This window comes from Xanthomonas phaseoli pv. dieffenbachiae (assembly GCF_008639345.1).
GTDB lineage: Bacteria > Pseudomonadota > Gammaproteobacteria > Xanthomonadales > Xanthomonadaceae > Xanthomonas > Xanthomonas phaseoli.
Window position 1 is genome coordinate 2755686 of record NZ_CP041380.1, and the last position, 115343, is coordinate 2871028.

General features: G+C 64.8%; 68 protein-coding genes and 3 pseudogenes (2 of these 71 cut by a window edge). 25 read left to right on the forward strand and 46 right to left on the reverse strand.

Going from position 1 to position 115343, the window contains the following annotated elements:
• The 3 genes in view from FLG15_RS12610 to FLG15_RS12620 are tightly spaced (at most 6 nt apart) and all read right to left on the reverse strand, a layout consistent with a single transcriptional unit that may run on beyond the window.
• Positions 1-2075: the 5' portion of an FdhF/YdeP family oxidoreductase gene (locus tag FLG15_RS12610; protein WP_057677888.1), read on the reverse strand. The gene continues 274 nt to the left of window position 1, outside the view; 2075 of the gene's 2349 nt are visible here — the first part of the coding sequence; its start codon is at positions 2073-2075; its stop codon lies beyond the left edge, outside the window.
• The gene (gene fdhD / locus FLG15_RS12615; RefSeq protein ID WP_057677887.1) at positions 2072-2917 is read right to left on the reverse strand and encodes a formate dehydrogenase accessory sulfurtransferase FdhD; all 846 of its coding nucleotides are present in this window, start codon (positions 2915-2917) and stop codon (positions 2072-2074) included. The genes FLG15_RS12610 and fdhD overlap by 4 nt, the downstream gene beginning before the upstream one ends.
• A 6-nt stretch (positions 2918-2923) precedes the next feature.
• Positions 2924-4603: an OFA family MFS transporter gene (locus FLG15_RS12620; RefSeq protein ID WP_057677886.1), complete on the reverse strand. Its 1680-nt coding sequence runs from the start codon at positions 4601-4603 to the stop codon at positions 2924-2926.
• A gap of 126 nt (positions 4604-4729) precedes the next feature.
• On the opposite strand from FLG15_RS12620, the gene FLG15_RS12625 reads away from it, so the two are divergent.
• The 7 genes from FLG15_RS12625 to FLG15_RS12660 all read left to right on the forward strand — a co-directional run bounded on the left by FLG15_RS12625 (position 4730) and on the right by FLG15_RS12660 (position 16589).
• Positions 4730-4912 (forward strand): hypothetical protein, encoded by a 183-nt coding sequence (locus tag FLG15_RS12625; protein ID WP_150147673.1) that lies wholly within the window; start codon positions 4730-4732, stop codon positions 4910-4912.
• Positions 4913-5119: 207 nt separating this feature from the next.
• The gene (gene aptA, locus FLG15_RS12635; RefSeq protein ID WP_170922317.1) at positions 5120-6484 is read left to right on the forward strand and encodes an omega-aminotransferase AptA; all 1365 of its coding nucleotides are present in this window, start codon (positions 5120-5122) and stop codon (positions 6482-6484) included.
• 138 nt (positions 6485-6622) lie between these two features.
• Positions 6623-7477, forward strand: coding sequence for a hypothetical protein (locus tag FLG15_RS12640; RefSeq protein ID WP_017156201.1), 855 nt, complete (start codon positions 6623-6625; stop codon positions 7475-7477).
• Between the two features lie 233 nt (positions 7478-7710).
• Entirely contained in the window at positions 7711-9015 is a 1305-nt protein-coding gene (locus tag FLG15_RS12645; protein WP_017156202.1) for a DUF445 domain-containing protein, read from the forward strand.
• A 142-nt stretch (positions 9016-9157) separates the two neighbouring features.
• Positions 9158-13252: a CHASE domain-containing hybrid sensor histidine kinase/response regulator gene (locus tag FLG15_RS12650; protein WP_150146465.1), complete on the forward strand. Its 4095-nt coding sequence runs from the start codon at positions 9158-9160 to the stop codon at positions 13250-13252.
• A 33-nt stretch (positions 13253-13285) separates the two neighbouring features.
• Positions 13286-14278: an HD-GYP domain-containing protein gene (locus FLG15_RS12655; RefSeq protein ID WP_057677566.1), complete on the forward strand. Its 993-nt coding sequence runs from the start codon at positions 13286-13288 to the stop codon at positions 14276-14278.
• Positions 14279-15161: 883 nt separating this feature from the next.
• Positions 15162-16589 carry a DHA2 family efflux MFS transporter permease subunit gene (locus FLG15_RS12660; protein WP_057679479.1) on the forward strand — a complete coding sequence of 476 codons (1428 nt, stop codon included), beginning with the start codon at positions 15162-15164 and terminating at the stop codon, positions 16587-16589.
• A 222-nt stretch (positions 16590-16811) separates the two neighbouring features.
• Here FLG15_RS12660 and FLG15_RS12665 read toward each other — a convergent pair whose 3' ends face one another.
• Entirely contained in the window at positions 16812-21821 is a 5010-nt protein-coding gene (locus FLG15_RS12665; RefSeq protein ID WP_057679480.1) for an NAD-glutamate dehydrogenase, read from the reverse strand.
• A 276-nt stretch (positions 21822-22097) separates the two neighbouring features.
• Here FLG15_RS12665 and FLG15_RS12670 point away from each other — a divergent pair.
• From FLG15_RS12670 to FLG15_RS12680, 3 genes and pseudogenes are all read left to right on the forward strand, one after another.
• Positions 22098-22753: pseudogene (locus tag FLG15_RS12670) on the forward strand (TetR/AcrR family transcriptional regulator).
• Between the two features lie 14 nt (positions 22754-22767).
• On the forward strand, positions 22768-24075 hold the full coding sequence (locus FLG15_RS12675) for an efflux RND transporter periplasmic adaptor subunit (protein ID WP_057679481.1): 1308 nt from the start codon (positions 22768-22770) through the stop codon (positions 24073-24075).
• 12 nt (positions 24076-24087) lie between these two features.
• Entirely contained in the window at positions 24088-27258 is a 3171-nt protein-coding gene (locus FLG15_RS12680; protein WP_057679482.1) for a multidrug efflux RND transporter permease subunit, read from the forward strand.
• 727 nt (positions 27259-27985) lie between these two features.
• Here the strand turns inward: FLG15_RS12680 and FLG15_RS12685 are convergent.
• Positions 27986-28981, reverse strand: a complete 996-nt coding sequence (locus tag FLG15_RS12685; protein ID WP_057680127.1) for a LacI family DNA-binding transcriptional regulator — start codon at positions 28979-28981, stop codon at positions 27986-27988.
• A 161-nt stretch (positions 28982-29142) separates the two neighbouring features.
• On the opposite strand from FLG15_RS12685, the gene ptsP reads away from it, so the two are divergent.
• The 4 genes from ptsP to FLG15_RS12705 all read left to right on the forward strand — a co-directional run bounded on the left by ptsP (position 29143) and on the right by FLG15_RS12705 (position 35958).
• Complete coding sequence (gene ptsP / locus FLG15_RS12690) at positions 29143-31659, forward strand: phosphoenolpyruvate--protein phosphotransferase (protein WP_057680126.1); 2517 nt, start codon at positions 29143-29145, stop codon at positions 31657-31659.
• On the forward strand, positions 31656-32612 hold the full coding sequence (gene pfkB / locus FLG15_RS12695) for a 1-phosphofructokinase (RefSeq protein WP_057680125.1): 957 nt from the start codon (positions 31656-31658) through the stop codon (positions 32610-32612). Before ptsP ends, pfkB begins: the two co-directional genes overlap by 4 nt.
• Positions 32613-32765: 153 nt before the next feature.
• Positions 32766-34511: a PTS fructose transporter subunit IIC gene (locus FLG15_RS12700; RefSeq protein ID WP_057680124.1), complete on the forward strand. Its 1746-nt coding sequence runs from the start codon at positions 32766-32768 to the stop codon at positions 34509-34511.
• 169 nt (positions 34512-34680) lie between these two features.
• Positions 34681-35958: a carbohydrate porin gene (locus FLG15_RS12705; protein WP_057687126.1), complete on the forward strand. Its 1278-nt coding sequence runs from the start codon at positions 34681-34683 to the stop codon at positions 35956-35958.
• 238 nt (positions 35959-36196) lie between these two features.
• On the opposite strand, the gene FLG15_RS12710 is transcribed toward FLG15_RS12705, so the two are convergent.
• The 5 genes from FLG15_RS12710 to FLG15_RS12735 form a co-directional block, all read right to left on the reverse strand.
• Positions 36197-36847, reverse strand: a complete 651-nt coding sequence (locus tag FLG15_RS12710) for a hypothetical protein (protein WP_057679783.1) — start codon at positions 36845-36847, stop codon at positions 36197-36199.
• 39 nt (positions 36848-36886) lie between these two features.
• Positions 36887-40852 (reverse strand): hypothetical protein, encoded by a 3966-nt coding sequence (locus FLG15_RS23490; protein ID WP_370512600.1) that lies wholly within the window; start codon positions 40850-40852, stop codon positions 36887-36889.
• Positions 40853-40885: 33 nt separating this feature from the next.
• Positions 40886-41527, reverse strand: coding sequence for a DUF1629 domain-containing protein (locus FLG15_RS12720; RefSeq protein WP_170922327.1), 642 nt, complete (start codon positions 41525-41527; stop codon positions 40886-40888).
• A gap of 490 nt (positions 41528-42017) precedes the next feature.
• Positions 42018-42128, reverse strand: coding sequence for a hypothetical protein (locus tag FLG15_RS23495; RefSeq protein ID WP_370512601.1), 111 nt, complete (start codon positions 42126-42128; stop codon positions 42018-42020).
• Between the two features lie 195 nt (positions 42129-42323).
• The gene (locus tag FLG15_RS12735) at positions 42324-42560 is read right to left on the reverse strand and encodes a hypothetical protein (protein ID WP_081023147.1); all 237 of its coding nucleotides are present in this window, start codon (positions 42558-42560) and stop codon (positions 42324-42326) included.
• Between the two features lie 256 nt (positions 42561-42816).
• On the opposite strand from FLG15_RS12735, the gene FLG15_RS12745 reads away from it, so the two are divergent.
• Positions 42817-43904, forward strand: a protein-coding gene (locus tag FLG15_RS12745; RefSeq protein ID WP_223842567.1) for an IS3-like element ISXcd1 family transposase whose coding sequence is annotated in 2 segments (ribosomal slippage) — positions 42817-43069 and positions 43069-43904 — 1089 coding nt in all. Because the reading frame shifts where the segments join, the coding sequence is not laid out codon by codon here.
• Between the two features lie 196 nt (positions 43905-44100).
• Here the strand turns inward: FLG15_RS12745 and FLG15_RS12750 are convergent.
• Positions 44101-44742, reverse strand: a complete 642-nt coding sequence (locus FLG15_RS12750; RefSeq protein WP_057677863.1) for an AbiU2 domain-containing protein — start codon at positions 44740-44742, stop codon at positions 44101-44103.
• 309 nt (positions 44743-45051) lie between these two features.
• Here FLG15_RS12750 and FLG15_RS23500 point away from each other — a divergent pair, with 309 nt between their 5' ends.
• The gene (locus FLG15_RS23500) at positions 45052-45258 is read left to right on the forward strand and encodes a hypothetical protein (protein WP_342343559.1); all 207 of its coding nucleotides are present in this window, start codon (positions 45052-45054) and stop codon (positions 45256-45258) included.
• Positions 45259-45357: 99 nt separating this feature from the next.
• On the opposite strand, the gene secF is transcribed toward FLG15_RS23500, so the two are convergent.
• The 6 genes from secF to FLG15_RS12785 form a co-directional block, all read right to left on the reverse strand.
• Positions 45358-46326, reverse strand: coding sequence for a protein translocase subunit SecF (gene secF, locus FLG15_RS12760; protein WP_057661353.1), 969 nt, complete (start codon positions 46324-46326; stop codon positions 45358-45360).
• 114 nt (positions 46327-46440) lie between these two features.
• On the reverse strand, positions 46441-48285 hold the full coding sequence (secD, locus tag FLG15_RS12765; protein WP_014090428.1) for a protein translocase subunit SecD: 1845 nt from the start codon (positions 48283-48285) through the stop codon (positions 46441-46443).
• 190 nt (positions 48286-48475) lie between these two features.
• Positions 48476-48829 (reverse strand): preprotein translocase subunit YajC, encoded by a 354-nt coding sequence (yajC, locus tag FLG15_RS12770; RefSeq protein ID WP_003489768.1) that lies wholly within the window; start codon positions 48827-48829, stop codon positions 48476-48478.
• Positions 48830-48960: 131 nt separating this feature from the next.
• Positions 48961-50106: a tRNA guanosine(34) transglycosylase Tgt gene (tgt, locus tag FLG15_RS12775; RefSeq protein ID WP_057677861.1), complete on the reverse strand. Its 1146-nt coding sequence runs from the start codon at positions 50104-50106 to the stop codon at positions 48961-48963.
• 81 nt (positions 50107-50187) lie between these two features.
• A complete protein-coding gene (queA, locus tag FLG15_RS12780; protein WP_057677860.1) occupies positions 50188-51258 on the reverse strand; it encodes a tRNA preQ1(34) S-adenosylmethionine ribosyltransferase-isomerase QueA in 1071 nt (356 codons plus the stop codon).
• A gap of 153 nt (positions 51259-51411) precedes the next feature.
• Positions 51412-51843: an Lrp/AsnC family transcriptional regulator gene (locus tag FLG15_RS12785; protein WP_017157266.1), complete on the reverse strand. Its 432-nt coding sequence runs from the start codon at positions 51841-51843 to the stop codon at positions 51412-51414.
• A gap of 121 nt (positions 51844-51964) precedes the next feature.
• Here FLG15_RS12785 and FLG15_RS12790 point away from each other — a divergent pair, with 121 nt between their 5' ends.
• The gene (locus tag FLG15_RS12790) at positions 51965-53461 is read left to right on the forward strand and encodes an aminotransferase class III-fold pyridoxal phosphate-dependent enzyme (RefSeq protein WP_150146471.1); all 1497 of its coding nucleotides are present in this window, start codon (positions 51965-51967) and stop codon (positions 53459-53461) included.
• 336 nt (positions 53462-53797) lie between these two features.
• Here FLG15_RS12790 and FLG15_RS12800 read toward each other — a convergent pair whose 3' ends face one another.
• From FLG15_RS12800 to FLG15_RS12820, 5 genes are all read right to left on the reverse strand, one after another.
• Positions 53798-54196, reverse strand: a complete 399-nt coding sequence (locus tag FLG15_RS12800) for a hypothetical protein (RefSeq protein ID WP_139790927.1) — start codon at positions 54194-54196, stop codon at positions 53798-53800.
• Positions 54197-54202: 6 nt separating this feature from the next.
• Positions 54203-54505 (reverse strand): glycosyltransferase family 32 protein, encoded by a 303-nt coding sequence (locus tag FLG15_RS12805; protein WP_057677858.1) that lies wholly within the window; start codon positions 54503-54505, stop codon positions 54203-54205.
• A 375-nt stretch (positions 54506-54880) separates the two neighbouring features.
• Positions 54881-56260 (reverse strand): purple acid phosphatase family protein, encoded by a 1380-nt coding sequence (locus FLG15_RS12810; RefSeq protein ID WP_057677857.1) that lies wholly within the window; start codon positions 56258-56260, stop codon positions 54881-54883.
• Entirely contained in the window at positions 56257-57378 is a 1122-nt protein-coding gene (locus tag FLG15_RS12815) for a phytase (protein ID WP_209227800.1), read from the reverse strand. The genes FLG15_RS12810 and FLG15_RS12815 overlap by 4 nt, the downstream gene beginning before the upstream one ends.
• On the reverse strand, positions 57375-59933 hold the full coding sequence (locus FLG15_RS12820) for a TonB-dependent receptor (RefSeq protein ID WP_209228268.1): 2559 nt from the start codon (positions 59931-59933) through the stop codon (positions 57375-57377). The genes FLG15_RS12815 and FLG15_RS12820 overlap by 4 nt, the downstream gene beginning before the upstream one ends.
• Positions 59934-60084: 151 nt before the next feature.
• On the opposite strand from FLG15_RS12820, the gene upp reads away from it, so the two are divergent.
• Positions 60085-60717 (forward strand): uracil phosphoribosyltransferase, encoded by a 633-nt coding sequence (upp, locus tag FLG15_RS12825; protein ID WP_150146473.1) that lies wholly within the window; start codon positions 60085-60087, stop codon positions 60715-60717.
• Positions 60718-61100: 383 nt separating this feature from the next.
• On the opposite strand, the gene FLG15_RS12830 is transcribed toward upp, so the two are convergent.
• From FLG15_RS12830 to rsmD, 6 genes are all read right to left on the reverse strand, one after another.
• Positions 61101-62861 carry a glycoside hydrolase family 9 protein gene (locus tag FLG15_RS12830; protein WP_057677854.1) on the reverse strand — a complete coding sequence of 587 codons (1761 nt, stop codon included), beginning with the start codon at positions 62859-62861 and terminating at the stop codon, positions 61101-61103.
• Between the two features lie 290 nt (positions 62862-63151).
• Entirely contained in the window at positions 63152-64930 is a 1779-nt protein-coding gene (ggt, locus tag FLG15_RS12835) for a gamma-glutamyltransferase (protein WP_057677853.1), read from the reverse strand.
• Positions 64927-65211: a YfhL family 4Fe-4S dicluster ferredoxin gene (locus FLG15_RS12840; protein WP_057677852.1), complete on the reverse strand. Its 285-nt coding sequence runs from the start codon at positions 65209-65211 to the stop codon at positions 64927-64929. The genes ggt and FLG15_RS12840 overlap by 4 nt, the downstream gene beginning before the upstream one ends.
• Positions 65212-65442: 231 nt before the next feature.
• Positions 65443-65940, reverse strand: coding sequence for a hypothetical protein (locus FLG15_RS12850; protein WP_017157277.1), 498 nt, complete (start codon positions 65938-65940; stop codon positions 65443-65445).
• 46 nt (positions 65941-65986) lie between these two features.
• Positions 65987-66493 carry a pantetheine-phosphate adenylyltransferase gene (coaD, locus tag FLG15_RS12855; protein WP_008574388.1) on the reverse strand — a complete coding sequence of 169 codons (507 nt, stop codon included), beginning with the start codon at positions 66491-66493 and terminating at the stop codon, positions 65987-65989.
• A complete protein-coding gene (rsmD, locus tag FLG15_RS12860) occupies positions 66490-67179 on the reverse strand; it encodes a 16S rRNA (guanine(966)-N(2))-methyltransferase RsmD (RefSeq protein ID WP_170922326.1) in 690 nt (229 codons plus the stop codon). Before rsmD ends, coaD begins: the two co-directional genes overlap by 4 nt.
• A 173-nt stretch (positions 67180-67352) precedes the next feature.
• Between rsmD and htpG the strand changes: the two genes are divergently transcribed.
• The 3 genes and pseudogenes from htpG to FLG15_RS12875 all read left to right on the forward strand — a co-directional run.
• Positions 67353-69257, forward strand: coding sequence for a molecular chaperone HtpG (gene htpG, locus FLG15_RS12865; protein ID WP_150146476.1), 1905 nt, complete (start codon positions 67353-67355; stop codon positions 69255-69257).
• A gap of 310 nt (positions 69258-69567) precedes the next feature.
• Positions 69568-73527: an RHS repeat-associated core domain-containing protein gene (locus tag FLG15_RS23505; protein WP_370512602.1), complete on the forward strand. Its 3960-nt coding sequence runs from the start codon at positions 69568-69570 to the stop codon at positions 73525-73527.
• Between the two features lie 54 nt (positions 73528-73581).
• A pseudogene (locus tag FLG15_RS12875) lies at positions 73582-73728 on the forward strand (transposase); the annotation flags it as partial.
• Positions 73729-73767: 39 nt separating this feature from the next.
• Here FLG15_RS12875 and FLG15_RS12880 read toward each other — a convergent pair.
• Positions 73768-74855, reverse strand: a protein-coding gene (locus tag FLG15_RS12880) for an IS3-like element ISXcd1 family transposase (RefSeq protein WP_223842567.1) whose coding sequence is annotated in 2 segments (ribosomal slippage) — positions 73768-74603 and positions 74603-74855 — 1089 coding nt in all. Because the reading frame shifts where the segments join, the coding sequence is not laid out codon by codon here.
• Here FLG15_RS12880 and FLG15_RS12885 point away from each other — a divergent pair.
• A protein-coding gene (locus tag FLG15_RS12885; RefSeq protein WP_370512622.1) for an IS3 family transposase occupies positions 74805-75895 on the forward strand; the annotation gives its coding sequence in 2 pieces (ribosomal slippage) (positions 74805-75033 and positions 75033-75895; 1092 coding nt in all). The two genes, FLG15_RS12880 and FLG15_RS12885, sit on opposite strands and share 51 nt — an antisense overlap.
• A gap of 170 nt (positions 75896-76065) precedes the next feature.
• Here FLG15_RS12885 and FLG15_RS12890 read toward each other — a convergent pair.
• The 7 genes and pseudogenes from FLG15_RS12890 to FLG15_RS12925 form a co-directional block, all read right to left on the reverse strand.
• Positions 76066-78441, reverse strand: coding sequence for a glycoside hydrolase family 127 protein (locus FLG15_RS12890; protein WP_057678039.1), 2376 nt, complete (start codon positions 78439-78441; stop codon positions 76066-76068).
• Positions 78442-78588: 147 nt separating this feature from the next.
• On the reverse strand, positions 78589-81483 hold the full coding sequence (locus FLG15_RS12895) for a TonB-dependent receptor domain-containing protein (protein ID WP_057678038.1): 2895 nt from the start codon (positions 81481-81483) through the stop codon (positions 78589-78591).
• A gap of 493 nt (positions 81484-81976) precedes the next feature.
• Positions 81977-84322: a S9 family peptidase gene (locus tag FLG15_RS12900; RefSeq protein ID WP_150146479.1), complete on the reverse strand. Its 2346-nt coding sequence runs from the start codon at positions 84320-84322 to the stop codon at positions 81977-81979.
• A 314-nt stretch (positions 84323-84636) separates the two neighbouring features.
• Positions 84637-86223 (reverse strand): family 43 glycosylhydrolase, encoded by a 1587-nt coding sequence (locus FLG15_RS12905; protein ID WP_057678036.1) that lies wholly within the window; start codon positions 86221-86223, stop codon positions 84637-84639.
• Complete coding sequence (locus FLG15_RS12910; RefSeq protein ID WP_150146483.1) at positions 86220-90578, reverse strand: Ig-like domain-containing protein; 4359 nt, start codon at positions 90576-90578, stop codon at positions 86220-86222. The genes FLG15_RS12905 and FLG15_RS12910 overlap by 4 nt, the downstream gene beginning before the upstream one ends.
• Before the next feature lie 404 nt (positions 90579-90982).
• Positions 90983-93798: pseudogene (locus tag FLG15_RS12920) on the reverse strand (TonB-dependent receptor domain-containing protein).
• A 471-nt stretch (positions 93799-94269) separates the two neighbouring features.
• Entirely contained in the window at positions 94270-96618 is a 2349-nt protein-coding gene (locus FLG15_RS12925) for a Tat pathway signal protein (protein ID WP_150146486.1), read from the reverse strand.
• 455 nt (positions 96619-97073) lie between these two features.
• Here FLG15_RS12925 and FLG15_RS12935 point away from each other — a divergent pair, with 455 nt between their 5' ends.
• The 3 genes from FLG15_RS12935 to FLG15_RS23510 all read left to right on the forward strand — a co-directional run bounded on the left by FLG15_RS12935 (position 97074) and on the right by FLG15_RS23510 (position 100652).
• On the forward strand, positions 97074-98645 hold the full coding sequence (locus FLG15_RS12935; RefSeq protein WP_150146489.1) for a S53 family peptidase: 1572 nt from the start codon (positions 97074-97076) through the stop codon (positions 98643-98645).
• A 433-nt stretch (positions 98646-99078) separates the two neighbouring features.
• Complete coding sequence (locus FLG15_RS12940; RefSeq protein WP_150147685.1) at positions 99079-100149, forward strand: DUF5694 domain-containing protein; 1071 nt, start codon at positions 99079-99081, stop codon at positions 100147-100149.
• Positions 100146-100652, forward strand: a complete 507-nt coding sequence (locus tag FLG15_RS23510) for a hypothetical protein (RefSeq protein ID WP_209228053.1) — start codon at positions 100146-100148, stop codon at positions 100650-100652. The genes FLG15_RS12940 and FLG15_RS23510 overlap by 4 nt, the downstream gene beginning before the upstream one ends.
• 255 nt (positions 100653-100907) lie before the next feature.
• Here FLG15_RS23510 and FLG15_RS12955 read toward each other — a convergent pair whose 3' ends face one another.
• The 10 genes from FLG15_RS12955 to FLG15_RS13005 form a co-directional block, all read right to left on the reverse strand.
• The gene (locus FLG15_RS12955; RefSeq protein ID WP_150146495.1) at positions 100908-101204 is read right to left on the reverse strand and encodes a flagellar basal body rod protein FlgC; all 297 of its coding nucleotides are present in this window, start codon (positions 101202-101204) and stop codon (positions 100908-100910) included.
• Positions 101205-101426: 222 nt separating this feature from the next.
• A complete protein-coding gene (locus FLG15_RS12960) occupies positions 101427-103061 on the reverse strand; it encodes a DUF5597 domain-containing protein (RefSeq protein WP_209227242.1) in 1635 nt (544 codons plus the stop codon).
• Positions 103061-105397, reverse strand: a complete 2337-nt coding sequence (locus FLG15_RS12965) for a S9 family peptidase (protein ID WP_057680139.1) — start codon at positions 105395-105397, stop codon at positions 103061-103063. The genes FLG15_RS12960 and FLG15_RS12965 overlap by 1 nt, the downstream gene beginning before the upstream one ends.
• Positions 105387-106958, reverse strand: coding sequence for an APC family permease (locus FLG15_RS12970; RefSeq protein WP_057680140.1), 1572 nt, complete (start codon positions 106956-106958; stop codon positions 105387-105389). The genes FLG15_RS12965 and FLG15_RS12970 overlap by 11 nt, the downstream gene beginning before the upstream one ends.
• A 489-nt stretch (positions 106959-107447) precedes the next feature.
• Positions 107448-109280: a DUF885 domain-containing protein gene (locus FLG15_RS12980; protein WP_150146504.1), complete on the reverse strand. Its 1833-nt coding sequence runs from the start codon at positions 109278-109280 to the stop codon at positions 107448-107450.
• Positions 109277-111091 (reverse strand): DUF885 domain-containing protein, encoded by a 1815-nt coding sequence (locus FLG15_RS12985; protein ID WP_057678194.1) that lies wholly within the window; start codon positions 111089-111091, stop codon positions 109277-109279. The genes FLG15_RS12980 and FLG15_RS12985 overlap by 4 nt, the downstream gene beginning before the upstream one ends.
• A 116-nt stretch (positions 111092-111207) precedes the next feature.
• Positions 111208-112407 carry a M24 family metallopeptidase gene (locus tag FLG15_RS12990; protein WP_057678195.1) on the reverse strand — a complete coding sequence of 400 codons (1200 nt, stop codon included), beginning with the start codon at positions 112405-112407 and terminating at the stop codon, positions 111208-111210.
• On the reverse strand, positions 112404-114020 hold the full coding sequence (locus FLG15_RS12995) for an aldehyde dehydrogenase family protein (protein WP_057678206.1): 1617 nt from the start codon (positions 114018-114020) through the stop codon (positions 112404-112406). Before FLG15_RS12995 ends, FLG15_RS12990 begins: the two co-directional genes overlap by 4 nt.
• A 210-nt stretch (positions 114021-114230) precedes the next feature.
• Positions 114231-115139, reverse strand: a complete 909-nt coding sequence (locus tag FLG15_RS13000; protein ID WP_057678196.1) for a dihydrodipicolinate synthase family protein — start codon at positions 115137-115139, stop codon at positions 114231-114233.
• Positions 115136-115343, reverse strand: partial view of an FAD-dependent oxidoreductase gene (locus FLG15_RS13005; RefSeq protein WP_209227246.1) — the end only. 1106 nt of this gene lie beyond the right edge of the window; only the last 208 of its 1314 coding nucleotides appear in the window; its start codon lies off the right edge, out of view; its stop codon occupies positions 115136-115138. Before FLG15_RS13005 ends, FLG15_RS13000 begins: the two co-directional genes overlap by 4 nt.

Genomic DNA, 115343 nt, shown 5'->3' on the forward strand with positions numbered 1-115343 from the left:
AGCGCCGCGATATCCGCGCCATTGATGAACAGCACGCGGCGCTCGCCGAACACGCCGCGATAGCGGTCGTCCAACCCATAAATGGTGGTGTTGTACTGATCGTGCGAACGCGTGGTGGCCAGCGTAAACACCATCTGCTCGGCGTGGCTGCGGCGCGCGCGGTGGATGGGGTTGTCGGTGGGCACCGCGTGCGGCTTGAACACCGCGCGTTGTTCCGGCGTCACCCACTGGCGATCGCGCGCGGTGTTCGACAGACGGAACCCACCCGGCGTACGCACGCGCTCGTTGAACCCGGCAAAATCCGGGAACACCTGTGCGATGAGATCGCGCACGCGGTCGTAATCGCCCACCAGCCAGCGCCAGCGGATCGCACTGCGCGCGCCCAATGTCGCTTCGGCCATGCGCGCCACGATCGCCGGTTCCGATAGCAGGTCCGGCGAGGCCGGCGGATTGATGCCGGCCGACAGGTGCACCATGCTCATCGAATCTTCCACCGTCACGCCTTGCGAGCCGGCGTCCTGGATATCGATCTCGGTGCGCCCCAGGCACGGCAGGATCAACGCATCGCGCCCATGCACCAGGTGGCTGCGATTGAGCTTGGTGGTGACATGCACGGTCAATTCGCAATTGCGCAACGCGCGGTGCGTGGCATCGGTATCCGGCGTGGCGGCAGCGAAATTGCCGCCCATCGCGAAGAACACCTTGCCGCGCCCATCCAGCATCGCCTCGATGGCGCCGACGGTGTCGAACCCGTCTGCGCGTGGCGGGGCGAAGCCGAATACCGACTGCAGCTTGTCCAGGAACGCGGCCGGCGGCTTCTCGTAGATCATCATCGTACGGTCGCCCTGCACGTTGCTGTGCCCGCGCACCGGGCAGACGCCCGCGCCGGGCCGGCCCAGGTTGCCGCGCAGCAGCAGCAGGTTGGTGATCATGTGGATGGTCGCCACCGAATGCTTGTGCTGGGTGATGCCCATGCCCCAGCACGCGATCACGCGCTCGGCATTGAGATAGATCTCGCCGGCCTTGCGCAACGCGGTTTCGTCCAGCCCGGATTCTTCGACGATGGTGTCCCAGCGTTCCGCATGCACGTCGGCAGCGAACGCGTCGAAATTGGCGGTATGCGCCTGGATGAACTCCAGGTCCAGCAAGCGCGACGTGCCATCGCGCTGCGCCTGCGCATCGCGCTCGAGCACATGCTTGATGATGCCCTTCACCGCCGCCAGGTCGCCGCCGATTTTCAGCTGGAAATAATCCGAAGCGATGCGCGTGGAGCCGTTGTGCAACATCTCCAGCTTGTCCTGCGGGTCGGCGAATTTTTCCAGCCCGCGCTCGCGCAGCGGGTTGAACGCGGCAATCGCCGCACCGCGCTTGGACGCCTGCCGCAACTCGCCCAGCATGCGCGGATGATTGGTGCCCGGGTTCTGCCCGAAGATGAAGATGGCGTCGGCCAGTTCGAAATCGTGCAGCGACACCGTGCCCTTGCCCACGCCGATCTGCGACCGCAGCGCGGTGCCGGAGGGCTCGTGGCACATGTTGGAGCAATCGGGGAAGTTGTTGGTGCCGAACTCGCGCACGAACAACTGATACAGGAACGCGGCCTCGTTGCTAGTGCGCCCGGAGGTGTAGAAGATCGCCTCATCCGGCGTCGCCAGGCCATTGAGATGCCGCGCGATCTGCGCAAACGCATCGTCCCAGCTCACCGGCACGTAGTGGTCGGTGGCCGCGTCGTAGCGCATCGGGTGGGTCAGGCGACCCTGCCCTTCCAGCCAGTAATCGCTGTATTGCGACAGCAGGCTGACGGTGTGCGAGGCGAACAGCTCCGGCCCGGCACGGCGTGCGGTGGACTCGGCCGCAACGGCCTTGGCGCCGTTTTCGCAGAATTCGAACGTGGAGGTGTGGTCGCGATCCGGCCAGGCACAACCGGGGCAGTCGAAGCCGTCCGGCTGGTTGGCGTGCAGCAGCGTCTTGGCGCCCTGCACGGCGATGTCCTGTTCCATCAGGTGCTTGGCCACCGAGCGCAATGCGCCCCAGCCGCCCGCGGGATTGTCGTACTGCTTGATGGTTTTCTTGCTCATGCGGGCTCTCCCACGGCAACGCCCAGATCCAGGCGCTGCGGATGGCTGTAAACGACACAATCGTGATCGCGGGCAAACCCGATCAGGGTCAGTCCCGCACTCTCGGCCAGGCTGATCGCCAGCGCAGTTGGCGCCGAAATCGCTGCGAGCAGCGGAATTCGGGCCTGCGCGGCTTTCATGGCCATTTCGTAACTGGCGCGGCTGGTGACCACCGCGAACCCGTGCGATGCATCGATGCGCGCGTGCGCCAATGCACCGATCAATTTATCCAGCGCGTTATGCCGGCCCACGTCTTCGCGGACCAGCTGCACATTGCCCTGCGCATCGGCCCAACCGGCCGCGTGCACGGCGCCGGTCTGCGCGGCGATGGGCTGCCGTGCATGCAGCGCATCCAGCGCATGCGCCAAGGCATCCACGTCGATCTGCAGGGACGATTGCAGCACCGGCGGCACACGCAGTACCGCTTCGATGGACTCGTTGCCGCACACCCCGCAACCGCTGCGCCCGTCCAGATTGCGCCGCCGCTGGTCCAACGCGGCTGCCCGCTCGGGCGGGATTTCGATCTGCAACGAAGCGCCTTCCAGAAACGTCTCCACCGCGACCACGCGCAAGTCCTGCGCGTGATCGACGATGCCTTCGCTCAACGAGAACCCGAGTGCGAAATCCTCCAGATCCTCCGGCGTGGCCATCATCACCGCGAATGGCACGCCGTTGTAGATGAAGGCGACCGGCATTTCGGCCGCCACCATGTCCTGCACCGTGGCACTGCGGCCGCCGCGATGGCGACGGACCGTGCGTACCACACTGCCGGGACGCACGGCGCGGGAAGACGGACTGGTCATCTCACCTCAATGGAACAGCACGAAGGCTTTTTGCAGCGTGACCCAGATACCGAACAGCATCGGGATACCCACCGCCAGCCAGGCAAACGCGACCAACGCGGGGTTGCCGCCATGACCGATGCGCGCCAACTGCTCCGGCGGAATCACGCCATGCCCGGTGCGGTCGACCTTCTCGTGCGCCAGCTGCTTTTCGCGTGCCAGTTCGTCGGGCGTCATGAAGTGACGTGCGGCCACCGGGCGCACCAACAGGTTGCAGATCAGGCCAAGCACGAGCATGCAGGCAAGGATGTACATGGTGGTGTTGTAGACCTGTGACGGCGGGCTGCCGTGCGCCAGCTGGTACTCGCGCATGTAACCCACCACCACCGGACCCAGGATGCCGGCGGTCGCCCAGGCCGTTAGCAGCCGGCCGTGGATGGCACCGACCATCTGGGTACCGAACAGGTCGGCCAGGTACGCCGGAATGGTGGCGAAGCCGCCGCCGTACATCGACAGGATGATGCAGAAAATGCCCGCAAACAGCGCGATGCCGCCGATACCGCCAGCCGACGGCGCCGCTGCATACAGGCAGATGCCCAGCACGAAGAACAGCGTGTAGGTGTTCTTGCGGCCGAGCTTGTCGGACATGCTGGCCCAGAAGAACCGGCCACCGATGTTGAACAGGCTGAGCAGACCGGTGAAACCGGCCGCGATGGCGGCGATGCTGGCCAGCTGGGTCGGATCCAGGCTGGCGAAGCCCACATCCACGCCGATCAGACGGCCGCCGAACACTTCCTGCAGCATCGGCGAGGACATGCCGATCACGCCGATACCGGCCGAGACGTTCAGGCACAGCACGCCCCACAGCAGCCAGAACTGGGGGATGCCCCAGACCTTTTTCACGTGCACATGGTTGGCGGTGATCATGGCATTGCTGCTGGCCACCGGAGCGGTCCAGCCGGCCGGGGTCCAGCCACTCGGCGGCACGCGGTAACCGAACGCGCCGGCCATCATGAAGACGAAGTACAGCGCCGCCATCACCAGGAAGGTTTCCATCACGCCCACCGAGGTGGGGGTCGCGAAATGGCGCATCAGCGCATCGGCCAACGGGCTGCCGATCATCGCGCCGCCGCCAAAGCCCATGATCGCCATGCCGGTCGCCATGCCGCGACGGTCCGGGAACCACTTGATCAAGGTCGACACCGGGGAGATGTAGCCCAGGCCCAGACCGATACCGCCGATCACGCCCGAACCCAGCCACAGCATCCAGATCTGATGGAAGTGGATGCCGGCTGCCGAGATCACCAGGCCGCCGCACCAGCACAGCGCCGAGACCACGCCGGCCTTGCGCGGGCCGGCCCGTTCCAGCCAGCCGCCCCAGATCGCTGCCGAGCAGCCCAGCAACACGAAGAACAGCGTGTACATCCACTGCAATTCGCTGATCTTCCAGTCGCAGGTGGTGGCCACCATGCGCGCGAACAGGCCCATCTCGGCCGGGCACGCGATCGACTCGGTGATGCCCAGCGCCTTGGACAACGGCAGCCAGAACACGCTGAAGCCGTAGGCCATGCCGATGCACAGGTGGATCGCCAATGCTGCCGGCGGTACCAACCAACGATTGAACCCCGGCCGCGCAATGATGCGCTCCTTGGACAGTAAACCGGCGTCTGCGCCGCTGGCTGTCGCCACGGTGGACCCTTGCGTCATTCTCATTTCCCCCAAAAAACCAACGATGAACTGCGAAAGCACAGCTGACAGGACTACCACCAACGCCTCGCGGGCGATGGCGACGTCCTGTCGGCCGTTCCGAATACGATTGATAGCTGCAATCAAATAACGCGTTGCGATACGGGCAGCGACACCGAACAGGCCCAACTGGCGGTCGTCTGGCGCATCATCGGCGATCCGTGCCTGTTTGCAATGCTCGCCAGCGCCCTGCTGTGTTGCAAAGCGCCGCCACCACCCATGCCGCGTAAGCGTGCCTTGGTGTTAGCGGCCGCAGCTGCGACTAATTGACTAGTCTGTCTGCACTTCGCCAACCGCGTCGCGAAACCGTTCCCGCCGCACCGGCTGCACGCGCAGCGCTGTGGTGGGTGCTGGCGTCGTCCGCTCCCTGCCCCGTCTACCGGAGTACGCACGACGCGCCGGCCGTTCCCATGCGCGTGCCGGCATCTCAGGTGACGGACGAGGTGCCGGCTGCGTACAGTCGAGCGATCCTGCACGATGGAGCCTGCCATGCCCCACCACCTTCCCAGCGATACCGCCGATGCGCTGCAGGCACCGACGCAGCTGGATGCTTTCTGGATGCCGTTCACCGCCAATCGCCAGTTCAAGGCACGGCCGCGCCTGCTGGCCTCGGCGCAGGACATGTATTACCGCGATGTGCACGGCCGCCAGATCCTGGACGGCACGGCAGGCCTGTGGTGCTGCAATGCCGGACATAGCCGGGCGCGCATCGTGGCAGCCATCCGCGAACAGGCCGGCACGCTGGATTTCGCGCCGACCTTCCAGATGGGCTCGCCGCTGCCCTTCGTGCTGGCGCAGCGGCTGGCCGCGATCGCCCCACCGGGCTTGGGCCATGTGTTCTTCACCAACTCCGGCTCGGAAGCGGTGGATAGCGCGATGAAGATCGCGCTGGCCTATCACCGGCTGCGCGGCGAAGGCCAGCGCACCCGTTTCATCGGCCGCGAGAAGGCCTACCACGGTGTCGGGTTCGGCGGCATGTCGATCGGCGGGCTGCCCAACAACCGCAAATGGTTCGGCCCGCTGCTGGCCGGCACAGATCATCTGCGGCACACGCTGGATCTGCAGCGCAACGCCTATGCGCGTGGTTTGCCCGCACACGGCGCGGAGCTGGCCGACGATCTGGAGCGGCTGATCGCCTTGCACGATGCGTCCACCATCGCCGCGGTGTTCGTCGAACCGGTGTCCGGTTCGGCCGGCGTGATCCTGCCGCCGGAGGGCTACCTGCAGCGCTTGCGCGCCATCTGCGACCGCCACGGCATCGTGCTGGTGTTCGATGAGGTGATCACCGGTTTCGGCCGCGTGGGCAATGCATTCGCTGCGCAGCGCTTCGGCGTCACCCCGGACATCATCACCGCCGCCAAGGGCCTGACCAGCGGCACCGTGCCGATGGGCGCGGTGCTGGTGGCCGATGCGATCTTTGATGCCTTCATGCACGGGCCGCAAAACGCGATCGAGCTCTTTCACGGCTATACCTATTCCGGCCACCCGCTGGCCTGTGCAGCGGCGATTGCCACGCTGGACACCTATGCCGAGGAAGAGCTGTTCACGCGCGCGATCACGCTTGGCCCGCAGTGGGAAGACGCACTGCACAGCCTGCGCGGCTCGCCGCATGTGATCGACATCCGCAACATCGGCCTGATCGGCGCGATCGAGCTGGCACCACGCGACGGCGCCCCAGGCGCGCGCGGTTACGACGTCTTCGAGCGCTGTTTCCACGAGGGCGGCCTGCTGGTGCGCGTCACCGGCGATGTCATCGCACTGTCACCGCCGCTGATCGTCACCCCAGCGCAGATCGTGCAGATGGTGGAGACACTGGGCAAGATTCTTCGCCAGGTGGACTAGGCGCGGCTGGCCATCGGCGACGACCGCAACCTGCGCTGGCAACGGGCTCCCGCGTGTCACGCATGCAGGCACCCGTCAAGCGCGCAAAGCCGGGGCAGGCTCACTACAATGCCCGCCCCGCATCCCAGCAGTTGCCGTATGAACATCGTTGTCAAAGAAGAACTCAAGGCCTATATCGACCCGCTGACGCCCGACGAGCACGAGGCCCTGGAACGCAGCCTGCTGGCCGAAGGCTGCCGCGATGCCTTGGTGTTGTGGGGCGATGTGCTGGTGGATGGCCACAACCGCTACGGTATCTGCCAGAAACACGGTCTGCCGTTCCAAACGGTACAGAACCCGCGCTTCCAGTCCATGCAGGATGTACACCTGTGGATGATCGAGCAGCACCTGGGCCGGCGCAGCGTGTCCGACTTCCAGCGTGGCGTACTGGCGTTGCGCAAGCGCGAGATCCTGGCCGCACGCCAACGCAGCCAGCGCGACGCCGACGCCGCTGCCGAAGCGCCGGCCGTGGCTGGCGACCAGCACGACACTGGCCTGGAGCAGAGCAGCGCGCACGCTGCTGACGACACCGACAGCCCACCGTGGGACGAGACCTCTACCCCGGTCAGCCGTGCCGAGCTGGCCCGCGAAGCACGCCTGAGCAGCAACCAGGTGGTGATGATCGAACGCATCCACAAGCAGGCCGCGCCGGAAGTGGTGCAGGCGGTCAAGGCGGGCGAGATTTCGATCAGCGCCGCCGCTGCGGTGGCCACGCTGTCCGAAGACGAACAACGCGCCGCCGCGCAGGCCGGCAAGGCCGAGCTCAAACAGGCCGCCAAGCGCGTACGCGATGCCAAGCGCAAACCCAAGGCCGACGAGGCCGAAGGTGGCGAAGCCGAACGCCGCGACATCAAGGCCCTGCAGCGCCGCGTCACCGAACTGGAAAACGAAAACACCGCCCTGCAATCGAAGGTGACCGCACTGCAGGCGCAGCTCGAACGCCTGCGCGGCTGAGCGCGCACCCGACAGTCGACAGCAGCACGCAGGAGCGCACCCGGGCGCGACCGGCATTGCCGATAAAGCCCGTCGCGCCCGGGTGCGCTCCTATGACGGCAACAGCGCTGGGTCGCCCCAACCCAAGCGCAGCCGGAGCACAGGGCACGCAAGACGCGGCCACCAACCTGCGCGAGCGCTGGCGGCACCTGCCGTGGACATGCCCTGGTCAAACGACTGGGTACACTTCACCGATGGAACCAAGTCCCAGCACTCCCCGTCCGATCGATCCCCGTCGTGCCCAGTTGCAGCGCATGAAGCTATTGGCGGTGGCCTTGTTGCTGGCGATGTTCGCCGGCTTCGTCGTCAGCCACCTGATGGGCGAACACGGCATCTGGGCCTGGGTGTCGGCCTTCTGCGAAGCGGCCACGGTGGGCGCATTGGCCGACTGGTTCGCCGTGGTGGCGCTCTTCCGCCACCCGATGGGCCTGCCGATTCCGCACACCGCCATCCTGCCGCGTGGCAAGGAACGGCTGGCCGATGGGCTGGCAGTGTTCGTGCGCGACCAGTTCCTCGCCCCGGATGCATTGATGGAAAAACTGCGGGTATTCGATCCCGCCAGCCGGTTGGGCGATTGGCTGGCCAAACCAGAGCAGGCACGCATGCTGGCGCAGATGACGCGCGGCTGGATGCTGCAGGCGCTGGAACTGCTCGACGAGGCAGCCGTCCGCCGCGCGATTCAAGGCTTCGTGGTCGACCGCCTGCGCAAATGGAACGCCGCCGCCACCATCGGCGATGTCATGGCCCTGCTCACCACCGACGGCCGCCACCAAAAACTGCTGGATGAAGTGTTGCTGCGGCTGGGCGAATGGCTGGACCAGGAGCAGGTCAAGACGCGCGCGTCTGCATTGATCGTGCGTTACGCGCGCCGCGAATGGCCCAAGCTGGTCGGCACCGTGAATTGGGTCAAGCCGATCGAAGAGATCGGCGACAGCCTGGCCGACCGCATGGCGCGTGCGGCGATCGAAGAACTGCAGGACATCCTCAAAACACCCGAGCACCCAATCAGGCTCGACTACGAAGCGTGGCTGCAGGGCTACATCACGCGCTTGCGCGACGAACCGGAAATGGCCGTGCGCGTGGAAGAACTGAAGCAACGCGCCATCGAACATCCGGCACTGCAGGACTATGTGCAAGGGTTATGGGGCGAAATTCGCGACGCACTGCGCAATGACCTGGCGCGCGAGCAATCGTCGATGGCCGCGCACGTGGAGCGTTCCATGCAATCGCTCGGCCGGGCCTTGTCGCAGGATCCCTCGCTGCGTGAGGCGCTCAATCAACATATGTTGCAAGCTGCCGACAAACTTACCGCGCGCTTGCGCACATCGGTCACCGACCATATTGCATCGACGATGAAAAGTTGGGACGAACGTCACCTCGTCGAACAATTGGAATTGGGGGTGGGACGCGATCTGCAATACATTCGGTTCAATGGAACCTTGGTCGGTGGACTGATCGGACTGATTCTTCACGCGTTGTCGATCTGGCTGTCGTTTTGATGCGGAAACGTCGATCGCCCATCCGAGCCGACGTGCAGGCTTAGGGGACTGCACACAGCCGTCGGATGTCGGGCGGTACCACGAGGTCGACGCAGGTCGGCCAGCACTCTGGGCACGTAACAGGCAAGGCGAAGGAACGAACATGCCGAAGGGCCGCTGGGATTTGCGCAGGACATACGGGCGTCGCGCATTCTTCGGTGCACTGCTGATCCTGAGCGCCGGCCTGGTTGCCGCGATCGTCACCGGCGTGTGGCTGCAACGGCAGAACGAGCTCGAGCGCCAGCAACGGTTCGACTACGTCGTGCGTACGCTGGCGCGCAACATCAGCGAGCGCATGTCCACCTTCGAGCATGGCTTGCGCGGCGCGCGCGGTGCGGTAATCGGCGCAGGCAGCGGCATCATCAGTCGAGAACGCTTCACCTTGTACAGCCGCTCGCGGGATTATCCACGCGAGTTTCCCGGGGTGCTGGGGTACGGCTATATCCATCGGGTCGCCCCGGCCGACGAGGCCGCATTTCTGCAGGCCGCGCGTGCCGATGGTGCGCCGGACATCCATCGCCGGCCGTTGGCGCCGTGGGATGGCGAGCGTTACATGGTGCTGTATTTCGAGCCGGAATCCTCGGGCAACCGCCCGCTCGGCATCGATATCGCCTCCGAGCCGCGCCGGCGCGCCGCCGCCCTGCAGGCCGCACGCAGCGGCGAGCCGGTCATGACCTCGCCGATCTCGCTGTCCGGCTACCGCGTTCCCAACGAAAGCGGCTTTCTGGTGCTGTTGGCGGTCTATCGGGAGGGCATGCCGCTGCAGACGCCGCAACAGCGCATGCTCGCCACCAGCGGCTGGGTGTATGCGCCTTTCAGCGTCGAGCAGATGGTGCGAAGCGCATTGGGCGAGCGCGACGACGTGGCGCTGGACCTGTCCGACCGCAACGAGCCCACCCACAATTTCTACCGCAGCGGCACGCCCGCCAGCGACAGCGCGCTGCGCCCGCCGGTGGTGCGGCTGTTGCCGATCTACGGCCGCACCTGGGTCATCACCGCCCACCCCACCGCCGGCTTCGTCGCATCGCTCAACCAGAGTTCGCCCTGGTTGATCGGCGGGCTGGTGATGGGTGCCGCGGTCCTGTTTGCCGCCCTGCTGGTGCTGTATTTCAGCAACGGGCTGCGCCGCGAGGAAGTGCTGCGCAAGCAGATGGAGCTGGCCGCGCTGGTCAGCCATTCCAGCGAAGCCATCGTCGCCGAAACCCCGGATGGACGTATCACGCACTGGAACCCGGCCGCCGAGGCGATGTTCGGTTACACGGCCGAGGAGGCGATCGATCAGGACCTGACCATGCTGCTGTCGCCGCAGCCGTATGCGATGCCGGAGGTCGACCATGCCGATGCGGCACTGGCGGGCAACGCATCGGCGGCGCAGACCATGCGCCATCGCGACGGGCATCAGGTGCATGTGCTGGCCAGCAAGGCGCCGATCATCGAAAGCGAAGGCACGCTCAGCGGCCATTCGCATTTCTTCCGCGACATCTCCGACCGCGTGCGCTCGCATCAACGCATCATCGACCTCAATGCATCGCTCGAACACCAGGTCGCCGAACGCACCAGCGAGTTGGTGAAGTTCTCGGTGCTGCAACGCGCGATCCTGGCGCACGCCGGCTACGCCATCATCGCCACCGATTCCAGCGGCTTCGTCACGCTGTTCAATCCGGCCGCGGAAAAGCTGTTGGGCTACAGCGCGGCAGAGGTGATCGGGCGACGCAAGGCCAGCCAGTTCGTCGAGCAAGAGGAACTGCAGGAGCGCGCGCACATGCTGGCCGAACAGACCGGTACGCCGGTGGCGCAGACGCTGGAAGCGATCGCCGCGCTCACCAGCCTGGGTCGCAGCGACACCAGCGAGTGGACCTACGTCAGTCATGACGGACGCCGCCTGCCGGTGCTGCTGACCTTGAGCACCCTGCGCGACGACCACGACCAGGTGATCGGCTATCTCGGCGTGGCGGTGGATCTCACCGAGCAAAAGCTGCACGAAAAACAGCTGCGTCTGGCAATGGATGCGGCCAAGAGCGCCAACCAGTCCAAGTCCGATTTCCTGGCCAACATGAGCCACGAAATCCGCACGCCGATGAACGCCATCCTGGGCATGCTGTACCTGCTTCAGCGCAGCGAACTGCCCGGCGCCGCGCAGGACATGGTCGCCAAGATCGATCGCTCCGCGCGCACGTTGCTGGAAATCATCAACGACATTCTCGACTTTTCCAAGATCGAGGCCGGGCGTATCGACCTGGAATGCGCGCCGTTCGATCTGAACCAGCTGTTCGATAACATCGCCGACCTGATGCGGTCCTCGCTCAGCGCCAAACCGGTGGAAATGATCGTAGAACCCCTGCCACGCGACAGTCGTTGGCTGCTGGGCGATGCGCTGCGCATCAACCAGGTGTTGGTCAACCTGGTCGGCAATGCGATCAAGTTCACCGAACAGGGCGAAGTGGTGCTGTCGGTACGCCGCTTCCCCAGCGGCGACCCCAACAAGTTCAAGCTGCTGTTTTCGGTCCGCGATACCGGCATCGGTATTTCCAAGGAAAAGCAGAGCGTGATCTTCTCGCCGTTCCTGCAGGCCGACACGTCCACCAGTCGGCGTTACGGCGGCAGCGGCCTGGGTTTGACCATCAGCCGACGCCTGGTCGAACTGATGGGCGGCGAACTGGAAGTAGAAAGCGTGCCCGGCCGCGGCAGCGAATTCTATTTCGTGGTGACGCTGGAAAAATCCGCGCCACCGCAGGCGCAGCGCGAATTGCCGGCCTTGCCGCCGGAAGCGATGCCGCGCGTGCTGATCGCCGACGACCACGATGCAGCGCTCAACAACCTGGTGCGCATCGCGACCGAACTTGGCTGGCGCGTGGATGCGGTGGCCAGTGGACACGCCGCATTGCAGGCCATCGAACACGCGACAGAGCCCTACGATATTTTCCTGCTCGACTGGCGCATGCCCGATATCGACGGGGTGGCCATCGCACGCCAGATCCGTGCACGCGCCACGCCTGGCCCGCATCCGGTCATCGTGATGGTCACCGCCTACGAGCGCCGCCTGCTGGAGCAGCATCCCGAGCAGCAGGATCTGGATGCGGTGATGACCAAGCCGGTGACCGGCGCGGCCTTGCACCGGCTGGTCGAACAACTGCTAGAGCAACGCCCGGGTGCCCGCCCTGCCACGCCGACATTCGTTGCGCGACGCCTGGAGGGCGCGCACCTGCTGCTGGTGGACGACAGCGACATCAATTGCGAAGTCGCCCAGCGCATTCTGGAGGGCGAAGGTGCCATGGTCACCGTCGCTCACGATGGCGAGCAAGCGGTGAGCACGCTCAAACGCGCGCCCAATCTGTTCCACCTGGTACTGATGGATGTGCAGATGCCGGTGGTGGACGGTTACGAGGCCACGCGCCGGTTGCGCCAGATCCCGGCGCTGGCCAGCCTGCCGGTGATCGCACTGACTGCCGGCGCATTCCGCCCGCAGCAGGAAAAAGCGCTGGAAGCAGGCATGAACGGCTTTATCGCCAAGCCATTCAACGTCGAAGAACTGGTCACTGCCATTCGTCATTTCTTGCAGCCGGGCACGCGGCGCATTCCATCGCTTCCGCACGAGGCGCAGGCGCACGCCGGTCCCGAATGGGAATACAGCGACCCGCAACTGCTGGACGCCGCCGGCGCGCGCAGCCTGTGGCGCGAGCGCGAACCCTACGCGCGCTATCTGATCAAGCTGCTGCGCGACAACCCGGACCCGGCCGAGGTAGCCGCCGAGCATCTGCGACGCAACGAACTGCCGGCCATCGGCGCGATGGCGCACAAGCTGCGTGGCGCGGCCGGCTCGCTTGCGCTGCCGGCCCTGGCCGGTGCAGCCGGCGATCTGGAGACGCGTATCGAGGAAGGACACGACATCACCGCGTCGCTGAGTGCGTTGAAGGACGTCATGCAGCGCACCGCCGACGCGATCCGGGCATTTTTGCAGCATGGCGATAGCGACGTTGCCGCCGACGAGGATGGCGCTGCGTTGGATGCAGACAGCGTGCAGATCCTGACATCGGCCTTTGCCAGCGACGATGCCGACCGGATCGACCATGCGCTGTTGATCTGCGCGCCACGCCTACCGCGCGCACTGCAGGAAGCCTTGCAACGCGCGGTCGAAGATTTCGACTTCCGCCGCGCCGAAACCACGTTGCGCGAGTGGCAGACCACCCACCCGCACTAATCGCGCTCCCCGAGCATCTGGCAAGGATCCCCCATGCCGTCCCGCCCCCTGCTGTGTGTCGACGACGAGTCCAGCAACCTGGCCACCCTGCGCCAGCTGCTGCGCGATGACTTCGCGCTGGTATTCGCCAAATCCGGCGCCGAAGCCCTGGATGCGGTGACACGCCACACGCCCAAGTTGATCCTGCTGGACGTCGAATTGCCGGACATGGACGGCTATGCGGTGGCGCGCGCGCTCAAGCAGCAGCCATCCAGCAACGCCATCCCCATCCTGTTCGTGACCTCGCGCAACAGCGAACACGACGAACGCCTCGGGCTGGAAGCGGGCGCGGCCGATTACGTCAGCAAGCCCTACTCGCCTGCGCTCCTCAAGGCACGCATCGGTACCCAGTTGAAGCTGGCCGAAAACGCACGTCTTGCCCAGCAATACCGCGAGGCGATCCATCTGCTCGGCACCGCCGGCCAGGGCCAGGACGCCGACACCGGCGCGCATATCTGGCGCATGGCGGTGTATGCGCGTGTCCTGGCCGAAGCGGTGGGCTGGTCGCCGCAACAGGCGCAGACCCTGCAGGACGCCGCCCCGTTGCACGATGCCGGCAAGATCGCGGTGCCCGGCAGCATCCTGCAAAAGCCCGATTCGCTGGACGAACACGAACGCTCGGTGGTGCGTCAGCACCCGCAAGCCGGCCATGATCTGTTGCGCCACGGCCGCGGTCCGGTGTTTCAGCTGGCAGCGGAAATCGCGCTGCATCACCACGAATGCTGGGACGGCAGCGGCTATCCCCAGGGGTTGTCCGGCGAGGCGATTCCCGAATCGGCACGCATCGTGGCGGTGGCCGACGTCTTCGATGCGCTCTGCGGGCGACGCGCCTACAAAGCGCCCTGGACGGTGGAAGACGCCCTGCGCAAGCTCGACAGCATGGCGGGCAAACAACTGGAACCGCGCCTGGTGCAGCACTTCCACGAAGCGTTGCCGCAGATTCTGCAGATCAAGGACGCTTGGGAGAGGCCTGCGGCTGAGCGCTGATTCGGGCAGCTAAGGCAACCGCCCATTCGCGATGTCAGGTTGGCTGTCTTCCGCCGCACCCTCACCCCAACCCCTCTCCCGCAGGAGAGGGGCTTTTCCAGGGGCGATCCCTGTCCGCGTGCTGCATCGTGATCCTCCTCCCGTCGGGAGAAGGTGGCGCGTAGCGCCGGATGAGGGTACGGGCAGCTCGGGGGCGACCACGTCAGGTTGGCTGTCTTCCGCCGCACCCTCACCCCAACCCCTCTCCCACAGGGAGAGGGGCTTTCCAGGGGCGATCCCTGTCCGCGTAGGGAGAGGGGCTTTCCCAGCGGCGATCTCTCCGCGTGCCGCATCTTGATCCTTCTCCCTTCGGTAGAAGGTGGCGCGTAGCGCCGGATGAGGGTACGGGCAGCTCGGGGACGACCACGTCAGGTTGGCTGTCTTCCGCCGCACCCTCACCCCAACCCCTCTCCCACAGGGAGAGGGGCTTTTCCAGGGGCGATCCCTGTCCGCGTAGGGAGAGGGGCTTTCCCAGCGGCGATCCCTCCGCGTGCCGCATCGTGATCCTTCTCCCTCTGGGAGAAGGTGGCGCGTCGCGCCGGATGAGGGTACGGGCAGCTCGGGGACCAACAGCCCACGCTGCATCGCTTCGCGCGTCCCACATCGCCATCGCGCGCTCACTTCACCGCCAGCCCTGTAAGCCGCGTTCTTTTGCATCACGCCAACACCCGCCACCAAATCGCCGCGTCTGCATCCACAAGCACGCACTGTTGCCCAGGTGCGCTTGAACCCCGCCCCTCACCAGCAGACAATGCCCATGTTGCGCCGCACAACACCGTGCGACGCGGGCCGACCCTGCTGCCGTCTGCGGCGCAGGCGGCGCGGCCCCGCAACCGAGAGTCCGATGTCCTCCAGCGTGTCCGAGGCTGGCGCTACGCCGCCGCCTTATCCCGATTACCGCATCATCTCGCTGATCCTGGCGTGCGCCATTTTCATGGAGCAGATGGATGCCACCGTGCTGGCCACCGCGCTGCCGACCCTGGCGCGCGATTTCGGCGTGGCGGCACCGGCCATGAGCATCGCGATGACCAGCTACCTGCTGGCGCTGGCGGTGCTGATCCCGGCCAGCGGCGCCATCGCCGACCGCTTCGGCCTGCGCCGCGTGTTCGGCGCCTCCATCTGGGTGTTCGTCGGTGGCTCGATCCTGTGTTCGCTGGCCGATAGCCTGCCCACCATGGTCGCCGCGCGCGTGCTGCAGGGCGCCGGCGGCGCCATGATGGCCCCGCTGGGCCGGCTGATCCTGCTGCGCACGGTGGAGCGCCGCCACCTGGTGTCGGCCATGGCCTGGACGCTGGTGCCGGCCTTCATCGGCCCGATGCTGGGCCCCCCGTTGGGCGGCTTTTTCGTCTCGTACCTGGATTGGCGCTGGATCTTCTACATCAACGTGCCGATCGGTATCGCCGGCTTCCTGCTGGTGCGGCGTTTCATACCGGAGATTCCCAGCGAATCGGCGCCGGCGCGTTTCGATCTGCGCGGCTTTCTGCTGTGCGGCACCGCACTGGGCTGCCTGCTGTTCGGCCTGGAAATGGTCAGCCAGCAAAACGGCGTCGGCCAAGCCAGCTGGCTGCTGGCGATCGGCGGCAGCGCTGGGTTGGGATATCTGTGGCACGCGCGCCACCACCCCGCTCCGCTGCTGGATCTGAGCTTGTTGCGGATCGCCTCGTTCCGGTTGTCGGTGATCGGCGGCGCGCTGATGCGCATCACCCAGGGTGCGCAGCCGTTTCTGTTGCCGCTGCTGTTTCAGATCGGCTTCGGCATGAGCGCGGCGCATAGCGGCCGGTTGATCCTGGCCACTGCGCTCGGAGCCCTATTGATGCGCAGCATCACCCCGCAATTGCTGCGCCGTTTTGGCTATCGCAACAGCCTGATCGGCAACGGCGTCCTCGCCAGCCTGGGCTATATGGTGTGCGCATTCTTCCGCCCCGACTGGCCACCGTCAGTGATGTTCGGCTTGCTGCTGTGCTGCGGCGCCTTCATGTCGTTTCAATTCGCCGCCTACAACACCATCGCCTACGAGAACGTGCCGGCCGCGCGCATGAGCCGCGCCAGCAGCCTGTATACGACCTTGCAGCAGTTGATGCTCTCGGTCGGCGTGTGTGCCGGCGCGATGATCCTCAACCTGGCGATGCTGGCCGGCGGCCACGCAACGCCGCGTCAGAGCGATTTCTCGCTGGCGTTTTGCGTGGTCAGCCTGATCTCGCTCAGCGCCACCTGGTGGCATGTGCGTTTCGACAAGGATGCCGGGCGGGAAATGAGCGGGCACCGGGCGTAAACCGGGTGCGGTCGCATTGCGGCCTATTGGCATGTTCTTGAGCCGCAAACCATCGCGCCTGGATATCCACCAGCCGCGCTCAGCGCACGTCGGCGCACGCCATGCGCTACGCCCCCGCACGCAAGAGGCCGCCCGTAGGCGGCCTCTGCATTTGACTCAACCAGGCTGTTTAGGCCACCGCGATAGCGATGCATGCGCTTCGCCATCGCGGCAATAGGTTGCTTACACCCCGTGCGCGGCCAGTTGGCCCAACCGCTGCACTGCCACCGACACGGTCGGGTAGTCCAGGGTCTTCTGCTCGGCTACATCGGCGAGCATGGCCAGGGTGAAGCGCAGACTGGAATCGTCGCGTGCCATCCAGTTGGCCACCTTGTTCTCGGCACTACTGCCGGGCATGGTCAGCACCTGGCCTACCAATGCACGCTGATGCGCGGCCAGTTCGTCGCGCAGCACCCCACGCGCCACCGCATGCCAACGGCCGTTGACCTCCAGCGCGTCGATCTGTTCGAACAGCCACGGCAGCCGCAGCGCTTCGCCCAGGCGGAAATGCACCTTGGAAACGTCCACCGGCTTGAGCTTGCGCGTGCGCGCGGTTTCGATGATGTCGAAGGCCGGCTCCAGATAACGCAGCTCGGACAACTGCTGCGCCAGTGCCGGGGTGAGGCCCTTGTCCTGCCACTCCTGCACGCTGGCTTCGTACTGCGGGCGCTGCGCATCCGACAGTACGCCCGACGCCACGCGGATGTCGTTGAACGGGCCGTGGTAACGCTCCACCGCTGCGGTGATGCCCGGCATCTGGCCCGGACGCAGCAGCAGCCAGCGCACGAACGAGCGTTGCAGGCGCCAGATCACTTCCAGCGCGTCGATCTGCACCGATTCGGGCACCTTGCCATCCAGCGCATCGATCTGCGTCCACAGCGCGCGCGCATCCAGCGTTTCGCGGCTGATGGTGTAGGCCTTGGCGACCTCACCGATGCTGCGGCCGGTATCTTCCTGCATGCGCATCAGGAAGGTGGCGCCCATGCGGTTGATGGTGGTGTTGGTCACCGCGGTGGCGATGATCTCGCGCTTGAGGCGGTGACGCTCCATCGCATCGGCGTACTTCTTCTGCAGCGGCTGCGGGAAGTAGCGCTGCAATTCCTTGGACAGGTAGGGGTCTTCCGGAATATCCGATTCCAGCAACTGCTGGAACGCCACCAGCTTGGAATAGGACAGCAGCACCGACAGCTCCGGCCGGGTCAGGCCCTGGCCGCGCGCCTTGCGTGCGGACAGCTCCGCATCGGACGGCAGGAACTCGATCTGCCGATCCAGCAGGCCCTGCAGTTCCAGCGTGCGGATGAAGTGCTGCTTGGAGCCGAGCCGCTTGACGCTCATGCGCTCCATCAGGCTGATGGCCTGGTTCTGGCGGTAGTTGTCCCACAGCACCAGGTCGGCCACTTCGTCGGTCATCGACGCCAGCAGCTTGTTGCGTGCGTCATAGGTCAGCTTCTTGGCCTGCACCATGTCGTTGAGCAGGATCTTGATGTTGACCTCGTGATCGGAGGTGTCCACGCCGGCCGAGTTGTCGATGAAGTCGGTATTGAGCAGCACGCCGGCCTGCGCCGCTTCGATACGCCCCAGCTGGGTCAAGCCCAGGTTGCCGCCCTCGCCTACCACCTTGCAGCGCAACTCGCCGCCATTAACGCGCAGGCCGTTGTTGGCGCGATCGCCCACGTCGGCATGCGATTCGCTAGCCGCCTTGACGTAGGTGCCGATGCCGCCGTTCCAGAACAGGTCCACCGGCGCCTTGAGAATCGCGTTCATCAGTTCGTTCGGCGAGAGCTGCTTGACGCTGGCGTCCAGGCCCAGCGCGTCACGCACCGGCGCACTGATGTCGATGGATTTGAGCGTGCGCGGATAGATGCCGCCACCGGCGCTGATCAGTTTGGCGTCGTAGTCGGCCCAGCTGGAACGCGGCAGCTTGAACAGGCGATCGCGTTCGGCAAAGGACACCGCTGCATCCGGATTCGGGTCCAGGAAGATGTGGCGATGATCGAACGCCGCCAGCAGGCGGATATGCCGTGAGAGCAGCATGCCGTTACCGAACACGTCGCCGGACATGTCGCCGATGCCGACCACGCTGAAGTCCTGGCTCTGGCAATCGCGACCCATCGCGCGGAAGTGGCGCTTGACCGATTCCCACGCGCCACGCGCAGTGATGCCCATGCCCTTGTGGTCGTAACCGACCGAACCGCCGGAGGCGAACGCATCGCCGAGCCAGAAGCCGTGATCCAGCGCCAGGCCATTGGCGATATCGGAGAACGTGGCAGTGCCCTTGTCGGCCGCAACCACCAGGTACGGGTCGTCCTGGTCGTGGCGCACCACCTGCGGCGGCGGCACGATCTTGCCGCCGACGATGTTGTCGGTGATGTCGAGCAGGCCCTGGATGAACAGCTTGTAGCAAGCGATGCCTTCTGCCTGGATGGCATCACGGTCACCACCGACCGGCGAACGCTTGACGTAGAACCCGCCCTTGGCGCCAACCGGCACGATCACGGTGTTCTTGACCATCTGCGCCTTGACCAGGCCCAGCACCTCGGTGCGGAAATCCTCGCGCCGGTCAGACCAGCGCAGGCCGCCACGCGCCACTGCGCCAAAGCGCAGGTGCACGCCTTCCACGCGCGGGCCGTAGACGAAGATTTCGCGATACGGACGCGGCTTGGGCAGGTCCGGCACGCGCGACGAATCCAGCTTGAAGCTGATGCAGTGTGGGTGCTTGCCGTGCTTGTCGGTCTGGTAGTAGTTGGTGCGCAAGGTCGCATCGATCACATCGATGAAGCTGCGCAGGATGCGGTCTTCGTCCAGGCTGGAAACGCGATCCATCAACTTCAGCAAGGTGGCGCGGGTGGCGTCCTGCTGCGCGTCGCGATCGCCGCCGCGCGCTTCCAACACGGCGTCCAGCGCCTTGAGCGTGGCCTCGTCGCCGCCTGCCAGCGCAGACAGCTCTTCGCGCAGGCGCTCCTGGCCGGCGAAGATCTGTGCCCTGGTTTCGGAACCGGTGGACGGATCAAAGCGCGCTTCGAACAGTTCCACCAGCAAGCGCGCCAGCAGCGGATAGCGGGTAAAGGTGGCTTCGACGTAGGCTTGCGAGAACGGCACTGCCGTCTGCAGCAGGTACTTGCAGTAGCCGCGCAGCAATGCCACCTGGCGCCAATGCAGGCCGGCCGCCAGGATCAGGCGATTGAAGCCGTCGTTTTCGGCATCGCCGTTCCAGATGCGCTCGAACGCTTCGCCGAAGCTGGCATCGGCGTGTGCGGCATTGATCTTGCCGGAGGTCGATTCGACCTCGAAATCCTGGATGTAGACCGGCGTTTCGCCGACCTGCAGCCGATACGGCCGCTCGGAAATCACCCGCAAGCCCATGTTTTCCATCATCGGCATCGCATCGGACAGCGGAATGTCGTCGAGCTGGCGGTACAGCTTTAGGCGCAGGCCTTCGCCAGCATCCAGACGCATGCCATCCTCGCGACGGATTTCCTGCAGGCTCAGATGCAGATCGTCCGGGCCATCCAGCGAAGCGAGATGCTCGACGTCGGAGACCGCCGATTCGATCGAGGAATCTTCGATATAGCCGGCCGGCAGTGCACGACCGAAGTTGGCCGCCATGCGCAGGCCATTGGCCTCGCCATGCCGCGCGACTAATGCTTCGCGCAGGGCATCGCGCCAGTTGCGCAGCAGGTGCGCCAGCCGCGATTCGAGTTCGGTGGTGTTGAACTCAAGCGCCTCGCCGCTCTTGGGACGCACGATCAGGTGCAGCTGCGCCAGTGGCGATTCGCCCAGCACCACGCTGGAGTCGATATATTCGCCGTGCAACGCGTCCTTCAACAAGGCTTCGATGCGCAGGCGCACATCGGTGTTGAAGCGTTCGCGCGGGATGTACACCAGCGCCGAGATGAAACGCCCGTACTTGTCGCGACGCAGGAACAGGCGGCTACGCACGCGCTCCTGCAAGCCGAGGATGCCCATCGCGGTGCGGTACAGCTCTTCTTCGTTGGACTGGAACAGCTCCTCGCGCGGCAGCGTTTCCAGGATGTGGCGCAAGGCCTTGCCGCTATGGCTGCTCGGGGTCAGCCCCGACTTGCTCATCACGTATTCGTGGCGCTGACGCACCAGCGGAATTTCCCACGGCCGGCGGTTGTAGGCGCTGGAAGTGAACAGTCCCAGGAAGCGCTGCTCGCCGACGATGCGGCCCTTGGCGTCGAATTCCAGGATGCCGATGTAATCCATGTAACCGACCCGGTGCACGCGCGAGCGGGCATTTGTCTTGGTCAGGATCAACGCATCCTTGAGCTTGGACGAGGCATTCAAGCCATGCGCGGCCAGCGTGGTCACCGGACGCGCCGGCGAGGTGTCGCGCCCGCGCAGCAGGCCCAGGCCGGTCTCTTCCAGCGGCGCCAGCACGTCCTGGCCATCCTGCTTCTCCACCCGATACTCGCGGTAGCCGAAGAAGGTGAAGTGGTCGGCCGCGGCCCAGCGCAGGAACTCCTGCGCCTCGTGCCGGTTGATGTCGTCGATCGGCAAACGACGCGTCGCCAGATCGTCGGCCAGCATGACCATGCGCTCGCGCATCGCCGACCAGTCCTGCACGATGGCGCGCACCTCGGCCAGCACCTTGCGCACTGCCGCTTCCAGCTTGGGCATTTCTTCCGGCGGCTGGCGGTCGATCTCCAGCACCATCAGCGATTCGCTCTTGCCCTCGCCCACTGCGGTGAGCTTGCCGGACTTGTCGCGCGCGATGCGCAGCACCGGGTGGCCCAGCACGTGCACGCCGATGCCCAGGTCGGCCAGGGTCATGCTGACCGAATCCACCAGGAACGGCATATCGTCGTTGACGATCTGCAGCAGGGTATGCGGCGACTCGTAGCCGTGGCTCTTCAAGGTCGGGTTGAACACCCGTACGTTGACCGTGCCGGCCTTGCGCGCGCGCGCGAACTCCAGCATGTCCGATGCCAGCGCCGCCCACTGCTCCGGCGGATGGTTCGGGAATTCGTCTTCCTCCATGCGCCGGTAGAAGTCGGCGGCGAACGCCTGGACTTCGGCCTGACGGGCGGCCGGGTAGCGCTTGCGCAACGCGGCAAACACCGGCTCGAGGGTAACCGCCTGCGGTTCGGTGGCAAGCACGGGGACGGCACGTTCGGCGACCGGTTTGACCGACGTCGTGGACGATTTCGAAGCGGCTTTCTTGGCTGTCATGAGTAGAGCTGGAATGCTCGGTGGAAAACCTGAATTGTACCGGGGCGCGGTGACGACGCCTTGCTGCATAGCGCAAATGTGCCGGCTGCGATGACTCCTGGCGGCATGCAAAAGCGCTACATCAATGTAGGACGAGGACGCAGTGCCGGGAGGCGGGGCCGGACCGCCACAACCGGCAAAGTCCTGTCGAATGCTTGGCACACAAGGCGTTGCGCAGACAACGCCGCGACCGTCAAGGCTGTTTGAAAACTAAACTGGACGGTATAGTCTACCGCCATGACCCCTCGTTCCCACCGTGCTGCCCGGCGTTCGGACTGCGACCGCCGCATCCATGCGGCCGTGCATGCGCTGCTGGCAGAGCGTGGCATGCGGCTGAGCATGGATGCGGTGGCCGAGCGGGCTGGCTGTTCCAAGCAGACCCTTTACAGCTATTACGGCTGCAAGGAAAACCTGCTGCGCGATGTACTGCAGGACCACGTGCACCTGGCGGCCGGGCCGTTGGGCACGGTCTCGGGCGATCTCCACGCGGATCTGCTGGCCTTCGCGCTGGCCCATCTTGACCGTTTGAACAACCCCGATGTGCTACAGACCTGCCGTCTGGTCGAAGCCGAGTCGCATCGGTTCCCGACCAGTCGCAGCAGATCTTCCACGACGGCGTGGTCGGCATGCAGCAGCGCCTGGCGCATCGCTTCGAACAGGCGATCGACGCCGGCCAACTGCGGCATGACGATCCGCACTTCATGGCCGAACTGCTGCTGAGCATGATCGTCGGGCTGGATTTCGACCGCCAACGGTTTCAAGTCCCCCATCGCGCCGGCCTTCCCGCCAGGCAGCGATGGGCGCAGTTCGCCGTGGACACCTTCCTGCGTGCGTTTGCTCCGGCTTCTGCCGCGCCGACGTCGCCACCTTCTCTTCTCACTTCAAGACCCTAACGGAGTTCCTCCTGATGATTGCCCCGCTCCGCACATTCGGCCTGGCCTGTGCCATCACCGTGGCGCTGGCTGCCTGCAGCAAGCCCGAACAACAGCAGGCGCCGCCGCCGCCGGAAGTGTCGGTGCTGGAGATGAAGCCGCAGACGCTGCCGCTGGAACGCGACCTGGTCGGCCGCCTGTCGGCGTACCGTTCGGCGGACGTGCGCGCGCGCGTGGACGGCGTGGTGCTCAAGCGCCTGTACACCGAAGGCGCCAACGTCACCGAAGGCCAGCCGCTGTTCCAGATCGATCCGTCGCAGCTGAAGGCCACGTTGCTGCAGGCGCAGGGCCAGCTGGCCGCCGCCGAAGCGACCTATACCAACGCCAAGATCGCCGCTACGCGTGCACGCAGCCTGGCGCCGCAGCAGTACGTCTCGCGCGCCGACATCGACACCGCCGAAGCCAACGAGCGCTCATCCGGCGCCAACGTGCAACAGGCGCGCGGGGCGGTCGAAGCGGCGCGCATCCAGCTCGGTTTCGCCACTGTGACCTCGCCGATCACCGGCCGCGCCGGTATCCAGCGCGTGACCGAAGGCGCGCTGGTCGGTGCCGGTGAAGCCACCCTGCTGACCACCGTCGACCAGATCGACCCGCTGTACGTGAACTTCGCCATGAGCAGCGAAGAGCTGGCTGCCCTGCGTCAGGCGCAGAGCAGCGGCAACGTGCAGCTCAGCGGCGACGGCAAGTCGTCCATCAACGTGGAGTTGGGCAACGGCACGCAATACCAGCACCCCGGCACGTTGGACGTGTCTGCGGTAACGGTGGACCCGAGCACCGGTGCGGTGTCGTTGCGCGCCACCCTGCCCAACCCCGAACAATCGCTGCTGCCGGGCGCCTTCGTGACCTTCAAGGCCAGCCTGGGCCAGCGCAACAATGCCTACCTGCTGCCGCAGCAGGCAGTGCAGCGCGATGCCACCGGACCCTACGCCCTGGTGCTGGGCAAGGACGGCAAGGTGGTCCGCAAGAACCTGACCGTCGACGGCCAGCAGAAAGGCCAGTGGATCGTCACCGGCGGCATGACCCCGGGCGACCAGGTCATCGTCGATGGCGTGCAGAAGGCCAAGGAAGGGCAGCCGGCCAAGGGCGTGCCGTGGGATCCGAACAAGCCGGCACAAGGCGGCCAGCCCGGCGCACCGGGCGCGGCGCCTGCCGCGGCACAGGGCGGCGACGCGCAAGCCGCACCGTCCGCCGACAAGGCCGATGCAGCGGCGCCGGCCGCCCAGCAACAGCCCAAGCAGGATGCGGCCGCGCAACCGGCCGACTCCCAGTCCAAGCAGCAGTGACGGAACCCGGACATGCCTAAGTTTTTTATCGAACACCCGGTCTTTGCGTGGGTGGTGGCGATCCTGATCTCGCTTGCGGGCGTGATCTCGATCCTGAATCTGGGTATCGAGTCGTACCCGACGATCGCCCCCCCGCAGGTCACCGTTACCGCCAACTTCCCCGGCGCCAGCGCCGACACCGCAGAAAAGGCGGTGACCCAGGTCATCGAACAGCAGCTCACCGGCATCGACCACCTGCTGTACTTCAACTCGTCCTCGGCCGCCAACGGCCGCGTGACCATCACGCTGACTTTCGAAACCGGCACTGATGCGGATATCGCGCAGGTGCAGGTGCAGAACAAGGTGTCGCTGGCCACGCCGCGCCTGCCGTCGGAAGTGACCCAGCAAGGTGTGGTGGTGGCCAAGGCCAACGCTGGCTTCCTGATGGTGGCTGCGCTGCGCTCTGACAACCCGTCGATCAACCGCGACGCGCTCAACGACATCGTCGGCTCGCGCGTGCTCGAGCAGATCTCGCGCGTGCCCGGCGTGGGCAGCACCAACCAGTTCGGCGCCGAATACGCAATGAACATCTGGTTGAACCCGGAGAAACTGCAGGGCTACAACCTGTCGGCGACCCAGGTGCTGACTGCGGTGCGTAACCAGAACGTGCAGTTCGCTGCCGGTTCGGTGGGCGCCGACCCGACCCCGGAAGGCATCAGCTTCACCGCCACGGTGTCGGCGGAAGGCCGCTTCAGCTCGCCCGAGCAGTTCGAAAACATCATCCTGCGGACCGACAACAACGGCGCCACCGTGCGCTTGAAGGATGTCGCGCGCGTGACCGTGGGGCCGAGCAACTACGGCTTCGATACCCAGTACAACGGCAAGCCCACCGGTGCCTTCGGTATCCAGCTGTTGCCGGGCGCCAATGCGTTGAACGTGTCCGAGGCGGTCGGCGCCAAGCTCGACGAACTGCAGCCCACCTTCCCGCAGGGCGTGACTTGGTTTGCGCCGTACGAATCGACCACCTTCGTGCGCATCTCCATCGAGGAAGTGATCCACACGCTGGTGGAAGCCATCGTGCTGGTGTTCCTGGTGATGCTGCTGTTCCTGCAGAACTTCCGCGCCACCGTGATTCCCACGCTGGTGATTCCGGTCGCGCTGCTGGGCACGTTCTTCGGCATGTACATGATCGGCTTCACCATCAACCAGCTGACGCTGTTTGCGATGGTGCTGGCGATCGGCATCGTGGTGGACGATGCGATCGTGGTGATCGAGAACGTCGAACGCATCATGAGCGAGGAGCACCTGGAGCCGAAGGCGGCCACCCAGAAGGCGATGACCCAGATCACCGGCGCGGTGGTGGCCATCACCGTGGTGCTGGCGGCCGTGTTCATCCCCTCCTCGCTGCAGCCTGGCGCCTCGGGCGCGATCTACAAGCAGTTCGCGTTGACCATCGCCATGTCGATGGGGTTCTCTGCGTTCCTGGCGTTGAGCTTCACCCCGGCACTGTGCGCGGCGTTCCTCAAGTCGACCCACTCGACCAAGAAGAACTGGGTCTACCGCACCTTCGACAAGTACTACGACAAGCTGGCGCATCGCTATGTCGGCGTGGTCGGCCATACCCTCAAGCGCTCGCCGCCGTGGATGATTGCGTTCGTGGCGCTGGTGGTGCTGTGCGGCTTCCTGTTCACGCGCATGCCGGGCAGCTTCCTGCCGGAAGAAGACCAGGGCTTTGCGGTGGCCATCGTGCAGCTGCCGCCGGGCGCGACCAAGATCCGCACCAACGAGGCGTTCGCGCAGATGCGTGCGGTGCTGGAGAAGCAGCCGGCCGTGGAAGGCATGCTGCAGATCGCCGGCTTCAGCTTCCTGGGCTCGGGCGAAAACGTCGGTATGGGCTTCATCCGGCTCAAGCCGTGGGAAGAACGCGACGTCACTGCCGAGCAGTTGATCCAGCAGCTCAATGGCGCCTTCTACGGCATCAAGGGCGCGCAGATTTTCGTGGTCAACCTGCCCACCGTGCAGGGCCTGGGCCAGTTCGGCGGCTTCGACATGTGGCTGCAGGACCGCTCCGGTGCCGGCCAGGAGGCGCTGATCAATGCGCGCAACATCGTGCTCGGCAAGGCCGCGGAGAAGCAGGACGCCCTGGTTGGCGTGCGTCCGAATGGCCTGGAAAACTCGCCGCAGCTGCAGTTGCACGTGGACCGCGTGCAGGCGCAGTCGATGGGCCTGGATGTCAGCGATATCTATAGCTCGATCCAGCTGATGCTGGCGCCGGTGTACGTCAACGACTACTTCGCCGAGGGCCGCATCAAGCGCGTCAACATGCGTGCCGACGATCAGTTCCGCGCCGGCCCGGAGTCGCTGCGCGACTTCTTCACGCCCAGTGCCACCGCCACCGGTGCCGATGGTCAGCCGGCGATGATTCCGCTGAGCAACGTGGTCAAGGCCGAGTGGAACTACGCCTCGCCGGCCCTGAACCGCTACAACGGCTATTCCGCCGTGAATATCGTCGGCAACCCGGCACCGGGCGGCAGTTCCGGCCAGGCGATGAGCGCGATGGAAGATATCGTCAACAACGATCTGCCGCCGGGCTTCGGTTTCGACTGGAGCGGCATGTCGTACCAGGAAATCATCGCCGGCAATGCGGCCACGCTGTTGCTGGCGTTGTCGGTGGTGGTGGTGTTCCTGTGCCTGGCCGCGCTTTATGAAAGCTGGTCGATTCCGGTGGCGGTGCTGCTGGTGGTGCCGATCGGCGTGTTGGGCGCGATCACCTTCTCGATGTTGCGCGGATTGCCGAACGATCTGTACTTCAAGATCGGCATGATCACGGTGATTGGCCTGGCGGCGAAGAACGCGATCCTGATCGTGGAATTCGCCGTGGAGCAGCGTGCGGCGGGCAAGACCCTGCGCGAGGCCACCCTGGAAGCGGCGCACCTGCGCTTCCGCCCGATCCTGATGACCTCGTTCGCGTTCATCCTGGGCGTGCTGCCGCTGGCCATCTCCACCGGTGCCGGCGCCAACTCGCGCCACTCCATCGGTACCGGCGTGATCGGCGGCATGGTGTTCGCCACCGTGCTCGGCGTGATCTTCATCCCGCTGTTCTTCGTGGTGGTGCGGCGCATGCTGGGCGACAAGCTGGACGAGCAGTCCAGGGAATATCTGGCCGTGCAGAACGACGGTGGCACCCACCGCCCGGATCGCTGAGTCAGGCAGTCGCTGCAACACCAAAAGCCCCGGCACTGCCGGGGTTTTTTTGTGCATGGCTACGAGTGATTCCCTGATGCGGTGTCACGCAAGCGCTGAGGATTCGGTTCGAATCTCGGTTGTCTCGAGTCGACTGCGGTGATCGCCCGAGAGCGGCTGATCTACGAAATGGCTGCAGGGCCCTTGCCCGCCCACCATCGCGGGACACGCTGCAAGTACGTCCTTGTAAGCTCTTACACGGCATCCATGCCGCGTAAGGTCCCGCGACGGTGGGCGGGCAAGGACCAGTAACGATGGTCGGTGAGTAGAGTTTCCAACAAAGCAATCAGCAAATTGCGCGACGCGGTGTGCTCGCTCTTCAACAAGGAACCAGCACCCTGTCTAGCACGGTGCCCTCGCCGCTTGCGGACCGTTGGCGGCATGGATGCCGCCGTCGAGCCCCCAGGGAAGGGTTCACGGCGTGTCCCGCGAGCGGTGAGGACGCCGCGCGCGCGACAAATCAGGCTAAGTGAGCAATGACCAGTCACGATGGTCGGTACGCACAGCTCTCACTAGCACAGCCAGCAAACTCTCTTGCGCGGTGCCCTCGCCGCTTGCGGGACCGTTGGCGGCATGGATGCCGCCATCGAGCCCCCATGGACGGGTTTACGGCGTGTCCCGCGAGCGGTGAGGACACCGCGCCGCGACCAACCAGCTTTGGGGCCGCGCTGGCGACACCCCGGACACGTTAGATGCCCGGCACGCGCGCACCAGTCGAACCACGCACCACACAGCGCCCGGTCATGACCATGCGGCGGATTGGCAATTGCGGATTGCTTAGCCGTTCCAGCAGCAAGGACATCGCCGCCCGGCCCATGTCTTCCACCGGCTGCTCGACCACGGTGATGCCCGGCTCGACCAGATCGGTCCAGCGCTCGTTGTCGAACCCGGCCAGGGCCAGGTCCTGCGGCAGGCGCAGGCCGGCGGTGCGTGCGGCCTTCAGCGCGCCCATGAGCAGCAGACTGTTACTGGTGACGATGGCCTCGGGCCGGTCGTCGCTGGCCAGCCATGTACCCAACTCGGCAATCGCCGCCTCGGCGGTGGGTGCCACTTCGCGGTAATCCGGCTGCAGCCCCTGCGCGCGCATCGCGGCCAGGTAACCGTCGCGACGCTCGGCCGCGGTGGTGCTGGTGCTGCCGAACAGCCCCCCGATGCGCCGGTAGCCCTGCGCCTGCAGATGCGCCACCAGCTCGGCCATGGCCGCGCCGTTGTCCAGCACCACGCTGTCGTAGCGGCTGCCGGGGCCGGCACGGTCTACCAGCACGGTGGGGTAGTCCAGCGCCAACTCGTGCATGCGCCCCACCGTGACCCGGGTCGGGGCGAAGATCAATCCGGTGATGCGCTCTTCCTGCATCAGCTCCAGGTACAGCGCCTCGCGTTCGGGGTCTTCATCGGTATTGCACAGGGTCACGCGCATACCGGCACGGTACGCGACCTCTTCCACCGCGCGGATCAGCGCCGTGAAGTACGGGTTGCGGATGTCGGCCACGATCACCCCCAGGATGCCGGATTGCTGGGATCGCAATCGCCGCGCCATCAGGTTGGGCCGATAGCCGGTCTGGCGCACCGCCGCTTCCACCTTGGCGCGTACGTCGTCGCTGACCGGGCCATTGCCCAGCGCGCGCGACACCGTGGACTTGGACACACCGGCCACGCGGGCCACGTCATTGATGCTGATACTCACTGGGACCGTTCCCGCTCCATTTTGCGCACCTTGACCCAGGCACGGTGTCGGCCCTGATGCTAACCCGAAAGCACTACAGTGTTTTTTTGCACCGCACATTGACCTGGATCGTGGGAACGTTCCCACTATACTTCCCAGCCCGACCTCATCCGGAGCCCGTCTTGTCCTCTCCGTCGCCAGCCCCCGTCACCCCCGACCTTGTGCGCCTGCGCGCCTCCGCCCGCGACAAGGACGACGCCATCGCCCAGGCCGCCCAGTTGCTGGTCGCGGCCGGCTGCGTGGCGCCGGGCTACGATGCCAGCATGCGGCGCCGCGAAGGACTGGCGAACACCTTCCTCGGCCACGGCCTGGCGATCCCGCACGGCGTCGGCGAAGACCGCCACCTGGTACGCCGCGACGGCATCGCAGTGCTGCAACTGCCCGACGGCGTGGAATGGAACCCCGGCCAGGTCACCCGGCTGGTGGTCGGCATCGCCGCGCAGTCCGATACCCACATCACCCTGCTGCGCCGGCTGACCCGGCTGATCCAGGACCCGGCCCAGCTCGAAGCGCTGTTCAGTACCGACGACCCCGGCGTGATCGTGGCCGCACTCACCGGCGACCGCGCGCCCGAGACCACTGCCGCGCCGGCCACCGACCTGGCCGAAACATTCGAGTGGACCATCGCCTACCCCAGCGGCCTGCACGCGCGCCCGGCCACCCGCTGGGCCGAGACCGCACGCGGATTTTCCGCACGTGCGCAGGTGCGCGCCGGCGACCAGGCCGCCGATGCCAAGAGCCTGGTCGGCCTGCTGCAGCTGGGCCTGCGTGCCGGCGACCGCATCACCGTCTCGGCCGAAGGCAGCGACGCCGCGGAACTGCTCAAGCGCCTGCGCGCCGTCATGGACAGCCTCACCGCGCAGGAAAAGGCCGATGCCGAGCGCGCCGCGCAACGTCGCGCCGCCCCAGTGGCCGGCTGGACGCCGCCACAGGCGCAGCCGGCCATTGTCGGCATCGGCGCCAGCCCGGGCGTGGCGATCGGCATCGTGCACCGCCTGCGCGCTGCGCAGACCGAAGTGGCCGATCAACCGGTGGGCCTGGGCGATGGTGGCGCGCAACTGCACGACGCGCTGACCCGCACCCGCCAGCAGCTGGCGGCGATCCAGGACGACACCCAGCGCCGGCTCGGTGCCTCGGACGCGGCCATCTTCAAGGCCCAGGCCGAACTGCTCAACGACACTGACCTGATCACCCGCACCTGCCAGCTGATGGTCGAAGGCCACGGCGTGGCGTGGTCGTGGCACCAGGCGGTGGAACAGATGGCCTCCGGCCTGGCCGCCCTCGGCAACCCGGTGCTGGCCGGCCGCGCGGCCGATCTGCGCGACGTCGGCCGCCGCGTACTGGCCCAGCTCGACCCGGCCGCCGCCGGCGCCGGTCTCACCGACCTGCCCGAACAGCCGTGCATCCTGCTCGCCAGCGACCTGTCGCCTTCTGACACCGCCAACCTGGACACCGCGCGCGTGCTCGGCCTGGCCACTGCGCAAGGCGGCCCGACCTCGCATACCGCGATCCTGTCGCGCACCCTGGGCCTGCCGGCGCTGGTCGCAGCCGGCGGCCAGTTGCTGGACATCGAAGATGGCGTCACCGCCATCATCGACGGCAGCAGCGGACGCCTGTACATCGACCCGTCCGCGCAGGATCTGGACGCGGCCCGCACGCATATCGCCGAGCAGCAGGCCATCCGCGAGCGCGAAGCCGCGCAGCGCGCGTTGCCGGCCGAAACCAGCGACGGCCACCACATCGACATCGGCGCCAACGTCAATCTGCCCGACCAGGTGGCGATGGCGCTGACCCAGGGCGCCGAGGGCGTTGGCCTGATGCGCACCGAATTCCTGTTCCTGGAAAGCGGCCGCACCCCCAGCGAAGACGAACAACACGCCACCTACCTGGCCATGGCGCAGGCGCTGGATGGCCGCCCGCTGATCGTGCGTGCGCTGGATATCGGCGGCGACAAGCAGGTGGCGCATCTGGAATTGCCGCACGAAGAAAACCCGTTCCTGGGCGTGCGCGGCGCGCGCCTGCTGCTGCGCCGCCCCGACCTACTGGAGCCGCAACTGCGTGCGCTGTATCGCGCCGCCAAGGACGGGGCGCGGCTGTCGATCATGTTCCCGATGATCACCTCGGTGCCGGAACTGGTCGCGCTGCGCGCCATCTGCGCACGCATCCGCGTCGACCTCGATGCACCGGAGGTGCCGATCGGCATCATGATCGAAGTGCCGGCCGCCGCCGCGCAGGCCGACGTGCTGGCGCGCCACGCAGACTTCTTCTCGATCGGCACCAATGACCTCACCCAATACGTGCTGGCGATCGACCGCCAGAACCCGGAACTGGCCGCCGAAGCCGACAGCCTGCACCCGGCGGTGCTGCGCATGATCCGCAGCACCATTGACGGTGCACGCAAGCACGAGCGCTGGGTCGGTGTGTGCGGCGGCCTGGCCGGCGACGCGTTCGGCGCCAGCCTGCTGGCCGGTCTGGGCGTGCAGGAATTGTCGATGACGCCCAACGATATCCCGGCGGTCAAGGCACGCCTGCGTGGCGCCGCGCTGAGCCAGCTGCAACAGCTCGCCGAACAGGCACTGGCCTGCGAAACCGCCGAACAGGTACGCGCATTGGAAGCCAAGCGCGAGGACAAGGCATGAGCCTGCAGGCCATCACCGTCACGCTGAACCCGGCGATCGACCAGACCATCCAGCTCGAACACCTGCAGCCGGGCGCCGTGCACCGCGCCAGCAGCGTGCGCAACGATGCCGGCGGCAAGGGCATCAATGTGGCCGCGTGCCTGGCCGACTGGGGCAGCCAGGTGGCCGCGCTGGGCGTGCTCGGGGTCGGCAACGCCGGCGTGTTCGAAGCACTGTTCCGCGAGCGCGGCATCACCGATCACTGCCAGCGCGTGGCCGGCGAAACCCGCACCAATCTCAAGCTGGTCGACGCGCGCAGCAACGACACCACCGACATCAACCTGCCCGGCCTGCGCTTGGGGCCTGCGCATCTGCAAGGCGTGGCCGATCATCTGGCCCCGCTGCTGCGCCCCGGCCTGCCGGTGGTGCTGTCGGGCAGCCTGCCGTCCGGGCTGCCGGACGACAGCTGGGCGCAGTTGCAGGCCCAGGCCAGCGCTACCGGTGCGCGCGTGCTGCTGGACACCAGCGGCATGCCGCTGGTGAAAGCGCTGGATGCCGCGCGCGAGGCGCTGCCGTATGCGGTCAAGCCCAATCGCGACGAACTCGCAGCCTGGACCGGCCGCCCCTTGAAGGATCGCGGCGCACTCAGCGCCGCCGCACACGAACTGATCGCACGTGGCATCCAGCTGGTGGTCATTTCGATGGGCACCGAAGGCGCCTTGTTCGTGCAGCGCGACCAGCGGTTGATCGCCCGCCCACCACGCCTGGCGCACGGTAGCAGCGTGGGTGCAGGCGATGCGATGGTGGCCGGATTGGCCGCTGCGCTGCTGGACGAGGCAACCACGCTGGAGCAATGCGCGCGGCTGGCCACGGCGTTTTCGATGTGCCGGCTGGAAAGCGGCGACGCGCGTCGGATTACCCACGAGGGCGTGCGCCGCGCCGCAACCGACGTCTTGATCGAAGCACTGTCATGAGCCGCCATTGGCCACTGCCGATGCATGCACCCAGGCGTTCGTCGGGCTGGCGGTCGCAGACAACGGCAGATCGCCCGCCTCACCGCCACGCCTAACGCTTGAAATTCCCCCCGCCGACAACACCGGCGACCGCAACACAGCAGGAGTTTTGCCATGTCCTCTTCCATCGTGGTCATCGCCGCTGGCGAACGCAGTACCGAAGCCGTCCTGGCGGCCGAAGCGCTGCGCCGCGCGGCCACGGCCGCCGGCCGTCGCGTGACGATCGAAATCCGTAGCGACCAGGGCGTGCTCGGCGCCTTGCCAGGCGAACTCGCCAGCGCAGCCGCGCAGGTCCTGGTGGTCGGCGATGCCGATGCCGACACCGCCCGCTTTGGCGATGCGCAACTGGTGCGCCTGAGCCTGGGCGCGGTATTGGACGACCCTGCCGCGGCAATCGGCCAGCTCGCCGTCACCTCCAGCGCTGGCCCCGCGTCCGCTGCGGGCGACGTGTCTTCCAATGCCAGCAAGCGCATCGTCGCCATCACCTCCTGCCCCACCGGCATCGCCCACACCTTCATGGCCGCCGAGGGCCTGCAGCAAGCCGCCAAGAAACTCGGCTACCAGATGCGGGTAGAAACCCAGGGCTCGGTGGGTGCGCAGGATGCACTCACCGATGATGAAATCCGTGCGGCAGACGTGGTCATCATCGCGGCCGACCGCGAGGTCGACCTGGCTCGCTTCGGCGGCAAGCGCGTGTTCAAGAGCGGCACCAAGCCGGCGATCAACGATGGCCCGGCGCTGATCAACAAGGCGCTGGCGGAGGCCAGCGTGCATGGCGGCGCAACGCCTGCCCCCGGCACCGCCACCAACGCCACCGCGAACAAGGGCAATGGCCGCACCGGTGCCTACAAGCATCTGATGACCGGCGTCTCGTTCATGCTGCCGTTCGTCACTGCCGGCGGCCTATTGATCGCATTGGCATTTGCGCTTGGCGGCATCTATGCCGGCGACGATGCGCACCAGGGCACGCTGGCCTGGTCGCTGTTCCAGATCGGCGCCAAGGCCGGCTTCACCCTGATGGTGCCCGCGCTGGCCGGCTATATCGCTTATTCCATTGCAGACCGCCCCGGCATCGCGCCCGGCATGATCGGCGGCCTGGTCGCGGCCAATCTCAATGCCGGTTTCCTCGGCGGGATCATTGCCGGCTTCATCGCCGGCTACGGCGTGGCCGCGCTCAACCGCTACATCCGCCTGCCGCGCAACCTGGAAGGCCTCAAGCCGGTGCTGATCCTGCCGGTGCTAGGCACCCTGCTGGTCGGGCTGGCGATGATGTACGTGTTCGGCCAGCCGGTGGCCGACCTGCTGGCCTGGCTCACCGCCTGGCTGCGCGGCATGCAGGGCAGCAGCGCGTTGCTGCTGGGCCTGCTGCTCGGCGGCATGATGGCCTTCGACATGGGCGGGCCGGTCAACAAGGCGGCCTACGCGTTCTCCACCGGCCTGATCGCCAGCCAGGTCTACACCCCGATGGCCGCTGCCATGGTCGCCGGCATGACCCCACCGCTAGGCATCGCGCTGGCCACATGGGTATTCCGCAACCGCTTCACTGCCGAAGAACGTGGCTCGGCCACTGCCGCCGGCGTGCTCGGGCTGGCCTTCGTGACCGAGGGCGCCATCCCGTACGCCGCGCGCGACCCGTTGCGCACCATCCCGGCGCTGGTGATCGGCTCGGCGGTAGCCGGCGCCATCTCGATGACCGCCGGTGCCGAATTGAAGGCGCCGCACGGCGGCATCTTCGTGCTGCTGATCCCCAACGCCGTCACCCACCTGCTCAATTACGTGCTGGCTCTGGTGGTCGGCGTGGTGGTCACGGCCATCGCGCTGCGCCTGCTCAAGAAGCCGGTGACCGACGTCATCGCCTGAGGCACCCACAGCGGCACGGACCTGCCGCCGCACCTGACGCGCCCGAGTGTTCCGGCGCCCCTGACCTGCTTCACCGCTGCGCGCACCCGGGTGCGCCGCCAGCGGCTTGCCCATCCACGTGTTGTCGCGTTCGCCACCACGGCCACGCCCTTTTGTCCGGAGTCCTGCCATGACCACTTTTGCCCCCCGCCGTGCCCGCCCCCGCCTGTTGTGCCTGTCGCTGACCCTGGCACTTGCCCCGCTCGCCCACGCGCAGGACGCCGCCGACGCCTTCAAGCTCAAGCTGGGCTATACCGGCGAAGCCGCCTCGATGATCGATGGCGGCCGCAAAAGCGGCGACGCCTATGCCGGCCAGTTGATGGTCGGCACCGATGTCGACATGGACCGCCTGTTCGGCTGGAACGGCGCCACGGTGAAGTTGTATGTCACCAACCGCCACGGCACCAACCTGGCCAACAGCAGCATCGGGAACAGCACCTCGGTGCAGGAAATCTACGGCGGCCAGGGCACGCGCCTGGCCAACTTCACCCTGCTGCAGAAACTCTTCAACGACCGCCTGGAACTGGAAGCCGGCCGCAGCGTGGCCAATATCCACTTCCTCGGCTCGGACCTGTGCCAGTACTTCCAGGGCAACTCGGCCTGCGGCAACCCCACCTTCGTCTTCCGTACCAGCAACTTCACCTACTGGCCGGTCTCCAGCTGGGCCGCGCATGCCACCGCCTGGGTCACGCCCAAGGTCTATGTGCATGTGGGCGCCTATGAAGTGAACCCGGTGCAGGCGCAGGACGGCCAGCACGGCCTGAAATGGAGCACCGACGACACCACCGGCGTGGTGGTGCCCTATGCGGTGGGCTACAAGAACAAGGGCGGCGACGGCAGCCTGGCCGCCATGTACGAACTGGGCGGCTGGCAGGACAACTCCGACTACACCGACCCGCTACGCGACCGCAACGGCAACCCGGCCGTGCTCAGCGGCCTGGGCTATGAGAACAAGCAGGGCCGCTCGGGCGTGTTCGGCCGCTTCGAGCAACAGGTCACCAACCCCGACCCGTCCGGCACGCGTGGCCTGACAGTATTCGCCGCCATGCTCAAGAGCACCGGCGGCCAGGCCATCGAAGACCACTTCGTGCAACTGGGCCTGGTGCAGAAAGGCACCTTCGCCAGCCGCCCGCAGGACAACATTGCGTTTGTGATCACCCAGCAGAAGTACAGCGACGAAGCCATCGAAAACCTGCGCCTGGCCCGCGCCTCCGCCGGCGGCACCGGCACCCCGGCCGACAACCAGATCATGATGGAGCTCAGCTACGGCATCCAGGTCACCAAGCGCCTGCGCATCGCCCCGAACCTGCATTACGTGATCAACCCGGATCAGTTCAACGAACCCACGCGTACCAACGATCTGAAGAATGCGTTGATTGCGGGCATGCGGATCGATTGGAATCTGTGACCCATCGAGAGGGTGTGCGCGTTGCGCGCATGCTTGGTGGGCACCACTGCGTGCAGGGAGTGGCAGATGCGTTGCATTTGACTGCAATGCAACGCATTGAGTCGACTCGGTTGGCATTGGCATTTGGCGGATGTGGTCGATGGGTTCGATGAGCCGCTTAGGCGTGCGATCGCACGCGATGAGGCGTATCGGCCGACCAGGTCGCGCGCAAGCCCGTCGCTGTAATAACGACGTCGCATCATTGCGAATCTGATTTTGCACGCAGATTGATCGCTCTGTATTGCCTCTGGTTCCCGTAACGCGGCCCGTTCTTCTCGAAGGTGCCACAGAGCCGGCCTTCGCCACAGGGAGCCAAGTCGGCACGCGACACGCGATCCAGGTAATCGATTGAGGCCCGAAGCTGCGCGAGTTCGGCCTTCTTTTCGTTGATGTTCCCAAACGAGTAAGCCACCGCACCCAGCCCCAAAATGCCTGCCAAGAGCATCGTGGCCGATGCGATCCACATGCGCCGTGTGATCCGTGTTTCTAAGGATTGCTGGGCCTGCGCATAACGTCGAGTGGCTTGCTGCAATGTCTCGTCCGCATGGGCCATCTCTTTGTTGAACCGCTTGGCGGCCGGTTCCAGTGTCTGCGTCAACGCCTGATCGGTCAGCTGCGTCAGTCTCGGCAAAGCATTCTCAAGCACCCGGTTGACCTTGGCATCGGCGCTGCTAGCCGCGCGTTGAAGCACTTGGAGTTGCTCGGCAACCACATCGCGCAGCCGTTGTTCGCGCTGCTGCATGGATGCCACCAGGGTCGTCAGCACCGTAATGGTCTCTTGCAAAGACGTATTGGATGCGTTCAACGTCGCCATCATTTCCGCCATTGCGGCGGCGTCTTGCCTGTCCATAGGTCTCCTCAGCTCGGCTGGTCATGGAAGAGATTCTGACTAACCACCGCCCCCCCCCCCACCACCACCACCACCACCACCACCGCCTCCTCCTCCTCCTCCCCCGCCGCCGTCTCCACCTCCACCGCCGTCACCTTGGGGACCGCTCTGCATCGGTCCCTTGGCGAACTCCGGCAAAGTCATCACCATTACCGGCCCCCGGCTGGTGTTGACCTCAGCTGAGACATCCATCCACAGCGCCTGGCGTGTGGCGACGTGCTCCTGGGCTTCTTGCTGGGCCTGCGCCTCCAGGAACTCGTTGCCTCTTTTGATCAGCGCCTGCGTTGCTGCGCTGTTGGCCACCCGGTTCAAGGCCTGCTCGATCGCCAGCTCGTTCTTGCTATCGAGTGCGTAGAGCACCTCGTCCACGTCGGGGTCACCGGTGATGGATTTCCGCGCAACCTGCGAAGAATCGTTTGGCACATCACCTACCACCGGCCCGATGGAGCGCTGAGCTAGAGGTGGGAAGGCATCGGCTTGCTCAGCCGCTTCACTGGGCGAGCGGCCACTTGGTTGGTGCGCACTGAATGCATCGATGCTGCCACCCTCCTGGTCTAGCGCCCTCTTTTGAGCGAAGGGATAAGGTTCTCCGCGCTCACGATACTCCCGCCATTCCTGGTGGAAGCGTTCGTCTTCCCGATCCGCCGCCTCAATCTCCTGTTGCAACTGGCGCAGCGAGCGCATGGTCTCTTCCAGGAACAGGGCGCCGCCCGGGTCTGCGGCGCTGCGGTCCTGCGACGGGGTTGATTGCGTTTGTTGGTTTTCTGCGTCAACAGACCCGACGGGCAAGCGAGTGTCGGCACTGCTTGCCAATGCCTGCTCACGCGCTTGCGCGAAGTGTTCTGGGGGCAGCACCGGCGCACCATGATCAGCGAGCAAAGCGTTTGAAGGACGGGGCTGTTCGGCCTCGGTTTCTCGCTCAGGCGTGGTAGACGCCGTCGAAAGCGATGCCGTCAACGGTTCTGCTGTTGGAGCCATGGCCCGAACCGGCGTTGCCTCCTGCTCACGCGCCAAGTCTTGCTGAGGGGCCGACGCTTGCTCCATCTCCATCTGCTGCGTTTGCACGTGGCGATACAGCGCCGGGGACACCGCATCGGCCTGCGCGCTTTGTAAAGGTGGGTTGCCCGATTCCCGGCCCTCGGAGAGCGGCACTTGGATGCGCGCGGTGTCGCGGCTTTGCACCGCTTGCGATTCCAAAGCGCGCTCTGCCCCTTGTGCTAGGTGCGACTGCGCGTCACCTGCCTCGGACGTTTGCTTCAGTGAGTCATGTGCGTCAGGAGCAAGGCGTTCGTTCGCCGGTTGATTCTGTGTTTCCAGCCGTGAGCATGCATCCTCCTGCGACTGAGGGAGCGTTGTTTGCTGAGTCAGCGCGAGCTCTGGTGCGTGCAGCTGAGTGTCTGGTTGCTGCGAGGCTTGCTGACGTTGGTCCTGCGTCGGTTCGAGTGCTTGAGTTTGTTGCTGCTGATCCTGTGCCTGCCGAGCCTGACCTTCCTGGGCCTCAACCTGCCTGGTTTCTTGAGCCTGCCGGTCTTGTTGCTCCCGCTGCTGATTGTCAGCTTGGCGCTCCTGCACCTGGCGCTCTTCTAGCTCACGCTGCTGCTCGGCTTGGCGTTGACCTTCCAACACGGCCTGCGCCTGGACCGCTTGTTCGCTTTGCGACCTGTCTTCGTGCTCAGGCTGTGCCTGCTGGAGGTGCTCGCGCACTTGCGCGACGTGCTGCTCTTGCGCAACACGCTCTTGCTGTTCACGTTCTTGCCGAGCCTGCGCCGCGACAGAGGCTTGCATGCGCGCCTGGATATCCAGCACTTGCTGCGGATTGGACGACTCAGAGGTCGATGTGTCCGCGTCTGCAGTTCCCTCGGTCACGCGCCCAAGGATCGGCGATTCTCGCCGATAGCCTTGCGTCTCACTCAACGCCTGCCGGATGTCTTCGCTGCTGGTGATGGCCACCACACGAGTGACCCCATCGCTGCAGCGTTGGAGGTGCGCGATGGGGCTGTCATACCCATATTGCCCCGACTCATTGCGCTGCAACTGCTGCATGGTCGGCCCGCTGATGCCATTGGCGTCCATGGTCCGCTGCGAGGCCAGAGCCACGGCCTGCTGGGTCTGCGGGTTGACGTTCAAATCGACGCCTGCGGCCCGGTAACGGTGCAGCAGCTCGTTGTGCTCCAGCTGCGCAGCCGTGGGCGCGGGAAGTGCCTCAATAGCCGCCAGGGTTTCCTTAGCGCGCTCCAGCGAGGCCTGGCGCATCTGGTCGGTCAGTTCCAGCTCCACCGCCAGATTGCCACTGGCGACGCCATCTTTGCCGGCCCACTGTCCTGACTCAGTGCGCTGGTAAAGCTGAGCGTCTGACCCCAGCACCGCGCCGGGCTTGGCCTGGGCGGCTTGAACAGCCGCAGGCACTTCGACACCGTAAGCCTGGGCGCGTTGCGCTGCATGGTTTTCCAGGTAGGCGGTGGCGATGGCTTCGCGCCCGGTGGCGATGTTGCTTTCGATGCGGCCCAGGGCTTCTTGGTTGAGCTGTTGCGCGCGTTCCGGGGGAGCGGTTTGGTGTTCGTAGCTGCCCCGGTCGTCGGCACCGGACACGGCGGTTTTGACTTGGCGTTCCCATGCCTGGCTCTCTGGATTGCGCCGCCAGTTCTGGTTGTCCAATCCCACGTGGTCGCTTGCCTGGGCGGGGAGGTTGAACGGGTCCTGGGGTGGCGGTGCTTTGCCCAACGCCAGCTCCACTGCCTTGGCGTTAGCAAGCGCGCCCAGTTCCTGCGATTTCTCATAGCTGGCGACCACGGGCTGCTCGCCCGATGTGCGCCGTCCCTCCTGGGCGAGGTCAATGGCGGCTTCGCGCTGCCAGTTGCGGCCGTTGAACTGCCACTCCACGCCCGCCTTGTCGGTTTGGTGGTAGATGGCGCGGTTGTCCAGCAAATCGGCGCCTTTGTCGAACGCCTTGCTTATCAGCAGCGCGTCGCCGACCACCAACGCCGCCGGGACGAAGCCGCTACCGCCCAGAGCCGCCGCGGTGGAGGCACCACCGGCCCACCCGCCGACGTTGCGGGCCAATGCATGGGCGACTTCGGACTGGGCGGCGGTGACATTGCCTTGTTCCAGCAACTCGGCCGAACGGCGGGCAGTCAGCACCGCATCCGCGCCGGTGGCCAGCAAGCCACCCGAGCGCACCAGGGTGCTGGTGGATGCATTGCCCAGCAACACTTCCATGGACGCCGCGCCGCTTTGACCGCGGGGAACTCGCAAAGGTCTGGCGGCCTCTTCGCCCAAGGTGTTCTCAACCACAGCCACGCCATTTGGTGACAGCGTCAGCTTCCCACCATGGTAAGCGTCGGAGATGGCCTGACTTAAGCCATGACGCTGAAGATCGAGGTTGCCGCCGCGGGTCAACAGCTGTCCTGACCCATTGAAGTGATTCAGGGTGGCGATGACGCGGGATTCGTTATGGGTGACACCAACCCACCCGTGTTCAACGGGGCCTAGCTTCCCAAGAGCGTCCACTTGGTTCGCATAAGTATCGGCGTAACCACGTGCGTTCCCGAAAAAGGCCTGCGTCTTTACACGTGCATCATTTGCCGTCTGGCCTAACGAAGCATTCGTGTGAAGATCTCCATTGACCAATCCCACCTTCACTGTGTCGCGCAGGTGATTCACTCTGGCAGCAATGCGATCCAAGGCGTCAGGATCACCCGCCAGCGCGGCCCTGCCATCTTTGGATTGCTCTAAGCGCCGAAGGTTGTCGAGCAGTCCGACCTGGTAGTCTCGAATTGGGCCGCCGCTATGCGGTGAGACGCCCATTGCCTGAGCCAGGCCCTTGTCGTGCGGCATGAAAATTCGATTCTCAGGCGCATTAATGTCGAAGCGATCTGAGTCCGACAGCACCCGCAAAATGCGGCTGTAACGAACGGTTTGCTGCTCGAACCCATGATGATCCTGAAAAATAGGGCTGCTACGCGGCATGCTCCATGCTCCTTACGTGTTGCCCAGGCGCGGCTAGATGTCTGATGCGTCAATAAAAGAGATGCCGCTTTCACCAGCATCATCAGGAATCCCTGCTTCATGGACCGCGTCTCTGAAGGCTCGGTCGCAAATCACGAATGAGCTGAACGGCGTAAGGAATACGTGGGCTTGACCCACGACTTCCGGCCTAAAGGCCAAGCTGGCTCCTCCTCCCACCGAGTAGAACTTGCCATTGACGTAGTCGTCGTCTACTTCAATTTGTAGCTTCGAGGCAACTTCGTCCAAGGCATCAAGCTCGCGAACAACGTCGCACAAAAAGTGGCGCGGACCTCTGGCTCCGTCGGCCAAGCGGTAATCCACCTCCGCAAAAGCAAAGGCGTCGGAGTCTGCCGACACCATGACATCGTGGAGTCGCTCAGAAACCAGCCAATAGCCACTAAATCCTGGCTCTAGATCGCGCGGGGCTGGACCTGTCTTAGGGTCATAGGTTAGCTGAGGTGTTTCACGGAGCGTCGGAAATCCTCCTTCCTCCGGCCGCAGGATCAACCGCGGAGGGGACAGCAGGTTACGAACATTCTCGAACCTGACCCCACAGGTCGGCCTGTTGCTCTCCATGTCTGCTTCGAACATATAAAAGCGCCCGGCCGTCGGCTGATTGGGTGTCGTTGATGTCATGCGTTTCATCCCTTCCGTGTGCTGTGGTCTCAGCTGACAGAAAGAGCTTAACTCGGCCGCTTTGCCGACCCAAGCAATGAAGCAAAGGAGAGGGCCACATTCCACTTGCCGCCCGGCTCGTAGGCGCCTGACACCGATTACCAAATGATCCAACACCCAAATACTGAGAGATGCCCGCGCCTGCTCTCGCAGAACCTGCGTGGGAAAAGCCCCCCCCCAACCGCTCTGAGTGTTCGCCAAATCTGGAGATACGCGGCCATCGCCAATTTCATTGCTGGCCTGATGCCGCCGAGCGCCATGTTGGGGCGCTCATGGTTGTACGTGCATAGCCAGCGCATACGGCTGCCGACCGGGCCGAGGTGTTCGATTACATCGAGATGTTCTACAACCCCCAATGCCGTCATAGTTCAACCGGCGACCTGTCCACTGTAGAGTTTGAACGGCGCTACGCGCAACGGGGGTCGTGAGTGTCTACAGAACCCTGGGCGTATCAGGGCCCGGCAGCAAGTATGCCAATGACCGATTCTGATGGGGTACGGCAGAGGATCTCCAGGGTTCCGGCCCAGCAATCCTCAGCGCTCGCCAAACTGTCGGGAAGCATGACGCACTCTGCGGCCCAGGAAAGTGGGTGACCATTACGGGAGCGACCGCTGTCTTGCTGGAGAGCGACGTATGCGGTTGCTCAGTTTTTGATGTCCTGCGAGTCCATCCCTGTGCCACCTAACGCTTGAATTAAGCCGAGTTGCGAAGCGACTTCGGCTTGAATGAGTTGTTAGACGCGCGGCCGAGGTACTGGCTACGCAGCCGACAATGATACGGACCTTGCAATGCCAAAGATTGCAAAGCAACCGCCAGCAAAGATGAAAACAACAGGGACGCAACAGCCCATGGCTTTGCCCACCTTACGTTGCCGCCCCGATTTGGAGAGCGGAACGCCAAGTTGCCGGGACAGCTTGGACTTTGCACTTGAAATGCCGGTGGCACGCTTCCAGGAGAACGACAAACCAGGAATCCACTCCTTCTTGCGTCCCATGACTATCTCCCAAAGCGCCTAACGCTGGACTTAAGCGGCGGCGTAGCCCTCCGGCTTGAACGAATTGTTAGGCCTAGGCCACGAAATCCATGACCTAGCCCGCGAGGATATCCTTTGCCTTTTTGATGAAGTAAGCACGAAGCTCATCGTCTTGGATGAATTGCTTGGCGCGTTGCTCGACTTCGGGGGTAATCCCCCCACAGGTTAGCTGACGCCAGAAGTGGAATTTTCTCGTACCCTTTTCCGAGGAGGTTCCATGAAGACATCCCGCTTCACCGACAGCCAGATCATTGCCGTCCTCAAGCAGGCCGAGGCCGGCACGCCCGTGCCGGAGTTGTGCCGGGAACACGGCATCAGCTCGGCGACGTTCTACAAGTGGCGCAGCAAGTTCGGCGGCATGGACGCATCGCTGATGTCCCAGCTCAGGGAGCTGCAGGACGAGAACCGGCGCCTGAAGAAGATGTACGCCGATGCCCAGCTCAGCGCCGACCTGCTGAAGGAGGCGATGGCAAAAAAATGGTGAGGCCATCTCAACGCCGGGAGATGGCCCGATGGGCCGTAGATGGTGGCCACACGAACATCCGGCATGCCTGCCGGACCTTTGCGGTGAGCGAGACCTGCTTTCGCTATCAAGCCAAGGCCAGCGAGGAGAACGCCCGGATTGCCGATTGGCTGGTGCGGTTGACCACAACCTATCGTGATTGGGGGTTCGGCCTGTGCTTTCTGCACCTGCGCAACGTGAAGGGCTTTGGCTGGAATCACAAGCGGGTGTACCGCATCTATCGGGAGCTGGAGTTGAACCTGCGGATCAAGCCGAAGAAGCGGCTGGTGCGCGAGCGGCCAGAGCCGTTGGCGGTGCCGGAGACGATCAACCAGGTCTGGTCGATGGATTTCATGCACGACCAGCTGGCCGACGGCCGCAGCTTCCGGTTGTTCAATGTGCTCGATGACTTCAACCGTGAGGGTCTGGGCATCGAGGTCGACTTATCGCTGCCATCGGCCCGGGTGATCCGCTCGTTGGAACAGATCATTGACTGGCGCGGCAAGCCAAACGCCATTCGCTGCGACAACGGCCCGGAGTACATCAGCGGCGCGCTGCTAGCTTGGGCACAGCAGCGCGGGATTCGGATCGAGCACATCCAGCCAGGCAAGCCGCAGCAGAATGCCTATGTCGAACGTTACAACCGCACCGTCCGCTACGCCTGGCTGGCCACAACGTTGTTCGACACCATCGAGCAGGTTCAGGACAAGGCCACGCGCTGGCTATGGACGTACAACCATGAGCGCCCCAACATGGCGCTCGGCGGTATCACGCCAGCAATGAAATTGGCGATGGCCGCCTAGCTCCACTTTTGGCGAACGCTCAAAGCGGGGGGATTACCCGGGCATGGAGCGATATTCATTTTTCCCCAAGAGGTCACTCAGATATGCATCTGCCTCAGCCTCGCTTTCAATTCTGTATGGCTCGATCATTTTTGATCCTTTTGCTTAACGCCTGAGTTAAGCCGTGCCGCGAAGCCGCATCGGCTTGAATGAATTGTTAGGGCGCACTAGCCGCACCGTTTTGTAGCCGTTCTAGCTTTCTCAGCTTGTGGACCAAAAGCCTAGCCCCACTCTCATCCACGAAGTCTTCGTACATAACCGTGCTGTCTCTGAAATGCTGCTCCAAGCGGTTTAGAACAGCGCGCAACGCCGCTAGCATTTGCTCCACGATCGCCCTGCTTATGCCGCTCAGGGGGTCGGAACCTCGATTGCTGAGGTAGTTGTGATCCTGATGAGCAATGCGTTTATTACGATGTTCGCGCGCAAACTCCGCTGAGTCCAACGCCTTGTCGCAAAGTGATTGAAGCTCGGTTCGTAGCACCAGATCCGTTATCAACGGAGGCAGCGACTGTATTGTCAGGTTCCTTTTCTTGCCTGTTGCCTGCGGATCTGTCATCCGTGAGACTCCAAGCAAGACACTGTCCCACAGCTCGTCTTGCACGATCTTGAAGAACAGACCAGCGGTTCTATTAAGCAGGTGGACCGTCCCCGTGTCATTTCCAAACAGCTGACGATATTGCTGCCAAAGGATGTGGAGCTCGACGAGCTTTCGATAGAGCTCGTAGAAGCTGGCGCCTAACTCCTCTCCCATTGAGGAAATGTACTCGGCACGTATCTCATCCATGGATCGCGTGGTCATCCGCGTTCGCCCTAACTACATTGGACCGCCGAAATGCGGTGTTGCGTTGAGTATCTTGGATCGCTGCCGCTTTGTGAAGGAGGAAATCCTATCCGGGGTCACGGGATTGCACGATGGCAAGCGGACGCGACCATTCGGATGCTTTCAGTGTTATCCAGCAAGGATGCAGGCGTATGAGATACGCCCCAAAAAGCACGGCGTAACAGTGCTTCCACCGCTCTGGCTACTCGAACAGATGCGCGATCGCCCGCGCATACGGCACTACAGCCTGCGCACCGAGCAGCCTATCTGGGCTGGATACGGCGCTTCATCCTTGCCAGCGGCAAGCGTTATCCGGCGCAGACGGGCCAAATGGAGGTCGCGGTGTTCCTCACCCGCATGGCGGCCGATGCGCAGGTGACTACGGGCATACAGAACCAGGCGTTTGACGTCGCTGTTGTTTCTCTAACGCGACGTATTGCGTATCGATCGGCATCACGTGCCCCAGGAAATCCTAGCGTTGAAAATCTTGAGTAATAACGTCGCAGTGCACGATCATGAAGTCACGACGTTCACCGCCAGAAACAAAAAAACCGCGCAATGCGCGGTTTTTTCGTCAGACCTTTTGCCAACCCATCAAGGACGACGCGCCAGCGCCTCCACGTCCTTGGCCTTCGGCAGCAGGTCCTGCTTGGTCACCGCAAACGGACCGATGCTCAGCATCGGTACGGCCACGATCACCGAGGAGATCACCACGATCACTGCGCCGATCATGTGGGTTTCGGCCAGGCCCTCCATCGATTCGCCGCCGTAGATGTACAGCGCCAATGCCGACAGGAAGAACATCACCGCGGTGATCACCGTGCGCGAGAGCGTCTGGTTGATCGAGCGGTTCAGCACTTCCAGCGGCTCCACGCGCAGTGCGCGGAAGTTTTCGCGCACGCGGTCGAACACCACGATGATGTCGTTGATCGCAAAGCCCATCACCGACAGCAGGCCGGCCAGCACGGTCAGGTCGAACTCGCGACCGGTCAGCGACACGAAGGCCACGGTGACCAGCAAGTCGAACAAGGCGGTCAGGCTGGCGACCACCGCGAACTTCCACTCGAAGCGGAACGCGATGTAGATCAAAAAGCCCACCAGCATGAACACCGTGGCATACACGCCATTCAAGGCCAGATCCTTGCCGACCTGCGGGCCGACGAATTCGCCAGGCTGCACGGTGGCCGGATTCTCGTCGCTGGTCACTGCCTTGCGCACATCTTCGGCAACGGTGCGCGCGGCATCGTCGCGATTGTTGTTCTGCCCATGCGGCTGCAGGCGAATCATGACTTCATTGCCGCCGCGCGCGTTCTGCACCTGGGCGTTTTCGAAGCCGGCCTTGGACAGCTTCTCGCGCACCTGGTCCACGTCCACGGTCTTCTGGAACGAGGTCTGCACCAGCGTGCCGCCGGTGAATTCCAGCGCGTAATTGAAACCCTTGCCGACGATGATGCCGACCGAGGCGACTGCCAGCACCAGCATCAAGATCAGCACCGGCTTGCGCCAGCTCATGAAATCGATCTTGGTGTCGTTGGGAATGAGATGGAGCGGGAACAATTTCATGGAAAAGATCTTCCGTTTAAGACGTTTGCGCCATTGGGGCGCAGACGCTTGCAAAGGGATTCATTCCCCGACCGCGTGCAGCTGGGCTGCACCGGCCAGGGCCGGACTCGCATCTCAGATAGCGACAGACTTCAGCTTCTTGCGGCTGCCATAGATCAACACCGCCAGCGCGCGCGAGACCGTGATCGCGGTGAACATCGAGGCGAAAATACCGATCATCATGGTCAGCGCGAAGCCCTTCAGCGGGCCGGTACCGAACGCGTACAAGGCCACCGCCACGATCAGACCGGTGAGGTTGGCGTCGAGGATGGTGCCGCCCGCCTTTTCATAACCGGCCGCGATCGCCGACTTGGCCGGCACGCCCAGGCGCAACTCTTCGCGGATACGCTCGTTGATCAACACGTTGGCGTCCACCGACAGACCCACCGACAGGGCAAGGCCGGCAAAGCCCGGCAGCGTCATGGTGGCGCCGAACAGCGACATCACCGCCACCACGATCAGCAGGTTGAACAGCAGCGCCACCGAGGTGATCGCGCCGAACACGCGGTAGTAGATGGTGAAGAACACCAGGGTGAACAGGAACGAGTAGACCACCGCGGTGACGCCACGCTCCACGTTCTCCGCACCCAGGCTCGGACCGATCACGTATTCCTCGACGAAATCCATCGGCGCGGCCAGCGAGCCGGACTTCAGCAGCTTGGCCAGGTTCTCGGCTTCGGTCTTTTCCAGGCCGGTGGTCTGGAAGTTCTTGCCGAATACGCCGGCAATGCGGGTCGGCGACAAGGCTTCTTCCTTGACCCGCACGCTGCGCACTTCCTTGCCGTCGACCATGGTCACGGTGGGGATGCGCTCGATGTAGACCACCGACATCAGCTTGCCGACGTTGGCGCTGGTGTAGTCGAACATGCGCTGGCCGGCGACGTTGTTGAGCGTCACCGCCACTGCCGGCATGCCGTTCTGGTCGGTGCTGACCGATGCGCTGACCATCTGGTCGCCGGTCACCAGCGCGCGCTTGTTCAACAACACCGGAGCGTTGCTGTCGCGCAGGCGATAGACCTTGGCCTCCGGCGGAATGTTGCCGCTACGCACGGCGTCGTCGGCGTTGCCGTCGACCACGGCGCGGAATTCCAGCGAGGCGGTAGCACCGATCAGGCGCTTGGCTTCGGCGGTGTCCTGCAGACCGGGCAGTTCGACCACGATGCGGTCCTCGCCCTGGCGCTGGATGGTGGGCTCGGACACGCCCAGCGCGTTGACGCGGTTGCGCAAGGTGGTGAGGTTTTGCTCGATCGCACCGCTGGCGATCTGCTTGAGCTCGGCCTCCGGCACCTTGACTGCGATGTTCTGGCCGCTGACGTCGTAAGTCAGGGTCGGCTGCGCCTTGGCCAGCGTCACGCGCGCGGCGTCGGCATTGGCGCCCTCGCCCAGGTTGACCTGGATACTGTTGTCGGCGCGACGCTCCACCGAGCGGTACGGGATACGCGCATCGCGCAAGGTGGTGCGGATGTCTTCGGCAAAGCCGTCCAGGCGCTTTTCCAGCGCGGCCTTCTGATCGACCTGCATGGCGAAGTGCACACCGCCCACCAGGTCCAGACCCAGCACCATCGGCCGGCCGCCCAGCTTGGCCAGCCAGTCCGGCACGGTGGAGGCCAGGTTCAGCGCCACGGTGTAGTTCTCGCCCAGCTGCTGACGCAACACGTCGTTGGCGCGGGTCTGCGCCTGCAGCGAAGGCAACCGCACCATCAGGCTGTCGCCTTCCTTGGTGATCGCCTTCGGGGTGATGCCGGCGCTCTTGAGCTCGCCGTCGATGCGGCTGCGCAATGCGTCGTCGAGCTGCGCACCGCGGCTGGCGGTGATCTGCACGGACGGGTCCTTCTGGTACACGTTGGGCAGCGCATACAGCGCACTGACGGCCAGTACCAGCAGGATCAGGAAATACTTCCAGCGAGGAAATTCGAGCATTGCGACAGTCCCGCGTGGCACCATCCCGGCGCCGCGCCTAGCAGTGAGAACGACTTCAAGCGACCGGTACAACGTCGCCAATGGTCTTCAGATGGATACGGGCGGTACGGCAGAACCGGTGGGTCACAATCTCCGGCTCCACTTTGCGACTGCGCCTACCTGACGGCGGCGCAGCCGTTGCAAGACGCGTTTAGCTCGCCGACTTCAGCGTGCCCTTCGGCAGCACATGGCCCACCGCGCTCTTCTGCACGCGGATACGCACGTTGTCGGCCACTTCCACGCTGATGAAGTTGTCGCCGATGTCGGTGATCACGCCGGCCACGCCGCCGGAAGTGATCACTTCATCGCCGCGCGCCAGCTTGTCCAGCAGCGCCTTGTGCTCTTTCTGACGCTTCATCTGCGGGCGGATCATCAGGAAGTACATCACCGCGATCAGGATGATCGGCAGCGCGAAGGTGGACAGGCCGCCCATCGGGCCGGGTGCCGGCGCGCCGCCAGCGGCCTGCGCCTGGGCAGCGGGGATCAGGAAATCGAGCAGATTCATTCAGTGCATCCTAGTTTGGTGCCAGCGCGACCATGGGCCCGCTCGCTATTCAGGTACCGCCGGAGCGGAACAGCCGGGAATTATGCCACGCAGGTTCCACGCCGTCCGCGCCAGGGCGCGGGCGGCCGGTCTCAGCTGGCTTCCCCCGGCAACGGCGGCGTGGTGGCGCCGCGTGCCGCATAGAAGGACCGCCGGAACTCCACAAAGGTTCCCGCCGCGATCGCCGCGCGCATGTCGGCCATCAGTTTTTCGTAGTACCAGAGGTTGTGCAGGGTGCCCAGCATCGGCGCCAGCATTTCGTTGCAGCGGTCCAGATGGCGCAGGTAGGCGCGCGTATAGCCGCTGCTGCAGGCATGGCAGCCGCAGCCCGGCTCGATGGTGTCCAGGTCGCGTTCGTACTTGGCGTTGCGGATGCGCACGGTGCCGAACGAGGTGAAATAGTGGCCGTTGCGCGCATTGCGGGTGGGCATGACGCAGTCGAACATGTCCACCCCCCGGGCCACGCCTTCCACCAGATCCTCCGGTCGGCCCACGCCCATCAGGTAGCGCGGGCGCTCGGCCGGAAGGCGTGGATGCAGGTGTTCGAGCATGGCGTTGCGCTCGTGCTCGGGCTCGCCCACTGCCAGCCCGCCAATCGCATAGCCGTCGAAACCGATGCCTTGCAGGCCCTCCAGCGAGCGGCTGCGCAGGTCCGGATGCACCCCGCCCTGCACGATGCCGAACAGCGCCGCATCGTTGCCCAGCCCGTCGTGCGCATCGCGCGAGCGCTGCGCCCAGCGCAGGCTCAGCTCCATCGAGCGGCGCGCCACCTCTTCGGTGGCCGGGTACGGCGTGCACTCGTCGAAGATCATCACGATGTCCGAATCGAGCACCTTCTGGATCTGCATGCTCTCTTCGGGGCCCAGGAACACCCGCGCACCATCGGTGGGCGAGGAAAAGGTCACGCCCTGCTCGGTGATCTTGCGCCGGTGCGCCAGCGAAAACACCTGGAACCCGCCGGAATCGGTCAGGATGGGGCCATCCCAGCGCGCAAACCCGTGCAGCCCGCCGTGATCGCCGATCACCTCCAGGCCGGGGCGCAGATACAGATGGAAGGTGTTGCCCAGGATGATCTCCGCACCCAGGGCACGGATCTGCTCGGGCAGGATGCCCTTGACCGACCCATAGGTCCCGACCGGCATGAACGCAGGGGTCTGGACCGTGCCGCGCGGAAAGGTCAGGCGCCCACGCCGGGCATGCCCGTCGGTGGCTTGGAGTTGGAACTGGAGTCGGGACATTGAAAGGCCGGGAATGGGGAATCGGGAATGGAGAATCGGAAAAGCGGTTGGCAGGCGGCTGATCGTTTGGCGGATACCGCCTTACGATTCTCCATTCCCGATTCCCGATTCCCTGCCCCACAACAACATCGCATCGCCGTACGAAAAGAAGCGATAGCGCTGCGCGATGGCATGGTGGTAGGCCTCGAAGATGCGCTCGCGGCCGGCGAAGGCGGAGACCATCATCATCAAGGTGCTTTCGGGCAGATGGAAGTTGGTGACCATCGCATCGACGCTGCGGATGCGGTAGCCGGGCAGGATGAAGATCTGGGTTTCGCCGGCGAACGGCTGCAATTCGCCTTCGGGCGCGGCCTCGGTGGTGCGCCAGGCGCTTTCCAGCGAGCGCACCACCGTCGTGCCCACCGCGATGACGCGGCCACCGCGGGCGCGGGTGCGCCGCACCTGTTCCACCAGCGCCGCACCCACGTTGAGCCACTCCTTGTGCATGACGTGCTGGTCGAGCTTGTCCACCCGTACCGGCTGGAAGGTGCCGGCCCCCACATGCAAGGTGACGTGGCCGAACTCCACCCCGCGCTCGCGCAAGCGCGCCAGCAGTGGCTGGTCGAAGTGCAGCCCGGCGGTGGGCGCGGCGACCGCGCCGACTTCGCGCGCGAATACGGTCTGATAGCGCTCGCGGTCTTCCACGCCCGGCTCGCGGCGGATGTAGGGCGGCAGCGGCAGGCGACCAGCCTCCAGCAGCCAGTGCTCCAGCGGGGTCGGGATCTGAAAACGCAGCAGATAGAACTCGCCATCGCGGCCAAGCACCTCGGCCTGGCCGCCGGCATCGAGCGCAATCACGCTGCCGGCCTTGGGCGACTTGCTGGCGCCGATCTGCACGCGCGCCTCGCGTTCGCCAAGCAGGCGCTCGATCAGGATTTCCACCCGCCCGCCACTGGCTTTCTGCCCGAACAAGCGTGCCGGAATGACCCGGGTATCGTTGAAGATCAGCAGATCGCCGGGCTGCAGCAGCTCGGGCAGATCGCGCACCTGGCGGTCGGCCAGCGCCTGAGGCGACGGCGGCACCACCAGCAACCGGCTCGCCGCGCGCTCGGCCAGCGGCGCCTGGGCGATCAGTTCGTCGGGCAGGTCGTAATGGAAATCGGACTTCTTCAAGGCCGCAGGATCGTTGTCTGAGTAGCCGCATAGTGTAACTGCGGCCGGGAATGGAGAATTGGGAATGGGGAATCGGACGAGCGGCAGGGCTTCATCGTCGCCTTTCCGCCCCCGATTCGCTGCTCTTACGATTCCCTATTCCCGATTCTCCTTTCACCGCTCGAACTTGGTCGACAGGATGATCGCGCTGGTCGTGCGCTCCACGCCGTCGATGGCGCCGATGGCGTCGGTGAGTACGTCCATCTCGTTGACGCCACCGACCACGCCCAGGGCGACCAGGTCGTACGCACCGCTGACCGAGTGCAGCAGGCGCACTTGCGGGATATCGCGCAGCGCCTTCACCACGGCCGGCATCTTCTTGGGCAGCACGGTGATCAGGATGTGCGCGCGGATGCGGCCCTGCTCGTAGTCGTCATGCGTGCGCACGGTGTAGCCGCTGATCACGCCATCGCGTTCGAGCTTTTCGATGCGGCTTTGCACGGTCGTGCGCGAGAGCCCGAGCCGCCGCGCGATCTGGGCGGTGGAAGCGCGCGCGTCCTCGCGCAGCAGCGACAACAGGCGTTCGTCGGAGGGGGTGATCTTCACTATTGCGCATTGGTTTCGGCGATTCGCCGAAAATACCGCACTTCCTGCCCAGATTCACGCTGCCAAATGCCGATCTTCTGCCGATAATAGAAAGGGAACGCCACCTTAAAGGAGATGCGCCATGTCCGTCCTTGCCCCGCTCGCCCCGCTGCGTGCCCATGCCGGCCGCCGCCTGACCGAAGGCCTGGACGACGCGACCATCGCGCGCCTGGCCGCCAACCACCCAGACCTGCAGCACGCCATCCAGGCCGCCGCTGCCGAATACGCGCTGGTGCGCGACGATGCCGCCGACCTGCTGGACCTGGACGAAGAGGCGCAGATCGGCGCGGTGCAGGAAGGTTTCATCAATTTCTACGCCGACGATGCAGTGACGCCATATGTGGCACTGGCCGCACGCGGGCCATGGGTGGTCACGCTCAAGGGCGCAGTGCTCTACGACGCCGGCGGCTACGGCATGCTCGGCTTCGGCCATACGCCGGCCGCGGTGCTCGAGGCCATGGCGCGCCCGCAGGTGATGGCAAACGTGATGACGCCCAGCCTGGCGCAACGCCGGCTCGATCGCGCCCTGCGTGCGGAGATCGGCCACAGCCGCGGCGGCTGCCCGTTCGCACGCTTCATGTGTCTCAATTCCGGCTCCGAAGCGGTGGGCCTGGCCGCGCGTATCGTCGATACCAATGCCAAGCTGCACACCGACCCGGGCGCACGGCACGCCGGCGCCACCATCAAGCGCCTGGTGGTGAAGGGCAGCTTCCATGGCCGCACCGATCGCCCGGGGCTGTATTCCGATTCCAGCCGCAAGACCTACACCAAGTACCTGGCCAGCTATCGCGACGAAGATTCGGTGATCGCGATCGCGCCGTACGACGTGGCCGCATTGCAACGCGCCTTCGATGAGGCCGCGCGCAATCATTGGTTCATCGAAGCGGTGTTCCTGGAGCCGGTAATGGGCGAAGGCGACCCGGGGCGCGCGTTGCCGGCCGAGTTCTACGCCGCTGCGCGCGCGCTCACCCGGACCCATGGCAACCTGTTGCTGGTCGATTCCATCCAGGCCGGGCTGCGCGCGCATGGCGTGCTCTCGGTGGTGGACTACCCCGGATTCGAGCAGCTCGACCCGCCGGATCTGGAAACCTATTCCAAGGCGCTCAACGCGGCCCAGTACCCGCTGTCGGTGCTGGCGGTGACCGAGCACGCTGCGCAGGTGTACCGCAAGGGCACCTACGGCAACACCATGACCACCAACCCGCGCGCGCTCGACGTGGCCTGCGCCACGCTGGCGTTGTTCACGCCGCAGGTGCGCGAGAACATCCGCATCCGCGGTGCGCAGGCGATTGCCAAGCTGGAAGCGCTGCAAGCCGAACTCGGCGGCTTGATCACCAAGGTGCAAGGCACCGGCCTGTTGTTCTCTTGCGAACTGGCGCCGCAATTCAAGTGCTACGGCGCCGGTTCCACCGAGGAGTGGTTGCGCCATCGCGGCGTCAACGTGATCCACGGCGGCGAGAATTCGCTGCGTTTCACCCCGCACTTCGCGATGGACGAAGACGAGCTCGATCTGCTGGTCGGCCTGATCGCCCGTGCGCTCAAGGAAGGTCCACGTCAGGTGCAGGCCGAGGCGGCCTGAGTCGCTCCATGCGGCACGCCGGCGCGCATGGCGTCGGCGTGCACCCCGGCAGACGGCGAGTCTGCTCCGCCCACATGCTGTGGAGCCTGGCGGTCTGATCAGCGCCAGCGCCGCTGGCGTTCAATCGAGCCAGGTCGCGCCATCAGCGAACGCGCGCCATCTGCACTGCTTGCCAGACTTCGCGCAACACCGGCAACACATGATGCGAAGCCAATTGAACATGCAAGCTTGCGCTTGCATAAATCGCCTACTGCATGCAGGGCAATGACCTCACTCGGTTTCGACCTGGGCGACCCTGCCCCAGGTCGATTGCCGTATCACCGCGCATGCTGCCATTCAAATCGGCACCGCATTCAACTTGCGGCGCAGGTAGTTGGTCAGCGCACGCCGCGGCGACTTGCCGCGCCACGATGCCCAGCACAGGTGCGAGCCGACCGCGATCTTGCCGCCACGATGGCCAAGCCCGAACCAGGTGCGATCCGGATGGAAGGCGTCGCGTGGGGGGAACAGGATGTCGGCGAACTGCCCACCGTGCGCGTTGTAGAAACGCGTCAGCCCACGCGGGCCCGAAATCATCGGAATCTCGCGATGGTCCTTTAGCGTTTCCGGGGCGTGCGCGGTAAAGATGTGTTCGATGAACGCGCGCCAGAACGGATGCCCGGGCTCTGAGCCGAACACGGCATTGCCGATCTTGAAGTCTTCCTGGCCCGGCGCACCTTCCTCGACGGGCAGCACGCAATGCTACGACAGCACCTGCGCATCGAGTGGTCGCAGCAGTTTGTAGTCGGTGTCGAAGTAGAAGCCGCCATGCGCGTGCATGTACGCGCAGCGGGCGATGTCGGCTTTCATCACGCCGAAGCGGATCTGCTCGTAGCGCGCGGCAAACTCGGGGAACGCACGCCGCATCAGTTCTGCGTTATCGGCGTCGTCCCAGACGTAACAGGTCCATCCAGGCAACAGGCGCTGCAGGCGATCGCAGATCCTGCGCTCTTCCCACAGCAGCTGCTTGGTGGGTGCGGTCAGGTGAATCAGTTGGGGAATCATGGAGGCGACTCGGGCTGTGGGGGAACCAAACCGCCCCCGCAGCGCCGCATCGATTCGGCTACCTGGTTGCTGGCTCGGCCGCACCAACCGTAGTCGCACTATCGACGTGACATAAATCGCAGTACATGATGATCAACCGCACGATCATAGAAATCATCTATGCGGATGCGAAGTTCTGAAACAGCGCGTAAATGTTGCCGAAATCCGGCTTAAACCGCTTGCTGACTTGTCATATTCAAGGCGGCGATCAGGCACGTCGAAGAAGCTGGCAACTTGCACGCCACCAAATACGCGCAGCTTGCAGATCGTCTGCACGCTGCTGGCTCCGCCCACCGGCAGCATGGCATTGCCGGGCAGGCGGTTGCCTGCCCTGACTCATTCCCAGCATCGATCCGCACGCCCCTTGAGCGTTGCGCTACGCGGACAATTACGCGGCGCGATGCGCCCGGCTTCGCGTTCGATCAAGCGTTTGCTGCCGTTGCTGTCGCGTTGCAGTTCGAACGCGTCGTAGAGACGTCCGGTGGCAGTACGCGATTCATACACCAAATGCCGTTGGTCGAGCCGCAGCACCTGGTAAAGCTGGGTATCTTCGCCTACCGGGCGCATGGTAGTGCGCGCCATGTCCGACAGGCGGTACTGCTTGGGCCCGGCGACCGAGACCACGAAGACCGGCGTCGCCTGCCCTGCCGCATCGCCACGTCGGCCATAGGTGTGGTCGTGGCCCTGCAGCACCAGATCCACCTTGTGGCGGCGGATCACCGGCAGCACCTGCTCGACCAACTTTTCGTTTTCGCGATCGGCACGCGGCGAAAAGAATGGCTGATGGATCAGGACGATCGACCAGGGATGCGGGTTGTCGGCCAGCACCTTGTCCAGCCACTGCGCCTGCGCGGGGCCGGTCCCCAGGTCCAGCGCCGAGGTACCGTCGAGCACGGCAATGCGCACGCCCTGGTAGTCGAACCAGTAGCTGGTACGCGCGGCGGCCGAAGGTCCGTTGCGCGGCAATGCAAAGGTCACCGGCCAATGGCTAGCGAGCACGCGGGTTGCCTGCGGCGTGTCTTCGCCCTCTTCGCGATATTCGTGATTGCCCGGCGCCGGCGCCACTGCAGTGCCTTCCAGCAGCCAGCGCCCGGCCTCGAACCACTCGGCCCATTCGTTGTCGTCCTGGCCGTCCTTGCCGCTGACCAGGTCGCCGGCGAACAAGGCCAGCCGCGCGTCCGGTGCCGAGCGCCAGGCCTGACGGATCACCCGCGAGACCAGACTGAGGTTCTTGTTCTGGGTGTCGCCGAAATACAGCAAGGTCAGCGGCGTGGTGGCTGCGGCAGCCGTGCGGAAGTGATTCCAGGCGCCCCACGTTCCCTGCCCCTGCACGCGGTAGGCGTACATCGTGTCCGGCTGCAGCCCGTCCACATCGGCGCGATGGTGATGCGAGCTGCCGTTTTCGCTGGCGAGCACCAGCGTGCTCGCCCGGATGCGTCGTGGCGACCCTACATCCGGCGAATCGCCGGCGACCACCAGTTCCAGCCAGGGTCTGTCGACGCTGGCATCGGTGCGCCAGGCCACCGCAAACCCGGTGGCCGCGTCTTGCGCCGGCGTGGCGACGATGCGGTCCGGGAAGCCATCGGCAACGTAATGCGTCGAACCCGCCGGCACCTGCGTGTTGGGTTCGGCAGCACGGTCGGCAGCCGACGCGGGAACACTCATGGTTGCGACCGCCGCAAGCAACGCAGAGACCGATCTGCGCGCGGCCATCATGGCGTGCACTCTTTCAGGCGCAATGTACGCGCGATATCGCGCCAATCGAAGGCGGCCACTGCCTGGTCGTCATGCAACGCGTAGAACACGCCGCCCGGAAAGCGCGCATCGCCGCGTTGATCCAGCCACACGCCATCGGTGTTGGCGGTCACACGGCCGGCGAAGGCGCCGACATGCGCCAACGTCTTGCGATCGAAGAGCTGGAAAACGCTGCGGTCCTTGAACTGATCGGTGGCGATCCAGTAGCCGCTCCCGTCGCTGCATGCGAACAAGCTGATGCCCTCGGCCTGCGCCTTGAACAGCCCGCTGCCGACGTTGCGGCCGCGATACCGCCCGTCCATGCCGTACTCGCGCAACTGGGTGCCCACGGCCACGTCTTCTTCGGCAATCATCAGCCGCGCATTGGCTTCGTCGCCGAACACCGATTCGGCAATTCGCACCGCACCGGCTTCGCTGGTGTCGCCAAAACTCTGTGTCAGGCGTGCCTGCCAGCCCTGCCCTGCAGCATCGAGCTGATAACGCCGAAAGCGCTGGCCAAGTTCGGCCAGCGGCGGCGGCAGATCCTTGTTGGCCGGCGACATGTAGTTGTCGCTGACCACTACCTCGTAGCCGCCATCGTGCTTGCGTACCCACAGGCCGTAGGGCTCGCGCAGTTCGTTCTGGCCGAATGCCGTCACCGGCGTGAGATCGGGTAACGAGAACACCTGCACGCGCCGGTTGTCGCGCTCCACCACGAACACCAGGTCATCGACCACCGAGATGCCATTGGGGCGGTCGAGCTTGCCCAGCGCCTTGCCCTTGCCGCCGACCACGCGCAGCCGCTGGCCGCTGTCGCCGTCGAACACCACCAGCGCATGCGTGCCCTTGGCGGTGGCGATCACCCAACGGCGGCCATCCGGCGCCATCCAGCTGGCCGGCGAATCCAGGTTGTCCGCTGGCGTCAGCGCGGTGATGAAGGCTTCCGGCACCACTTCATGCGCTACGTTGGCCTGACTGAGCAAGGGATCCTTCAGCAGCGCTTCGTCGGCTTCGCGGCCGGCCGGGGCGGTGGCGCAACCGACCAGTGCGGCGGCGGCGGACAGCAGCGTGATCTGCACCAGGGTGCGCGGTGCGATCACAGCGCCACCTTCAGGCCAAGCGCATAGGTGCGGCCGTACTCTTCATTTTGCAGGGTGCGCGAACGGATGCCCTGATACAGCTCCAACGGCTCGTCCAGCAGGTTCTGCGCTTCCAGATACAGGCTGACGCGGCTGTTGAATTGATAGTTCATGCTGAAATCCAGCTGCGTGTGCGGGGCAACGTAGATATCGTACGCACGGCTCTGCCCGATGGTGTCCAGATATTGGCTGCGATACACCGCCGCCACGCGCGCACTGAAGCCGTATTTTTCGTAGCCCAGGTGGCCGCTGTAGATGCGCTTGGACGAACGCGGCAAGGTGAAGTCATCGCCGGCACGATTTTCCAGCCCCGGATTGAAATCGCTATCCAGCACCGTGGCGCTGGCACCCACCAGAAAGCCATTCCAGCCCTCGGGCAGGAAGTCCAGGGTCTGCTGCCAATTGAATTCCGCGCCGCGCACCTTGGCGGTGTCGCCATTGATCGAGCGTGTGACCTGCAGGCCCGGAAATTCCGCATCGTTGGTGTTGATGGTCTGCACGATGTAGTCGTCGATCGACTTGTGGAACACGCCCAGCGAGATCACGCCGGTACTGCCGATGTATTTTTCGAACGACAGGTCCAGATTCTGCGAGCGGTATGGATCGAGATCGGGGTTGCCCAGGCTCACCTCGTTATCGCCACGGTTGATGCTCACGCGCGGCGACACGTCGCCGAACGCCGGGCGCGCCAAGGTCTTGTTGGCCGCAAAGCGCAGCACCCAGTCATTGCCGCTGTCGTAACGCAGATGCAGGCCGGGCAGCACGTTGGTGTAGCTGCTGGACGCCTCGCGCGGCGTCACCGTGGCGGTGCGGCCATTGGCTGACACGTCCACCTGGTTGCCGGTGGCATTGAACTGGGTATTTTCCACGCGCACGCCGGCAATAATGCGCAGCGCACCGATGTCCCAGGTGCCCATCGCATAGGTGGCGAAGACATCTTCGGTGGCCGTGTAATCGTCCTGCAGCGAGGTCTGCAGGTTGCCGCCCACGTCTTGCGGGCGTGCACTGTACAGATCGCCGGACGTATTCCAGTAACGGCGCATGCCGTCCGAGCTGATGCTCTGGCCCAAGGTGCCGCCACGGTGTTCGGGCGCGGCGGTGGTCCAGTCGCTCAGGTCGATGGCCGGCCCACGACGCAGCTCGCTTTCGTCCACGTTCACCCCGCGCTCGCGCCAGCGGCCCAGCACGCCCATCTTCAGGCTGGAATGCTCGCCGTCAAAGCGCACATTGATCTGCGCGCTGCGCTCGCTGTCGTCCACCTGCGTGGGCGCAATCACGAAGCGATCGAACACGAAGTCATCGTTGCTCTGCCAACCGTTGTCGGAGAAGCCCAGCTTCGGAATGCCGCTACGCTGATCCACCGTGGCAGACAGATCGTCGCCGTCGTAATTGAAGCGCGCTTCCTTTTCATCGTTCACGCGCTCGCGGGTCTTGGTGTAGCCCAGCTTGTAGTCCACGGTGGCAGCGCTCAGGCGGTTTTCGCCACCCACGCTCAACGCCATGGTGTCTTCCTTCTTGGTGCGGTAGCGCACGCGCTTGGAAATGCTGTCGGCCGGCAAGTCGGCCACGTTGTAGGTGCCGTCGCCGTTGGCACTGACCTCGCCATCGCTCAACCCGAAGATGGTGCGCTGGCGCGTTTCCGCGTCGTCGAAGCGGCTGTAGAGCGTGCGCAGGTAGTAGCGGTTATCCGCATCCGGGCGCCAGTCCAGATTGAGGTTCGCGCCCATGCGGATGCGTTCGATGAAGTATTTGCGGCGTTGCACTTCGCCGGCGAACAGATCGTCGTCGGCGCCACCGTCGAAGGTGTCGTAGGCCACTTCGGTATTGTCCGATTCGAACTCGCGGTCCTGATAGTTCACACCCACTGCCACCCCGAAGGTGCCATTGAAGATGTCGCTGTAGTTGAACGCACCTTTCGGGCTGGTCTTGCCCGACAGCGATTGGTGGCTGGCTTCGATGGAGCCGCGCACCGTGCGCCCGTCGCGATCGAAGGCGGAGGTGGATTCCACCTGGATCGCGCCGCCGATGGAGTCGCCCGGCATGTCCGGGGTCGGCGACTTGACCACCTTCAGGCGCTCGGTGGAATCGGAAGGAATCACATCCAGCGGTGCAGAGCGCGTACCGTCTTCCGGCGTGCCCATGGTCATGCCGTCGATGGTGACGCTGTTGAGCGACGAATCCAGGCCGCGGATGACGACAAAACGGCCTTCGCCCTGGTCGCGCGTAACGCTGACACCGGGCAGGCGCTGCAAGGATTCTGCAACATTCTTGTCCGGGTAACGTCCCATCGCATCGGAGGCAACCGCGTCCTGGATGGCATCGGAGGCGCGCTTGAGATCCACTGCGCGCTCCTGCGCTTCCAGCTGCGGACGCACCTCCAGCCGCTCCAGGTCGATTGCCGCAGCGCTGGCAGCGCCGCCGGTGGCCGCACCCTCGGCCGCGTGCGCCAGCGGACTCCACGTGGCCGCAGCCAACGTCAGCGTGATCGCCAGGCAGAGTGGAGTCTTGTTCAACACGGGTGCTTCCCCAATCGGTTAAGAATGGGTGGGCACACTATGTCTACGACGTTTCACTGACATGACATATGCATCGGCGATCACATCCGAAGTGTGGCGACACACTGCGCGGCTGCGGCACACTGTGCCCCTCCCCCGCCTGCCACTGCCCATGAAAATCGTCGAAGTCCGCCACCCCCTCGTCCAGCACAAGATCGGCCTGCTGCGCGATGCCGCCTTGAGCACCAAGGGCTTCCGCGAACTGGTCACCGAACTGGGCACGCTGCTGGCCTACGAGGCCACCGCCAACCTGGACACCGAATCGCACACCCAGCCGGGCTGGGCGGGCCCGGTGACGGTGCAGCGCATCGCCGGCGCCAAGATCACCTTGGTACCGATCCTGCGCGCCGGCCTGGGCATGCTGCCCGGCGTACTGGCATTGATTCCTGCCGCGCGCGTGAGCGTGGTCGGTCTGCAGCGCGATGAAGAGACCCTGCAACCGGTGCCCTATTTCGAACGCCTCACTGGCCGCCTGGAAGAACGCGACGCCCTGATCCTGGACCCGATGCTGGCCACCGGCGGCACCCTGATTGCCACCATCGACATGCTCAAGCGCGCGGGCGCACGGCGCATCAAAGGCATCTTCCTTGTCGCTGCGCCGGAGGGCCTGAAAGCGCTGGAAGCGGCGCACCCGGATGTCGAGGTCTATACCGCGGCCATCGACGACCACCTCAACGACAAGGGCTACATCCTGCCCGGCCTGGGCGATGCAGGCGACCGGATTTTGGGGACGCGGATGGAGTGAGTTCAAGCCCCTCTCCCCCCGGGAGAGGGATTGGGGTGAGGGTACGGCATGCCAGTGTTCTTGCTGACGCCCTACCCTCATCCGGCGCTACGCGCCACCTTCTCCCGACGGCAGCAGGAAATGCCGCAGCGCGTCCGATCTCGATCATGTTGCTGGCATGGCTAAAAGCGTCATTCAGAGCTGCTGGTGACCGAACCTTTGGTCCGCAGGCAGCATGAATTGCAGCAGCTTGAGCCCTCTCCTGCGGGAGAGGGGTTAGATGAGGGGACGGTGTATCAGTGTTCCTGCCGACGCCGTACCCTCATCCGGCGCTGCGCGCCACCTTCTCCCGACGGGAGAAGGAACAGCCGCGGCATCAGGCATTTCGTTGAAAAACGCCCGCCTCAACGCGTCGACGCCTCGATCGCCGCGCTCACATACACCAGCGGCGCATTCCAGTTGATCGCCACCTCGTTGGTGGAGTAGCTGCAGAAGTTGTCCAGGTACGACAACGCCGGCTGCTTGGAGGGATACGACACCTTGCACTCCTTGGCATCCTGCTGCCCTGGCTGCGGGCCGCCGACCAGCCAACCCGGCACCGGCGCTTCGATCCCATCGGCCTCTGAGGGGCGGTGATGGATATGCATCGGGGAGTGCCTGCCTATCCCGGTCACGAACGACAGCCCCAGCGGATTGCGGCCCAGGATGTAGTCCAGCTGCGATTGCGCCGCATCCAGAAATTGCCGCTGCTGCGTCAGCCGGTAGCCCTGCAGCAGCATCATCGCGCGGTTGAGCACCCCTGCATTGCTGCCCCACACGAAATCGCCGTCATTCATCGCCAGCCGCCATGCCGATGATTGCCAGGTGTCGGCCAGCCGCTGTGCCAGCCCGGTGATCTCGCGTTCGATCCGCGCGCGGTCGGCATGCGCCGTGAGTTGGTCGCGATGCCCGGCCAACGACATCCAGGCCAGTCCACCGACATTGCCCCACGACGGCACGGTGGCCGGCACGTTGCGCGCGATCATCGCGTCGTAGAACCCATCCTCGCCGGTGGCGATGTACAACTCGGCCGCCGCCCAGGCGAATTCGTCATCCAGGTGCGCATCGTCGTAACCGCCGGTACGCACGTCGCTGGGCTGATGGTAGATCACATCCGGATGCTGCTTCGCCCATGCCCACGCAGCCCGCGCGGCGTTCAACATGCGCGCCGACAGACCTGGATACTGCTTTTCGAACGGCGCATACACGCGACTGGCCACGGCCATCACGGCAGCGAAGTCCAAGGTCGCGGCAGTGGTCTTCATCACCACGTAGCGTGGCTGCGTGGCCTGATCGGGCATCACCAGGCCATCGAATTGCTTGTCGGTGAGCTTGTGGTACACGCCGCCATCGGCCGGGTCCTGCATGGCGAGCATCCAGTCCAGATTCCACCAAGCCTCCTGCAGGATGCCGGGCACGCCGGGCGCATCGTCAGGGATGGTCAGCGGCTTGGACTTAAAGAACGCCGGATACTGCTCGTAGGCCGCCAGCAAGGTATAGGTGCTGATGCCGGAATTGACGATGTACTTGTTGTAGTCGCCCGCGTCGTACCAGCCTTTGGGCGCGCTGATCACGCTATCGGTTGGGCGCGTCGCAGACGCTGCGGACGGATGGATGCGCACCTGCGTATCCGGGTGCCCGGCCGCACGCGCATAGCGCCCGGCGTAGCGTGCCGGCAGCGCGGTGCTGGCACGGTTGAAGTAGAACGCCTTCAACGCTGCATCGACCAGGGGCTGATAGGCATGCGCGTTGATGGCGAAGGTCTCCGATGCCGGCAGCCCGTCGATCTTCAGCCGATAGGTTCCGACCGCACGCAGCGCGGAAAAATCCGCCACCCGCGCCTGCTTACCGGCCGGCGACCACATCGCGGCCGGCTGCAGGGTTCCCTGCAACACGCTGCGTCCTTGGGCATCTTCGACCGTGAAGCGGTCCGAACGCTGCGCGGCGTCCTGCTGCGGCAACCCGATGACGGCCAGTTTTGCCGAGCCCGGCAGGTAGCCCAGCTGGTTGACGTGGATGGTGTTGCTGGTCGCCACGGTTTCCTGCCTGCCGGGCGTCTCCGCGGCGCAGGCGAGCACGGGCGAAACGATCATCAGGCTGGTGAGCAGAGTCTTGAAGATAGTCATGCCACGATGGTCGCCGCATTATCTTGCAGCGACAAGTCCAATGCCGGCATCGCCCATGCGTCGATCCGCATCGCTGCAATGATGCGCCCGTTGCGCGGACCGCCTCGCACGCCGCCATGCTGCGCGCATCGTCACTGCTTGCCGGCGCTCAGGCGCATGCCCGGCTGCCGACAAATGCGCCAACCTCAGGTAACCACGGCCGCACTGCATCTGCTGCGATTGATCCAGACCACGCACGACGCCCGGCCGGGGTGCCGGTTACCGGGCGTCGATGCAATGGGCTTCACGCCTCAGCGTGCCGCCGCGTCCAATTGCACTTGCGCCTTGCCCACCGGGTTGCGCGGGTCGCTGCCGCCGCTGAGCACGTTGCTGCGCTTGTCCCACTCCACCGTCTGCAGGTTGCCCCACACATGGCTGGAGCCGCGGCCGCCTTCGGCGGTGTCGCCGGGCAGTTTCAGTGCATGCCCCATCGCTTGCAGGCCCTTGGCGGTCTGCGCCGAAAACGCGTCGGTCTCGGCGTCGATGACGTCCGGCAGCCATTGGTGGTGATAGCGCGGCAGCGCACTGACCGCCTGCGCGTCCAGGCCGGCGTCGTAGCCCAGGATTCCCAGCAGCACCATGGTGATGATGCGGCTGCCGCCCGGGGTGCCGAGCACGATCGCCTTGTCGGCCGATTCCATGAAGGTGGGCGTCATCGAGCTGAGCATGCGCTTGCCCGGCTTGGGCGCATTGGCGGCATAGCCCATCACGCCGAAGGCATTCGGCGTGCCCGGCTTGAGCGCGAAGTCGTCCATCTCGTTGTTGAGCAGCACGCCGGTGCCCTTGGGAATCAGGCCCGAGCCGTACAGCAGGTTCACCGTCTGGGTGGCGCCGACCCGGTTGCCTTCGCCATCGATGATGGAGAAGTGCGTGGTCTCGTCGTCTTCCAGCGGCGTGGGATTGCCCGAAAGCAGATCGCTGGGGGTCGCCTTGTCCGGGTTGATGGTGGCACGCAGGCCTTGCGCGTAATCCTTGCTGGTCAGCACGCGCTGCGGCACGTCCACAAAGTCCGGGTCGCCCAGGAAGAAGGTGCGATCGCGGTAGGCGCGGCGCATCGATTCCACCACCAGATGGGTGCGGTGCACGTCGTCGAGTTTGTTCAAGTCCCAGCCTTCCAGGATCTGCAGCATCGCCGCCAGCGCGATACCACCGGACGACGGCGGCGGCGCCGTGGTGATCTTCCAGCCGCGGTAGTCGAACTGGATCGGCGTGCGCTCCTTGACCCGGTACCCGGCCAGCTCGGCCGCGCTCCACTGGCCGCCGGCCTGCTTCACGCCGGCCAGCAACTTCTTGGCAGTCTCGCCCTTGTAGAAGCCGTCGAAGCCCTTGTCGCCGAGCAGCTGCAGCGTATGCGCCAGCTCCGGCTGCTTGAAGGTGTCGCCTTCGGCAATGGGTTTGCCGCCGCGCAGATACACCTCGCGCGTCCCGGGGTAACGCTCCATCACCTCGCGCCTGGAGGCATAGCCCTTGGCCATGCGCGCGTAGACCGGAAAACCTTCGGTCGCGATAAGGATCGATGGCGCCAGCGACTGCTTCAGCGGCAGGCGGCCGTGCTTGGCGGCCAGCTCCACCAGCGCTGCAGGCAAGCCCGGAATGCCTGCCGACCACGGTCCGTTGACCGAGCGGTCGCGGTCCAGCTCGCCTTTCTTGTTGAGAAATTGCGCTTCGGTGGCCGACGCGGGCGCGGTTTCGCGCGCGTCCAGCATCACGTCCCTGCCGGTCTTGGCGTCGTGCAGCAGGAAGAAACCGCCGCCGCCCAGCCCCGAGCTGATCGGCTCGACCACCGCCAGCGTGGACGACACCGCCACCGCGGCATCGAACGCATTGCCACCTTCGCGCAGGATCTGCAGGCCGGCATCGGTGGCCAACGCATGACCGCTGGCGATCGCCGCGCCGGGCGGATGCGCGGCAACCGCTGCGGTGGTGGCTGTCGCCGGCTTGGCGGCATCGGCGCACCAGGCCGCTGGCGCCAGCACGAAGGCCAGCAGCAACACGCCGCGCGAAGAAAAACGTCGGGAAAAAGTGCTCACGGGGCGGGGGGCTCCTGTTCGTACAGTTCGGGATGATCGCGCTGCAACTGCATCAGCTTGGCCAGCAACTGATCATGGGTTTCCGGAATGGCCGGATCCGGGTCGATGCATTCGACCGGGCACACCACCACGCACTGCGCTTCGTCGAAATGGCCCACGCATTCGGTGCAACGTGCCGGGTCGATGACGTAGATGGTTTCGCCCATCGAGATGGCCCGGTTCGGGCACGCCGGCTCGCAGACGTCGCAGTTGACGCAGAGCTCGTTGATTTTCAGAGACATATCGGCACTACGATGCGACGCGACACGGCGCGCTGCAACCGCAGGCGCTGGAACGCAATGTGCTGCTGCAGCCGGGCGCAGATGGCGCGAAGCGGCAGGTGGACAACGCCGTGGGCGCTGTCGGACACCGGCCTGACACGGCCGGCTCCGGTGGAGTGCGAACTCGGCAGCATGGTGCATTCCCAGGCTGCGGCCGGATGCGCCCTCCCGCGCATCCGGCCTGGCACGGCATTACTTGGCTTCAACGAAGATGTATTCCGCGCCCTTGGGCTGGACGATGGTCTGCACACGCGCGTTGTCGGCGGCGTTGCCGATGAACAGCACGCGCACACCCTTCATCGAGTCCGGTGCCACGTCCTTGAACGCTGCATCGATCAGGTCGGCCATCTTGCCGGACGCCGACGAACCGAAGGCCAGCATGTTGCCCGGCTGCACGCCGCGTGCCAGTGCGGTCTTGACGCTTTCCAGCTGACGTTCGTAGCTGCCGGCAAATTCGGCGTCGGACTCCGGCGGCAAGTAGTACAGGAACGGGCTGTTGGTGGTGGTGCCCAGGTTCTGGCCGACCACTTCCTGCAGGTACTTCTTCCAGCCGGCGTTGTCGTCCTTGGCCGGTGCGGTCAACGGGGCCGGTGCGGCGGCAGCGGTCGGTGCCGGCTCTTCCTTCTTGCAGGCGGTGACCGCCAGAGCGGCGATCGAAGCGAGCGCCAGAGCGCGCATGGTGTGTTTCATGAAACTCCTCCCTTTGAAATGCGTGTGGTGATGTGACTGCAACTCTTCAGGCCTGCGCGCGGGACTGCCGCACCTGCCGCAAGGCCTCGACAACCGATGCCGGCACGAAGCCGGACACATCCCCGCCCAGCCGCGCGATTTCGCGCACCAGCGAGGACGAGATGAAGCTGTATTGCTCGGCCGGGGTAAGAAACAGCGTTTCCACCTCCGGGATCAGATGGCGGTTCATGCTGGCCATCTGGAATTCGTATTCGAAGTCGGACACCGCACGCAGGCCGCGCAGCAGCACGCCGGCACCCATCTCGCGCACGAAATGGGCCAGCAGGGTATCGAAACCGCGCACTTCCACATTGGTATGCGCCGCCAGCGCTTCCTGGGCCAGCGCCACGCGGCGCTCCAGCGACAGCGCCGGGCCCTTGGAGGGGCTGTACGCCACGCCCACCACCACGCGCTCGAACAACGGCGCGGCGCGATTCACCAGGTCGATATGGCCATTGGTGATCGGGTCGAAGGTACCGGGATAGACGGCGGTGCGGCTATTGGCAACGCTCATACGGAGACTACCGGGGTCGGATCGCTCTTCAGTGTAGCAGCGGCCCGGCGGTACAGCGCATAGCGCACCTCACGGGTGGCGCCCTCGCGGTGCAGATGCCAGCCGGCCGGCAGCAGCGGCGGCGCATCGGCCGGCGCTTCCAGATAGAGCCAGGCGTCGGCGGCCACATGCGCCGGCAGGCGCTCCAGCACAGCCGGCCACAGGTCGGCCGCGAATGGCGGGTCGACGAAGACGATATCGGCCAGCGCTGCGGGTGCACGCTCCAGCCAGCGCAGCGCATCTTCCTGCAGCACCTGCACCTGGGTGGCGGCGTCGAGCCGGGCCACGTGCTCGCGCAGCCGCTGCACCAGGCCGGGGTCGCGTTCGATCAGGGTGGCATGCGCAGCGCCGCGCGACACTGCCTCCAGGCCCAGCGCGCCCGAGCCGGCGAACAGATCCAGCACGCGCGCGCCGGGCAGGCGCGGCATCAACCAGTTGAATACCGTTTCGCGCACGCGGTCGCTGCTGGGGCGCAGGCCGGGCAAATCCGGCACTGCCAGCCTGGTATTGCGCCAGCGCCCGCCGACGATGCGCACTTGCCCTTCCGTGCCACGTGGCGCCGGCCGCGGCGGGCGGCTCATCGCCACGCACCTGTCGATGGTGGGCGGGTGCAGCACGGCAGCAGCGCAGTTGGCGACATGGCTCAAGGCAGGACGAATGGCCGGCCATGATACCGCTGCCGTTGCTGCAGCCGCCCTCCCCCGCACCGGCCGCCACGCGCGGGACATGCGTGCAGGCCGCCTTGAAAAATCGGCAGAAGCCCGCATCCCCCAGGCCATCGGCCGCGTTGCGGCCTGGACCACCACGGAGCACGACCCCAATGACCGTTGAAACCGATAAGCAGACGCTCGGCTTCCAGACCGAGGTCAAGCAGCTGCTGCAGCTGATGATCCATTCGTTGTACTCGAACAAGGAAATCTTCCTGCGCGAGCTGGTCTCCAATGCCGCCGATGCCGCCGACAAGCTGCGCTTCGAAGCCTTGGTCAAGCCCGAGCTGCTGGAAGGCAGCGGCGAGCTGCGCATTCGCGTCGACTACGACAAGGACGCGCGCACCGTCACCATCGACGACAACGGCATCGGCATGAGCCGCGAGGATGCGGTCTCGCACCTGGGCACCATCGCCAAGTCCGGCACTGCCGATTTCCTCAAGCACCTGAGCGGCGACCAGAAGAAGGACGCCAACCTCATCGGCCAGTTCGGCGTGGGCTTCTATAGCGCTTTCATCGTCGCAGACCAGGTGGACGTGTATTCGCGTCGCGCCGGCCTTCCGGCCAGCGAAGGCGTGCATTGGTCCTCGCGCGGCGAAGGCGAATTCGAGGTCGCCAGCGTCGACAAGCCCGAGCGCGGCACCCGCATCGTGCTGCACCTGAAGGAAGGCGAAGAATCGTTCGCCGATGGCTGGACGCTGCGCGGCATCCTCAAGAAATACTCCGACCACATCGGCCTGCCGATCGAGATGCGCAAGGAGCATTACGGCGATGAGGCCGACAAGCCGGCAGAGCCGGAGTGGGAAGCGGTCAACCGCGCCAGTGCGCTGTGGACGCGCCCCAAGTCCGAGATCAAGGACGAGGAGTATCAAGAGTTCTACAAGCACATCGCCCACGACGCGGGCAACCCGCTGGCGTGGAGCCACAACAAGGTCGAAGGCAAGCTGGAATACACCTCGCTGCTGTTCGTACCAGGCCGCGCGCCGTTCGACCTGTACCACCGCGATTCGGCCAAGGGCCTGAAGCTGTACGTGCAGCGCGTTTTCATCATGGACCAGGCCGAGCAGTTCCTGCCGCTGTACCTGCGTTTCATCAAGGGCGTGGTGGATTCGTCGGACCTCTCGCTCAACGTCTCGCGCGAAATCCTGCAGTCCGGCCCCGTGGTCGACTCGATGAAGTCGGCGCTGACCAAGCGCTCGCTGGACATGCTGGAGAAGCTGGCCAAGGACAAGCCTGAGGACTACGCGACTTTCTGGCGCAACTTCGGCCAGGCATTGAAGGAAGGCCCGGCCGAGGATTATGCAAACCGCGAAAAGATCGCTGGCCTGCTGCGTTTTTCGTCCACGCACGACACCACCGGCGCGCAGAGCGTGGGCCTGGCCGATTACGTCAGCCGGTTGGCCGAAGGCCAGGACAAGCTGTATTACCTCACCGGCGAGAGCTACGCGCAGATCAAGGACAGCCCGCACCTGGAGGTGTTCCGCAAGAAGGGCATCGAAGTGCTGCTGCTCACAGACCGCATTGACGAATGGCTGATGAGCTACCTCACCGAATTCGACGGCAAGTCGTTCGTGGACGTGGCCCGCGGCGACCTGGACCTGGGCAAGCTGGATTCGGAAGAGGACAAGAAGGCGCAGGAAGACCTCGCCAAGTCCAAGGAAGGCCTGGCCTCGCGCATCAAGGCAACACTGGGCGACGACGTGGCCGAAGTACGCGTCTCGCACCGCCTGACCGATTCCCCCGCCATCCTGGCGATTGGCCAGGGCGACCTGGGCCTGCAGATGCGCCAGCTGCTGGAAGCCAGCGGCCAGGCGGTGCCCGAAAGCAAGCCGGTGTTCGAATTCAACCCCACCCACCCGCTGATCGAAAAGCTGGATGCGGAACAGGATATGGATCGCTTCGGTGACCTGAGTCGGGTGTTGTTCGACCAGGCTGCTTTGGCTGCGGGCGATAGCCTCAAGGATCCGGCTGGGTATGTAAGGCGATTGAATAAGTTGTTGTTGGAGTTGTCGATGTAAGCGACGAGATGGTGGAATGAAGAGCATAGGCCGGCGTCATCGCCGGCCTTTGCGTTTCAGGCTGGGGAGGGGCACCCAACTTCGCTGACCGGAATTATCAGCGCTCACCCATAACATCCGTCGATGATACTGTAGGATCCAGAGCATTCGAGACAGCGGCAACCAAGGTTGAAAACCTCAGCGGTTGCCGGGAAGCCTGGGGTGTAACAGATTGCATTTCTCCATTCAGTTAAAGCGGCGGGATGCCGATGGCAACCTTGGAGCAGCAACATATAGCAGTGACCGATTCCCTCTCAAGGATTAAAACTGGATGCGTATAATTTCGTTATTTTTGGCACTCGCGCTCCTAGCGGGGAACGCATGGATCGGCAATGCCTCTGCGCAGACTCTAAATTTCGACCGCATTCCGGCACTGACGAAATATTCAATTCAGATCAATCTTCCTAACACATTTCCCAGACTTTCAGATGGAACCACGGCCTGCGAAATTGCGATCAATGCATTTCCCAAGTCGGACAATGGCTATATTTACACAAGTATCCACTATGTGGAAGACGATTATACCGGATGTCACCACACCATTGTATACACCGGCCCCAATATCGGGGGTTATCCGGTAGGGTCGACGATTGATGGATACGGGCAGAACTGGGTTATCCCAGTTCCCGCGTGCCCCGCAAGCTATACGCTGATTCGAATTTATAATCCGGATTCATGGATCTGCAGCAGACCGATTGGCCAAGCCGATCCGGCCAAACCAATGCAATGCACGGGGATGAGCACAGAGGTCGGCAACCCCATTTCCTGCTCAGGCGCAAACAAGGTTGAACGTCGAGCCGATGGAGTGTCTGCAGATTTCTCGCTCGAGCAAACCTTTTCCTCATCGCCCAGCTCCGAATTATTTCCATTTGGCAAAAACTGGAGCAGTATCGTCACCTCCCGCGTTGAAGTGGACAAGCAGAAGACCGCCGCATTTGTCTTTCTAAAGGACGGCAAGGTCGTTCCTTTTCTCAAAGATCCCGGTGGCGCCTGGATGACGCAGTCGGATCTGAAGCACTATCATCTTTCAGAGATTTCAGGAGTCGACGGCTCTATCGCTGGATGGCAGTTGCGTACTGGAGCGCAGACCAGCGTCTTTGATAGCCAGGGGCGTTTTTCCAGGAGTGAAAGCTTTGGCGAAATACTGATCTCAGTCATCTACGATGCAATGGGCCAGCCGATCAAGCTGATTGATCGAAAAGGCCGTGAAGCAGTGATTCACTACATGGACTACATGCAGGCAAGCAGTCTCGACCTACCTGATGGAGGACGCATCGATTACGCATACGATGCGCAAGGGCGCTTGATATTGGCTGGCCCGGACGGTGATGCGATGGTTTATCGCTATGCTGGCAATGATGCGGTGTGGTTGACGGAGAAACTGGATCAGACCGGCGCTGTAGTCGGCCAGTATGCCTATGATGAGCAAGGGCGGGCCACAGCCACGGGAGATGGCATCGGCGGCAATTACTTCTCTGTGGCTTATGCGGAAAACGGCAATAAAGCGGTCGTCACAAATCCTTTGGGATCGACCAAGGAATTCTCTTTCGATGTATTCAACAACGGTCGGCGGCTACGCAGCGCCGTCGATACATGTGTGGATTGTCCGCGCCTGGAAACGTCCTACATCTATGGGGATGATGGCTATCTGAGTCGATCTGATAATGGGACACTAATAAAGAACTTTACCCGTGATCAGAGCGGACGTATGCTTTCCATCGTGGAAAGTCGCCAAGACGGCGGCCATCTCCGAACTACACGAACAGAATGGCATCCCGACCGTGATATCCCACTGACGCGGCGTGTGGATGACCCAACGAACACACTGATCGAAACATCGACCTGGACTTACAACACACGTGGTCAAAAGCTGACATCCTCCCGTACCGATGCAGCCACCGGGACCACCCGGATCGCGACCACAGCATACTGCGAGCAAACCGACGTCGATGCAGGCACCTGCCCATTGCTGGGGCTGATGACCTCGGTCGATGGTCCACGCAGCGATCTCTCCGACCTACTGCGCTACACGTATTACCTCGCCGACGATAGCGCCTGCGCCGCGACACCGACCACCTGCCCGCACCGCAAGGGCGACCTACAAACGATCACCAACGCCATCGGACAGATCACCGAATATCTCGCCTACGACGGCGCTGGCCGCCCGCTGTCCATCAAGGACGCCAACGGCATCGTCACCGACTACACCTATCACCCGCGCGGTTGGCTGACGGCCACCAAGGTGCGCGGCGCCGATGCCTCCAGCGAGGCCGATGACCGCATTACCCGCATCGACTACTGGCCCACCGGCCTGGTCAAGCAGGTCACCCAGCCCGATGGCGCGTTCACTGCCTTCACCTACGATGCGGCGCATCGGCTGACCGACATTACCGACAACGCGGGCAATACCGTCCACTACACGCTCGACAACGCCGGCAATCGCATCAAGGAAGACACCAGCGATGCGTCGGGCACGTTGAAGCGCACGCTCTCGCGCGTCTATAACCAGCTCGGCCAGCTCAAGACGCAGGCCACTGCCGCCAGCGACCCGACCGACTTCGCGTACGACGCCAACGGCAATGCCACCACCGTGACCGATGCGCTGGCAACCGCGACGCAGAACGAGTACGACCCGCTCAATCGCCTGTCGCGCACGCTGCGGGATGTCGCCGGCATCAAGGCCGACACGAAGTTCGAATACGACGCACTCGACAACCTGACCAAGGTCACCGACCCCAAGGGCTTGAACACCACCTACGACTACAACGGGTTTGGCGATCTGGTGAAACTCACCAGCCCGGACACCGGCGTCACCAGCTACACCTACGACAGCGCCGGCAACCGCGCCACCCAGACCGACGCGCGCGGCAACACCACCGCCTACAGCTACGACGCGCTCAATCGCCCGACCAAGGTCACCTACCCCACCACCAGCCTCAACGTCACCTACACCTACGACGCGACGCAGACGGCCTGCGCCAGCGGGGAGACGTTTTCGATCGGCCGCCTGACCAAGATGCAGGACGGCGGCGCCATCACCCAGTACTGCTACAACCGCTTCGGCGACTTGGTGCGCAAGGTGCAGACCAGCAACGGCACCGCGTTGGTGCTGCGTTACGACTACACCATTGGCGGCCAGTTGCGGCGGATGACCTATCCCGACGGGGCGGTGGTCGATTACGTGCGCAATGCACAAGGCCAGACCACCGAAGTCGGCGTGACCTCTGCCGGCGGCAGCCGGCAGGTGCTGTTGGACAACGCCAGCTACTACCCGTTCGGCCCGGCTGCCGGCTGGACCTACGGCAACGGCCGCACCCTCGCCCGCCAGTACGATCTGGACTACCGCCCGCAGGCAATCCAGGACACCCGCCCGGGCGGTCTTGACGTGGGCTTCGGCTTCGACCCGGCCGGCAACCTCACCGCATTGACGCCCGCTGGCAACACAACACCCGAGATCGCGCTGGGCTACGACACCCTGAGCCGCCTGACCGGCCTGACGGACGGCCGCACCGGCACCCTGATCGATGGCTACAGCTACGATGCCACCGGCAACCGCCTCAGCGCCAAGGTCGGCGCCGCCACGCAGAGTTACACCTACCCAACCGACAGCCACCGCCTGAGCGCAGTGGCCGGCGTGGCGCGTACCTACGATGCCACCGGCAACACCACCGCCATCGGCGGCACCGCGCGCCAGTACACCTACGACACCACCGGCCGCATGACCCAGGCTCGCCGCGCCGGCGCGGTGACCATGAACTACCGCTACAACGGCCGTGGCGAGCAGGTGCGCCGCTTCCTCGGCACCACCGATACCTACACGCTCTACGACGAAGCCGGCCACTGGCTGGGCGACTACGACACCAATGGCGCGCCCAAGCAGCAGGCGATCTGGCTGGACGATCTCCCGGTCGGCCTGCTGGCCAACGCCAACAAACTGCACTACATCGAACCGGACCACCTGGGCAGCCCGCGCGTGGTGATCGACCCGACCCGCGATGTGGCGGTGTGGACGTGGAGCCTGAAGGGGGAAGCCTTCGGGAATACTGCGCCGAACCAGGATCCGGATGGTGACGGTGCGGCGTTGGTGTTAGATATGCGGTTTCCGGGGCAGCGGTACGATGCGGCGAGTGGATTGAATCAGAACTACTTCCGGGATTACGACGCCATGACAGGGCGGTATGCGCAGAGTGATCCGATTGGATTTCGCGGAGGCGTAAGCTCCCCAGCCTGACAGACACCGCATAAGTGGATATTTCTGGCATCGTTACCTCAGCCAGGAGGTTCTATGCGCACCTCAAAGTTCACCGAGACGCAGATCGTCGCGACGCTCAAGCAGGCCGACGCCGGCGTGCCGGTCAAGGACGTCTGTCGCCAGGTTGGTATCAGCACAGCGACGTACTACCAGTGGAAGAGTAAGTACGGAGGCCTGGAGGGGTAATCCCCCCGCTTTGAGCGTTCGCCAAAAGTGGAGCTAGGCGGCCATCGCCAATTTCATTGCTGGCGTGATACCGCCGAGCGCCATGTTGGGGCGCTCATGGTTGTACGTCCATAGCCAGCGCGTGGCCTTGTCCTGAACCTGCTCGATGGTGTCGAACAACGTTGTGGCCAGCCAGGCGTAGCGGACGGTGCGGTTGTAACGTTCGACATAGGCATTCTGCTGCGGCTTGCCTGGCTGGATGTGCTCGATCCGAATCCCGCGCTGCTGTGCCCAAGCTAGCAGCGCGCCGCTGATGTACTCCGGGCCGTTGTCGCAGCGAATGGCGTTTGGCTTGCCGCGCCAGTCAATGATCTGTTCCAACGAGCGGATCACCCGGGCCGATGGCAGCGATAAGTCGACCTCGATGCCCAGACCCTCACGGTTGAAGTCATCGAGCACATTGAACAACCGGAAGCTGCGGCCGTCGGCCAGCTGGTCGTGCATGAAATCCATCGACCAGACCTGGTTGATCGTCTCCGGCACCGCCAACGGCTCTGGCCGCTCGCGCACCAGCCGCTTCTTCGGCTTGATCCGCAGGTTCAACTCCAGCTCCCGATAGATGCGGTACACCCGCTTGTGATTCCAGCCAAAGCCCTTCACGTTGCGCAGGTGCAGAAAGCACAGGCCGAACCCCCAATCACGATAGGTTGTGGTCAACCGCACCAGCCAATCGGCAATCCGGGCGTTCTCCTCGCTGGCCTTGGCTTGATAGCGAAAGCAGGTCTCGCTCACCGCAAAGGTCCGGCAGGCATGCCGGATGTTCGTGTGGCCACCATCTACGGCCCATCGGGCCATCTCCCGGCGTTGAGATGGCCTCACCATTTTTTTGCCATCGCCTCCTTCAGCAGGTCGGCGCTGAGCTGGGCATCGGCGTACATCTTCTTCAGGCGCCGGTTCTCGTCCTGCAGCTCCCTGAGCTGGGACATCAGCGATGCGTCCATGCCGCCGAACTTGCTGCGCCACTTGTAGAACGTCGCCGAGCTGATGCCGTGTTCCCGGCACAACTCCGGCACGGGCGTGCCGGCCTCGGCCTGCTTGAGGACGGCAATGATCTGGCTGTCGGTGAAGCGGGATGTCTTCATGGAACCTCCTCGGAAAAGGGTACGAGAAAATTCCACTTCTGGCGTCAGCTAACCTGTGGGGGGATTACCGAGGCTTCGGAGCTGCGGCGGGTCAAGGAGCTTGAGTCGGAGAACGCCAAGCTCAAGCGGATGTACGCCGAGTTGGCGCTCGACAATGCGGCCATGAAGGATCTCATCGCAAAAAAACTCTAGGGCCGGCGCGCAAGCGCGAGGCCGTGCGGTACCTGATCGAGGTACACGCGCGGCCGCTGCGTCGGTCCTGTGCATGCGTCGGGCTTGCACGTGCGGCGTGGTATGCGCCACCGCTCGACTGGACAGTACGCGATGCCGAGTTGATCGCGGCGATCGCACGTGTCGTCGAAGACCGCCCCAGTCGCGGCTTTTGGAAATGCAGCGACGTACTGCGCAGGACGCGACCTGACTGGAACCCGAAGCGAATCTATCGCGTGTACAAGGCCATGCGGCTCAACCTGCGCCGCGCTGCGAAGCGGCGGCTTCCCAAGCGCGAGCGTGTCGCGCTGTATGTCCCAAGGTTGCCTGATACCGTCTGGTCGGTCGACTTCATGAGCGACGCTCTGGCGTGCGGCCGACGCTTCCGCACCTTCAACGTGGTCGACGACTTCAACCGCGAGGTGCTCCACATCGAGGTGGATACGTCGATCAACTCGCATCGTCTGGTGCGCGTGTTCGAGCAGATCAAGCACGATCATGGCCTGCCGCAGGTCGTGCGTTCCGACAACGGACCAGAGTTTCTGGGCGACGCATTTACCAGCTGGCTGAAGGTCAATGGCGTGGCGATCCAGTACATCCAGCCCGGCAAGCCGAACCAGAACGCCTTCATCGAACGTTTCAACCGCACCTTCCGGGAAGAAGTGCTCGACCAGCACCTCTTCACCCGCCTCGACGATATCCGCGAAGCTACCCATTGGTGGATGATCGATTACAACGAACAGCGGCCCCATGACGCGCTCGGCGGCCTAACGCCGACCGAGTACCGCAACCAACACGCCAGAAGGTCTACTTTTGGACTGTCTGCTTGACGGGGGAGCTTACGCCCCCACCCCCTCTCCCGAAGGGAGAGGGGCTTTGTTTTGCGCGCCGGAAAGTTCGTGCGGGGTTACTGTGCGCTTTCACTTTGCCGTCTGTAGTAGACCTTCCCCCCTCTACAAGACACGCTGCAGCAAGATCGACAGCGCGCAGACTTCAGCATTCACGCCGACTCCAGCACCCAGCACCCAAACGCAGGCCCCGCCGAATAACCGGTTTCCGGTTCAATGCGGATCTGCAAGTTGTCGCGGCCGGCGACTGCTGCTGGGAGTGCGTAATCCACATCGACGAAATCCAGGCCGCGGTTGCCGTCCAGGCGTTCGTTGGCGATGAGTTCGCCGTCGGCGACGATGCGGAAGCGGCGGCGGGTTTCGTCGCCCCAGTAGCGTAGGCGCAGGATGCGGGCTTGGGCGGTATTGCGCAGAGTGAAGGCCATGAAGCCGCCAGTGCGCACGTCGCGGCCGGGGCGGCGGCGGTAGCTGAGCGGGTTGGAATTTTCCCCGTGCAGGGCATGTGCCTTTTCCGAGGCATCGTCGCCTAGCACGATGCGATCGAGCGCGCGGGTGTCGAGTGCTTCTTGCGCCGCCGCCGCTGCCGCCCGTTCGGTCTGGCGTTGTTGCCACGCAGCGGCGTCGCGGTGCTCCAGGTAGACCGCGCTGCGGCGGTCGAACTGGGCGTAGAACGGGGACAACTGCCACTGCTGCGCGCCATCGCTGTAGACGAAGGCTGTCTTGCCGGGCATCGGCTGCAGGCGTTGCAGGATATCCTGCCCCCCGATCAATGCCGGGGTCTTGCCCGACCATGGCTTGGCGGCATCGCCCAGATCCACGGCAAGCACCAGCGGCCCACGCAGCACCGAGACCCAGGCGGGATCGTCCGCGGTCGCTTCCAGGCGCAGCGGCATGTCGAACGCCAGACTCAGCGTGTCGCCGCGCTGCCACGTGCGCGTGATGCGCAGATAGCCATCGCTAGCGGTGCCATCGACAAGCTGGCCATTGAGTTGCAACCGCGGCTGTTGCGCCCAGCCTGGCACGCGCAGTGCGAGCGTGCGTTGCTCTGGCGGCGCGGCATCGATGCGCAGCGAGGCGCTGCCCTGTTCCGGCAACCCGCTGTGCAAGGTCATGTCCAGCCCGGCGGCACCGCGGACCGTGGAGGGCACATAGAGATTGACGTAGACGCCCTGCCCGTCTTCCCAATAGATCGAATCGCCGAACTGCGCGTGCGCTTCCATGCCGCTGCCGACGCAACACCAGAAATCGTCGAACGGCGACGACCAGCCGCGCGCTTCGCCGGCCAGCAGCGGCGTCATATAGGTAAACATGCCGGTGCGTGGGTGCTGCTGCGCCATCACGTGATTGAGCAAGGTGCGCTCGTAGTAATCGAACAACTCCGCCTGCGGTCCCCATTGATACAGTTGCCGGGTGAGCTTGAGCATGTTGTAGCTGGCGCAATGCTCGCAGGTCTGTTCGGTGAGGAACTTCGAGATGCTGTCCGGCTGCTGGAAATATTCGCGGTCGCCGTTGCCGCCGATTACATAGGTGTGGTGGTCGGTAACGGTGTGCCAGAAGAAGCGCGCCGCAGCGCCCGATGCGGCATCGCCGGTGACCTCGTACTCGCGGGCCACACCGATCAGCTTTGGGATGCTGGTATTGGAATGCTGGTGCGCCAATTCGTCACGCTGTGCGACCAGCGGGTCGAGTACGGCGTGGTGATGCAGGCGCTGCGCCAGCGCCAGCCATTGTGCATCATCCGTACGTACATGCAGTTCGACGAACGATTCGTTGAGGCCGCCGAATTCGCACGACAGTACCTTTTGCAATTGCGCCTCGTCGAGCGCGGAGAAGATACCCTGCAGATACCCGGCCAGATCCACCGCGACCTGCAGCGCTTGCGCGTCATCGCAATGCGCATGCACGTCGAGCAAACCGGCGAACAGTTTGTGCCAGGTGTACAGCGGCGCCCAGCTGCCGTTGAGGTAGAACGGCGCCGGGTCGATCTTGCCGCGCTTGAGTTCGTCGAAGACCGCGCGCCCGCTTTCGATCTGCCCGGCCGCGTTCTTGCGCGTGAAGCCGGCCACGTAGCCATCGCCCGCCTGTGCCTGGCAGCGCGCCAGTTCGCTGACGATATAGGCCGCGCGCGTGCGGCATTGCGCGTCGCCGGTCTGTGCGTGCATCAGTGCCAGCGCACTGAGATAGTGGCCGAGCGTATGCCCGGCGATGGTGTCCGCTTCCCAGCCGCCATAGGCCGGCGCCTTCGGGTCGAGGCCGGCATACAGCACGAAGTTGTGCAACAGCCGGTCCGGCTGCAGCCGCATCAGATAGCGCCGGTTGGTCTGCAGCGCATCCAGGAACAACGACGGCGCAAGCCTGACCTGCGTAAGCGGCACCGCGCGCACGCTGCCCGGCTGCGCAGCGCTGGCCTGGGCCGGAAAGCGCAGGAAGCCGGCCGCAACCGCCAGGCTGCTCCAGGCCAGAAAGCGCCGCCGCGACAACAACGGCGTGTGGTTGCAGGTCGATTCGCTCGGGTGCGCTTCCGTCATGGGATCAGCTTAACTCCTGAGAGCGCGCACGCTCGCGCGCGTGGTCGCAACAATACGATCGGAACTGCCCTGGCAACGCTTGCGGTGACGTGGCATCTGCACAAGCGATCGCACCCGGCCACGCAGCGCAGCGAGACAACGGCGCACTCAAAACTTCACCGTCGCGCGTGCCCAGTAAAAACGCCCAAGCAGATCGTAGGTGGCCACATCGGTGTTCGCATTGCCCACGTTATTGGAGTAATACAACGGCGGCTGCTTGTTGGCGATGTTGTCTACGCCGACTTCGAAGCGCGTATGCCACGGCTCCACGTTATAACCAAGCTGCAGGTTGTTGTAGACGTAGGCGCCGATATCGCGCACCACGGTCGGTTCGCTGGCATCGGCCGACAGACTCTGGTCCGGATCCGAATTACCGATGGCGGTGTGGCCCACATAGCGGATGCGCCAGGTAGCGCTCCAGTCGTCCAGCGCCCAGTTGACCGTGCCAAGTGCGCGCCAGCGTGGAAAATTGCCGTAGGCCTGGGTGTAGCGGCCGACGTTGTGGATGGTGACCGAGCTGGGATCGGTGGTGTCGGGCAGCACGTCGTAACGGGTGAGATAGGTGCCGTTGAGGCCGGCGGTGACATTACCCCACGTCATTGCAGGCAAGCGGTAGGTCAGGTTGAAGTCCATGCCCTTGGCCCACAGCTTGCCCAGGTTGACGGTGGGCTCGGCGATGTAATTGATGGTGCCATTGCCGTTGCGATGGATGAGCGCGCAGAACGCGCTGGCGGAATTGGCGAAGCATTGATTGAGCACAGTCTGCGCCGACACCGTGGTGATGGTGTCTTCCAGGTCGATGCGCCACCAGTCCGCGCTCAGCGACAAGCCCTCGATCCATTGCGGGTCGTACACGAATCCGACGTCGTAGGACTTACCGGTTTCCGGCTTGAGCTGGTAGCCCGCCACTGCCGCGCCGGAGACCTTGCCCGACACCTGCCCGTCTGATTGCTGGTAGCTGCCGTCAGTGGGCACATTGGCGCAGGCCACCGTATTGCCGCCGGTATAGCCATTGCACGGGTCGTTGACGGTGGCCGCATCGCCGGCTACGCCGGCATACAACTCGTTGATGTTGGGTGCGCGAAACACCTGAGAAACGGTGCCGCGCAGCAGCAGGTTTTCGATGGGGCGGTATTCCAGCGAGAGCTTGCTATTGGTCTTGCTGCCCACCGAGCTGTAGTCGGAAAAACGCGTGCCCACGGTGATGTTCAGCGCATTGATGCCGGGCAGATCCTTGAGCAGCGGGAACAGCGCTTCGGCATAGGCCTCCTTGACATCGAAACTGCCGCTCAAGCTGGACGAGCAGAATTCGATGACCCCGCACAGGCCGTTTTCATCGCCGGTCCATAACGGATCCGAGGCGGTGGTGGAGCGTTCCTTGCGGTACGAAATGCCCGCTGCCAGGCTGGCCTCGCCGGCCGGCAACGCAAAGAGCGTGCCGTTGGCATTGGCCTCGAATTGCTTGACCGTGTACACGCTGGTGACGATGGGGTTGACCACCATGCCCTGCAACGTGGCCAGATTGGCGCTGTCGTTGAGGTTGAAGAAATTCAACGGCGTACAGCCGGCAATCGCTGCGCCCGCACTGCCGCACTTGACCGTGCCATCGCTATCCAGAAACGAGGGACCGATGGCTTGATTGAACGCCGCATAGTCGAGAAAGCCGTTGTTGATCGACTTCTGCTTGACCTTGCCGTAGTTGAAGGTGGCATCCCATTGCCAGGAGCTGTCGCCGAAACGGCCGCGCAGACCCGGGCTGATCTGGAAGTTGTAGGTGTTGTACTGGTAGCGGCGGTTGCCCAACACGGTGGCGCGCGTATTGAGGTCGTTGTAGGAAGTGCCGGTGGTGCGGTCGGTGCCGAAGTTGACGCCGAACGGGTTGTAGTAACTCTGCGCCGACACCAGGATGTTGTCGCCGTTGGAAAAGATCGGAATCGGCGCAATGATCGAAGCCGACTCGGTTTTGCTGAACCAGGTATTGACGTAGCCCTCGACGCTGTCGCTGAAGCGGTAGGTCCCCAGCAGGAAGGCATTGGTGCGTTTTTGCGGGGTCTGCAACAGGTTGAACGGCTGATAGTTGTAGGAATCTGCAGCGGCGTTATAACAATGGAAATCGCCAGGACCGGCACGCCCACTAACACCGCTGTTGAGCGTGACGCGCCCGCAGCCATTGGACTGTGCAAGCAGCTGCGATTGATCCGACCCGTCATTGAAGTTCACTGTGCCGGTGGGCGTGGCGGAGGAGCCCTGCTTCACCGGTTGGCCATTGGTCAGGGCGAGCGCGTCCTTGGAGTAGTCGCGCGCCGCTGCCGAGACGGCATCGATGTTGTGATACGACAGGCCGCCGATCAGGCTGCCGCGCTCCCAGGTCTTGCCGGCGGTCAAGGTGAAGTTGCGGCGGTTGCCATCGCCTTCGCTGCTGGTGCCGAAGTCGCTGCTGAACTGCACGCCGTCGAAGCGCGAGCGCAGGATGAAGTTGACCACGCCACCGATCGCATCGGAGCCGTACACCGCAGACGCGCCATCGCTAAGCACCTCGATGCGTTCGATCATGCTGGAAGGGATGGCGTTGACGTCGTTGTAGGCCAGCCGGATGCCGTTGACCAGCACCAGCGTGCGCTTGTCGCCCAGGCCGCGCAGCGAGATCGCCGAGGCGCCGGTGCCGCCGCCGTTGTTGGTGTAGGGATTGGTGGCATTGCCGGCGATGGATGGCAATTCCTGCAGCAAATCGCCCACGGTCGCCTTGCCGGTGGCAGCGATCTGCTCCTGGCTGACGGTGACCACCGGGTTGGCGGTTTCGGTGTCCACGCGGCGCAGGCGCGAGCCGGTGACGACCACGCTGTCCAGCGTCTGCGTCGCATCGCCACCCGCCGCCTGCTGCGCAGCCACCGGCGCGACCGCACCTGCCGACAGCGCCAGCAACAGCGCGGAGGTGAGCATGCTCGGCAACGGCCGCGTGGTGGCGCTGGTCGTGCGGGAGAGAGGCAACGGCAACATCGGCATGCAAGGCTCCTGAGTGTGACGAAAGACAAACAGTGGGCAATACCTGCCCGTGCCGACGTACAGCGGCGCAGGGCGACGTAGATGGCAGACGCACGCTGCAACGGACCGCTGGCACGGTCGTGTTGCAGACACGCAGACAACGTGCGACGCAGGCGACCCGAAAATCGCGCAGCAACGCGTATTGCCAGGAAGGTGGTGCATTCCACACTGGATGCGCGTTTGCGCTCCAGTTTTCATCAGCTGGTCACAATGTGCCTGTGCGCGGACGCTACGTCTTGTCGCATTTGGCGAACGCGCATGCGGAAAACAGCATGGTTCGCAACTGAACGATCATGCGTGGCGGCACGAGCGCGCTCGAGCCCGCACGCTTGCGCACTGCTTGCGGCGATTGGAGTGCAGATCAAGCTGACCAGGATCGGTGCGCGGACCGGGGCATCGGGCTGGGTGTGCCGCGCACGTCAAATCGACGCACGCGAACGGCAGCGTACGCGCATCACGGCGCCGGTGCGGCTGGCGCTGCTGCATTGCGATTCCACTCCGGGGTGGGTGCCTGCTGCATCCAGCGCAGGAAGAAATCCAGCAGACGGCGCCTGCCGTAGTCGCCACCGGCACCGTGGTCGCCGCCCGGCACGACCAGCAGATCGAAGTCCTTGCCGGCCTTGATCAGGCGATCGGCCACCTGGAAGGTACTGGCCGGGTCGACATTCATATCCATGTCGCCGGTGACCAGCAACAGATGCCCCTGCAGGCGCGCGGCGTTCTCCACGTTCGACGAGGCGGCGTACCACGGCCCGACCGGCCAGCCCATCCACTGTTCGTTCCACCAGATCTTGTCCATGCGGTTGTCGTGACACCCGGAATTGGCCACACCCGCCACATAGAACTCCGGATGAAACAACAGCGCGCCCAACGCGTTCTGCCCGCCGGCGGAGGTGCCGTACACGCCGACACCGCCGCCGATGTCGTACCACGGGTACTGCGCCGCGGCGGCCTTGTGCCAGGCGATACGATCCGGCAAGCCGGCGTCCTTGAGGTTGCGCCAGGCCACATCGTGGAAGGCGCGCGAGCGGTTGTTGGTGCCCATGCCATCGATTTGCGCCACCGCAAACCCCATCCCGGTGAGCGACGGTGTGGCGGTGCTAAAGCGCTTGGGGACGAACGAGCCCTGCGGGCCGGCATAGATGTCTTCGACGACCCGGTAGCGCCGCTGCGGATCGAGCTGCTGCGGGCGATGGATGACGCCCCAGATCTCGGTCTTGCCATCGCGCCCGGTGGTGTGGAACGGCAGCGGCGCCTGCCACCCAGCCGCCAGCAGGCGGCTCAGGTCGGTGCGCTCCACCGTGCGTGCCAGCCCGCCATCTGCGCTGCGCCGCAGTTCCAGCACCGGGCCCAGATCCACGCGCGAATACAGATCCAGTAGCCATGTTCCATCAGGCGAATAGCGCACCTCATGATCGGCAGCCAGCGGGGTCAATGCGGTGAGCCCGCGGCCATCCAGGCCGACGCGATAGGCATGGCGATAGTACGGGTCCTCGCCGGGCTGCATGCCCGAGGCGGTGAAATACACCTGCCCTGCGGCTTCGTCGATGCGATCGAGCTTGCGCACTGCCCAGTCGCCACGGGTGATCTGGCGGATCACCTCGCCGCGGTGGCCATCGTACAGATACAGATGCTCCCAGCCATCGCGCTCGGAGGCCCACACGATTTGCCCGCCATCGTCCAGATCCTGGCGCGCGTGCTTGCCGCCGTCTTCATGCTCGCCACTGAGCTCGGAGTATTCGATGAAGGTGGGCGATGTCTCTTCGATGAGCGTGCGCGCGGTGGCGGTGCGTGCGTCCACCTCGATCACCCGATACAGCTGGTGCCCGCGCGCGTTGTATTCGAAGGTGAAGCCGCGGCTGTCGTTCCACCAGACCATCTCGCTCAAGGTGAAGGCATTGGGCAGCAAGGTCATCGCCACCGGATGCGCTGCGTGCGTGGCGATGTCGAACAGCACCGGTTGCATCACCGGCAATGCATCGCCCGGCTTGGGGTAGACCTGCTGATGCAACTTCGGCTGCAGCTGATCAGCGGGCGCCGACTCGATGTAATAGACCATCCGCGGCGGCGGTGCCTTGACCCGATACGCCGCCAGATGCTGCGAATCCGGCGACCACACCACGCTGTCGAGTGCGTAGTAGTCCTGCGCACTGCCATCTTGGCTGAGCACGCTGCGTTCGTGACTGCCGACCGGTGCGATGACCAGGTTGCCCTGCTCCACCCAGGCGCGCCAGCGGCCATCCGGCGATTGCTTGGCCTGCTGCTCGCCCTGTTTGTGCGGCAGGCGCATGTCCATCGATTCGGCTGGCAGGTCGCGTTCGGGCAGATGTGCGCAGCGATAGCGCCGCAGATCGCATTGCCAGCCCAGTTTCGCCAGCTGGAAGCTCAGGCGCTGCTGTTCCAGGGTGGGCTCCTCGAGCTGCAGTCGCGCTGCGTCGACTGCCTTGGCACCAGCCTGCGTCAACGCGGCGGCCAGTCGCGCGTGATCGAAGGCCAGTGTGTTGCGGCCACTGGCCGCCTCTACCAGGCGGTATTCGATGGCCGGCAACTGGTTGCTGCGTGCCACCCCACGCCGATACAGAAAATGCCCGGCATCCACCCACACCGGCGCCGTAGGCTGCCGGTCCACCAGCGAGGCATAGCGATCGGACAAGCCCATCGCTTGCGTGTACTGCGCTGGCGTGGGGGCGGCGAGTGGTGCCGCAGTCGCCGACACGATGTGCGCGAGGGCGAGCGACACGCACCAGGTGGCGATGGTGCGAAAGCGCATGACGGGGATCTGTGGCACCTGCGACCTCATCGAAGCGTTGGAAAGACAGTGCGGCGTTGATGGACGATGGCCGAGCCGCTGGCCGCAACCGCTGCGGCAGGCATACGCCAAGGACGCTGCGACAGGCCGGCCAGGAGAGCAGACGCGACGGCTGCGCGGGGCGACACAACTGCTTGCAATGTGGAGCAACGCACGTCAGCGCGCCTGAACCACTTGGGACACGTTCGCAAGGCATGCGCGGCCAGTGCGCGCAAGCCAGTTCGTTGTACCCCGCCAGTGCACTGCACTGCTCGCGCACCCTCAGCCATCGTTCGGCTGCCGCACGCGGTGCCTTGTCAGTTGCTTCACGGCGCATCGCAATGCGTGCTGTCGGCGGCTGTGGCAGATGGCAGCCGTTGTGGCTGTGGCGCCAGCACTTCCCATTCCTGCACTGCCAGCGCGGCGTAGCTGGCCGGGTTGCCGGAGGCGTCCATGACCACGCGCACGCAGCGCGTCGTCACCGGCGCGAACGACACCGCTTCATCGTGATCGGGACGCTTGCCATACCCATCGCGCGGCTGCACGGGCTGCCATCGCCCCGCGCTCCGGTATTCCAGATGCCAACGCGCCGGCGGTGCCACGCCGACGTCGGCACCGGCCGGGTGGTCGGCCCAGAACACGATGCGCGTGCGATCCACGGTGATCGGTTGCGCCCAGCTGTATTGGATCCACTGCTGCGATGGGTTGTGGTCCGTCCAGCTGCCCCACATCTCCGGCGGCAAGGGATTGGCCTTGACGATGCCGTCGTTGAGCGCGGCGATCCAGTACTGCACCGGGATATCCGGGCCATTGGATGCAGTTGCATAGGCCGACGGCGCTTGATTGCGCGTGGGCGGCGCAGGTGGCGTTGGACGCCGCGTCGGCACCACGGTGCGGATGCTGGCCGGCTGGGTGCTGTCGTCCCATTCCAGCCGGTCGATCGCCACGCTGCGGCGGAAATGCCCGCCGCCGTGCGCATCGGCGGTGTGATACACCAGATACCACTGCCGCTGAAATTCGACGATGCCCGGATGCGAGGTGGTCGAGGACACCGGCCGCAGCACGATGCCGCGATATGTCCACGGACCCAGCGGGGTTGGCGCGCTCGCATAGGCAATGCAGGCGTGATACAGCGTGGGCGTGCATGGCGAAAGACGCCCGGCGTTGTTGGCCGAGTAGGCCAGATAATAGGTGCCGTTGCGCTTGAACAGCCAGGGCGCCTCGAAATAACCGTCCAGCGTGTCCACGCGGATCGGCGTGCCCTTGAAGCTGATCATGTCGCGCTGCAGCTCCACGCCGTACAACGCACCGAAGGTGCCCCAATACAGATACGACCGTCCGTCGTCGTCGACCAGCACGGTCGGGTCGATGTTCTGGATGTCGTTGTGGCCCGGCACCGACTGCGAGACCACCGGACCCTGCGGATGCGCGTCGGTCCAAGGGCCGAGCGGACTATCGGCCACCGCCACGCCGATCGCGAATGGGTCGGCATTGGGCGAATCGCGCTGCTGCACCGGCGCATACAGGTAATAGCGCCCATCCGGGCCCTGCACGATCTGCGCCGCGTAGGCATGACGCTTGTCTGCCCAGGCAAAGACCTGCTGCGGCCGCAATAGATCGCGGTAGTGGGTCCAGTCGCCGCTGGCCGGATCGCTGCTGACGAACAGTTGCCAGCCAGGCATGACGAACGCATTGAGATTGGGAGCCGCGGTGTCGCGGCCGGCAATGATGTACAGCTTGCCATCGGCCACCAGCGGCGCAGGGTCGGCGGAATATGTGCTGCCGTCGGCGAGGATGGGATTGCCGGGTGCATGCAGCCGCGTTGCCTGCGGCGGCTGTAAGGCACAGGCCGGAGCGCTGGCCAGCAACAACCCGCACGTCACCACCAGCAACCGTAAAAACGTGCGCATCATGGCGCAGCCGCCTTGATCTGCACCAGCAGCGTCACCGACACGTGTCCGGTGGGTGCACGCCCTTGCGCGGTGCCGGTGAGCTGGAGTTCGCCAGGCTGTGCGTAACGCTCCGCTTGCAAGGTTGGCCATTGCACCGGCAAGCGTTCGCGCGAGCCGTCGTTGTATTGCACCGTCACAAAGCCCGGTAGCGTCGGTGCATGCCCAACCACCGCGCTCACCGTCGGCAACGGCTGCACGGTGTTGATCTGAGCCGGCGGCGTCGCGCGTACCCAGATGGTGGCCCTGACGGGAATCGCGCCTTCCACCAAGCCCTGCAGTTCCACCGTACCTTCGTGGCCCAGGCGGCTGGCGGCCAGCTCTGACCACTGCACCGCCACCGGCAGCACACTGCCATCGGCAAAGAACGCGGTGATCTCCTGTGGCAGCGTCGGCAGTTGCCCGGGAGCAGTCCGCAGATCGATCGTCTCCAACTGTTTGGGCAGATCAGACAGCGCCTGCCATTCGTCCACACCGATGGCGGCATGTCCGTCGCCCTTGGTCTGCGTCGTCAACACCACGCGCAGCCTGGTGGTTACGACCGGCACAAAGCTGGCGGTGCTCGCCGCACCTGTCGCCCCCGCGGCAATCGGGTAGCCGCTCTTGCTGACGATGTCCTGCCAACGTCCGTCCTGCAGCATCTGCAACTTCCAGCCAGCAGGCGCTGCCACCCCGCCATTGGGCTGGTCGTTCCACAGATAGAGCGTGCTCGACGACAAGCGCACCGGACGTGGCCATTGATACTGCAACCACACTGTCGCTGGCTGGTCGAGCCCATAGCTGCCCCAGCGCAGGCTACCACTGGGAAAGCTGCCCGGCTGCGGGATGAAGCCATCGTTCAAGGCCTGCACGCGGTATTGCATGCCGGTGAGTTGCGCACTGACAGCGGCCACGGCCTGCAACGGGATGCTCTGCAGCGGGCGCGAGGCGGCGGCGCTGACCTGCACATCGGCATGCCCCATCAGCGCCCCATCGTTGGCGACCAATCGCAAGATGTATTGCCCGGCACGGGTGAAACGTACCGAAGTCTGTAGCGCGGCGGCATCGGCAAACACCGCATCGCCACCTTCCGGGGCCTGCTGCACGCGCCAGCGCACCTGCAGCGTGCCAGTGGGCAAGCCGTCATCACCAACGCGGCCTTGCACCGCCACCGCGCCATCGGCGCCCGGCGTGTCCAGCTGCCATGCCTGCACCTGCGGCGGCGTGTTGCCCGCAAATGCCGGCGCCGGCAAGCCGCTATCGAACAGCTGGATTTCCTTGATGCCGGTGCGCGCCGTGCCAGCGTGCGTCACCACCACGCGCAGCGCGGCAGTGCGGATGGCCGGAAAGCGCACCCGATTGCGATTGCCCTCCGCCAGCGTGGCATCGCGGACCTGGCCGGGAACGTTCTTCCATCCACCGCTGCCGTCCTGATATTGCACGGTGTAGATCCACGGTGCCGCGTAGCCAGGCAGCGTTCCGGAGGGAAAGCCGTTCTGATCGCCGCCCGGCGACGAGCTGCGATAGAAGTACAGCACGACCTGATCCACGGTTTGCAGGCTGCCCAGGTCCAGCGCGATCCAGTCGCTGGCCGACGGCGAGCCGGCGGTACCCCAGAACGGCGTACTGGCAGTACTGCCGTCTACCGCCGCCGTCGCCGGCAAACCTGCGGCAGCGAAACTGGCGCTGACACGGGCACCCTCGGCAAGATCGCGACTGTGCGCGGGCGGCAGCGTCACATCCACACCGGCCTTGGCCAGGATCTGCGCGATCCGCGAGCCGGCCGCGAACGGCACCTGCGTCATCGACGCCAGCGGCGCGGGATGCGCTTCCAGCACCTGCGCGGTGCCATTGCGGTTGACCGCGTCCGGCGCGGCACTGACCTGGCCGCTGGCCGGGTCGTACACCACATGCGCCAACCGGTCCACACGGAACGCCAGGCGGCCATCCAGATAGACGCTATAGCCCTTCGGCAGCCGGCCACCGTAATGGCTGCCATCACGATCCCAGACGATGCTCAGATTGCGGTCGCGATAGCGCAGATTGTCGGCGGCGAAATGGTCCCAGCCGATATCGATCGGATACAACTCGATCTTGCCGTCGCTGCGCGGGCGAAAGCCCATCGCATCCTCGATCATGCTGAAGTTGGTCGCCCCCAGCTGGGTATGGTGGATCCAGGAGCGATAACCGATCTTGCCGCCGTTCTTGGCACTGCCCTTGGCCCAGAATTCGTTCTGGTCGGGGTAGCGATTGTCGCCATTGATAAAGGGCGCCCAGGCATTCCAGTACAGCAGCTTGCGGTAGCTCTGCGCGTTCAGATACGGGCTGGGGTAATCGCGCAGGGCCGAGCCGAATAGACGGAATGCCACCGTCGCATTGATGGTGGAAAAGTTGTTGCTGCCCACATCGGTGCCGCTGCCGCGCGCCTGCATGTCCACCTGGTTGGCGGTATAGAACGGGAACAGCGGGTATTGCGCTGCGTCGGCGAACAGCCGCAAGGCGCGCACATACTTGGGGGCGTAGTCGGAATCGCCCTGCTTGGGCATCAAGCCCACGCTGAACGGGTAGTAGTTGTTGGTTTCCTTCCAGTCGACCGCCAGCCGCGGCCCGTCGGCCTGGCGATGCTTGAGCAGATCGCCATACAGGCCAACTGAGTCGGGCGCGTCGCTGTGGTCCTGCCACAGCACGTCCAGCACAGCCTTGCGGATACGGCGCGCGGTGGCCTGCATGCGCTGCGCGGTAGCGGTGTCGCCCGCGAGCATCGCTGCCTGCGCCGCCGCCTGCGCATTGGCGTAGACGTAGGCGCTCTCGGTGCGGTCCATGCGGATCTGGCCGTGCTGGTCGGCCCAGTCGAACGACACCGCGTCGGCGTCGTTGCCGGTCATCGCCGCCCAGTCGTATTCGATCAAACCGTTGTGATTGAGATCGTAGGCCGCCAGTACGCCGTCCACGTCACCGCTGCCATAGCGTGCCAGCTTGCCCGCCAGCGCCGCTGGCCCACCATGGATCTGCATCGACCGCCATGCCGCGGCCGTGATGTATTGCGCATAGGAGTTGGACCAGTTCTCCGGCGAGCCGGGGTTGTCGGTGTACTTGCCACCGCCCGCGGTCTCGCCCGCGCTGAGCCAGGTGCCATAGGCGTACAGCGGATTGCGCAGGTATTTCAGATCGTCCAGGAACATCCCGGCGGTCAGCACGATGGCATTGTCGTAGCCAAGCACACCCTCGATGGCGACCGGGAACTGGTAGTCGTTGCCGGGGACGTTGGCATCGAGGAAGTTGAAGCGCAGCACCCACCAGCGATAGAACAGGCTCTTACTGATGTTCTCGTCGGGCGTATCCAGGTACGGCAGATTGTCCACCCACCAGCGGTTATAGCTGGCCACGTGCTGCTGGTAGGCCTGCTGCGGCGTCTGCGCGGCAATCCGCGTGTACTCGGCGCGGGCTTCGGGCAATTCGCGGGTAAGCATGCCGAGCTGCAGCTTGATTGCCGCCGTTTCGCCACTGGCAGGAATCTCCACATCGCGCACCAGCTGCTGCCCCTCGACGCGGAAGCCATCGCCGGACAGACGGGGGAAGACCGTCGTGATGTGGTTGTAGGCGTCGAATGCACCGGTCAACTCGTTGCCGTCGGCATGCTGGGCGATCGGCGACACCGCTTGCAGCGATAGCGTGTGCGCTGCGCCATCCAGACTGGACAGCACGACGCTGGCGACCGCCACGTTCTGCTCGGTGATGTACTTGACCAAGCGCATGCGCACGCCCGCGTCGGCATCTTCGAACACTGTGGTGAAATAGCTCGGCGTCTGACGCCGCTGCTGCGACACCTCCTTCCAGTGGATACGACGCTTGCCCAGCGTGGAGTGGATGTGGAACAGCGCGTCGTAGTCGGTGGCATGCCAATACGCCACCTGCCCAACGAATCCCGGCGCATCGGGCGCGTGATAGGTCAGATACGCGGCACGGCCGCGGGTAAACAGCCAGTCGTTGCGATCGTCGAAACCGCCGCCGGTTCCCTCGCGCACCAGCATGCGGTCGATCCAGAAATCGTTGCCCGGCACCTGCCCTGCCCCATGCGCGACATCGGCCGCGTAGATCCGTGCCAGTTGTCCGCCGGGCGCAAACGGCACCGCGCTGTCGGGCATCGGGTGGTCCAGCCCGTGGAACAGCGGCTCGCCGATCATCGCGTTGGGCTGGGCGATCGGCGCTTCCTGGGCGACTGCAAGCGGCCAGCCCAGCATGACGCATGTCCACAACAGCGCAGCAGCGCCGGTGCGTCGGGTCAAACGCAACCAGCGCCGGTGCCGCGCCAGGAACAACTTCCAGCGTAAATTCCTCATGCATCCATCTCATTAGCGTGCAAGGCAGCGCGATCGATGCGGCGGCTGGTGCGCATCGGACAATAAACAGCGGCGATACTCCCTATTGCATCGCAAGCGATGTAACGCAGCCGCCTCACTATAGTTGTTTGCGCCGGCAACACCTGCGTCAACACGAAGTGCAGCGATGCAATGCGAACCTTGCTGTGCGTCGTCTGCCGCCACGCGTAGCGATCGTGGCGACAGATGACGCGAACCGCCGGCCGCGCACCCACCGGCTGACGCAGGCCATGCAGGGCAACCCCAGCCTTGCGCCAACTTGGCGCGCCATTGCTCGGTGCGGCATGTACCGCGCGTCCACTGCGTTCCAAGGGCGGTGCGCCGTCTACGTTGCCTGACATCTGTTTGCTGCCTTGTTAGCCGCCCTAAAACTCCACGCGCAGCCGGCTCCAGACATACCGCCCGAGCGTGTCGTAGGTGCTCGCTTCGGTATTGGCCGCATTGGAGTAGCTATAGAACCGTGGCGGCTTGCGGTCGCCCAGGTTGTCGATGCCCACCGCCAGCGTGCTATGCAGCGATGCGATCTTCCGGCTCAGCGAGGCGTCGTGATACACCACCGAGCCGATTGGGAAGTAGGCGCAGCTACCATCGGCATTGGTGTCGACGCAGAAATTTTCGTACTGGCTACCGTTGACCGTGCGGCCCAGGTAACGGGCGTTCCAGCTCGCATGCCACGGGCCCTTGTCCCAGGCCAGATTGGCCACGGCGCGCCAGCGCGGCTGTTGCCCCAGCTGGAATTTTCGCCAACGTAATTATGCGAATCGCCCGCAAAGCGATAGCTGGAGAAGAACGTCGCATCCAGCCCCAGCGCAAACGTGCCCCAGGCAGTATCGGCCAGCGTGTAGTGAATGCCGGCATCGTAGCCGCGAATATCGACCTTGCCGCTGTTGTACGCGAACGGCACCGACACCCGCGTCAGCTGTCCGGTGGCATCGCGTTGAATCAGCGGACAGAAGGCGGCTTCGCTGCCGTCGAAGCAATCGCTGACCACCTGCTGATAGCCGACACCGCTCAGCATGTCGTCCAGCACGACTCGCCAGCTGTCCACGTTGAGCGACAGCCCGCGCAACCGATCCGGGTCGTAGACCACGCCCACATTGTAGGAGCGGCCACGCTCGGGCTTGAGCTTGAAGCCCACGTTATTGGCGCCGGAGGTCACCACGTTGAACTGCGCAGTGTTGGTGAAGCTGCCATCGTTGGGCACGTTCGCGCAGGCCGGATTCGGCGCGCCGGTCAAGCCTGTGCACGGGTCCTCGAAATCGCCGGTGTTGTCGACCACGCTGTTGTAGGGCGAGCCATACAAATCGCCCAATGCCGGCGCCCGGAACACCTGCGAGCCGGTGGCGCGGACCAGCAGATTCGCAATTGGCCGCCACTCGATCGCAAGCTTGCTGTTGGTGGTGCTGCCCCAGGCGTCGTAGTTGGAATAGCGCGAGCCCAGATTCAGGTTCAACACATGGGCGAACGGCACATCCTTCAACAGTGGCAGCAGCAATTCCGCATAGGCTTCCCTGACCGACTCATCGCGCCCCTGCTTGAGGATGCAGCCATCGTTGTAGTCGCAATTGCCATCGGCATCGGCAGCGGCCACCTCGCTCGTCGTGCCCTGCGCGAACGTGTTGGTGCGATACACCAGGCCGATGGCCGCCTGCACCATTCCGGCCGGCAGCTTGAACAGATCGCCATTGGCGCTGATATCGACAAAGCGCATCTGGCTTTTGTCAATCAGGTCCACCGGCCGCTGCGTGCCACGCAATGCGGCGATGGTGGCCGGGTCGTTGGGGTTGAAGACATTGATCGGCGTGCAACCGGCGATCACTGCGTCCGGCGCGCCGCACTTCACTCCTCCGTCGCTGTCCAGGAACGAAGCACCGACTGCGTTGTTCAACGCCGAGGTGATCGAAAAACCGGTGCGCACCAAGGTGTCCTTGTAGCGTGCATGGCCGGCCGCCGCATCCCACTGCCAACTGGTGCCATCCACGCGCCCGCGCAAGCCAGCCACGATATTGGTCTGGAACATGGTGGAGGTGTAGACGCGCGTATTGGCCTGCGGAGAGCGCAGATAGTAGGCGTCCAGTTGATCGCCGAACGGGTTGTAGTAGTTGTCTACCGCGTCCGGCATTTCCAGCCCGTAGGCATCCAAGCGCGAGACCGTCTTGCTGCGCGTCCAGAACACGTCCATGTAGCCCTGCACGCTGGGGTTGAAGTCGAAACTGCCGTGCAGCGAGGCATTGGTGCGTTTGATCGGGGTGATCAGGTACTGCGCGTCGTAGACGTTGTAGCTGTCGGTGGCGCGATTGTAGGGGCGAAACGCCTCTTCGCCGACCGGCCCCGGCGCGACGCCATCCACCGGCGTCAGCACGCGCCCGTCGGTCAGGAAGGCGCGGGTGTTGGCTCCGCGAACCTCGCTGACCTGCCCATCGAGATATTCCACCTGCTTTGCCGCATAACTGCGGTCGCGATTGAACACCGGGTTCATCGAGTTTCGGCTGAGCCCTACGATCAGCCTACCGCGGTCCCAGGTCTTGCCCCATTCCAGCCCGTGCGTGCGTCGATTGGCATCGCCATGGGTGCTCTGCGCGTAGTCCGCGGTGGCAGCGAATCCGTCGTATTTGTCCTTGAGGATGACGTTGACCACCCCGCCGATCGCATCGGAGCCGTATACCGACGACGCACCGTCGGTGAGCACTTCCACGCGCTCCACCATCGCTGCGGGGATTGCATTGACGTCCACGCCGGGCGCCGACGCCACGCTGCTGGCAGGCCCTGCCATGCGATGGCCGTTGACCAACACCAAGGTGCGCTCGGGCCCGAGATTGCGTAGCGACACCAGCGCGCGGCCGTGACTGAAGTTGGAATTGAGCGCGGGCCCGGTCTGGAAGCCGGCCATCATCGGCAAGCGTTGCAGCAGCTGCCCCAGCGTGCTCTGCCCGCTGTCTTCGATACGCTGCCGGTCGATCACTACGACCGGGCTGGCGGTTTCGGCGTCGACGCGGCGCAGATGGGTGCCGGTGACGTTGATCTGATCCAAGGTCTGGGTGGCATCGTCTGCGCCATCGCCACGCTGTTGCGCGGCGGCCGGCACGGCGGCGACCGCCAGTGCAAACAACACAGCGTTGACGAGCCTGGTGGTCTGCAAGACGCGTCGTTGGGGAGCAACAGCAGTGCGGCTGGACGACATCGGAAATCCTCGTGCTGACGCAGGGTACGGGCCACCTTCCTGCACGACCGCGCACGGCCAAGCCGCACCGGCACAGCGCACAGATGGAGGGATCGATCACGACAGAAACTGCACCGGCCTGCCGTCTCAGCGGCAGGTCTCTACGCATGCAAGGACGGCACCTGCTACGGCACCGCTTTCCCCTGAGAGCACACGTTGTGACACACGCGTTACGTTAAAAAAATCTTGCGACAACGGCACTGCGCCGTCTTGACGAATTTAGTCGGGGCGCATGCGGAAAATCGCGTGCTTGCGCCTGCTTTCGGGCATGCCTGGATTGCCCAAGCAGCGACATACCGACACGATCATCCGATGTGCCCTGGTCTCTACGATCGACTACAGCACCTGCATGCGATCAGCAAAGCGGCACTGTGGCACGCCATGTCCAGCAACACTGCAGCAAGGCGATGCTTGCGCATCGCGTCGCGGTTGTCAGACGTACCACGCCTGCACCTTCACCAGTGCAGCAGCACCGGGCAAGGCCACCCGATCCGCATGCGAGCCCTGCACTCGCGCCGGTTTTCCATCGACCAGCACGCGCTGCAGGCGTGTGCCTGCGGGCGTGCGCAAGGTGAGCCAGGTGCGTGCAGGTGCGCGTTCCGGCAATTGCACATCGGCACTGATGCAACGCGCCGCAGTGTCGGTGCGCAGCGTCAAGGTGACCGTGCCCCAGCGCGTTGGCGCTGCGGTGATGCCAACAGGCGCACCGCTGCCCAGCCACGCGCGCGGTACCGCACGCGCGAGAAACAACTGCTCGCCGGCGCTGTCGTCGCTGACCAGCATCCAGCGCAGCAGCAAGGGAATGGTCATCTGCGCCGGGATGCAGAACAACGGCATGCCGCCGGTGATGCCGCTGACTTCCCCGGCGGTCCAACTACCGCGCGTGTGCACTTGATAGCGATGCGCGTAGACGAACAACAGGTATTCTTCGATGCGATCCAGCCGCAGCAGTTGTTGCGCGTAGCCGTAGGAAATGAAACCGAGCAGATCGCGGCTGCCCGGCTCCGGCGGTGCGATGTTGGCCACCACGCCAATGCTGGTGCCGCCGTGGCCACGCAGGCAATCGATCACCAGGTGGGCCAGATCGTCCGGCAACACATCGGCCTGCAGCAGTTCGGCATATGCACGATGCGGCCATTGCTGTTCGCTGGGCTTTTCCTGCAGCAGCGATTGGCGGAAGGTCAATGTGGTCCCGGGCAACGGACCCACGTACGGCGGCGAAAGGTCGCGACGCACGTTGGCACGCAGGCTGGCCTCCAGCCGCGTACGCAGCTGCTTGGCGCGGCGTTGCCATTGCGCGGCCTGGCCGGCATCGCCATCGAGCGTGCTCCACACCTGTGCGATGTCTTCCCAGCCGCGAATGGTCAGCGCGCTATTGGCGAAATACGGTTTCCACCATAGCGATGGATCGGGAAACAGGCAGGCATCGGATTCGTTCCAGCCGTGCAGCAACCCATGGCCATGCGCCGTGCGCGGCAGTGCCAGCGCCTGGTCGTGCAAGGCGCACAACAGCTGCGCGGTGGCGGCGATCTTGGTCAGCACGCGGCGCAGCCGTGGCGCATCGCCGGTGTAACGCAGGTACCGCGCCAGCAACGACAAGGTGAGCCCGAACTGCCCGACTTCCGGCCCGCGCATGTTCGGCAGGCCATCGTCCTGCACGAAGGCGTCGAAGTAGTTGTCGAGCACCGCCGCGGCTTGTGCAAAGCGTCCCCACTCCAGGTTGGCGTACAACGAGCTGGTAAAGGTGTCCTGAAAACCGTCGTATTCGTTGCCGTAGTAATCGCGTTCCACCGCGCCATACTTCGGGTAGTCGCCGCCAGGGCGCACCACCAGCTCGCGCGCGAACGCGAACTGCGCCATGTCGTTCCAGCTCGCATCGGGAAACTGCGCCTGCACGGTGCCCTGCAGCGCCTGCTGCCAATACGCAGCGAAATCGATCAGTGCGGCGTAGAACTGTTCGGCCGTGGCGGCGCTGCGCGAGGGGGCAAATTCGGGGTAGCTGTGCGTGTAGTGCACCGCGACGATGGCGCCGGCCTTGACCTTCATGGTGCGGTGCCAGGTCTGCACCACGAAGCGGTCGCTTGCCCGCACGTCGGCAAACACCAGCACGTCGTACCAGCTGTCGGGCTCGCCCTCACGGCGCATCACCTTGCGCACCGCCGGCATCCAGCCGCCGAGCATGCCTTCTTCGCGGCGCTTGATCAGCGCTTCCTCGCCCAGCTCGGCGAAGGCTTGTTCCGGACGCGAGGTGCGGCTGCGACCGTTGGGGAGGATGGGCATGGTGTCCAGGCTTTCGCGTGTGCCCACAAAGGTGGTCCACGGCCAGCGGCCGCCGTTGTCCTTGGGGTCGAGCAAGGAGGCAGGCGGCGGCGCGGCATCGCGCACCTGTGCCTCGTCCGGGTCGCCGTCGCGCAGCAGGCGGTCGGCCAGCAGGTCGGCTTCGGCCATTGCCACCTGCGCCAGCGGCAGCCCGAAATACGGCGTGCCCCCGGCCGGATAGGCCGGCTCGGTGCGTTTGTCCAGGCGCAACATGCCGCTGTCGGTGCACAACGTGAGCTGGCCTTGCGCGTCGTCCAGATGCTCGTAGACCGTCCAATGCCGCTGCAGGTGGGTGAAGCTGCACAGCGTGCTGCCGACATGCGCGGCCGAAGGCAGCGGTTCCAGACGGGGCAGCGTCGGCGCCGGCAGCGTGCTTGCAGCCGACGACGTGGCCAGCGTGGCACCTGCACCGACCGCCGCGGTGGCCGCCACGCCCCGACGCAGAAAGGTTCTACGGTCCATCGTTACTCCCTCGAATGATCGTGGCCCATCGTGCGCGCGTTGCTGCACGGCGTCTTGTGACGGCGGTCAGACACCGGTGCGGAAATCTGCACATCGCCCCGACGCGTGGACCGCTGACGGTTGGGCGCGCGGCGGCCCTGAGTGCGCCAGGACGCTGGCCTCGCAAACCACGCGGCATGCTGTCGCAGGATTTGAGGCGCACGCGGGCGATGCTGATCTTGCTGCAACCGCTTGCCATTGCGTGCCATTGGCCGGTGGCCCAGCGATCGATGCGTCCGTGCTTCGTATTGCAGTCCATCGCACGCGGTACCCCGCTGCACGGACAACCCGCGCATGGCGTTGAATGCACACGCTGGCAGTCGTGCGCGCCGCGCTGGTCGCGCAGCACGCGGCGGCGACATTGGATCTGCACCAACCCACGTTGTCCCACCCACCTCGATGGAGTTCTCCCCCGCATGCACACGATCCTGGCCGGCAGTGAGCGCCGTACCGCCCCCTCCACCATCCAAGCCGGACAACCGCCGCAGGACGAACGCCTGCGCGTCCTGCTCGCGGTGCGGATGCCGGCATTGAATGCCGCTGCCGATGCGCTGCTGCAACTGCAGCCCGATACGCTACCGAGTGCATGCACGCGCGCGGAGTTCAGCGAGCGCTTCGCTGCCAGTGCGACCGATCTGCAGGCCGTTGCCGACTTTGCCGCCAGCTATGGCTTGACGATCGAGCACGCGCACGCAGACAGCGGCAATGTGATCGCGGAAGGCACCGTGCAGCAATGCGAGGCCGCATTCCAGGTCAGCTTGCGCGACTATATCGATGGTGCATTGCGCTATCGCGGACGCACCGGCCCGGTATCGATTCCACAGACCCTGGGCGGCATCGTCACCGCCGTGCTCGGGCTGGACGCACGCCCGCAGGCTCAGACGCTGCCCAGCGTGCCTGAGACGACTGCCTCCTCGCCACCCGCGGTGCGGCCCATTGCAACGGCGGACAGTCAGGATGGTCCGATCATGCAATACACGCCACCGCAGCTGGCGCAGCTCTACGGCTTTCCCGAGCACGACGGGCACGGTCAATGCATCGGCATCATCGTGTTGGGCGGCGGCTATGCACGCGAACAGGTGGCGGCCTATTTCGCGCAGCTGCGCGTGCCCATGCCGACACTGGTCGATGTGCTGTTGCCCGGGGCCACCAATACCGTCAGTCGCGGCAATGCTGATGCCGATGTCGAAGCGCAGATGGATATCCAGATCGCCGGGGCAATCGCGCCGGGCGCCAAACTGGTGGTGTATTTCGCGCCCAACACCGACAACGGTTTTCTGGAAGCGATCAACGCCGCCATCCACGATGCAGAGCATTCTCCTGGCGTCATCGCCATCAGCTGGGGCTTCACCGAATCGCAATGGACGCCGCAATCGCGGCAGGCGTACGACTGTGCGTTTCAGGCCGCTGCACTGATGGGCATCACCGTGTGCATTGCCGCTGGCGACGATGGCGCCAGCGACGGGCAGCCAGGATTGAATGTCTGCTTTCCGGCATCCAGCCCGTTCGTGCTTGCCTGCGGCGGCACTCGGCTCCAGGTAACGGCCGACAGCGCCAACGAACAAGCCTGGACGAACGGCGGCGGCGGAGAAAGCAGGTTCTTTGCTCGCCCTGCCTGGCAGATGGGTCTGCGCATCACCAATGCGCAGCATCAGTCACGCCAGTTGGGCATGCGTGGTGTCCCCGATGTCGCAGCCAATGCCGATGCGCAGACCGGTTACTACCTGTTGATCAACGGGCAGCCCGCCGTGATGGGCGGCACCAGCGCCGCTGCGCCGTTATGGGCGGCCTTGCTGGCACGCATCTACGGCGCAAACCGCATGCAACCCCGCTTCGTGTTGCCGCGTCTGTACGGTCGACCGGGTGCATTCCGCGACATCGTCGCCGGCGATAACGCCGGCTTCCGTGCATCCACCGGCTGGGACGCCAATACCGGGTTGGGCGTGCCCGACGGCGCACGTTTGGCCGAGGCGCTGCGACCGGACTGAGTGTGGCATGGGCGATGCTGCAAGCAGCCATCACCGCGCGCGGAATGCCCCGATATCCGCGTACAAGCGCGGTGGCTGCCGCTCGCCTCGCTGCGTCGCTCCAGCTCCCCTGCAGGTTTGCCGCCACGCACGCTCAGGCCACTTGCATGCGGCACGTGCGACCCACCGTGGCCGACGTTTCACCACCAGGCAAAACCTCGCAGGGTGGGCGCACTGCCGCCCCTGCCATTTGACCGCATGACTTTCCGGCCGGGCCCGCCGCCCGCTGCCTCGGCCACACTCGCCGCACGTCCACCGCCGCAGGGTGCGCTTGCGGTGGCGCGGACACGATCATTCCACAAGGAGCGTCATGCAGACCCCAGTCCCTTGCGAACCGAACGGCGTCAACGCTGCGGCATCCCGTTCGGCCGTGACCGCGCCATGGCAACATCGCATGGTGTGCTCCGCATTGCTGACGCTCATCGCGCCCAGCGTAGCGCAGGCGCAAGTGGATCTGTCGCAGCTGGATGCGGAGATGGCCGCGCCACGCACGCAGGTGCTGGTACTCGGCAGCGTGCATCTATCGCAGGTGCCCAAGGGCAGCGACATCAGTGCCGCGCGCCTGCAACCGCTGATGGACCGACTGGCCGCTTACCGCCCCACCATCATCACCGTCGAAAACCTGTCTGGCGAAAGCTGCGATCTGATGCGCCGGCATCCTGCGGTCTATCTGCCCGAAGACACCACTAACTATTGTCCGGACACCGCCGACGCTGCGCGTGCCACCGGACTGGATGTGCCAGCCGCCGTTGGCCAGGTACGCAGCGCATTGAAGACCTGGCCGCAGACGCCCATGCCGGCACAACGTCGCCATCTGGCAGCGCTGTTCCTGGCCTCCGGCGACCCGTCATCTGCGTTGGTGCAATGGCTGCAGCTTGCACCCGCCGACCAACGTGCCGGCGACGGGCTGGATGCTGCGCTGGTTGCTCGCTTGCGCAAGGCAGAGGAGCGCCCCAACGAGAGTCACCAGATCGCCGCGCGGCTGGCGGCACGGCTTGGTTTGCAGCGTGTGTATTCGGCCGACGATCACACCGGCGACAACATCGATATAGGCGATCCGGTGTCCTACGGCAAGGCGATTCAGGCGGCCTGGGACAAGGCCGCGCCGCGTGCACGTACCATGCGCGAACACGAAGACCAGTTGGCAAGCGAAAGCAAACTGCTGGAGTTGTACCGCGCGATCAATCTACCTGCCAGCCAGCAGCTGGCGATTGCAGTGGATTTTCGCGCTGCGTTGAGCGAGGACTCGCCGGAGCACTACGGCTATCGCTACGTGTCCGGGTGGGAAATCCGCAACCTGCGCATGGTGTCTAACGTGCGTGCCAGCTTTGCCGACCAACCCGGCGCACGGGTATTGGCGGTGGTCGGCGCGATGCACAAACCCTGGTTCGACAACTGGCTGGGACAGCTACAGGGCGTGGATATCATAAATGCGGCACAGGTGCTGGGCACTGACGGGCAATGAGTTGTGAGTACAGCGATTTCAGTATGACGCTCCAGACCAACGCCTGTTTATTTGAATACGTGATGCCCTCACCGCGTCTGCGTTGCGAGGAGATCGACGCGTCGCGTGTGCGGTGCCCTCACCGCTCGCGGGACACGCCGTCAAACCGTCCATGGGGGCTCGATGGCGGCATCCATGCCGCCAACGGTCCCGCAATCGGCGACGGCACCGCACCAGACAGTTGGCGGGTGGTTTTGATGAAAGCGAAGGAGAAGGGCAAAGCCCTCTGCCGGTTGCTTTGCCGAACCATGCGCACCGACCATCTCGACTGGTCCTTGCCCGCCCACCGTCGCGGGACCCTTGGCGGCATGGATGCCGCCACGGAGCTTACATGGACATACTTGCAGCATGCCCCGCGATGGTGGGCGGGCAAGGGCCCTGCAGCAAAACGCGAAGACCTTGAGTGCGCGGTGCACTCACCGCACCTGAGAGTTGGCTGGTTATTTTCGACGGCGTCGCATTGATGGTTGCTTGTTGAAACGCTGCGCACCGACCAGTTTGGCCGGTCCTTGCCCGCTCACCGTCGCGGGACCCTTGGCGGCATGGATGCCGCCACGGAGCTTACAAGGACGTACTTGCAGCGTGTCCTGCGATGGTGGGCGGGCAAGGGCCCTGCAGAAAACACGAAGACCTTGAGTGCGCGGCATCCTTGCCGCTCGCAGGACACGCCGTGCACACAATGCAACAGGTCGACGACCGTCGTCGTGTAGGCCAACCGCTTAGGTCAATACATCCAACAAGCTACCCAGCATCTCGTCGGAGCGCCGCAACACGTTGGCATTTGCCTGGAAGTCATTGCGTGCCGATAGACCTTCCACCAGATCGGTGGCCGGTGCAGATGGATCGGCGCTGGCATCGACGACGCTGGCGGCCACGCCGGCATTGGCCTGGGTGCTGGCCGCGACAGACTGACGTGGGCTGCCATCCACGGGCTGGCGGGCTACATTGCTGGCCGCGACCTGCTGACGCAGCGCGGCGACCTGCATTCCGGAACTGGCGATGCTGCTGATGCTCATGATGGCTCCGCTGTAGAAACTGAGAACTAACCGATGACGTTTGTTGACAACCCACCAACACACTCGCAGCTGGCAACTGCGTTCTACTGTTTTGGCACTTGCATCAACAAATATGTGTCAGTGGCACTGCTCGGAACACTAGAACCGGCGGACAGCAGCCGCAATGTCCTGCCCAGCTCGTCGATTCCCCCAACGCCCGCCTTACAGCCGCGTCACGCGCGCTCAGTAAGTACCCACCCGCACCCGCAACACCACGGGCACATTGCCAGCCGCATCCACACGCCCGAAGTTGAGGCCGTAATCGGTCTGGTCGCCGTTGAGCTGCCTTTCCATCTGCCAGCGCCCATCGACATACCGCCCCTGCTCCACCCGCAACAGTTGTCCATGACGGGTATCGGCCGCGTCGCGGAAAAATTCAATGCGTGCGGCCATACCGGTCACCAGAAATTCCTCCGGCCCCAGTTGCGCCACCAGTAGCCTGCCGGCGTGGTCGTCGTTGCCCGGCAGAATGGGCGGCGCATCGCCCCACATGGGCGCACCGAACGACACCTTGGCCTCCCAGTCGCCGAAGCGCAGCGTCCGCTGTGGCGCGCCGGGCTGCTCGGTCACCGCCTGCAGGCGGCCGTCGAAGGCCGCCTGCGCCAGAATCCGCTGCATCGGCGCGAGCAGTGTGAAGTTGGCCGCATGGGCTGCAGCCGCTGCGCGGTTGGCCTCGCTGTCGGGGTTGCCATCCATGCCGAACACCGAAAAGCCCATCCCGCCCTGCCCCAGCACATGGAACAGATACGGCGCGGTGGCCGCTTCGAAGCCGGTTTCCGACACCCAGGCCGGGTTGTCGGGCGGCGCGTACTGGCCGATGACCTTGGTGTATTCGTTGTAATCGTTGGTGTAGATGTCGGTGCCGATGAAATCGATCGACGGCGTGGCCGCGCGCCACAGCGCGAAGACGTTCACCGTCGCACCGCCGGACGGATAGTCCATGCCCGGATAGCGCTTGCCCTTGTAGCGCAGCCAGGTGTTGACGTAGAACGGCAGCGGATACACACGCTTGCCGGCGGCGGCCACCTGTTCGATATACGCGGCGGTGGCATACGCATTGAACGCTTCGGCTGCTTCGGCACCGAACAGTTGCTGCCAGCTGCCCTGCGGCTTGCCCAGCGCGCGCGCAATCTGGGCCGGCACCGGTTGTGCGAACGCGGCCTCCCCTGCGGGGCCGTGATCGCGCACGGTACCGATGGCGCCCGGCTCGTTTTCCACCTGCACCAGGATCACGGTATGGCGGTCGCCATCCACCTTGCGCAGGTGCTGCATCAACGCAGTGAATGCACGCGCATCGGCCTGCATATTGGCGGCCACATGGGGCGACAACACATCCACCGGCTCGCCATTGGCGTCGCGCATGCGCGGGTAGGTCGCTTCGTCGCGCTTGATCCATTCCGGCACGTAATGCATCTGGCCATTCTTCCAGCTGCCGAACCACAGCAAGGCCACGCGCAGGCCCCGCTTGCGGGCGCCGGCAATCAGCGCGTCCACATTGCTCGTGTCGAAGCGGCCCTGTTCCGGCTCGAACTGCTCCCAGTACACCGGCGCTTCCACCGTGTTGGCATGCAGGGCAACCACCTCGTCCAACGCCTTGGGCAATACCGCCGGCCATGCGCTGGAGTTGTGCAATTGCGCGGACAGGATCGTATACGGCGCACCATCGACAAACAGCGCGTGGCGGCCGTTCTGGGTGACCAAGCGCGGCAGCTGCTCTGCAGCAAGCAACGGTGTGCTGCCAGCCAGCAATGCCAGCGACCACAGCAGACCCGCCACCCGGCCGCGCCCCTGTGTCTTGAATCGAACAAACAAACCCATCATTGCGCCTCCGATGGCAGGGAATTCCAGTGCGGCGTGGATTCGTTGCGCAGATGGCGCACGAAGAAGTCGTACTGGCGACGTTGCACGTAATCGATCGGCCCGCTGGAGCGGCCGACCGAATGCTCGCCACCCGGTACGGTGAGCAGGTCGAATTCCTTGCCGGCCTTGATCAGTGCGTCGACGACTTGTGCGGTGGACGCCGGATCCACATTGCTGTCCTGCTCGCCGACGATCAGCAGCAGGTCGCCCTGCACCTTGCTTGCATTGGCCACGCCGGACGCCTGCGCATAGTGCGCATCCACCGGCCAGCCCATCCATTGCTCGTTCCAGCTGATCTTGTCCATGCGGTTGTCGTAGCACCCGGCAAACGCAACGCCCACCTTGTAGAACTCCGGATGACGCTCGAGCGCTCCCAGCGTGCTCTGCCCGCCGGCCGATGCACCGTAGATACCGACGCGGCTGATGTCGTAAGACGGGTCCTTGGTCGCCAGCGCACGATGCCAGGCAATGCGGTCGGCAAACCCCGAATCGCCCAGATTTCTCCACGCCACATCATGAAACGCCTTGGAGCGATTTGCGGTCCCCATGCCGTCGATCATCACCACGATGAAACCCAGATCGGCCTGCGCCTGCATGCCGATCTGCTTGTCGCCGCCGGAGTGATAACCGAACGGCCAGAACGTCTTGGGGACGAAGGAATCGTGTGGCCCGGCATAGATGTTTTCGATCACCGGATAGGTCTTGCGCGGATCGTAGTCGCGCGGACGCACCACCATGCCCCAGATATCGGTGGTGCCATCGCGGCCCTTGGCCACGAAGGTCTCCGGCGCGCGCCAGCCGGCGGCCTGCAGCTTGTCGATCGTGCCACGCTCCACGGTGTGCAGCAGCTGGCCATCGATGGCGTGCAGCTCCATCACCGGCGGCAGGTCCGGCCGCGAATAGACATCGACGTAATGCAGGCCGTCATCGGCAATCGCCACATCGTGGTCGGCCTCGGCGTGGGTCAAGCGGGTCAACCGGCGGCCGTCGAAATCCACGCTGTAGAGCTGGCGGTCGTACGGATCCTTGCCCGCATCCATCCCGCTGGCCGTGAACCAGATGCGGCGTTGCGCATCGTCCACGCGCAGCACATCGCGCACCACCCACGGCCCGCGGGTGAGCTGGCGTTTCAGCTTGCCGCTGCGTCCATCGAACAGATACAGGTGCCGCCAGCCGTCACGTTCGGAAATCCACAGCACCTCATCGCCACGCCCGTCTACGTCGTGGCGAAAGCTGCGGTCGGCATACACGAAGGTGCGCGCGTCTTCACCGACTGCCACGCGCGCGCGCCCACTGATTGCATCCACCGCAATCACGCGCATGCGTTGAAAACCACGCTGCACATACTCGAACGCCACACTGCGCCCATCGCTGCGCCACTGCAGCGGCGACAACGAATACGGGTTGTCGAACAACGCGGTGTCCACGTCGCGACGTGTTCCGTCCAGCGCAAATAGCACCGGCCGCTCCACATCCACCGCATCGCCCGGCTTGGGATACAACTGGGTATGCACCACCGGTTGCCCGCCGCCGGCAGGCGCGGCTTCGACGCGGGTGACACGGCGAGCCAGCCCCGGACGCACGCGGTACACCGCCAGCTGCCGCGAATCAGGCGACCAGGCAACACTCTCCAGATCGAAATAGTCATCGGCACGGCCGTCGCTGCTGAGCCGGGTGACCTGCCCGTCGGCGACATGGCGCAACACCAGGTTCCAACCATCGGCCAGCACCTCCCACTTGGCATCGGGCGAGCGACGCGGCGTGGTGTCTGCCGGCACCAGCGGGTCACGCACCACGCCGAAACCGCGTGGGCGTGCCGGCTGCAGCCGAGCATCGGGTGCGCAGTGGTAGGTGGTCAGCGTGCAACGCCAGGGCGCATCGTCCAGTGCAAAGACAATGGCGCCATCGCTGCGTTCGCCCTCGGTTGAAAACCAGAACTGCTCGAACGGCAGGCGCAGCGGCGCATAGGGTTGTCCGGTTGCCGCACGCAGGCCCTGTGCCAGGCGCGCCTGATCGAAGGCCGGCTGCTTCTGCAACGTGGCCACATCGGTACTGACGAACGCAAAACCACCCGGCACCGTCTTGCGGTAATGGAACCTGCCATTGTCCTGCCATTGCGCCGGCCAGGCGACATTCTCCGTCAGAGTGATCCACTGCTCGCGCAACCCCAGCGAGCGTTGGTAATCGGCAACGCTTGGCGCAGCCTGCACAGCACCGGACAACAGCATCACCGAGGCGACTAGCGCAGACCATGGACGCAAACCAAGTGCGCTGCGGCGCGCCTCACTCACCATCGTCCTCCTCCAGCGCAAGCTCGTCGCTGCGCAAACCGCTGCGCGCGCCCCAGTGGTAAATGAAGAACGCAATGGCCGCCACGGCCAGCGTATCGAACGGATGCGCAATCCAGCCATGTCCGCCGAACGTCCCCGCCCACGACACCAGCATCACCAGCACGAAGAACACGATCAGCCACAACGATGCGTGCACCTGCCGCACCAGGCGCGCGCGGCCTTCGCGCGAAGGCAGGCGGTACAGCACATACAGCACGAACGCGAGCACCTGCAAGCCCAGCAACCACGACAAGGTCGGCCAGGTGGACCAGTACACGATCAACGCCGCCACCATGAACGACAGCGGCCCCAGCACCGGCAGGCCACGCACGAAAAATGGGCGCGGCAAGTCCGGCGCGCTGCGGCGCAGGGCCGCCACCGTGATCGGCGCCACCGCATAGCTCAGCACCAGGGCCGCCGACACCACGCCGATCAGCGTCTCCCACGAGGGAAACGGCAGCGTCCAGAAGATCGACAAGCCCAGGCTCAACCACAGTGCCGGACGCGGGATGCCCGACGCCGGATCCACCCGCGTCAGCACTGGCAAGAATCCACCGCTGCGCGCCCAGCCATACACCACGCGCGGCGTGGCATTCATGTAGATGTTGCCGGTGCCGCTGGGCGAGACCATCGCATCGCAGATCACCAGTGCCGCCAGCCACGCCATGCCCAGCGCCAGAGCGATGTCGTGGTACGGCAGCGAGAAGGCCTTGTCGATACCCGCCCAGCCGTGTGCGAGCTGCGCGGCCGGGATGCTGCCCAGGAACGCCAGCTGCAGCAGCACGTAAATCACCGTGGACAGCGCCACCGACAGGATCAGCGCAATCGGAATATTGCGCTGCGGGTCGCGCACTTCGCTGGCCACCGACACGATCGGGGTCAATCCCAGGTACGCGAAGATGATGCCGCCGGCCGAGATCGCCGCTTCCACGCCTGCCATGCCAGATGGCGCGAACCCATGCACGCTCAGATTGCCGGCATCGAAGTGCTGCATCAGCAGCACGATCACCAGGATCGGCACCAGAAACTTGAAGATGCTGACGATGTTGTTGGCCAGCGCAAAGGTCTTGACGCTGAAATAGTTGAGCACGAAGAACAGCACCAGCAACGCCAGCTGCACCAGCCAACCCACGACGCTGGGATGGGTGCTGTTCGGCTGGCTCAACCACGGGAACCACGCCGCTGCGTATTGCCGCGCCGCCTCCACTTCGATCGCGATCAGGCTGGAGAACGCGATCAAGGTGATGAAGCCGGTCAGCGAGCCGAGCAAGGCGCCATGCGAATACTCCGGGTAGCGCACCACTCCGCCGGCGCGCGGCAATGCCGCACCGAGTTCGCAATACACCAGCCCAAGCAACAGCACCGCGATGCCGCCGAGGATCCACGACACGATGCCGGCCGGCCCCGCGATCGATGAGACGTGGCTGGCCGAAAACAACCACCCGGAACCGAAGATCGAACCCAGCCCGATGAAGGTCAGGTCGGTCAGGCTCAGCCGCTTGTGGAACTTGCCTTGTGTGGCCATGGTGCCCCTCATTGAAAAGGTTGTCGCCGGTTCCCAACTACTGCAGCTGTTCCCTTCTCCCTGCGGAAGAAGGTGCCCCGGAGGGGCGGATGAGGGTACGCGCGCAGCCTCGTGTCATTTCGACACTGCGCAGCTTCGCCCCGTACCCTCACCCCAACCCCCGCTTCCCGCCCCGGCCCGCGCTTGCGGCGCGGGCGCTCCAAGGCACGCGCGCCGATGGCGCGCAAACTGTGCCTTCTCGCCCCAAAGGGAGAGGGGCTCCACTGACACCCCTTCTCCCTGCGGGAGAAGGTGCCCCGAAGGGGCGGATGAGGGTATGCGCGCAGCATCGTGTCGTTTCGACACTGCGCAGCTTCGCGCCGTACCCTCACCCCAACCCCCGCTTCCCGCCCCGGCCCGCGCTTGCGGCGCGGGCGCTCCAAGGCACGCGCGCCAGTGGCGCGCAAACTGTGCCTTCTCGCCCCGGGGCAACGGGGCTTCACAGCATTGCTATTGCTCCGACGCCTCCTGAGCCCAGGGCGACTTCCCACCCTCGGCGATGAAGCGGGCGATGCGTTGCTCCAGCACCGGGAGCGGCACCGAGCCGGTTTCCAGGATCGCGTCGTGGAAGGCACGGATGTCGAACTTCTCGCCGAGCGCGGCTTCGGCCTTGTGCCGCAACTCGATGATCTTCAGCTCGCCCAGGTAGTACGACAGTGCCTGCCCCGGCCAGGCGATGTAGCGGTCCACCTCGGTGGTGACTTCGTGCTCGCTCAGCGCAGTGTTGTCGCGCAGGTAGGCCTGCGCCTGCTCGCGCGTCCAGCCCTTGTGGTGGATACCGGTATCGATCACCAAACGGCAGGCGCGCCACATCTGGTAGGTCAGGTAGCCGAACCGGTCATAGGGCGTGTCGTAAATGCCCATTTCCTGGCCCAGGTACTCCGAATACAGCGCCCACCCTTCGCCATAGGCGGAGATGTAGCCGTAACGACGGAACTCCGGCAAACCCTGCGCCTCTGCCGCCAGCGGCATCTGCAACGCGTGGCCGGGCGAGGATTCGTGCAAGGTCAGCGCGGTCAGGTTGTACAACGGCCGCGACGGCAGGTTGTAGGTATTGACCAGATAGATGCCCGGCCCACCGCGACCGCCGGTGTAGAACGGCGCCAGCTCCGGCGGCACCGGTTCGATGGCGAAGCGACGGCGCGGCAGCCGGCCGATGTAATCGCCCACCTTGGCGTCCACGCGCTTGGCGATCCACGCCGCCTGCTTGAGCAACTCTTCCGGCGTCTTGGCGTAGAACTGCGGGTCGGTACGCAGGAAGTGCAGGAATGCCGGGAACACGGCCTGCCCAGCCGGCGGCTTGAAGCCGCTGGCCGCGATGGTCTGGTCCATCTGCGTGCGCAGCTTGGCCACCTCCTGCAAGCCGATCTGATGGATCTGGTCGGGGCTCAAGTCCAGCGTAGTGAACTCGCGAATCTGCGCACGGTAATACGCCTGCCCGTCCGGCAACGCTTCGCCGGCCAGCGTGGTGCGTGCGCGCGGCTGGTACTCATTGCGGATGAAGTCCAGCAGCCTGGCGTACGCCGGCACCACCTGTGTCTGAATGACACTGACCGCCTGCTGGCGCAGTTGCGCCTGCACATCGGCCGGCAGCGTCGCCGGCATCTGCTTGAATGGCGCGTAGAACGGGTTGGCCTCGCCTTTGGCCTGCGCCACATCGGCGATGGACTGGTCGCGCCCGGTCATCGTGACCCGCGGCTGGGTGAAACCACGCGCCAGCCCGGCGCGCATATTGTCGGTGTGCTCGGCGAAATAGCGCGGGATGTCGGCCAGCATCTTCAGATACCGCTGGTAATCCTCACGCGTGCGCAGCTTGACTTCGGCGCTGAAGCCCAGATCGCTCCAGAACGCCGAGTCGCTGTTGAACGGCATTTCCCAGGCGCGAAAATGCTGCTGGTCCAGCAACACCTGCAATTGCTGCCGGTACACCTGGTAACTCACCTGATCCTCGGCCGACAGCTGCGCCTGCGGGATGGCGTCCAGTTCCTTCAACACCTGTTGCCAATACGCCGTGCGCAGGTTTTGCGTGGCGACATCGACCTTGGGCAGATGGTCAGCTTGTTGCTCCTGCGTGGCCTGGTTGTCTTCATCCACCGCGCCGGACGCCTGCGCCTGGCGCCAGCGCCACTCGCGTGTGTACAAGGCCTTGAAGCGTGCCGCTGCGGTGTTCTGAGTGGCCGCAGCCGCGACCTCGGCCGCTTTCGCAGGCAAGGCCAGGCCGCCCAGGCTGGCTGCAATCAGCAGCGTCAATGTGCTCGCACGTAACGTGCCGATAGTGCTCATTGGTGTGCCTCCGGCGCCGCCTTGGCCTGAGCAATCCACTGCCGCACGCGTTGCTGCAGCAGCGCCAGCGGCATCGCGCCGCCGCCCAGCACCGCATCGTGGAAGGCGCGCACATCGAAGCGCTGGCCGAGTTCTTTCTCGGCTTCCGCACGCAGCGCCAGGATCTGCAGCTGCCCGAGCTTGTACCCCAGCGCCTGGCCGGGCCAGACGATGTAGCGATCGGTTTCGGACTGGATGCTGGGCTCGTCGTCGGACGGATGTGCGTGGAAGAAATCCACCATCTGCTGGCGGTTCCAGTGCTTGTAGTGCACGCCGGTGTCGAGCACCAGCCGGTTGGCGCGCAGCAACTCGCCGGACAGGCGCCCATAGTCGTTGTACGGATCCTTGAAGAAACCGATCTCCTTGCCCAGGCGCTCGGCATACAGCGCCCAACCTTCGATATAGGCGTTGTAGCCGGCCTGCTGGCGGAACGGCGGCAACGGCAAGGTCTGCGCGAGCGAAATCTGCAGGTGATGACCCGGGACCCCTTCGTGATAGGCGGTGGTTTCGATATTGATCAACGTGCGGCTGGCGAAGTCGCTGGTGTTGACCTTCACGATCGCCGGCTTGGTGCCTTCCGGATTGCTCTGCCAATATTCGGCACCCGGTGCGGTGCGTCGGAAGGCCGGCATCGCCTGCACTTCCAACGGGGTCTTGGGCAGATGGCCGAACAACTTCGGCAGCTGCGGTTCCATTCCCGCGATGTACTGGCGGTACTGCTGCAGGATCTGCTCGCCCGAGGTGGCGAAGTGTCGTTTGTCGGTCTCCACCGCCTTGCGGAAGCTTGCCAGATCCGCAAAACCCTGCGCCTTGGCGATCTGCGTCATCTCGCCTTCGATGCGCGCCACCTCGTTCAGGCCGATCTGGTGGATGTCCTCCGGCGCCATGTCGGTGGTGGTCTGGGTGTGGATGGCGTAACGGTAGCGGCGCTCGCCATCGGGCAGCGACCAGACACCTTCCTGCGCGCGCCCCTGCGCGGCATATTCGTCGCGGACGAACGCGGCCAGCTTTAGGTAAGCCGGGCGCACCTGCTGGTCGATCGCGGCGAGCAGCTGTTTGCGCAGCACCTCGCGCTGGTCGGCCGGTACGGCGGCGTCGAGCTTTTTCAATGGCGAGGCGAACGGACTCTGCTCGCCGGTCAAGGCCGCAATCTTGTCGATCTGCTCAGGCAGGCGTTCGAGCAGATAACGCGGCTGGGTGAGGCCGTCCTTCGCCCCCTGCCGCGACACCGCGATCACCTGGTCGATCACCGCCGGAATCGTCTGCAGCCGCTTGATGTAGTCCCGGTAATCCTTGGCGTTTTCGAACGGGAAGGCATCGCCGTACCCGGCCAACGCCAACTGTATGCCGCCGATCGGTTCCAGCGGCATTGCATAGGTCTTCAGGTCGATGCCTTCCAGCTTGTCGCGCAACTGGCCCAGCATCATCTGCAGGCTGAGCTGGCGTTGCGCGTCCAGCGGCTTGGCATCCACCGCTTCGAACTGCTTGAGCAGGTCGGCCGTTGCGCTGCGCTCTGCTTGCACGGCCGCCAGCGAGTAATCGCTCCAGCGGTCGTTGTAGCGCTTGTCGCCGATGATGCTGGCGAACTCGGGGTTGTGCTGCAGTTGGGACTGCCACTGCTTGTCCAGCAGCGCATCGAAGGCCTTGGCAGCCTGCTCGCCGGTCGAGGCGGAGGCAGGCGTGGCCTGCTCCGCTGCGGGTGGCGCCGGCTTGCAGGCGGTGAACAAGGCCGCGGCGAGCAGACCGATGGCAACAGGACGCAGGTGTTTCATGCATTCACTCCAAGATGCAAGGACCGCGGTAAGGGCGCGCCTGAGCGCGAATGGCGTTACTCGGTAATGCCCGTCGCGCCGGGTGCGCTCCTACGCGTGCGTGAACCTTTGCAGGCTCACGCAAACGGTTGATCGATCGCCACCGACGGCGGCGTGAACCACTGCGCGCCATCGTCGGTCACGTGGAAATGGTCTTCCAGGCGCACGCCGAACTGCCCCGGCACCACGATCATCGGCTCGTTGCTGGCACACATGCCCGGCTGCAACGGCAGCGCATTGCCGCGCACCAGGTAAGGCGCTTCGTGAATCGCCAGGCCGCAACCGTGACCGGTGCGATGCGGCAACCCGGGCAGCCGATAGTCGGGCCCGAGCCCGGCTGCTTCCAGCACCTTGCGTGCCGCCTGGTCCACCGCCTCGCATGCCACGCCGGGACGGATCGCTGCGAATGCCGCCGCCTGCGCGGCCTGCTCCAGGTCCCAGATGCGCTGCTGCGCGTCGTTGGCCGCACCATAGATCCAGGTGCGGGTGATGTCGGAGTGGTAGCCCTGCACGGTGCAGCCGGTGTCGATCAACACCATCTCGCCCTCGCGCAGGTGCTGCACGCCCGGGATGCCGTGCGGAAACGCAGTAGCGTGGCCGTACTGCACGATACAGAAGGTCGATCCGTTGTCGGCGCCCAGCGCGCGATGCGCCTCGTCGATGAAGCGCACCAGTTCATCGGTCCCGAGCCCTTCGTGTGCGAGACCGGCCGCCAGCCGTTGCACCAGCAAGGTCATATCGCACGCCTGCTGCATCAATGCCAGCTCGGCCGGCGACTTGCACATGCGGCAGCCATCGATGATCGCGCCGGCATCACGGATCGCCTTGCCCAGATGCGCACGCAGGCCGGTGTGCACGGCGAACGCAATGCCCGGGTCCAGCGCCAGGGCGTGCGCATGGCGCTCGTCCATGGCCTGTACCACCAGTGCATACGGGTCGTCGTGCTCTTCCCACAGGTATTTGGTCACCGGGATCTTCAGCACCGCATCCAGCGAGCCTTCCTCGAACATGGGGCAGAGCAACACCGCATCGCCCTCCAGCGTCAGCAGCAGGGCCACCAGACGCTCGCTCGCCCCCCACGGCACACCGGTGAAATAGCGCAGCGACGTGCCGGCACCGATCAACAGCGCATCCACGCCATGTGCGCGCATGAGGCTGCGTGCACGCTCGATGCGGCGCTCGTATTCGTCCGTGGCGATTGGCGCGGCGCGCTGTGTCCACGGCGCGAGTTGCTTACGCGCTTGCTCCACCGACAGCCCGCCGATCTGGCTGCTCATGCGCCGGCTCCCAGATCGGCGGTGCTCCATTGCCCGTCGACAAAACGCGCCACGCCGCCCGGATTGCGCTGGCGCAGTTCGGCGGGCAGCAGTGCATCGGGCACCGCGTCGTAGCTGTGCAGGGCGGCAAACCGTCGGATGGCGCCGGGGATGCCCACCGCGGTGAAGCCCGGATGCCCGGTGCTCGGGAACGGGCCACCGTGGTTCTGCGCCGCGCTCACCGCCACGCCGGTTGGCATCTTGCTGTTGATCAACCGCCCTACCCGCGCGCGCAACACCGGCGCGATGGTCTGCCACGCGGCATCGTCGCGGCCATCGGCCGCGCGGTACAACGTGCCGGTCAGGTTGCCTTCGAACGCGGCCGCCACCTGTGCCATCTGCGCCACATCGGCTGCGCGCACCAGCAGGCTTACCGGGCCGAAGGCCTCGGCCTGCAGGGCGTGCGGGTTGGCCAGGAAGGCGTGCGCATCCACGCTCAACAAGGTCGGCGCATAGCGGTAACCGTCCTCGCCGGTGTGTCCGCCGGCCAGCATGCTGGCGCCGGCGGCACGCAGGCTCGCCACACCACGTTGCACGCCTTCCACACCAGAGGCGGAGAACAGCACCATCGGCATGGCCGCGTCGAAATGCGCCTTGCTGGCCGCAACGAACGCATCGCCAGCAGCGCCATGCGGCACCACCACCACGCCGGGATTGGTGCAGAACTGCCCGCTCCCCAGCGTGCAGGAGGCGAAGAAGTCCTGCGCAAGCGCGTCGCCGCGTTCGGCCAGCGCGCCCGGCAACAGGAAGACCGGGTTGACGCTGGAAAGCTCGGCATAAAACGGCACGCCCGCCGCGTCTGCGGCGGCCTTCAGTGCCAACCCGCCGGCACGGCTGCCAGTGAATCCGATCGCGCCCAGCCGCGCATCGCCCGCCAAGCGCAGGCCGATGGCATTGTCGAAGTGATACAGCAGTTGCACCGCCGCCGCAGGCAGACCAGCCGCGACCAAGGCCTGATGCGCAAGCTGCGCCATGCGCTGGCTGGTGGCCGGATGCAACGGATGCGCCTTGGCAATGACCGGGTTGCGCGCGGCAATCGCCGAGGCGAAATCGCTGCCGGCAATCGCATTGAAGGCGAACGGAAAGTTGTTGGGACCGAACACCAGCACCGGTTTGCCTAGCGGCGCCAGGTGCGAACGCAGATCTGCCGCGCTGTCGATGATGGGCTGGGTCCAGCTGTAGCTGCGCACGGCCTGTGCGGCCTGCCGCAGTTGGCCGCTGGTGCGCGGCAGTTCGTTGCCGCGCAAGCGTGTGGGCGCCGGCAGCGCCGTCTCGGCATGCGCCAGCGCGACCAGGTTGTCGGCGTCGGCATCCAGCGCGTCGGCATAGCCTTCCAGAAAGGCAGCGATCCGCTCCACCGGTGCGGCCGCCAACTCCGCTGCCACTGACTGCGCCGCCGCCACGGCCGCTTCCACATCGTCCGCACCACTGACCGGAAAGTACGGCCCGATCGGCTCGCCGGTGGCCGGATCGGCAGCACGGAAGCTGCCGGTGGCGGCGCGGCTGGCTTGCCATTGCCCTGCCAGCAGGATCTCGGCTGCGGCCGCGGGAATGGAGTGGTTCGTATCGTTCATGACGGCACCTTCGGTGACAGGGAAGCAGGACCGGCGCTCGGTGCGCTGGCGGCCGACCAACAAGACGATGAGGATGCAGCACTGGATGCCACATCCGCATCGGCCAACGCATCGCAGCGCGCGCAGGCAGGGCGCGTGCTACGAATCGGCACAACTGCCACCCTGCGCTTACCGACAGGCACGACGGACCAGGGCAGCATCAGTGCGCCATCAAGGCAATGTGGGCGCGGTGGCGATGGCATGGTCGATCACCTTCAACGCGGCATCGCGCTCGGCGCCGGCCACCACCAGGCGCGGCGCACGCACCTGCTCGCTGCCCATGCCCACCTTGGCCTGTACCAGTTTGATCAGCTGCACGAACGTAGGCACCGTGTCCAGGCGCAGCAGCGGCAGGAACCAGTGGTAAAGCTCCCTGGCCGCCGGGTATCCGCCATCGCGGGCGAGTTCGAACAGGCGTACCGATTCTTTCGGATACGCATTGACCAGGCCGGCGATCCAGCCCTTGGCGCCCATGCTCAGGCCCTCGACGATGGCATCGTCCATGCCCACCAGCAGCGCCAGGCGATCGCCCAGCAATTCCTGCAGCGCGGCGAAGCGGCGCACATCGCCGGAGGACTCCTTCACGGCCTGCAGGTTGGGGAATTCGGCGGCCAGCTCGGCGATCTGCGCCGGGCCGAAATCGGTCTTGTAGGCCACCGGGTTGTTGTACAGGATCACCGGCAGATCGGTGGCGCCGATCACCGCGCGCACATGCGCGCCCATTTCGCGCCAGTCGGTGGAATACACGTACGGCGGCAGCACCATCAAGCCGCCGCAGCCGATGTCCCTTGCCGCCTTGGCCAGCGCCACCGCTTCGCCGGTGGCCAGGCTGGCGATGCCCGGCACCACCGGCACGCGGCCGTTCAAGGCGGTGACCAGCGTGCGCAGGATCGCCAGCTTGTCTTCCACGCTCAAGGTCGCGGCCTCGCCCAACGAGCCCAGCGGCACGATCGCGGTGCAACCGGCATCCACCAGTTGATTGGCGTGCTTGCCGAGGAAATCGTGGTCGATCTCGCCGTTGGCGGTGAACGGAGTGGTGATGGCCGGCAGCACGCCGTGCCAGAACGCAGCATTGCTCATGGATGTTTCCCTTGCGAGTCGGAAGTGAACGGGTCGGCCAGCGCCGCGAGGCGGACCGGAAACAACGGCGGCCGGCGGCCGGCGTCGGTGGAAAGATCGGGCGGGCAACGCCCCAGCTCGGCCAGCGCAGCGCCGCAGATGCGGCCCTGGCAGGCGCCCATGCCGCAGCGCGAGGCAAGCTTGGCGTCGCGTGCATCGGTGAAG

What these genes read in the sequence shown, in the direction of transcription:
- FLG15_RS12700 (WP_057680124.1), top strand. Translation starts at nt 32,766, where the DNA reads ATGTCCTCTTCCATCGTGGTCATCGCCGCTGGCGAACGCAGTACCGAA.
- FLG15_RS23510 (WP_209228053.1), top strand. Translation starts at nt 100,146, where the DNA reads ATGAGTTGTGAGTACAGCGATTTCAGTATGACGCTCCAGACCAACGCC.
- FLG15_RS12650 (WP_150146465.1), top strand. Translation starts at nt 9,158, where the DNA reads ATGCCGAAGGGCCGCTGGGATTTGCGCAGGACATACGGGCGTCGCGCA.
- FLG15_RS12660 (WP_057679479.1), top strand. Translation starts at nt 15,162, where the DNA reads ATGTCCTCCAGCGTGTCCGAGGCTGGCGCTACGCCGCCGCCTTATCCC.
- FLG15_RS12970 (WP_057680140.1), bottom strand. Translation starts at nt 106,958, where the DNA reads ATGGCCACACAAGGCAAGTTCCACAAGCGGCTGAGCCTGACCGACCTG.
- FLG15_RS12905 (WP_057678036.1), bottom strand. Translation starts at nt 86,223, where the DNA reads ATGATGCGCACGTTTTTACGGTTGCTGGTGGTGACGTGCGGGTTGTTG.
- FLG15_RS12790 (WP_150146471.1), top strand. Translation starts at nt 51,965, where the DNA reads ATGTCCGTCCTTGCCCCGCTCGCCCCGCTGCGTGCCCATGCCGGCCGC.
- FLG15_RS12900 (WP_150146479.1), bottom strand. Translation starts at nt 84,322, where the DNA reads ATGAGGTCGCAGGTGCCACAGATCCCCGTCATGCGCTTTCGCACCATC.
- FLG15_RS12935 (WP_150146489.1), top strand. Translation starts at nt 97,074, where the DNA reads ATGCACACGATCCTGGCCGGCAGTGAGCGCCGTACCGCCCCCTCCACC.
- FLG15_RS12850 (WP_017157277.1), bottom strand. Translation starts at nt 65,940, where the DNA reads ATGAAACACACCATGCGCGCTCTGGCGCTCGCTTCGATCGCCGCTCTG.
- pfkB (WP_057680125.1), top strand. Translation starts at nt 31,656, where the DNA reads ATGAGCCTGCAGGCCATCACCGTCACGCTGAACCCGGCGATCGACCAG.
- FLG15_RS12805 (WP_057677858.1), bottom strand. Translation starts at nt 54,505, where the DNA reads ATGATTCCCCAACTGATTCACCTGACCGCACCCACCAAGCAGCTGCTG.
- FLG15_RS12675 (WP_057679481.1), top strand. Translation starts at nt 22,768, where the DNA reads ATGATTGCCCCGCTCCGCACATTCGGCCTGGCCTGTGCCATCACCGTG.
- FLG15_RS12955 (WP_150146495.1), bottom strand. Translation starts at nt 101,204, where the DNA reads ATGAGCATCAGCAGCATCGCCAGTTCCGGAATGCAGGTCGCCGCGCTG.
- FLG15_RS12645 (WP_017156202.1), top strand. Translation starts at nt 7,711, where the DNA reads ATGGAACCAAGTCCCAGCACTCCCCGTCCGATCGATCCCCGTCGTGCC.
- FLG15_RS23495 (WP_370512601.1), bottom strand. Translation starts at nt 42,128, where the DNA reads ATGCTTCCCGACAGTTTGGCGAGCGCTGAGGATTGCTGGGCCGGAACC.
- FLG15_RS12940 (WP_150147685.1), top strand. Translation starts at nt 99,079, where the DNA reads ATGGTGTGCTCCGCATTGCTGACGCTCATCGCGCCCAGCGTAGCGCAG.
- coaD (WP_008574388.1), bottom strand. Translation starts at nt 66,493, where the DNA reads ATGAGCGTTGCCAATAGCCGCACCGCCGTCTATCCCGGTACCTTCGAC.
- FLG15_RS23490 (WP_370512600.1), bottom strand. Translation starts at nt 40,852, where the DNA reads ATGCCGCGTAGCAGCCCTATTTTTCAGGATCATCATGGGTTCGAGCAG.
- FLG15_RS12810 (WP_057677857.1), bottom strand. Translation starts at nt 56,260, where the DNA reads ATGATGGCCGCGCGCAGATCGGTCTCTGCGTTGCTTGCGGCGGTCGCA.
- fdhD (WP_057677887.1), bottom strand. Translation starts at nt 2,917, where the DNA reads ATGACCAGTCCGTCTTCCCGCGCCGTGCGTCCCGGCAGTGTGGTACGC.
- FLG15_RS12750 (WP_057677863.1), bottom strand. Translation starts at nt 44,742, where the DNA reads ATGACCACGCGATCCATGGATGAGATACGTGCCGAGTACATTTCCTCA.
- aptA (WP_170922317.1), top strand. Translation starts at nt 5,120, where the DNA reads ATGGAGCCTGCCATGCCCCACCACCTTCCCAGCGATACCGCCGATGCG.
- FLG15_RS13000 (WP_057678196.1), bottom strand. Translation starts at nt 115,139, where the DNA reads ATGAGCAATGCTGCGTTCTGGCACGGCGTGCTGCCGGCCATCACCACT.
- htpG (WP_150146476.1), top strand. Translation starts at nt 67,353, where the DNA reads ATGACCGTTGAAACCGATAAGCAGACGCTCGGCTTCCAGACCGAGGTC.
- yajC (WP_003489768.1), bottom strand. Translation starts at nt 48,829, where the DNA reads ATGAATCTGCTCGATTTCCTGATCCCCGCTGCCCAGGCGCAGGCCGCT.
- FLG15_RS12910 (WP_150146483.1), bottom strand. Translation starts at nt 90,578, where the DNA reads ATGAGGAATTTACGCTGGAAGTTGTTCCTGGCGCGGCACCGGCGCTGG.
- FLG15_RS12960 (WP_209227242.1), bottom strand. Translation starts at nt 103,061, where the DNA reads ATGGGTTTGTTTGTTCGATTCAAGACACAGGGGCGCGGCCGGGTGGCG.
- FLG15_RS12620 (WP_057677886.1), bottom strand. Translation starts at nt 4,603, where the DNA reads ATGACGCAAGGGTCCACCGTGGCGACAGCCAGCGGCGCAGACGCCGGT.
- FLG15_RS12705 (WP_057687126.1), top strand. Translation starts at nt 34,681, where the DNA reads ATGACCACTTTTGCCCCCCGCCGTGCCCGCCCCCGCCTGTTGTGCCTG.
- FLG15_RS12840 (WP_057677852.1), bottom strand. Translation starts at nt 65,211, where the DNA reads ATGTCTCTGAAAATCAACGAGCTCTGCGTCAACTGCGACGTCTGCGAG.
- FLG15_RS12665 (WP_057679480.1), bottom strand. Translation starts at nt 21,821, where the DNA reads ATGACAGCCAAGAAAGCCGCTTCGAAATCGTCCACGACGTCGGTCAAA.
- FLG15_RS12925 (WP_150146486.1), bottom strand. Translation starts at nt 96,618, where the DNA reads ATGGACCGTAGAACCTTTCTGCGTCGGGGCGTGGCGGCCACCGCGGCG.
- FLG15_RS12985 (WP_057678194.1), bottom strand. Translation starts at nt 111,091, where the DNA reads ATGAAACACCTGCGTCCTGTTGCCATCGGTCTGCTCGCCGCGGCCTTG.
- upp (WP_150146473.1), top strand. Translation starts at nt 60,085, where the DNA reads ATGAAAATCGTCGAAGTCCGCCACCCCCTCGTCCAGCACAAGATCGGC.
- FLG15_RS12990 (WP_057678195.1), bottom strand. Translation starts at nt 112,407, where the DNA reads ATGAGCAGCCAGATCGGCGGGCTGTCGGTGGAGCAAGCGCGTAAGCAA.
- FLG15_RS12680 (WP_057679482.1), top strand. Translation starts at nt 24,088, where the DNA reads ATGCCTAAGTTTTTTATCGAACACCCGGTCTTTGCGTGGGTGGTGGCG.
- FLG15_RS12895 (WP_057678038.1), bottom strand. Translation starts at nt 81,483, where the DNA reads ATGCCGATGTTGCCGTTGCCTCTCTCCCGCACGACCAGCGCCACCACG.
- FLG15_RS12830 (WP_057677854.1), bottom strand. Translation starts at nt 62,861, where the DNA reads ATGACTATCTTCAAGACTCTGCTCACCAGCCTGATGATCGTTTCGCCC.
- FLG15_RS12735 (WP_081023147.1), bottom strand. Translation starts at nt 42,560, where the DNA reads ATGGGACGCAAGAAGGAGTGGATTCCTGGTTTGTCGTTCTCCTGGAAG.
- FLG15_RS12720 (WP_170922327.1), bottom strand. Translation starts at nt 41,527, where the DNA reads ATGACATCAACGACACCCAATCAGCCGACGGCCGGGCGCTTTTATATG.
- FLG15_RS12965 (WP_057680139.1), bottom strand. Translation starts at nt 105,397, where the DNA reads ATGGTGAGTGAGGCGCGCCGCAGCGCACTTGGTTTGCGTCCATGGTCT.
- tgt (WP_057677861.1), bottom strand. Translation starts at nt 50,106, where the DNA reads ATGTCCCGACTCCAGTTCCAACTCCAAGCCACCGACGGGCATGCCCGG.
- FLG15_RS12995 (WP_057678206.1), bottom strand. Translation starts at nt 114,020, where the DNA reads ATGAACGATACGAACCACTCCATTCCCGCGGCCGCAGCCGAGATCCTG.
- FLG15_RS12640 (WP_017156201.1), top strand. Translation starts at nt 6,623, where the DNA reads ATGAACATCGTTGTCAAAGAAGAACTCAAGGCCTATATCGACCCGCTG.
- FLG15_RS12890 (WP_057678039.1), bottom strand. Translation starts at nt 78,441, where the DNA reads ATGACGGAAGCGCACCCGAGCGAATCGACCTGCAACCACACGCCGTTG.
- FLG15_RS12655 (WP_057677566.1), top strand. Translation starts at nt 13,286, where the DNA reads ATGCCGTCCCGCCCCCTGCTGTGTGTCGACGACGAGTCCAGCAACCTG.
- FLG15_RS12980 (WP_150146504.1), bottom strand. Translation starts at nt 109,280, where the DNA reads ATGAGCACTATCGGCACGTTACGTGCGAGCACATTGACGCTGCTGATT.
- FLG15_RS23505 (WP_370512602.1), top strand. Translation starts at nt 69,568, where the DNA reads ATGCGTATAATTTCGTTATTTTTGGCACTCGCGCTCCTAGCGGGGAAC.
- secD (WP_014090428.1), bottom strand. Translation starts at nt 48,285, where the DNA reads ATGCTCGAATTTCCTCGCTGGAAGTATTTCCTGATCCTGCTGGTACTG.
- FLG15_RS12710 (WP_057679783.1), bottom strand. Translation starts at nt 36,847, where the DNA reads ATGGACAGGCAAGACGCCGCCGCAATGGCGGAAATGATGGCGACGTTG.
- secF (WP_057661353.1), bottom strand. Translation starts at nt 46,326, where the DNA reads ATGAAATTGTTCCCGCTCCATCTCATTCCCAACGACACCAAGATCGAT.